The 86,479-nt window shown below is 44.2% G+C and carries 90 protein-coding genes; 41 read left to right on the top strand and 49 right to left on the bottom strand.

The features are described 5' to 3' along the window. Nucleotides 1-49 precede the first annotated feature (49 nt). Nucleotides 50-883, top strand: a complete 834-nt coding sequence (locus tag K4039_RS09865; protein WP_265234997.1) for an inositol monophosphatase family protein — start codon at nt 50-52, stop codon at nt 881-883. A 350-nt stretch (nt 884-1,233) separates the two neighbouring features. Here the strand turns inward: K4039_RS09865 and K4039_RS09860 are convergent, their stop codons facing one another. From K4039_RS09860 to K4039_RS09835, 6 genes are all read right to left on the bottom strand, one after another. Continuing rightward, on the bottom strand, nt 1,234-1,869 hold the full coding sequence (locus K4039_RS09860; RefSeq protein WP_265234994.1) for a retron system putative HNH endonuclease: 636 nt from the start codon (nt 1,867-1,869) through the stop codon (nt 1,234-1,236). Continuing rightward, nucleotides 1,866-3,119, bottom strand: a complete 1,254-nt coding sequence (locus K4039_RS09855) for an AAA family ATPase (RefSeq protein ID WP_265234993.1) — start codon at nt 3,117-3,119, stop codon at nt 1,866-1,868. The genes K4039_RS09860 and K4039_RS09855 overlap by 4 nt, the downstream gene beginning before the upstream one ends. Nucleotides 3,120-3,353: 234 nt before the next feature. Beyond that, nucleotides 3,354-3,932, bottom strand: a complete 579-nt coding sequence (locus K4039_RS09850) for an NADPH-dependent FMN reductase (protein WP_265234992.1) — start codon at nt 3,930-3,932, stop codon at nt 3,354-3,356. Between the two features lie 37 nt (nt 3,933-3,969). Next, nucleotides 3,970-4,854: a ChaN family lipoprotein gene (locus K4039_RS09845; RefSeq protein WP_265234991.1), complete on the bottom strand. Its 885-nt coding sequence runs from the start codon at nt 4,852-4,854 to the stop codon at nt 3,970-3,972. A 676-nt stretch (nt 4,855-5,530) separates the two neighbouring features. Further along, nucleotides 5,531-5,827, bottom strand: coding sequence for a cupin domain-containing protein (locus K4039_RS09840; protein ID WP_265234990.1), 297 nt, complete (start codon nt 5,825-5,827; stop codon nt 5,531-5,533). Between the two features lie 94 nt (nt 5,828-5,921). Further along, complete coding sequence (locus tag K4039_RS09835) at nt 5,922-6,197, bottom strand: hypothetical protein (protein WP_265234989.1); 276 nt, start codon at nt 6,195-6,197, stop codon at nt 5,922-5,924. Nucleotides 6,198-6,356: 159 nt separating this feature from the next. On the opposite strand from K4039_RS09835, the gene K4039_RS09830 reads away from it, so the two are divergent. The 4 genes from K4039_RS09830 (at nt 6,357) to K4039_RS09815 (ending at nt 9,180) form a co-directional block, all read left to right on the top strand. Then, nucleotides 6,357-6,995 carry a peroxiredoxin gene (locus tag K4039_RS09830; RefSeq protein ID WP_265234988.1) on the top strand — a complete coding sequence of 213 codons (639 nt, stop codon included), beginning with the start codon at nt 6,357-6,359 and terminating at the stop codon, nt 6,993-6,995. 132 nt (nt 6,996-7,127) lie between these two features. Next, nucleotides 7,128-7,709 carry a Uma2 family endonuclease gene (locus K4039_RS09825; protein ID WP_265234987.1) on the top strand — a complete coding sequence of 194 codons (582 nt, stop codon included), beginning with the start codon at nt 7,128-7,130 and terminating at the stop codon, nt 7,707-7,709. A gap of 62 nt (nt 7,710-7,771) precedes the next feature. Further along, complete coding sequence (locus K4039_RS09820; protein WP_265234986.1) at nt 7,772-8,746, top strand: cysteine synthase A; 975 nt, start codon at nt 7,772-7,774, stop codon at nt 8,744-8,746. 134 nt (nt 8,747-8,880) lie between these two features. Further along, entirely contained in the window at nt 8,881-9,180 is a 300-nt protein-coding gene (locus tag K4039_RS09815) for a ferredoxin (RefSeq protein WP_265234985.1), read from the top strand. Between the two features lie 133 nt (nt 9,181-9,313). Here the strand turns inward: K4039_RS09815 and K4039_RS09810 are convergent, their stop codons facing one another. Continuing rightward, on the bottom strand, nt 9,314-9,607 hold the full coding sequence (locus K4039_RS09810; RefSeq protein ID WP_265234984.1) for an HNH endonuclease: 294 nt from the start codon (nt 9,605-9,607) through the stop codon (nt 9,314-9,316). Nucleotides 9,608-9,797: 190 nt separating this feature from the next. Further along, on the bottom strand, nt 9,798-10,424 hold the full coding sequence (locus K4039_RS09805; protein ID WP_265234983.1) for a heme-copper oxidase subunit III: 627 nt from the start codon (nt 10,422-10,424) through the stop codon (nt 9,798-9,800). 6 nt (nt 10,425-10,430) lie between these two features. Here K4039_RS09805 and K4039_RS09800 point away from each other — a divergent pair, with 6 nt between their 5' ends. Beyond that, nucleotides 10,431-10,586 carry a hypothetical protein gene (locus K4039_RS09800; RefSeq protein ID WP_265234982.1) on the top strand — a complete coding sequence of 52 codons (156 nt, stop codon included), beginning with the start codon at nt 10,431-10,433 and terminating at the stop codon, nt 10,584-10,586. A 38-nt stretch (nt 10,587-10,624) separates the two neighbouring features. Here K4039_RS09800 and ctaD read toward each other — a convergent pair whose 3' ends face one another. From ctaD to K4039_RS09780, 4 genes are all read right to left on the bottom strand, one after another. After that, nucleotides 10,625-12,436: a cytochrome c oxidase subunit I gene (ctaD, locus tag K4039_RS09795; protein ID WP_265234981.1), complete on the bottom strand. Its 1,812-nt coding sequence runs from the start codon at nt 12,434-12,436 to the stop codon at nt 10,625-10,627. A 72-nt stretch (nt 12,437-12,508) separates the two neighbouring features. Beyond that, the gene (locus K4039_RS09790) at nt 12,509-13,516 is read right to left on the bottom strand and encodes a cytochrome c oxidase subunit II (protein ID WP_265234980.1); all 1,008 of its coding nucleotides are present in this window, start codon (nt 13,514-13,516) and stop codon (nt 12,509-12,511) included. Between the two features lie 219 nt (nt 13,517-13,735). Then, nucleotides 13,736-14,494, bottom strand: coding sequence for a class I SAM-dependent methyltransferase (locus K4039_RS09785; protein WP_265234979.1), 759 nt, complete (start codon nt 14,492-14,494; stop codon nt 13,736-13,738). Nucleotides 14,495-14,638: 144 nt separating this feature from the next. Continuing rightward, on the bottom strand, nt 14,639-15,652 hold the full coding sequence (locus K4039_RS09780; protein WP_265234978.1) for an LD-carboxypeptidase: 1,014 nt from the start codon (nt 15,650-15,652) through the stop codon (nt 14,639-14,641). A gap of 72 nt (nt 15,653-15,724) precedes the next feature. Between K4039_RS09780 and K4039_RS09775 the strand changes: the two genes are divergently transcribed. From K4039_RS09775 to K4039_RS09765, 3 genes are all read left to right on the top strand, one after another. Continuing rightward, complete coding sequence (locus K4039_RS09775; RefSeq protein WP_265234977.1) at nt 15,725-17,158, top strand: carotenoid oxygenase family protein; 1,434 nt, start codon at nt 15,725-15,727, stop codon at nt 17,156-17,158. Between the two features lie 751 nt (nt 17,159-17,909). Then, the gene (locus K4039_RS09770) at nt 17,910-18,734 is read left to right on the top strand and encodes an SDR family oxidoreductase (RefSeq protein ID WP_265234976.1); all 825 of its coding nucleotides are present in this window, start codon (nt 17,910-17,912) and stop codon (nt 18,732-18,734) included. 163 nt (nt 18,735-18,897) lie between these two features. Beyond that, the gene (locus tag K4039_RS09765; protein WP_265234975.1) at nt 18,898-20,652 is read left to right on the top strand and encodes an asparagine synthetase B; all 1,755 of its coding nucleotides are present in this window, start codon (nt 18,898-18,900) and stop codon (nt 20,650-20,652) included. Nucleotides 20,653-20,875: 223 nt separating this feature from the next. On the opposite strand, the gene K4039_RS09760 is transcribed toward K4039_RS09765, so the two are convergent. The 9 genes from K4039_RS09760 to K4039_RS09720 form a co-directional block, all read right to left on the bottom strand. Then, complete coding sequence (locus K4039_RS09760; RefSeq protein WP_265234974.1) at nt 20,876-22,168, bottom strand: hypothetical protein; 1,293 nt, start codon at nt 22,166-22,168, stop codon at nt 20,876-20,878. Between the two features lie 73 nt (nt 22,169-22,241). Then, the gene (locus tag K4039_RS09755) at nt 22,242-23,534 is read right to left on the bottom strand and encodes a hypothetical protein (RefSeq protein ID WP_265234973.1); all 1,293 of its coding nucleotides are present in this window, start codon (nt 23,532-23,534) and stop codon (nt 22,242-22,244) included. 9 nt (nt 23,535-23,543) lie between these two features. Continuing rightward, nucleotides 23,544-24,782 (bottom strand): decarboxylase, encoded by a 1,239-nt coding sequence (locus K4039_RS09750; protein WP_265234972.1) that lies wholly within the window; start codon nt 24,780-24,782, stop codon nt 23,544-23,546. A gap of 188 nt (nt 24,783-24,970) precedes the next feature. Beyond that, entirely contained in the window at nt 24,971-26,806 is a 1,836-nt protein-coding gene (locus K4039_RS09745; RefSeq protein WP_265234971.1) for an asparagine synthetase B, read from the bottom strand. A gap of 33 nt (nt 26,807-26,839) precedes the next feature. Continuing rightward, nucleotides 26,840-27,463 carry a DUF3859 domain-containing protein gene (locus tag K4039_RS09740; RefSeq protein WP_265234970.1) on the bottom strand — a complete coding sequence of 208 codons (624 nt, stop codon included), beginning with the start codon at nt 27,461-27,463 and terminating at the stop codon, nt 26,840-26,842. Nucleotides 27,464-27,746: 283 nt separating this feature from the next. Beyond that, on the bottom strand, nt 27,747-28,418 hold the full coding sequence (tsaB, locus tag K4039_RS09735) for a tRNA (adenosine(37)-N6)-threonylcarbamoyltransferase complex dimerization subunit type 1 TsaB (RefSeq protein ID WP_265234969.1): 672 nt from the start codon (nt 28,416-28,418) through the stop codon (nt 27,747-27,749). Nucleotides 28,419-28,420: 2 nt separating this feature from the next. After that, nucleotides 28,421-30,130 (bottom strand): serine/threonine-protein kinase, encoded by a 1,710-nt coding sequence (locus K4039_RS09730; protein WP_265234968.1) that lies wholly within the window; start codon nt 30,128-30,130, stop codon nt 28,421-28,423. 14 nt (nt 30,131-30,144) lie between these two features. Next, nucleotides 30,145-30,372 carry a hypothetical protein gene (locus K4039_RS09725; protein ID WP_265234967.1) on the bottom strand — a complete coding sequence of 76 codons (228 nt, stop codon included), beginning with the start codon at nt 30,370-30,372 and terminating at the stop codon, nt 30,145-30,147. Then, nucleotides 30,333-30,581, bottom strand: coding sequence for a Ycf34 family protein (locus tag K4039_RS09720; protein ID WP_106148769.1), 249 nt, complete (start codon nt 30,579-30,581; stop codon nt 30,333-30,335). Before K4039_RS09720 ends, K4039_RS09725 begins: the two co-directional genes overlap by 40 nt. Before the next feature lie 108 nt (nt 30,582-30,689). On the opposite strand from K4039_RS09720, the gene K4039_RS09715 reads away from it, so the two are divergent. Then, entirely contained in the window at nt 30,690-31,943 is a 1,254-nt protein-coding gene (locus K4039_RS09715; RefSeq protein WP_265234966.1) for a CCA tRNA nucleotidyltransferase, read from the top strand. A gap of 191 nt (nt 31,944-32,134) precedes the next feature. Here K4039_RS09715 and K4039_RS09710 read toward each other — a convergent pair whose 3' ends face one another. The 3 genes from K4039_RS09710 to K4039_RS09700 form a co-directional block, all read right to left on the bottom strand. Next, the gene (locus K4039_RS09710; protein WP_265234965.1) at nt 32,135-32,485 is read right to left on the bottom strand and encodes a DUF952 domain-containing protein; all 351 of its coding nucleotides are present in this window, start codon (nt 32,483-32,485) and stop codon (nt 32,135-32,137) included. A 159-nt stretch (nt 32,486-32,644) separates the two neighbouring features. Further along, the gene (locus K4039_RS09705; RefSeq protein WP_265234964.1) at nt 32,645-33,097 is read right to left on the bottom strand and encodes a cupin domain-containing protein; all 453 of its coding nucleotides are present in this window, start codon (nt 33,095-33,097) and stop codon (nt 32,645-32,647) included. Nucleotides 33,098-33,210: 113 nt separating this feature from the next. After that, entirely contained in the window at nt 33,211-33,981 is a 771-nt protein-coding gene (locus tag K4039_RS09700; RefSeq protein WP_265234963.1) for a cysteine hydrolase family protein, read from the bottom strand. A gap of 245 nt (nt 33,982-34,226) precedes the next feature. On the opposite strand from K4039_RS09700, the gene K4039_RS09695 reads away from it, so the two are divergent. The 6 genes from K4039_RS09695 (at nt 34,227) to K4039_RS09670 (ending at nt 39,389) form a co-directional block, all read left to right on the top strand. Further along, complete coding sequence (locus K4039_RS09695) at nt 34,227-35,417, top strand: glycoside hydrolase family 10 protein (protein ID WP_265234962.1); 1,191 nt, start codon at nt 34,227-34,229, stop codon at nt 35,415-35,417. 101 nt (nt 35,418-35,518) lie between these two features. Then, nucleotides 35,519-36,199: a TIGR02117 family protein gene (locus K4039_RS09690; protein WP_265234960.1), complete on the top strand. Its 681-nt coding sequence runs from the start codon at nt 35,519-35,521 to the stop codon at nt 36,197-36,199. Nucleotides 36,200-36,274: 75 nt separating this feature from the next. Further along, on the top strand, nt 36,275-37,048 hold the full coding sequence (gene hisA, locus K4039_RS09685; protein ID WP_265234959.1) for a 1-(5-phosphoribosyl)-5-[(5-phosphoribosylamino)methylideneamino]imidazole-4-carboxamide isomerase: 774 nt from the start codon (nt 36,275-36,277) through the stop codon (nt 37,046-37,048). Between the two features lie 102 nt (nt 37,049-37,150). Further along, nucleotides 37,151-38,548 (top strand): cation:proton antiporter, encoded by a 1,398-nt coding sequence (locus K4039_RS09680; RefSeq protein WP_265234958.1) that lies wholly within the window; start codon nt 37,151-37,153, stop codon nt 38,546-38,548. Between the two features lie 215 nt (nt 38,549-38,763). Continuing rightward, a complete protein-coding gene (locus K4039_RS09675; protein WP_265234957.1) occupies nt 38,764-39,045 on the top strand; it encodes a DUF433 domain-containing protein in 282 nt (93 codons plus the stop codon). Beyond that, nucleotides 39,042-39,389 (top strand): DUF5615 family PIN-like protein, encoded by a 348-nt coding sequence (locus tag K4039_RS09670; protein WP_265234954.1) that lies wholly within the window; start codon nt 39,042-39,044, stop codon nt 39,387-39,389. The genes K4039_RS09675 and K4039_RS09670 overlap by 4 nt, the downstream gene beginning before the upstream one ends. 208 nt (nt 39,390-39,597) lie before the next feature. On the opposite strand, the gene K4039_RS09665 is transcribed toward K4039_RS09670, so the two are convergent. The 5 genes from K4039_RS09665 to K4039_RS09645 all read right to left on the bottom strand — a co-directional run bounded on the left by K4039_RS09665 (nt 39,598) and on the right by K4039_RS09645 (nt 46,446). Continuing rightward, nucleotides 39,598-41,769 carry a glutamine synthetase III gene (locus K4039_RS09665; protein WP_265234953.1) on the bottom strand — a complete coding sequence of 724 codons (2,172 nt, stop codon included), beginning with the start codon at nt 41,767-41,769 and terminating at the stop codon, nt 39,598-39,600. 782 nt (nt 41,770-42,551) lie between these two features. Next, a complete protein-coding gene (locus K4039_RS09660; RefSeq protein WP_265234952.1) occupies nt 42,552-42,896 on the bottom strand; it encodes a type II toxin-antitoxin system RelE/ParE family toxin in 345 nt (114 codons plus the stop codon). Continuing rightward, complete coding sequence (locus tag K4039_RS09655) at nt 42,896-43,147, bottom strand: hypothetical protein (protein WP_265234951.1); 252 nt, start codon at nt 43,145-43,147, stop codon at nt 42,896-42,898. The genes K4039_RS09660 and K4039_RS09655 overlap by 1 nt, the downstream gene beginning before the upstream one ends. Nucleotides 43,148-43,511: 364 nt before the next feature. Beyond that, nucleotides 43,512-44,123 carry a 2OG-Fe(II) oxygenase gene (locus K4039_RS09650; RefSeq protein ID WP_265234950.1) on the bottom strand — a complete coding sequence of 204 codons (612 nt, stop codon included), beginning with the start codon at nt 44,121-44,123 and terminating at the stop codon, nt 43,512-43,514. A gap of 538 nt (nt 44,124-44,661) precedes the next feature. Next, complete coding sequence (locus K4039_RS09645; protein ID WP_265234949.1) at nt 44,662-46,446, bottom strand: metallophosphoesterase; 1,785 nt, start codon at nt 46,444-46,446, stop codon at nt 44,662-44,664. A 299-nt stretch (nt 46,447-46,745) separates the two neighbouring features. On the opposite strand from K4039_RS09645, the gene K4039_RS09640 reads away from it, so the two are divergent. Beyond that, the gene (locus K4039_RS09640) at nt 46,746-47,723 is read left to right on the top strand and encodes an acetamidase/formamidase family protein (protein WP_265234948.1); all 978 of its coding nucleotides are present in this window, start codon (nt 46,746-46,748) and stop codon (nt 47,721-47,723) included. Between the two features lie 155 nt (nt 47,724-47,878). Beyond that, nucleotides 47,879-48,163 (top strand): hypothetical protein, encoded by a 285-nt coding sequence (locus K4039_RS09635; protein WP_265234946.1) that lies wholly within the window; start codon nt 47,879-47,881, stop codon nt 48,161-48,163. A gap of 160 nt (nt 48,164-48,323) precedes the next feature. On the opposite strand, the gene galT is transcribed toward K4039_RS09635, so the two are convergent. Then, on the bottom strand, nt 48,324-49,349 hold the full coding sequence (gene galT, locus K4039_RS09630) for a galactose-1-phosphate uridylyltransferase (protein ID WP_265234945.1): 1,026 nt from the start codon (nt 49,347-49,349) through the stop codon (nt 48,324-48,326). A 210-nt stretch (nt 49,350-49,559) separates the two neighbouring features. Here galT and K4039_RS09625 point away from each other — a divergent pair, with 210 nt between their 5' ends. The 3 genes from K4039_RS09625 (at nt 49,560) to K4039_RS09615 (ending at nt 51,475) form a co-directional block, all read left to right on the top strand. Continuing rightward, nucleotides 49,560-50,342, top strand: a complete 783-nt coding sequence (locus tag K4039_RS09625; RefSeq protein WP_265234943.1) for a Uma2 family endonuclease — start codon at nt 49,560-49,562, stop codon at nt 50,340-50,342. A gap of 281 nt (nt 50,343-50,623) precedes the next feature. Then, nucleotides 50,624-50,845 (top strand): helix-turn-helix domain-containing protein, encoded by a 222-nt coding sequence (locus tag K4039_RS09620; protein WP_265234942.1) that lies wholly within the window; start codon nt 50,624-50,626, stop codon nt 50,843-50,845. Further along, nucleotides 50,846-51,475, top strand: a complete 630-nt coding sequence (locus K4039_RS09615; protein ID WP_265234941.1) for a ScaI family restriction endonuclease — start codon at nt 50,846-50,848, stop codon at nt 51,473-51,475. Here K4039_RS09615 and K4039_RS09610 read toward each other — a convergent pair. Next, a complete protein-coding gene (locus K4039_RS09610) occupies nt 51,467-52,225 on the bottom strand; it encodes a site-specific DNA-methyltransferase (RefSeq protein ID WP_265234940.1) in 759 nt (252 codons plus the stop codon). The two genes, K4039_RS09615 and K4039_RS09610, sit on opposite strands and share 9 nt — an antisense overlap. A 209-nt stretch (nt 52,226-52,434) precedes the next feature. After that, nucleotides 52,435-53,115 (bottom strand): restriction endonuclease subunit R, encoded by a 681-nt coding sequence (locus K4039_RS09605; RefSeq protein WP_265234939.1) that lies wholly within the window; start codon nt 53,113-53,115, stop codon nt 52,435-52,437. Nucleotides 53,116-53,174: 59 nt separating this feature from the next. Here K4039_RS09605 and K4039_RS09600 point away from each other — a divergent pair, with 59 nt between their 5' ends. The 4 genes from K4039_RS09600 to acs all read left to right on the top strand — a co-directional run bounded on the left by K4039_RS09600 (nt 53,175) and on the right by acs (nt 56,203). Then, entirely contained in the window at nt 53,175-53,507 is a 333-nt protein-coding gene (locus K4039_RS09600; protein WP_265234938.1) for an addiction module protein, read from the top strand. Continuing rightward, nucleotides 53,504-53,800, top strand: a complete 297-nt coding sequence (locus K4039_RS09595; protein ID WP_265234937.1) for a type II toxin-antitoxin system RelE/ParE family toxin — start codon at nt 53,504-53,506, stop codon at nt 53,798-53,800. Before K4039_RS09600 ends, K4039_RS09595 begins: the two co-directional genes overlap by 4 nt. 4 nt (nt 53,801-53,804) lie before the next feature. Then, on the top strand, nt 53,805-53,930 hold the full coding sequence (locus K4039_RS09590) for a hypothetical protein (protein ID WP_265234936.1): 126 nt from the start codon (nt 53,805-53,807) through the stop codon (nt 53,928-53,930). 302 nt (nt 53,931-54,232) lie between these two features. After that, on the top strand, nt 54,233-56,203 hold the full coding sequence (gene acs / locus K4039_RS09585; protein ID WP_265234935.1) for an acetate--CoA ligase: 1,971 nt from the start codon (nt 54,233-54,235) through the stop codon (nt 56,201-56,203). Nucleotides 56,204-56,743: 540 nt separating this feature from the next. On the opposite strand, the gene K4039_RS09580 is transcribed toward acs, so the two are convergent. From K4039_RS09580 to K4039_RS09560, 5 genes are all read right to left on the bottom strand, one after another. Then, the gene (locus K4039_RS09580; protein WP_321161589.1) at nt 56,744-57,310 is read right to left on the bottom strand and encodes a Uma2 family endonuclease; all 567 of its coding nucleotides are present in this window, start codon (nt 57,308-57,310) and stop codon (nt 56,744-56,746) included. 8 nt (nt 57,311-57,318) lie between these two features. Then, complete coding sequence (locus K4039_RS09575) at nt 57,319-57,648, bottom strand: iron-sulfur cluster assembly accessory protein (RefSeq protein WP_265234934.1); 330 nt, start codon at nt 57,646-57,648, stop codon at nt 57,319-57,321. Between the two features lie 97 nt (nt 57,649-57,745). After that, nucleotides 57,746-58,165 carry a phosphomannose isomerase type II C-terminal cupin domain gene (locus K4039_RS09570; RefSeq protein ID WP_265234933.1) on the bottom strand — a complete coding sequence of 140 codons (420 nt, stop codon included), beginning with the start codon at nt 58,163-58,165 and terminating at the stop codon, nt 57,746-57,748. 383 nt (nt 58,166-58,548) lie between these two features. After that, nucleotides 58,549-59,544, bottom strand: coding sequence for a Fic family protein (locus tag K4039_RS09565; protein ID WP_265234932.1), 996 nt, complete (start codon nt 59,542-59,544; stop codon nt 58,549-58,551). Nucleotides 59,545-59,822: 278 nt separating this feature from the next. Further along, nucleotides 59,823-60,035 (bottom strand): DUF433 domain-containing protein, encoded by a 213-nt coding sequence (locus tag K4039_RS09560; RefSeq protein WP_265234931.1) that lies wholly within the window; start codon nt 60,033-60,035, stop codon nt 59,823-59,825. A gap of 202 nt (nt 60,036-60,237) precedes the next feature. Between K4039_RS09560 and gltB the strand changes: the two genes are divergently transcribed. Then, nucleotides 60,238-64,824, top strand: a complete 4,587-nt coding sequence (gene gltB, locus K4039_RS09555; RefSeq protein ID WP_265234930.1) for a glutamate synthase large subunit — start codon at nt 60,238-60,240, stop codon at nt 64,822-64,824. Nucleotides 64,825-65,115: 291 nt separating this feature from the next. Here gltB and K4039_RS09550 read toward each other — a convergent pair whose 3' ends face one another. Further along, on the bottom strand, nt 65,116-66,444 hold the full coding sequence (locus K4039_RS09550; protein WP_265234928.1) for a HEPN domain-containing protein: 1,329 nt from the start codon (nt 66,442-66,444) through the stop codon (nt 65,116-65,118). A gap of 108 nt (nt 66,445-66,552) precedes the next feature. Between K4039_RS09550 and K4039_RS09545 the strand changes: the two genes are divergently transcribed. From K4039_RS09545 to K4039_RS09495, 11 genes are all read left to right on the top strand, one after another. Further along, entirely contained in the window at nt 66,553-66,798 is a 246-nt protein-coding gene (locus K4039_RS09545; RefSeq protein WP_265234927.1) for a hypothetical protein, read from the top strand. A 233-nt stretch (nt 66,799-67,031) separates the two neighbouring features. Then, nucleotides 67,032-67,670, top strand: coding sequence for a Panacea domain-containing protein (locus tag K4039_RS09540; RefSeq protein WP_265234926.1), 639 nt, complete (start codon nt 67,032-67,034; stop codon nt 67,668-67,670). Then, a complete protein-coding gene (locus K4039_RS09535) occupies nt 67,663-68,055 on the top strand; it encodes a hypothetical protein (protein ID WP_265234925.1) in 393 nt (130 codons plus the stop codon). The genes K4039_RS09540 and K4039_RS09535 overlap by 8 nt, the downstream gene beginning before the upstream one ends. Before the next feature lie 126 nt (nt 68,056-68,181). Next, nucleotides 68,182-68,529 (top strand): XisI protein, encoded by a 348-nt coding sequence (locus K4039_RS09530; RefSeq protein WP_265234924.1) that lies wholly within the window; start codon nt 68,182-68,184, stop codon nt 68,527-68,529. Between the two features lie 118 nt (nt 68,530-68,647). Further along, the gene (locus K4039_RS09525) at nt 68,648-68,872 is read left to right on the top strand and encodes a DUF433 domain-containing protein (RefSeq protein ID WP_265234922.1); all 225 of its coding nucleotides are present in this window, start codon (nt 68,648-68,650) and stop codon (nt 68,870-68,872) included. 118 nt (nt 68,873-68,990) lie between these two features. Further along, nucleotides 68,991-69,323: a DUF6883 domain-containing protein gene (locus tag K4039_RS09520; RefSeq protein WP_265234921.1), complete on the top strand. Its 333-nt coding sequence runs from the start codon at nt 68,991-68,993 to the stop codon at nt 69,321-69,323. 20 nt (nt 69,324-69,343) lie between these two features. Next, nucleotides 69,344-69,592, top strand: a complete 249-nt coding sequence (locus K4039_RS09515) for a DUF4926 domain-containing protein (protein ID WP_265234920.1) — start codon at nt 69,344-69,346, stop codon at nt 69,590-69,592. Nucleotides 69,593-69,621: 29 nt separating this feature from the next. Further along, nucleotides 69,622-69,780, top strand: coding sequence for a hypothetical protein (locus K4039_RS09510; RefSeq protein ID WP_265234919.1), 159 nt, complete (start codon nt 69,622-69,624; stop codon nt 69,778-69,780). A gap of 18 nt (nt 69,781-69,798) precedes the next feature. After that, nucleotides 69,799-69,960 (top strand): hypothetical protein, encoded by a 162-nt coding sequence (locus tag K4039_RS09505; RefSeq protein WP_265234918.1) that lies wholly within the window; start codon nt 69,799-69,801, stop codon nt 69,958-69,960. Nucleotides 69,961-70,032: 72 nt separating this feature from the next. Then, on the top strand, nt 70,033-70,890 hold the full coding sequence (locus K4039_RS09500) for a hypothetical protein (protein ID WP_265234917.1): 858 nt from the start codon (nt 70,033-70,035) through the stop codon (nt 70,888-70,890). A 157-nt stretch (nt 70,891-71,047) separates the two neighbouring features. After that, nucleotides 71,048-71,599, top strand: a complete 552-nt coding sequence (locus K4039_RS09495; RefSeq protein WP_265234916.1) for a Uma2 family endonuclease — start codon at nt 71,048-71,050, stop codon at nt 71,597-71,599. Between the two features lie 21 nt (nt 71,600-71,620). Here K4039_RS09495 and K4039_RS09490 read toward each other — a convergent pair whose 3' ends face one another. From K4039_RS09490 to K4039_RS09445, 10 genes are all read right to left on the bottom strand, one after another. Continuing rightward, on the bottom strand, nt 71,621-72,388 hold the full coding sequence (locus tag K4039_RS09490; protein WP_265234915.1) for a class II glutamine amidotransferase: 768 nt from the start codon (nt 72,386-72,388) through the stop codon (nt 71,621-71,623). A 252-nt stretch (nt 72,389-72,640) separates the two neighbouring features. Continuing rightward, a complete protein-coding gene (locus K4039_RS09485; protein WP_265234914.1) occupies nt 72,641-73,537 on the bottom strand; it encodes a thermonuclease family protein in 897 nt (298 codons plus the stop codon). A gap of 262 nt (nt 73,538-73,799) precedes the next feature. Further along, the gene (locus tag K4039_RS09480; RefSeq protein ID WP_265234913.1) at nt 73,800-74,270 is read right to left on the bottom strand and encodes an acyl carrier protein phosphodiesterase; all 471 of its coding nucleotides are present in this window, start codon (nt 74,268-74,270) and stop codon (nt 73,800-73,802) included. 22 nt (nt 74,271-74,292) lie between these two features. Next, the gene (locus K4039_RS09475; RefSeq protein ID WP_265234912.1) at nt 74,293-74,547 is read right to left on the bottom strand and encodes a hypothetical protein; all 255 of its coding nucleotides are present in this window, start codon (nt 74,545-74,547) and stop codon (nt 74,293-74,295) included. 1,158 nt (nt 74,548-75,705) lie between these two features. Beyond that, nucleotides 75,706-76,704 (bottom strand): glycosyltransferase, encoded by a 999-nt coding sequence (locus K4039_RS09470; RefSeq protein ID WP_265234995.1) that lies wholly within the window; start codon nt 76,702-76,704, stop codon nt 75,706-75,708. A gap of 205 nt (nt 76,705-76,909) precedes the next feature. After that, a complete protein-coding gene (locus K4039_RS09465) occupies nt 76,910-78,124 on the bottom strand; it encodes a response regulator (protein ID WP_265234911.1) in 1,215 nt (404 codons plus the stop codon). A gap of 426 nt (nt 78,125-78,550) precedes the next feature. Continuing rightward, the gene (gene yidD / locus K4039_RS09460) at nt 78,551-78,781 is read right to left on the bottom strand and encodes a membrane protein insertion efficiency factor YidD (RefSeq protein ID WP_265234910.1); all 231 of its coding nucleotides are present in this window, start codon (nt 78,779-78,781) and stop codon (nt 78,551-78,553) included. Nucleotides 78,782-78,861: 80 nt separating this feature from the next. Next, the gene (truB, locus tag K4039_RS09455) at nt 78,862-79,800 is read right to left on the bottom strand and encodes a tRNA pseudouridine(55) synthase TruB (RefSeq protein ID WP_265234909.1); all 939 of its coding nucleotides are present in this window, start codon (nt 79,798-79,800) and stop codon (nt 78,862-78,864) included. Nucleotides 79,801-80,234: 434 nt separating this feature from the next. Next, nucleotides 80,235-80,969, bottom strand: a complete 735-nt coding sequence (locus K4039_RS09450; protein WP_265234908.1) for a calcium-binding protein — start codon at nt 80,967-80,969, stop codon at nt 80,235-80,237. Between the two features lie 40 nt (nt 80,970-81,009). Next, nucleotides 81,010-81,186, bottom strand: a complete 177-nt coding sequence (locus K4039_RS09445) for a hypothetical protein (protein WP_265234907.1) — start codon at nt 81,184-81,186, stop codon at nt 81,010-81,012. A 315-nt stretch (nt 81,187-81,501) separates the two neighbouring features. On the opposite strand from K4039_RS09445, the gene K4039_RS09440 reads away from it, so the two are divergent. Further along, a complete protein-coding gene (locus K4039_RS09440; protein WP_265234906.1) occupies nt 81,502-82,395 on the top strand; it encodes a hypothetical protein in 894 nt (297 codons plus the stop codon). 333 nt (nt 82,396-82,728) lie between these two features. Next, nucleotides 82,729-83,616, top strand: coding sequence for a pentapeptide repeat-containing protein (locus K4039_RS09435; RefSeq protein ID WP_265234905.1), 888 nt, complete (start codon nt 82,729-82,731; stop codon nt 83,614-83,616). Between the two features lie 93 nt (nt 83,617-83,709). Here the strand turns inward: K4039_RS09435 and K4039_RS09430 are convergent, their stop codons facing one another. Continuing rightward, nucleotides 83,710-84,270 carry a hypothetical protein gene (locus K4039_RS09430; protein ID WP_265234904.1) on the bottom strand — a complete coding sequence of 187 codons (561 nt, stop codon included), beginning with the start codon at nt 84,268-84,270 and terminating at the stop codon, nt 83,710-83,712. A 237-nt stretch (nt 84,271-84,507) separates the two neighbouring features. On the opposite strand from K4039_RS09430, the gene K4039_RS09425 reads away from it, so the two are divergent. Together K4039_RS09425 and K4039_RS09420 are read left to right on the top strand one after the other, a co-directional pair. After that, a complete protein-coding gene (locus K4039_RS09425) occupies nt 84,508-85,884 on the top strand; it encodes an NB-ARC domain-containing protein (RefSeq protein WP_265234903.1) in 1,377 nt (458 codons plus the stop codon). Nucleotides 85,885-85,945: 61 nt separating this feature from the next. Next, nucleotides 85,946-86,134: a type II toxin-antitoxin system HicB family antitoxin gene (locus K4039_RS09420; protein WP_265234902.1), complete on the top strand. Its 189-nt coding sequence runs from the start codon at nt 85,946-85,948 to the stop codon at nt 86,132-86,134. Nucleotides 86,135-86,479: the final 345 nt, after the last annotated feature.

Raw genomic sequence — 86,479 nt, 5'->3', positions numbered from 1 at the left:
CTCTCCCCCTCTCCCCCTCTCCCCAACCTCTCCCTTAATTGTTAGTGAAATGAAAGATTTTTGGAACTCTATTTTAACTTTTTCTCAAACTACTGTCAAGACAATCGGACAGCAGTTTTTGAAAGATTTCGGTTCTGCACAAGCGGATGAAAAGGATGATGGCACTTTGGTTACGCAATCTGACAATTGGGCGGATGCGGAAATTAGAAGTGCGATCGCAATTGCGTTTCCCAGCCACGGGATTTTGAGCGAAGAAGGAGAACACGTTTTGCCCGATACTGAATGGTGTTGGGTTGTCGATCCCTTGGATGCTACGACTAATTTTGCTCGCGGAATTCCAATTTGGGGGATTTCTTTAGGCTTATTGTATCGCGGAACTCCAGTTTTTGGCTGCGTGCATTTGCCGCCGTTGAATCAAACTTTTCACGGTTTTTATGCAGAAGATTTAGCGGGGGATGATATATTGACAAATATGCCTCAAGGTGCGTTTTTAAACGATCGCCCGATTCGCCCTAGTCCTGATAAAATGAGCGGAAATCATATTTTTAATTTGTGTTCCCGCAGTGTGGGAATCGGGCCTCATCTTCCGAGTAAAATTCGGATGTTGGGGATGGCTAGTTACAATTTTTTGCTGGTGGCTTCGGGTGTGGCTATGGGAGGCGTGGAAGCGACTCCAAAAATTTGGGATATTGCCGGGAGTTGGGTAATTGTGAAGGCTGCGGGTGCGGTTTGGCTACCGCTGGAGTCCCAGGCGATTTTTCCGTTGGAAGTAGGGAAGAATTACGGGAGGGTTTCTTATCCAACTTTGGTGATGAACCGGCAGGAGTTAGTGTCGGTTTTCTTGCCGTTTGTGGAAGCTTGGAAGAAGAAAAAAATGGGCTGATATTAATCTCGCCTCGAATCGAATTGGTTTGTAGTGAGGACTTTAGTCCGCAAGAAAGAAGGACTAAAGTCCTCACTACGAACCTGTTTTATCCTAGTCTAGGGATGCACAATCGGACAATTTTAAATAAAACTGCATGGCAGGTGTGACGGAGGAGTCTCCCACGCCTGCCGTGCGGTTTGTAACAAGTATAACCGACCGATGACCGATGGTTAAATTATGCTTGTTCTGGTGTATTTCTGCCAATGTGCGATCGGGTGGTTTTCTTTAGGTCGATCGGGTGATGCGGTACTGGTAAAATTTATGGTAAGTCTGATTCTCCATCTCGCAATCTTTGGGTGAGATTAAACTTAACAAACACCAAAATAATTCTTGAGAAAATACAAAACCGCATTACAAAAAGGCTGGTATCGCCCTTGTGCATCCATTTGTTGACAAACTTCACCTAATAATTCTGCCTCTTCCTGCGTCGTCATTCCTTTCAGTGCTTCCAGCGCTTGAATTCGTCCCTGCGTTAAGTCATAATGGTTGAGTCCCAAAACTTTAATTGTTATTTCAGCGTCTTTTTCCTCATCTAAATTATTTGTAGTTGGCAGTATCTCACCAGTGCTAGAGTAACTAAAAAAATCTTCACAGTTCGACTTTAGTGGTGAAACTGCGATCGCAATATTCTGCTTCTTATTGCCACAATACTCAGGCCAATTTGGAACTCTACCACAAGAGCCTAGCATATTTGTGTAATCAAGAGATAATTCTGAATCAGTCTTGCTCTGCGGGGCTAAATGTTCAATATGGCTATTGCTTTGCTCAACTCTCTGACAACAGTAGCAGCAAATGTAGCCTTGTTCACTTAGCAAATAACTGTGTACCGCTCCTTTCTCAGGGTTTTGAAGATTTTTGTAACCATAGTTGACACCAAGAGACTTCTGTGTAGCCTTCCAGTCCGAAAAATCTTGAGGTTCTTTTCCCTTTTTAATATATTTCATTTATTGAGAATTTCCTTGCGTTGAATTAGCCAATCTGCTCTCACAAATTCTGGATCTTCTTCTCCCATTCTGTGCGCTAATTCTTGGCGCAATCGCCGTGCGTTGTCAAGTTCACCCTTGTCTATGAAGCGAAACAAGTCACGTAAATCTTCCTTAATTTCCTGCGGACGTTCAGGGGTTCCCATGAGCGTTTCTAAAATCCGATTGCTATCTTTCCCATAGGATGGTATTCGCTCGATCGCAATTCCTTCAGATGTTGACCTCAAAAGATGAACCCATTTGAGATCGCTGATTACCTGTGGCGAATGAGTGGTAACTATAAACTGGCAATTAGGGAAAGTTTTTGCCAGATTCGGAATAATAGCCCGTTGCCATTTTGGGTGCAAGTGTAGCTCAATCTCGTCGATTAAAACAACGCCGAAACCCTGAAGTGGATTGCATGATGGATTCGGATTTGCGATCGCCAAACGCCTTGCTAAATCTCCTGCCAGTGCTAACAAGCATTTTTCACCATCGGATAGTTGATTGATGATAAGTTCATCGCCTTGTTTGTCTACAGTCATTCGCAAAGGCGATCGTCTAACCCGTAAATTTGAGAAGCCGTTTAGTAAATTAGCGATCGCATCTCTGACTGCTTCTAATTGGCGATCGCGATACTCATTAGAAGTATTTAGTCGTAATTCGTTTTCCAAATCTTCCCGATCTCTAAACCATTCAAAAAAGCGCCTAAAATCGATTTGCCCTCCCGTGAGAGCCTCGTCATAAACGGTTATCTGCTCAAACGAATGTTTCGTCCTAATCTTCAAAGGAATATCAAGTACGGCACGGTTAGTTGGGTAGTAAACAGCCAGAGGCAATGCTGCGTAAGAATTAGCATCTAACTGACTGTATATGTGCTCAACAACTCTTTTTAAGTCCCCAATGTTGCTGCTAGTATCCGGGCTTCGCCCTTTCCTGACCTTGGTTAAAGACCATACCACTTCCGGCCAGTCATTGATTGAAATTGTAATTTCGTTGTGAGTTTCTTTGCATCCTTTTTTGATATCATCTTCGTTGAAAAAACGTCCATGACTATTGGAAGTTTGAATTCGCTTGGTCAGCAAATACAGAAGAACAGCCAAACACTCAAGTATGCTGGATTTCCCCACACCGTTGATACCGATGAACACAGTCGGCTCATCTTTATCCAACTCCAGGCTCAAATCGCTGAAGCCTCGGAATGAGTTCATTTTTAGACGCTTGACTTTCACGATTGGTTCTTGTTCTGGCTGAGTAGGTTATATTTTTGAGATTATATCAAATCAATACTGCCAAATATAGTCAACAATAGACAAGATTGCCAAATTAGTAAACTATCTTAAGATTATCTGCGTTGCATCTGTGTTAATCTTCCTTGAAGGATCGGTTGATCGGCTCAACCAAAGATTTATGCAACCGGTTCTGCGTTACCAGGCGCTTTGTGCCTGGTAACGAGTAAAATCGCCTTATGCGATTAATTTAGACAGGATATTAGACAACTTAGCACCGAGATTCTCAACAGAGTCCTGCTGTTTGGGATCTTTCATCGTACCGTCAGCATTAAATGCTTCAAAAGCTTGAGAAATTGCTTTCTGATCCGGGAGGACAAACACGTTAATATTCCCCAGGATCGATCGCAAATGCACCAATCCCCGCAAACCACCAAGTCCGCCTGGGGAAGCGCTCATAATTACCGCTACTTTGCCCGTAAATGCCACCAATCCCGGTTCACCCGGTGCTGGGCGCGATACCCAGTCGATCGCATTTTTCAACACAGCCGTAATCGAACTGTTATACTCAGGGGAAGCTATCAAAAACCCGTCATGAGCTACCATCAACTCCTTTAACTTCCGGGCATTTTCTGGGATTCCCTTGGCTTCCAAATCTTCGTCAAATATTGGCAATGGCAAATCGCGCAAATCTACATAAGTAACTTCCGCGCCCGCCGCCCTAGCCCCAGCCGCCGCAACTTTTACCAGCAGTTTGTTGTAGGATGCTTCGCGGGTACTTCCGGCAAATGCAAGTATTTTTGGTCTGTTTATCATTGACTTTTCCCGATTATTGCTTGCGAGTAAAATTGTACTATTCCGAGTGCTTCCAAACAAAGTCAGCAATGGGTTTGTCTGCGGACAAAGGAGTATCTGTGGGCGAACTGAATACAACGGATCGCATTTTCACCTTCCCGACTCCCAAACGTCTCTCGACACGGCTGGGAATTCCGTAACCGAACATAATATGTCCTGTCCCCGCCAACACCACAACTTGATAATCGGGGTTAGCTTTGACAAATTTAGCTATACTTTCCGCCATAGTTTCGTCCCACAAAACTTGAGCTTGCAAAAATCTTTCAAAGGCTGTACTATTTCCCTGTGCTGCCTTTTGGTGCTGCTGGTAAACTTCGAGCAGCATTTGTCGATATTCGGCGTTGTCGGTGCGAATTTCGGAAATTGGCGGAATGTGCTGTTTGTCCTCTGCTGTGAGGCTTTCTAGACCTTGAGTGGCAACTTTTCTCGTGACTTCTGACGGGGTATTTAAGGCGAGGACTGGCAGTTGTTTTAATGCGGCAAACTGCAACAATGGGGCGTAATATTCCCAGGGAAAGCGCCATCTGCGATCGTACTCTGTTTGCTCGATTAATTGCTGTTCTGTCAGTTTACCTGCTAAGTAGTTGTCGATCGCACTTTGGAACGGACGCTGAAACATCTCCATTGCGATCGCAATTTTCGGATTTTGCCGCTGCATTTCTCGAATAATTTTCAGTTGAGCCTGGTGGTCTGCCGCTCTATCGTGAGTTTCTCCCAGATACACAATTTTCGCCTTCACCAACTGTTGCAGAATCTCTTGGTTAGTGTAAGTTTGCTGCGGTTGAGGCTTCACAGTCGGTTCTGCTGTCGCTATCACATTGCTACACAGCAGGAAAATGCTCAGCGATAAAACACACAGTTTGATGAGTTTGGTTGTTTTCATAAAAATATTATGCCTGTTTCTCGCAGCAGCAGCCACAGCCGAACTTTAGGATTTTAGCTGGGCATCCACAAAGCTCGATGCTTCATTTAACTTCACAATTATTCGCAATTATCTACGCCCCTAGAGGGTTGTCTTCCCTCTTCCTTTTTCCTTCTTCCCTCTTCCTTCTTCCCTCTTCCTTCTTCATTCTTTTGTAAAGTTTAGTTGCAGGTGCTTGCGCTTCTAGAAAAAGGTGCTAAATTAATAATATGAAGCAAACAAAAAGCTTCTCCGACAGATACAATATCTAGATATCACAGCGAAGTTCAAAATAGAATCAAAGGAGTAAAACGCTGTATAATCTCACATCTGTCCCATTAAAAACCAATAGCAGCACCCACCAACAAAGCTGATACTTCCTCAACTAATTAGAGGGGAGCAATGCAACTGAATCCGAGGATTATTGCAACTCCGCATCGAAGTTTTAAAAAGAGGAAATCACTCGGTACATATGGCTGGGTGCTGTTGTTGTTAACAGTAATTTAGGGCGGTTGAAGGTGTTTTGAGAGGTGGAGGCAGAGCCTCTAGATAGCCATTACCAGGCAGAGCCTGGTAGCTAGAAACAGCAAAATTACTGAAAAATTGTCTCGTCTTCCTTTCGCCACGCAGGATCTACGATACAAATAAATATTAGCGGTTATGTGCCACAGTTGTAAATAAACTGCTTGGCGTTGGGCGGAATGTAAACCGCATCTCCGACTTGCACCAATTGAGTCTCATCATCGATGTGCATTTCCCCAACGCCGCTGAGGATATAGTAAACTTCAGAAGTTGTCAGGGTGTGCAGCGCAGAAGTTTGTCCCGGTGGCAAAGTGGCGTGGGCCAAACTGTAACGCAAATCCACAGCTTGTTTGTCTGGATGCAGCAATTCTCGCAGTTGAGTACCGTCGCCAGCAATAAACTCGTCACAGTCATTTAGCTTTTGAATGAGCATTCTTTCCACACTCCTGAAAATCTCTTGAGCACAACTTAATTTTAATTGAAATAGCGAGAGATGTTAAGAAATGTTTAAAGCGGCGATCGATTTTTTAACCGTAAGTTCCCGATTGCGATCGATAATCAGGACAGTCGATCGCACTTTCAGATAAAGCTATGGTAGGCTGAACGGGACACTTGAGATGGTAATCGCCGGTAAAAAACACGCAGTTAGCACAAGGGATTTGGTGCATCCGCTGAGCTCGACGCACGGAATCGCCTATAGCACGCCCGATACTCAAACACACCATAAAAACTAAACCCCAGGCACAGACAAAACACAGCGGGACTAAAACAGGCTGTATTGTCTTAAGCAAAAAGTACAGCATAGCAACAAAATTTAGGGTAGAAGTCGCATATACATTAGAGTAATGGCATGGGCGGGCGATCGACCAAAAAGTTTAAAATCATTTACAGTGCGATCGAGAAACCCAGCAATTATGGGATGATAGGGAACTGTCGTTAAATAAAATTAGAGGAAATCAGTTATGTCACTGCGATTAGGCGATACAGTTCCCAACTTTACCCAAGCCTCGTCTAAAGGCGAAATCAACTTCTACGACTGGGCCGGCGATAGTTGGGTGGTGTTGTTTTCACACCCGAAAGACTATACTCCAGTGTGCACCACCGAACTCGGTGCAGTCGCCCGTCTCAAGTCTGAATTTGAAAAGCGTGGCGTGAAAACCATTGCCCTCAGCGTCGATGATGTGGATTCTCACATGGGTTGGATTAAAGATATTGAGGAAACTCAAAAAGTTACTCTCAACTATCCAATTTTAGCAGATGGCGATCGTAAAGTCTCCGACATTTACGACATGATCCATCCCAACTCGCTAAACAACTTAACAATTCGCACAGTTTTTGTAATTGACCCCGACAAGAAATTGCGTTTGAGCATTACTTATCCAGCGAGCACTGGTCGGAATTTCAATGAAATTCTGCGAGTAATTGATTCCCTGCAACTTACTGACAAATACAGCGTTGCGACTCCAGTTGATTGGAAAGATGGCGACGATTGCGTCATTGTACCTTCGATTACCGACCCCGCAGAGTTGGCAGAGAAATTTCCTAAAGGTTACACGCCGATTAAGCCTTATTTGCGGATGACTCCTCAGCCGAATAAATAGGTTTAATTTACAAACAGGTTCGTAGTCATGACTTTAGTCCTTAAGCCCCATGTTTTAGGACTAAAGTCATCACTAAAAACAGGCAAATTATGCAATTGTGTCGCAACTATTTAGATTTGAGAGAAATCAATTATGTTGACATCAAAAATCGTGTTGCAAATACCGCCAAAATTGCAAATGACAGACGACGAGTTTTTCGAGTTATGTCAAATCAATAGTGAATTACGCATTGAACGCAACAAATCTGGAGAACTGCTAATTATGTCCCCTACTGGCGGAACAACAGGAAATCGCAGTGGTAGCGTCTTTGGAGAGTTGTATATTTGGTCTCGACAAGATGGAACCGGTCTTTGTTTTGACTCCAGTACGGGATTTAAGCTTTCAATGGGTGACAAGTCTCCAGATGCCTCGTGGATTAAACTGGAACGGTGGAATACTTTATCTCAAGAACAGCAAGATAAATTTGCTCCGATTTGCCCAGATTTTGTAGTAGAACTCAGGTCTGCTTCTGACAATCTCAAGCCATTGCAAGAAAAGATGCAAGAATATATGAGAGAACCGGGAGTACAGTTAGGCTGGTTAATTGACCGCAAAAATCGCAGAGTTTATATTTACCGTCCGGGTTTACCAGAGGAATGTTTAGAGAATCCCGCGACAGTTAGCGGTGACCCAGTTTTGCCGGGATTTGTGCTAAATATGAGTAAAATTTGGTAGAAATGCTAGCAATAAATATCAACTTATGCTCAGAATTAATAGAATACAAACATTCAAAAAATATGGATATCAAAAACGGCTTTATCGGCACAATCGGCAACACGCCGCTAATTCGGTTAAATAGCTTCAGCGATGAAACAGGCTGCGAAATTCTCGGCAAAGCAGAGTTTCTCAATCCCGGCGGTTCCGTTAAAGATAGGGCCGCACTTTACATCATCCAAGATGCCGAAGAAAAAGGCTTGTTAAAACCTGGTGGCACCGTTGTAGAAGGCACTGCTGGCAATACAGGCATCGGCTTAGCACATATTTGCAACGCCAAAGGTTACAAATGTTTGATTGTGATTCCCGATACTCAATCCCAAGAAAAAATCGATGCTTTAAAAACCTTGGGCGCGGAAGTTCGGACAGTTCCCGCTGTTCCTTATAAAGACCCGAATAATTATGTTAAATTGTCGGGAAAATTAGCAGCCGAAATGGACAATGCAGTTTGGGCAAATCAGTTTGACAATTTAGCCAATCGCCAAGCTCATTTCGAGACAACCGGCCCGGAAATTTGGGAACAAACCGAGGGAAAAATTGATGCTTGGGTAGCTGCGACTGGTACGGGCGGGACTTTTGCGGGTGTAGCAATGTTTTTGAAATCAAAAAATCTCGCAATTAAAGCTGTTTTGGCAGACCCGATGGGTAGCGGGCTTTACAGTTATTTCAAAACTGGGGAAATTAAGACAGAAGGTAGTTCGATTACTGAGGGAATTGGTACCAGCCGCATCACTGGGAATATGGAGAATGCCCCGGTAGATGATGCTATCCAAATTGATGATGCTGAAGCTGTCCGCGTGGTTTACCAATTGTTGAGGAAAGAAGGGCTGTTTATGGGCGGTTCTGTGGGAATTAATGTGGGGGCGGCGGTGGCTTTAGCGAAGCAAATTGGGCCGGGACATACGATTGTTACGGTACTCTGCGACGGCGGGGCTAGGTATCAGTCGCGTTTGTTCGATCGCCAATGGCTGGCCTCAAAAGGTTTATCATCTGATTAATCATGATTTGTGGGATGGGCTTCTAGCCCGTCCAAAATCCGCAACACTTTTTCTACAATTTTGGCATATATGGCCGCACCTATTCCCATGATAAAAAAATAGCATATATGTAGCAGAATGTCAAGTAAAAAAACATGAAAATCACAGAATCTTCTAGGCGAGTTCTTGTTTGCCAAAACCGCACTTGTCGCAAGCAAGGTGCTGCAAAGGTATTAGCAGCGTTTGAGAAATTGTCCCCCTCAGAAGTTGAAGTTGTTGCTAGCAGTTGTTTGGGACAGTGCGGCAACGGGCCGATGGTGTTGGTGCTGCCAGAAGAGGTTTGGTACAGTGGAGTTTGTGCTGAGGAAGTTGCGGCAATTACCGAGCAACATTTGCGGGGAGAAAAGCGGGTAGAGGCGATGCTTTATCGCAAGTTTCACGGGCTTTCTCGGTAGCCATAACCCGGTGTTTAAGCAATTGGTATTTATTAATTAAAAATAATAAAATTGGTTTGTAGTGAGGACTGTAGTCCTTCATGAATGCGGATTAAAGTCCTCACTACGAACCTTGGGACTAGATATCTGAGTGCTAGTTTTGCAGTCGCGCTTTTTTGCCGTGTACTTGAATGCGTTTGTCGGTTTTTTGTTTCTTCACCCAAGAGAGAAATTTCTGGAGTTGGGGGTCATTTTTGAGCTTTTCTAGGGTGTTGAGCTCTTGGGCGAGGTGTTTGTTGTCGAAGAGAGTGTGAATTTGGCGGTGACAAGCTGAGCAAATGTCGATCGCCAGACTGGGCTCTTCGTTTTTCCGCTTGGTGTTTTGTTTGGGGATGAGGTGGTGGGCGGTTAATGCTTCCATTTGTCGATCGCACAATTCGCACTGCATAATTTTCTCAATGCTGTTTGATAGGCAATTGCTTCTTTTAATTTAGCGCAGTTTAGGGCGATCGGCTTTCAGAAAGTGAGTAAAGGTCGATCGCACTTCGCAAACAATAAAAAACCCCCAACGGGGGGCGTCTTAATTTCTGGTGGGGCAGGCCGAAAAGCCTGCCCGCTAAGTAGAAAAACCTACAGGTTCAAATCACGTACAGCAGTACAAACAAAACAATCCAAATCACATCGACAAAGTGCCAGTAAATCTCAGTCGCTTCGATGCCGAAGTGGTGTTCGCTAGAATAGTGACCTTCCACGCGCGATCGCCAAACTACCCCCGACATCAGCAGCACTCCAAATGTAACGTGCAAGCCGTGAAAAGCAGTCAAAACGTAAAAGCAACTGGCGTACAAATTAGTTGTCAGGCCAAACTCTAAATGAGTGTATTCGTAAACCTGACCGCACAAGAAAACGACGCCCATTAGGATAGTTGCGATCAACCAATTCCTCATACCCGCCACATCGTTCTTTTTGATTGCAGTATCAGCATTGTGAATCACAAAACTGCTAGCAATCAGAATTACCGTGTTAATTCCTGGCAGCAATAACTCTCGCGCGGGTGTTCCTTCGGGTGGCCACATGGGGGCCATCGCCCGATAAATCAAATACGCGGCAAACATACCCATAAATATCATGCCTTCAGATCCCAAGAATACAAGTACGCCTAGGATTCGGTGGTCGGGATGTTCTTCGCCGTGGGCTTCTATTTCGGCGCTGTGGTGGTAATTAAGAGCTGTTTTTGCTGGATCGATCGCTGGAATTTGTTGCATAATAAATTGCTAGTTGGTAATGGAAAGAAGGAAGAAGGAAGAGGGAAGAAGGAAGAAGGAAGAGGGAAGAGGGAAGAGATACAAAAAATTATCCGTATATCGCTGCTGTGCTGTCATCAGTCATTAGTCCAAAGTTGTGATATTGCAATGAGCAATAACTAATGACTAATGACTCATGACTAATGACTCATGACTAATGACTACTCGTCATCTTGACTTTCATCTGCTGGAGAATCAACGTTGATTTCTGATTCAGGATCGACCAAAGTTGCAGTACCGCCGAAGAAAGTGGAAGCTTGAGCTTCTGCGATCGGAATACCGCGTTTCTGGCCGCTGGCGCTGGCGATCGCATTTTCCCTCAACTTCAGCCTGAGACGTTCCCCAGTGTTCTGAATTTTTTCCATGCCGTAATCGTAAGGCCCGGTTGCCAATACTGGCACTCCTTCAAAATTTTCGATTGGTGGTGGCGAAGTCGTCATCCATTCCAAACTCAAAGCTTCCCAAGGATTATCACCTGCTTTCGGGCCGTACCTCCAACTCCAAATCACGTTAACGATAAACGGGATTGTAGAGACTGCCAGCATATAAGCGCCGATCGTACAAATGACATTAATCGTGGTAAATTTCGGGTCGTACATTGCCACCCGCCGGGGCATTCCTTGCATCCCCAAAGCGTGCATCGGCAAGAAAGTTACAGTAAAGCCCACATAGGTTAAAACAAAGTGAACTCTACCCCAAAATTCGTTAAGCATCCGCCCAGTCATTTTGGGGAACCAGTGGTAAAAAGCAGCGTAAATTCCAAACACTGAGCCGCCAAACAGCACGTAGTGTAAGTGAGCGACGATAAAATAAGTATCGTGAACGTGAATGTCGAAAGGTACCGAAGCTACCATGATCCCGGTGATGCCACCGAGGACGAATGTTGAGATAAAACCCATCCCAAATAGCATGGCGCTAACTAGGCGGAGTTTGCCTCCCCAAATAGTGGCCAACCAGCTAAATATTTTAATCCCAGTGGGCACGGCGATGATCATAGTTGTGATCATGAAAAACATCCGCAGCCAGCCAGGAGTGCCGCTGGTGAACATATGGTGCGCCCACACGATTAAGCCCAAAAAGCTGATCGCGAGACTGGAATAGGCGATCGCCAAATAACCAAAAATTGGCTTGCGCGAATGCACTGGCAAAACTTCTGAAATCACCCCAAAAAAGGGCATGATCATAATGTAAACTGCCGGGTGCGAATAAAACCAGAATAAATGCTGGTAGACGATGGGATCGCCGTTACCTGTGGGATTGAAAAATGCCGTTCCAGCTAACAAGTCAAACGACAGCAAAATCAAAGCTGCGGCTAACACTGGAGTAGCAATTAAAGTCAGCGCTGCCGTCGCAATCATTGCCCAGCAAAACAAAGGCATTTCATTGAGACTCATGCTCGGAACCCGCATCGTGAAGATGGTAACGGCAAAATTCACCGCCCCCAAAATCGAAGAAGTTCCGAGGATCAAAACGCTGAGAATCCAGATTTCTTCTCCGGCTTGAGCAGTAACTAAGCTCAAAGGCGGATAGGAAGTCCAACCCGCCTGCGGAGCTCCCACTAAAAAACTGCTCAACAGCAATATGCCGCCTACGGGAATCAACCAAAAGGCAACGGCATTCAGCCTGGGAAATGCCATGTCTTTTGCCCCAATCATTAAGGGGATCAAAAAGTTAGCAAATCCGGCGCCTGCGGGTACGATCCACAGGAAGATCATCACCGTGGCGTGAACAGTAAATAAACTGTTGTAGAGTTCGGGGGTGACAAAATCGGATTCGGGTGTGGCGAGTTCTGTTCGCACTATTGTCGCCATCACGCCGCCGATTAGATAAAAACAAAATGTTGTTACCAGGTATTGAATACCGATTACTTTGTGATCGGTACTAAAACCGAAGTAATCTCGCCAATGTCTGTCGGCGGGTGCTGTTCCGCGAGCATCTATGTTGGCAGTTTCTTGGAACTGTGCTTGTGTCATAGTTATTAGTCATTAGTTATTAGTCATTAGTTATTAGCTCAGGATGAAATATCCATTGCCAAGAACTAATGACTATTTTTTGTGATGAGTTGGATGAAGTTGTTCTAGACTTTCGGAATTAATTTTTATTTCCCTGACGTAGGGAGCTAAGAATTCCCCGTCTGACATTTTTTCTGTATTGATGGCAACTGCTTGCTCTAAGTTGAGAGTGCTAGCAACTTGCTGTTCTTTCAGCCAACTGTCAAAGTCTTCGGGTGTGTGAACGAATGCTACAGCTTTCATTGCTCCGTGATATGCGCCGCACAATTCAGCACAAACAACTCGGTATTCGCCGACTTTGTTTGGTATAAATCTTAGTTCGCTTGTTCGTCCAGGAATTACATCTTGTTTGAGCCGAAATTCGGGGATCCAAAATGCGTGCAGCACGTCTTGAGCTGCAAGATTTAGCTGTACGTCGCGGTTGGCTGGCATATGCAGTTCACCGGAACTAACGCCACTTTCTGGATAGCTAAAAATCCAGGCATACTGCAAACCCATGACATTTACTACTAAGTCTGCTGGTTTGTTTTCGTTTTCTGGGGCAGCGCCTACGCCTAGGGCAATTTGTTTTTGTGGCTGAATTTGAGGGGCGTTTTGTGGTGTATCTGAGAGTGTAGCTGCGATCGCACTTCCGCGCATATTAGAGTGCGATTGCATGGTGCCGTGATCGTGATTGCCCATCGGATCTAGGCCACCCATTGAGTTGTAAATCTCAAAACTGTAGACTCCGATACCTAAAATAATCACCGCTGGTAGGGCTGTCCAAAGAATTTCTAAGGGAAAGTTATCATGCCAAGGCGGCCCATCTGTGTTGTCTCCTTCACGACGGCGATATTTAATTGCAGCAACGATCAGCACTCCGTGGACTAGGATAAATAATCCTATGGAGATGGTCATCATTGTGTTGAATAGTCCGTCTATCTGGGATGCTTGAGCCGAGGCGGCGATCGGCATTAAGCCATGATTCTGCCCGTACCAGAGACTGATCAGAGTCACTCCGATGCCGGCGAGCATGGTGAGGATGGAACTTGGAATGTTCACGCTGGTACCTTATAGTAGCGACACTTCTTCGCTTGAACAATTAGGGAAGCGCCTCTGGGTTGTCAATTTTTAATTGTAGGTTGACATTTTGAGGGCAATCCCTATCTTAACGCTTACTTAAGGCTTCGTATGTTTGGGCGATCGCTTGTTCGCATTGATACGGTTTAGGTCACTTGACAAAAATCAGTAAAAATGGTAATAAATTGGTTTTTTTGGCTACTAAATTTGAGATTGTTTCTCAAACACCATTAAATGCTGCTGTGGCAACATCTCTTTTGTCTCTTTCCATACTAAACCAACGGCGGCCATTTCTTTTTTAACCTGCTTCTGTGTCATTTTGTGCAAGCCTTTAATGGGAATCAGCGGATTTTCGCCCCGATACTCGATCGATACCGTGCGGCCTCCGGGTTTGAGGGCTTTGACAATTCCTTGCATCATTTCTCTGGGATATGCAAATTCGTGATAAGCATCGACCATTACAACTAAATCGACGCTATTTTTCGGCAAATTCGGATTGTCAATACTTCCCAACACAGGCTCAACGTTAGCAATATTTTTTTCTTGTTTATTCAACTCAATAAAATTAATCATCTCCGGCTGCACGTCAACTGCTAAAACCTTGCCGTCTGGAACTAAGGGAGCGATGCGAAAGCTAAAATATCCGGTTCCGGCTCCAATGTCTGCTACAATATCTGTGGGTTTTAAATCAAGATTGTTCACTAATCGAGCTGATTTTTCTTCCATGCCGCGAGAGGGTCTTTCTAGCCAACCAGCGCCTTGATAGCCCATGACTTGGGCAATTTCTCTACCCATGTAAAATTTACCAATTCCGTCGGGATTGTGGATTGTTCGCTGCTGATAAATGGTGTCGTTGTTGCCACTCAATGCTTGTGCAGCGCAGGCATTGAGCGGCAACAGGCAAAGAATTGTCAGGATGATTACTGTTAATGGTTTAATTGATTGTGCAGTCTTTTTCACAATATTTCTGATTTTGTATTTGGTATTTGAATGTTTGCTTGCGATCGGGTGCAAAATCTTTAATTATCATCAAACTCTGCGATTGCTTCGTTCTTCGCAATGACATGATGGGGTTTATTGATCTCCATCTAATTCTGACCAACTTTAATTGACGGCGGATGATAATAATTTGATTGTACCAGCATTTGCATCGATTTCGACTTCTTTGCCGATCGGCAAAGTGAACTTATCCCGAATGTGTCCCACCATCGAACCGTACCAAGCGGGAATATTTAAGGGGCGAATGTGATCCGTCAAGACTTGAGTTAAGGTTAGGGACTCTTGCGGTTTTTCGGCCTCGCACTTAGTACACTGTCCGAAAATAAAACCAGATATTTTATCAAGAATTCCAGCTAACTTGAGCTGCGTTAACATTCTATCGATGCGATAAACTTCTTCGCTAACTTCCTCGATAAACAAAATACTTTTTTCCCACTCCGGCAAATAAGCCGAACCCACCAATGCTGCTATTACTGATAAATTGCCACCGATTAATTTCCCCCTAGCTGTGCCGCGCCGGATTGTTTCAATGGGCATAGTTTGGGAATTTTGCATGATCGCAGAACCTCCGTCAAACAAAATTTTCTTGACGTAATCTACTGTAAAAGGACTCCAACTTGATACACCTAAAGGGCCGTGAAAAGTAACTAGATTAGTTTTAGCATGAATTGCCAATAATAGCGCAGTAATATCGCTGAATCCCATAATGATTTTGGGATTGTTGCGGATCATATTGTAATCCAAAAGCGGCAAGATCCGACCGCAGCCCCAGCCGCCCATCCCGGTAAAAATAGCTTGCACTGAGTCGTCGGCAAAGGCTGCGTTGACATCGGCGGCGCGATCGGCATCTTTGCCTGCCAAATAGCCGTAGCGGTCGTAAAAATGCTCTCCCAGCTTAATTTTTAAGCCCAGGTTATCCAGAACTTTAAAAAATGGCTGCACTTCTTTTTCGTAGTTGAAGGCGGCAGGATTGATTAAGGCTACGGTATCGCCAACTTGTAGGCGGCGCGGCTCGATCGCACTTTTGGTAAATAGGTTAGTTTGGGCGATCGGCAAAAGCTGAGTACCAATAGCAGTCAGGCCAAAAGTTTTCAACAGATAGCGGCGGGGGAGAGGCATAAATGTTAGGTAATTTGTGCTATAATTTTATAACAAAACTTCCGCCAGATCAGTTAAATTTGCCAGTTTCCAATGAAAACAGCCAGTAAAATCTCAGCTAAAAAATCCTGGGTTCAAGCTTTTGCCCTTCCTGCTGCCGAGTTTCCGCTAACTCAGCTATCAGTTAAAACTGGTAAAATTCCAGACGGATTGCGTGGCACTCTTTACCGCAATGGGCCGGCACGTTTTGAACGCGGTGGCATTCCTGTGGGACACTGGTTTGATGGAGATGGTGCAATTTTGGCGGTCAATTTTACGGATGTTGGTGCTACTGCTGTTTATCGCTACGTACAGACGGCGGGATATCAAGCTGAAGAAAAAGCTGATAAATTTCTCTATACTAATTACGGCATGACTGCACCGGGGCCTGCGTTGTTACGGTGGACTAAACCTGTTAAAAATGCTGCGAATACTTCTGTGTTAGCTTTGCCCGATCGCCTTTTGGCATTATGGGAAGGCGGCGCGCCTCACAGCCTCGATTTGGCAACTCTGGAAACTCACGGAATCGACAATTTAGGCAATTTAGATAGTAAATTTGCTTATTCAGCTCATTGTAAGCGCGATCCGATTACTGGGAATATTTTTAACTTTGGAATCACCCCAGGTTTGAAAGCTAAGTTGAATGTTTATAAGAGTGATTATACAGGAAAAATTGTTAAAAAATCAACAGTTACTTTAGATGGAATACCGCTGTTGCACGATTTTGTACTTGCTGGCAAGTATCTGATATTTTTTGTGCCACCAGTGCGACTAAATCTAGCGCCAGTGTTAGCAGGAATTGGCAGTTATGGCGATTCCTTTGAGTGGAAGCCGGAGTTAGGGACTCAGATCTTAGTTTTTGACTCAGAAACTCTTGATTTAGTTAGTCGTGGCGAAACCGATGCTTGGTTTCAGTGGCATTTTGCTAATGGTTTTGTCACCGAAAATGGTGAAGTTGCAGTTGATTTTGTCCGCTATGCTGACTTGCAAACTAATCAGCGACTTAAGGAGGTGGCGACAGGTGAAACTCACACCGATGCGGAGGGTACTCTTTGCCGAGTGCATCTCAATCCTTTGACTGGGAAAGTGACACAAATAGCAGAATTGTTGGATCAACCTTGCGAATTTCCGATCGTACCTGCTGCCGAAATAGGGCAAGCTTCACGATATATTTATCTAGCAATGTATCGGGCTGATGTTGATATTGTAGCGGAACGTTACGGGGCGATCGCCCGTTTGGACACACAAAATGGCAATCTCACAATTGCCGACTGCGGCGAAAATCGCTATCCCGCAGAGCCCATCTACGTTCCAGATATTTCATCGGAGAAAGGTTGGATTTTGACAGTTGTTTACGACGGCAATTCTGATAGCAGCGAAGTCTGCATATTTGACAGCGACGGACTTTCTCGCCCCCCTATTTGTCAGCTAGAATTGCCCGGTGTCATACCTTTGAGCTTTCACGGCACTTGGAAATCTGCCGTCTGAGAAGATTGTAAAGAAGTGTTGCGCAAGATTTATTAAAAATTGTTGCCACTTTAGCTTCTAGTTGTTAAGGTGTGTGTAGACAGAAAGTTCTCATATCTAGGAGGTGTGGAATTGACAATCTGTATTGCTCAATTATCCTGTGCCAATTCAGGCGAATCCCCGGCGAATATTCTCGGCGAATGAATTCGCGGCTACACAAGCAAAGTCTGCCTCCGCAGACTCAAGAAACAACAATCCCGACGAATGAATTCGCGGCTACACAAGCAAAGCCTGCCTCCGCAGATTCAAGAAACAACAATCCCGGCGAATGAATTCGCGGCTACACAAGCAAAGTCTGCCTCCGCAGACTCAAGAAACAACAATCCCGGCGAATGAATTCGCGGCTACACAAGCAAAGCCTGCCTCCGCAGACTCAAGAAAAAGCGGTAAAAAAGTCCGCTTTAATATTATTCATGACTACGTTTTCTCATCTCAGGTTTGTCTGCTTGAATGAGTTTGATTGACCAGATTTAGATCGATTTATGGTCAATCAAAAGTTTAGTTCAGCTCACGCACACGTCCACGATTCAAAAGGTTTGAGTTTTGAGTTAACTCCACAAATCAATTAGGTCTATCGAAACAAGATAGCCTTTGCCAAAATTGTCAATTCTGAGTTGTTACCGCGAAAATATTCAACTCATAACTGATAATTCATAACTCACAACTCATAACTCCGTGCCGCGGTGAGCATCAAAACCAGAGGGTTTAATCTATGCAACTTCAAGGAAAAACAGCTCTAGTTACAGGGGCTTCGCGTGGTATTGGGCGATCGATCGCCCTGGAATTAGCCAGACAAGGAGTCAAACGCTTGGTGATTGTAGCGCGCAACCGCAAGCAATTAATCGAATTGGCTGAGGAAATCGATGTTTTTGGTACAGAAGTAGTGCCGTTAGCCTTGGATTTAACTCAGTCAGTAGCGGTGAATATTGCGATCGCCCAAGCTTGGCGAGATTGCGGCCCAATTCACCTGCTAGTCAACTGTGCGGGCGTTGCACACCAAGCGTCTTTCTTGCGTTCCCCGCTACCGTTAATCGAGGAAGAAATCGCCTTGAATTTGCTGGGAACCTACACAATTACCCGCTTGATAGCTCGCAGAATGGCGACGCAAGAAGACGGAACAATCGTCAATGTTTCGAGCTTGATGGGCAAAATTGCCGCTCCGACAATGGCAACTTATTCTGCTACCAAATTTGCCATTTTGGGATTCACTCAAGCTTTACGCAGCGAGTTAACTCAGTACAATGTTCGAGTCACAGCTTTGCTACCATCTCTAACAGATACGGACATGGTGCGAGACTTGGAGCAATTTCGCTGGGTAGTACCGACAACTCCCGAAAAAGTTGCCCTAGCACTTGTTGCGGGTTTGCACAAAGATGCGCCGGAAATTTTGGTAGGATACCAAAGTCATTTAGCGGTTTGGTGTCACCGAATTGCTCCTTGGTTGCTGGATTTTGTGTTGCGGATGGCGACTCCACAACTTCATGGTAAATCGCGGGGCGATCGCAAATTGCGGGAGGCTTTAGCTAGCGGGCGATAAATCTTTTTTCGCCGCCGATTAACTCGGCGGCGAGTTAGTCGGCGAATGGAATTAGCGCCTACACAAACGATGTCCGCCTCCGCGGACTAAGAAATAAAGTGATCGCATGGTGTATGTTTCTGTTAAGCTTGATATTATTCTAAATAATATTAAGCTCGTAAAAATGAACCATATAAAATCATTCCTGAATTACAAGGGTAGCCAAAAACCAAAAATCTCAGTTCCTCCAAATCCTCTAGTTGAATTTGCCTCAAGTTGGCGGATAGCTTGGGGAAAAACAGACGGAATCGCAGATGATACAGCGTGGCGAGAAGGTCAAATTGCGATTATTTGCTCTAACCCAAGCGTTCAGCTTATTCTCAGTCCCTCTGAAAAATTTGTTATTGTAGGCGATATTTGGCTAAGCAATCGATCGCAATTGCTGGAAAAATTGGGGATTTCTGCTAGTAGTTGGCAGGGGTGCGATCGCCAATTAGTAGCTCAACTGTGGGAACGTTGGGGCGTTGAATGCGCCGCGCTGCTGGCGGGTATGTTTGCGTTTGCGGTTTGGGATAGGGAATCGCAGGTTTTGCGGCTGGCGCGCGATCGCACGGGCGCACGAACTCTCTACTATACTAATGTTGGCGCGACTCGCTGGATTGCGCCTCAACTGCGGGCGATCGCCAAATACCACTCAAGAGCGATCGACCTCACAGCCCTGCGAGATTACCTGTGTTGTTCGTTCGTTCCGGGCGATCGTACCCTCTGGGAAAAAGTCCGAGAACTGCGCCCAGGATGCGTTTTAAGCTTCCCTGATGAGACAATTTCGGCTTACTGGGAACTGCGAGAACAAGTTGTCGAGGCCGCACAATCTTTAGAATGGCACGGCGCTAGATTGCGCTCTCTTTTAGATGAAATTGTCCAAGAATATTTGCCAGCAAATCAACCTGTAGGCGTGTTTCTTTCCGGCGGGTTAGATTCTAGCTGTATCGCGGCCTTAGCTGCTCAATTTTGCGATCGGCCAATTCACACTTACTCAATTCATTTTGGAGAAGAATGCGCCAACGAATTAGAATTTTCCAGTTTAGTCGCCGAACATTGCCAAACTGAACACCACATTTTAGAAATTAGCTTTCGGGATATGTGGGAAAAGTTACCAGAGACGATCGCATATTTAGACGATCCGATCGGCGATCCGCTGACAGTGCCAAACTTGCTATTAGGAAGAATGGCGCGGGAATCTGTCGAAGTTATTCTGAACGGCGAAGGTGGCGATCCCTGTTTTGGCGGCCCCAAAAATCAACCGATGCTAATGAATAGCTTGTACAATTCTGTCAGTAATCTGGATGCGCTACCAGCATATTTGCTGTCATTTCAAAAGTGCGCGGCGGATTTACCTCAATTGTTAAAACCGGAAATTTGGGCAGCGATGCAAACAGAACCTTCGGTATTTAGTGCGGATTTGAATGCTAGCGGCAATTATCTAAATCGATTAATGGCGTTAAATATCAAGTTTAAGGGGGCAGACCAGATTTTGACCAAAGTGAACAATTTGACTCAAGCTGCGGGCTTGCACGGGCGATCGCCTTTGTTTGACCAGCGAATCGTGGATTTGAGTATGACAATTCCGCCTGAGTACAAATTGTCCGGGGTTGTGGAGAAAGCTGTGCTCAAACAAGCGGTGGCAAATCTGCTGCCGGCTCAAATTTTGGACAGGCCCAAAAGCGGGATGCTGGTTCCCGTACAGTTGGGATTTAAGAAGTTTTGGCAGCGGGAGGCTAGGGGTTTGCTGCTGTCAAAAAGGGCTGCTATTGCTCCTTATTTTAATCAATCTTTAATTGCTCAATGGTTAGATTATGAGGGAGATACTTGGGGGCGTTATGGTGTTAAGTTGTGGCTGTTGACGAGTTTAGAACTTTGGCTGCAAGGTAATAAGTAATATCTTTCCGGTAGGGAAACGGTAGAAAACCGGGCGGTTGAAACCGCGTCTATACAAACGAAACCCGCCTCCGCGGGTTGAAGAATGCGCGGTGAAAATTATATTATGCTCTTGAGTCCGCGGAGGCGGACATTGTTTGTGTAGACGCGGTTTCAACCGCCGTCTTGTCTGCCGTCTTGTCTTCTTCGTTTTTGTAGACGCGGTTTCAACCGCCGTCTCATCTTCAACCAAAACTATCAACAACATAGATAGAACTATCCGTACCACCTAGCAGAATTAAACTACTATCATCGCTGCCTAAATCTCGACTGCCGGCAATTCCTCGATTCAGAATTTGAATCAATCTTTGAGGAGTAAACGATTCCAATTCCACATAATTCCCTAATTCCAACCACTGCAATTCCTCAGCGGATAAATCTTGGCGAATCTCTGCTGATAATTGTGCAGCATTTTGTGCATTTTCCTGAGAACTCAAAACAAACATACTGCCGCCACCAGCGAGAATTTGCTTCGGTAACAATCCGATATCAATAATTATCGCCCTGTTATTTGGGAACCAATTAGAACTCGTGCGTAGGTGATTAACTAAACCAATTCCTTTGGGACTGCAATCGTGCAAAGCGTACACTTTTAAGTCGGGATTGCGGCGCAGCATTTCCATCGTTGTATCAAAGATACTTTGAGGATATCCGGTAATGCTGAGGACTGCACAGTTGTTTTCAAAGTGAAAATTGTTGGCGATTAAGAATTGGGCAATTTCCGGGCGATCGCACACAACTAATCTGTCAAAACTGTAAGCGCTGACATCGGAACTGACGGCGGCATTTTCATTTGTATCGCGGGGAGGTGGTAGCAATTTAGTCAGAGAGTTAATTTCTGTCCAAGTATTAAGCCAGCCTTGAAACTGGTTGGAGTCAATAGTAAATTTTTGACTATTTGCAGGTTTATTTTCGATTTCTCTGGTTCCCAAGTAGATAGCTGATATTCCGAGACCACAACTCACTAAAAATAGCAGATAGGAACTTGATAACAAACTAATACCGATTCCGCAAACCAAAACTATTTTTCCCCAATTTTGCAAAGTCTCGGCAAAAATCTGGCGGTGTTTATACAGATGTTTTGCAGAACGGCTCGCAACAAAAGTTTTCCATACCAAGAAACTGTTTATTGCCAACATTCCGAAAATAAATATATCTAGCGATACCAATGCCCAGAGAGCAGCCAAGAAACCAAATGGTATATTAATCATTGTGTATCCTTCAACTGTGTGTAAAAAATCAACATTTTTTAACTTCCATCGCTGGTCTAAAAAGTAAAATAACTGCTGAGGGGTAAAAAACAGCGTATCATTAACCGAAATATCCGCGATCGCCTTGGCAAACATGGGGTCAGTTATTTTGACACCAGTCATTGTAGTCGGTTCAAAAGCAAACGGATGGCGGCACTTGAAACAGCGACGACCCCAAGCTGTGCGATCTTTTAACTTATTATCAGTTCCACATTTAATGCACTTCATAAAATCTCCTATTGAGGGTTTTCAAATCTAATTGTATTCGCGAAAAGTCTTCAATTGATTCTAGTAAAAAAACTCAACCAAAACTATCAACAACATAGATAGAACTATCCGTACCACCTAGCAGAATTAAACTACTATCATCGCTGCCTAAATCTCGACTGCCGGCAATTCCTCGATTCAGAATTTGAATCAATCTTTGAGGAGTAAACGATTCCAATTCCACATAATTCCCTAATTCCAACCACTGCAATTCCTCAGCGGATAAATCTTGGCGAATCTCTGCTGATAATTGTGCAGCATTTTGTGCATTTTCCTGAGAACTCATAACCAACATACTGCCGCCACCCGCCAGAATTTGCTTCGGTAACAATCCGATATCAATAATTATCGCCCTGTTATTTGGGAACCAATTAGAACTCGTGCGTAGGTGATTAACTAAACCAATTCCTTTGGGACTGCAATCGTGCAAAGCGTACACTTTTAAGTCGGGATTGCGGCGCAGCATTTCCATCGTTGTATCAAAGATACTTTGAGGATATCCGGTAATGCTGAGGACTGCACAGTTGTTTTCAAAGTGAAAATTGTTGGCGATTAAAAATTGGGCAATTTCCGGGCGATCGCACACAACTAATCTGTCAAAACTGTAAGCGCTGACATCGGGACTGACGGCAGCGTTTTTATTTGTATCGCGGGGAGAAGGCAGCATTTTTGCGATCGAGGAGTTGATTTCTGTCCACTTATTAATCCAGTATTGAAACAGCCTGTCTGTAATAATAACTTCTTGAGTTACTTTAGGAATTTTTAGGCTTCCGAAATAGATAGATAGGATTCCGATCGCAGAACTAGCGACAAGCACTACAGAGGAATATAGCAACTGACTAAAGCCAATTCCGCACACCAGAACTATTCCTCCCCAAACTTGCAAAACTCTTGCAAAAGTCTGGCGTTGTTTATATGAATATTTGCTAGAACGACTTTTAACAAAAAATACCGCTAACAATAAACTATTTAATGCGAACATGGCGCAAATAAATTCATTTGTCATTCCAGAAGATAATAAAAACATACCACCAAAAAAAAAGCTCCAAAAATTATAAAACATACACTGATAAACCAAGCCAAACAAATTCTCATTTTGTACTCTAGATCGCTGATCTAGAAAGTAAAATAACTGTCGGGGAGTAAAAAACAGCGTATCGTTCACAGAAACATCGGTAATCGCCTTGGCAAACATGGAGTCAGTTATTTTGAGATCAGTCATAGCAGTCGGTTCAAAAGCAAACTTATGATTGCATTGTTTACAGCGACCACCATTGGCTGTGCGCTCTTTTAACTTATTGTCAGTTTGGCATTTAATGCACTTCATAAAAATCTCCTAGTGATTGTTCAAAAAAACTTGATTTGCTAACAAAACGCTGTAATCTTCTCTGTGGCGAATTAGCCGATGACCGCCATTTTCTAACAGCACTTCCGCAGGTTTGGGGCGGTGTAAAAAGTGCGACGACATGGCATATCCGTAAGCTCCCACATCCAAAATACCAAGAATTTCCCCAATTGCCAAAGCCGGAAGTTGACAGTTTTTCCCCAGATAATCCCGCGAATAAGTCGTATTGCCACAAATATCAGTAAAATGTAGAGCATCCCGACAATTCCAGGTACAAATCTCTCGATAACCGCCATGAACTGACGGCACTGAAAGATTGGCAACAGTCGTATCTACACCGACAATTTGTTTAGCTGACTGCCATTTTGTGGAAACAACTTGAGCGAGCAAAGTAGCACATCCTGCTATGGCGGCTCTTCCTGGTTCAATTATTAACTCAATTTCGCGGTCTAGTTGACTAATTCTGCTGGTTAATTCTGCCCCAAACAGTTCCCAATCAAACGCTATACCGCCTTGGTAAGGATAGCCAAAGCCGCCGCCAAAATCGAGATATTCCCAATCTGGCAATTGCTGCGCGGTGGCAATTATCGTATCAATTACTTGAGTAAACGCTGCGGTGGAATTAGTGCCGGTTCCGCGATAAAAATGCAAGCCAGTGAGCTTTAATCCGGCTGTTTTGGCGATCGCAATTGCTGCGGGAAATTCGGACGATCGCACTCCAATGCGACTATCCCCCGTTAATTCGGGCAAATTCAGCCTCAAACCCAGACTGGGCGGTTCTAAAGCCTGCTGGTTTTCCCTGAGAGATTGGTACACTTCGCAGCATAACTGCAATTGAGCGAGACTGTCGAAATTCAGAGTTTTGACACCCCATTTTAGAACTTGTTCCATCTCACCTCGGTGCAGATTGCTGCCGCTGTAAACGATATTTTTGGGCAAAAAACCTGCTTGAATTCCTAAATAAATATCTCCTGGTGTATTGGCGTGTAATCCCCATCCGCAATCCTGAAAAATTTGCAGCAGGGCGATGCTACCGTTGGTGACGCTGGCAAAACAAAATTGAGTTTTGGGATAGTCAATTGCCTTGGTAATGCGGGCAATAGTTCGGCGCAAAATATCGCTTTGATAAACGTACAGCGGCGAACCGTAGGTGGCTAATAACTCTTGGGCTAGCGAAAGAGTGAAAGGCGGTTGTTTGATGATTGATTTGCGATCGGTAATTGTTTGCATTATGGTAAATCAGGTGTTTGTTTAATCGAAAATGTTTATTTTATTTCAATACGGTTTAGTTAATGATCTTTATTCCCCGGAGATCCCCCTAAATCCCCCTTAAGAAGGGGGACTTTGAGTAATTTCTTGTTCCCCCCTTTTTCAAGGGGGGCTAGGGGGGATCAGGCTTAATTAAACTGTATTGAATTTTATTCTCCCCACCGTTGGCGGTAATTCCAAACCTGGCGAGGCAACCAAAATGGATGATTCCAAGATTTGTGTTTCACCTTTTCACCTAGAATTTGCGATCGCCAATTTTGCCACATCACCAACAGCCAAATCATCTCGCCAATGCGCCGGCCTTGAATTCCGGCTGCGAATTTGCCGGAGATAAGTTGAGCGGCTAAATCGGGTTGCCAGTGTTTCTCTGATTGCAACACGGCAGGATTCAACCAATCGCCGATGTCATGCCAAAATTCATTAAAACACCAGGAAGTTAACGGCACGCCCATACCGCGCTTTTCCCGCCAAACTATGTCCGCAGGTAGCCAATTTTCTACCGCCCGTTTGAGGATGTATTTCTCACAAGCACCTCGCAAACACAGTTCTCCCGACAGTTTAAACGTCCAATCTGTGAGGGCAAAATCGCAAAAGGGCGATCGCACTTTCAGACCAAAAGCCAAAGCCAAATTAGCAGCGCGCGGATGGATGTTCTGCGCCCCTTTCAGCATCAAACTCGCGCGGCGGAGGCGATGCAGCAAAGACCCGCCCACCGCAGGATTAAGAGCCTCTAGCAGCCAATCTTGAGGTTGCACATTCTGAATTTCAGTGTAAATTTCCGGCTGATAAACTTTAGATTCGTATCCCCAAAGTCGGTGAAAAGTTCGCAGATATTGCAGGGCAAAAGTTTGGTCTCCGGCGGGATTTGCGGCTTGATAAACAGCCGCTGCAATCAGGGGTTTATTCGTCCATCCTGCAAATAACTGATCGCCGCCTTCACCGTTAAAAACGATCGCACATTCTTGACTCGCAGCTTCATTTAACAGGTAAAGTGGGACTGTAACTCCGTCGCCAAAGGGCAAATCTAAAGCTTTCACAGCAGAATGCAAAACTTGTTTAATCCGGCGTGGCGTAGCATCTACTTTTACTAAGGGAATTTTCAGCGAATCGGCCACTTGTTGAGCCCAAGGATATTCGGGAATTCCGGCTTCGCCGAAGTCGAGAGTATAAGCGCGGACTTTGACTCCGGCTTTGACTAATAAAGCTGCGACTATTGAGGAATCTAAACCGCCTGAGAGAAATACTCCGACAGTTTCATGGCTATTTATATCGGAAATTTGACGTTCAACAGCATTTTTAAGTAAGTCTTGTAATTCTGTTATGGCTGCTGCTTCGTCTTGTATTTCTTCTGAAATTTCTCGCCATTCTAACAAGGGTTTTGATGGGGGTTTAAAAATAACACCGCTATCTCGATCGCACTCCCAAGTTAATTCGGTTCCGGCGGGAACGGCGAACACCTTTTCTACGGGAGTTAAGGGAGTTGGGACATAGGAAAAACAGCTATAACTGTACAAACCTGGAATGCTGATATCTGGTTTTTCGCAAATATTTAACAGCAGTTGTAAACTCGATGCAAACCAAATACTCTGCTCGATTTGCGTCCAGTAAAGTGTTACTCGCCCAAAGGGTTCTCGTCCTAAAATTAGGAAATTTTTGCGGACATTTACCCAGGTATCAGGTAACAGCAAACCGTTGGTTGATGGATACGTTGATAGTCCAGAGGCTGAGAGGGCAGCGATTTGCCAAGTTTTATCACTTTTTTGGGTTGGCAAGTGCTGCGGGCGATCGCACTCGGTGCTCGCTACATTCCAAATTGGGTGATTTTCGTTTCCTGCGGCGGACAAATTAGACGAATTCTCGATTTTTTGCACTGGGATTTCTCCGCCAGATTTGCTGATAATTTTCGCCAGCCGCGCTTCCAATTTATCGCGAGAATCGCAGCCCCAGTATCCTACAAATTGACGCGGTTTGTTAGTAATTTTCATGTTAAAATTTATCCATAGGCGAGTTTTTAAGGATTATTTAAGTTGAAAGGATGTACTACCGATCGCCCGATTTTCAACCAACATTTTAACTTGCCACTTTCCGGGAGTAGCCGCAGTACCAATTTTGTAACGGCATTGAGTATTCCAGATAGATTTGTCGATTTCGCGAGTTTGATAGCTGTTTTGTTTGACAACTTGACCGCTGGGATCGATCCAATCGCAGGATAGCGAGAGTTTTTTTCCTAAAGGTGCATCCTTTAAGGTGACGCGGTAAAAGATTTCGGGATTGTTTTGGCGGGAAACAACTGTCAAGTTGCCGCCATCATCTTGTACGGAAGTTATGCGGTTTTGTTGCACTGAAATGCGATCCAGGGCCTGTCGGCTTTGTTGAATGAAAAATCCGGTAATGGCGATCGCCCCCACAGCCACCGCAGCCAATCCTCCAGCAATCCACCGATTCCTGCGTTGCTGCTGTGCCAGTGCTTCCCGACGCTGCAACTGGATTAAAGCCTCATCTAGCAACTCGGTCGGCAAGCCCAATTCCTGCAAAATTTGTGTGACTTCTGCGGAATTAAGTTCAGCTTCCCGAACGTTAGAAAGGCGTTGTACTTCAGCTACTATTTGCGTTAGTTGAGTTTGAGTCAGTCGATTTTCCATATATTAAGACGCGGTAGTTTTTATGCGACTTACTAACAGCAATTAATTAAAATCCTAAAACAGACTGAGCTTAAAGTCAATTCATAAATGTCATAAGTTTGAGTTCATAAAAGTCATAATTGATTTTTCACCATCCTAAATGTATGTTGAGTTGCAATATATAGCCTTTCTCAGAAAGATGAGGTACGCGAACGGCATAGCGCATAGGGCATAGGGCATGAGGCTCTCCTCACTTTTTTGAGAACCGCTATAGACTAATTGCGAAATTCCCAATTCCCAATATTCATTTTCCCTGCACAGGATGTTGCCCGTAATAAGGCAAAGCATCCGACCAATTAGGGCGACTTCCTTGTTTCCACTCCAAATAAGCCAAATCCAACACACCAGAAACCGACGTACCCAACTCGCTGCCAACTTCAATCAACTGATAGGAATTTTCCCAACTTGCCAACTTTTCCTGCCAAGATTCCGCCGTCATTACCGTATCTGGAAACAACTCAGTTAAACCAGAATTACTGTTAACTGAATAAACCGCCCCAAATAATTGCCCCCGCTGTGCAGGCATTTGCAGCGCGATATCCAAAAGCCCCCCCTTATCAAGGGGGGGTTGGGGGGGTTCCAACCAAGCAACAGCCGCCAAAGTTGAAACCGCAAAAACCGGAATATTCAATTGTTGAGCCAAAGTCCGCGCTGTCACCATACCCATGCGAGTGCCCGTGAAACCTCCGGGCCCCTTCGCCACTGCAATAAAAGCCAAATTTGCCCAAGTTTGCGGCGCGATAAACTCTACTAAATGCTGATGCAAATCTGTGGCTAAACTGCGGCCCAAATTCCAAGTTTGGTAGCGAGAATCGCCGTCAAAATTGCTGATTGCTAAACCTAATTCGGGAGTTGCCGTGTGCAGGGCTAAACCGTATTTTTTAACTGATGTTCCGTCTGGGGGATTGCTATTCACGATTACTGATAATTTTCCTTAACAAAAAACAGCGGCAGAACTACAACTAAGCAACCTAAAAGAATACCAAATATTCCAGTGTTTAAAATCCTTGAGTTCCCCATCCCACCTGTTATCAAAAATAAGACTACTAAACTGGCAAATAAATTTTTATTCGCAAATTCTTTATTTTGGGAAACTTGATGTTTGACCACCATAAAACCTGAAGCAACTATCAGCGCGAACCAAGAATTAAAAATGACTATCTGAGAGCCAAAGATAAACCAAACCAAAGCAAACATTAGCGAATCGATCCAGAAATCCGTATTTTTTAACTTCGGTAGCCAAAATTCTTGGGTGGCAACTGGGGCGATTTTCTTGGCTAATTGATTGTGTTGCAGCCGCAGGAGTTTGTTTCTCAATTGAATCTTGGGATCGATTTGCAATACTTCCTTCCACTCGGGGACGCGAGAATTGTTGACTCTACCCAAAAGCTTAATGGTTGCGACTTTTTTTAACTGCAAATCGGTGAGTCTGGTGGCAATTATTTGCGACAAGTGCGGATAGTGAACGGGATTGTCTTCGGTTCTGTTGATGACTATATTGAGCTTTTGCTTGGCTTGACTGACTTGGATTTTAACATTGTACGGGGCGATCGCATCTTGTAAAGCTTGCTGAATTTCGGCTTGCTGTTGGCGAGTGAAAAGCGACACACCGGGCGCAGGTGTAACTATCCGTTCTGCGGGCGTTTCCGGTGCATTCAGCACAGGCTGCCCCTCTAAATACACCGGCTTGGGGTTCAACTGCCGGATGACTGCGGATGCTGAATTGTAGCGTCGATTGGTGCCACTTTGGAGCATCGTATCGAGAATGCGGCCGAAATCGTCGCTAACAGCACTCTTCAAATAATTGCGCCAAGCCCAAGAATCCTCGGCGCTGTCGAATAAGTCGAAGGGAGGAATGTGAGTCAGCAAGTGAATGCAAGTAACACCCAAACTGTAGATATCGCTGGCAAAAACTGCTTTTCCCATCAATTGTTCTGGGGCTGTATAAGCAGCACTGCCGATAATTGTACCAGTTTGTGGCAATCCGGTTGCTGTTACTTTTTTGGCTGCACCAAAGTCTACTAAAACGATATCTTTCTGGAAAGGAGAGCGTTGATAGGAATTTTCTAAGGCGGGTAAAGGGGCTGGAGATAGTCGGCGGCGAATGATATTGTCGGGTTTGATATCGCGGTGAATAACTTTGGATTTGTGGACGAAGTGGAGCACTGGTAATAAATCGTTGAGGATTTGCCGAATTTGAGTTTCGGTGAATGCTCCTTTTTGTTCTAATTCTTGGGCTAGGTTTTTGCCGTCTATAAATTCTTGTACTAAGTATTGTCTCCCGTCTTGTTCAAAATGCGCGATTAATTCTGGAATCTGGGGATGTTTCCCCAAGGTTTCTAGCTGGGCGGCTTCTTGGTGAAATAGTTGGGCGGCTTTTTCGGCTGCGGTGTTTTGTGGTAAAAATTGCTTGATTACGCACTGGGAAAAAATCAGGGTTTTGGTTTCATCAACTGCTAGGAAAGTTCTGCCAAAACCTCCTTGTCCGATCGCCTTTATGGTACGGTAGCGAGATGCTGATGGCGATTGTTCGTTAGTTAGCAACAATTTCGATCCGCAATTTTTGCACAATTCTGCATCCCCTGAATTTTGCGGATTCTGACAAGTTGGGTTTAAGCAATAGGACATTTTGATTTTAGATTTTAGATTTTAGATTTTAGATTGGGGGAATTGAGGATTTTAGAATTTGTAATTTGTAATTGGTAATTTGTAAGTGAGGAAAAAGAAGAAACAAGAAAGCAGCAGGTTTTATTTTCTTCCTTCTTCCTTCTTCCCTCTTCCTTCTTCCCTCTTCCTTCTTCCTTCTTCCTTCTTCCTTCTTCCTTCTTCGTTAAGTCGGTACGAGTTCGCCGGGCCGCATTTTTGCCCATTTACCGGTCTCTTGCTTGAAACTTTCACAGCCAACTACATCCCATTCCATTTCAATTTCGTCTTGACGGGGGCGGATGTTGACGTTGATAGTGGGTTCTACGGGGTCGAAATCGGGTGTTTCGGTGAGGTGGATTTGTTCGTGCTGTCCTTCTACGGCGTGGTAGGTGAAGCAGCGGTCTACATAGTGGCAGTTAATACAAATACACATTCTTGATATCCTCTGTGCATTTCAAAAAGATTGGTTAATTCTGAGCTTTCTGTTAATCTAGCTTAGCAAGAGTTTAATGGTTTGTAAGGAAAGTAGATTTTTGTTGCGATGCCGATTAATTTGCCAACTGCGTTATCTCCTGAGACTTGGCCGTTCGATTTGGAACTGTTGACACCGCCTGCTTATTTGGTGGGCGGCGCGGTGCGGGATGCGCTGCTGGGGCGCCGATCGCACTATTTTGATTTGGATTTCGTTATGCTAACACGGGCGGTGAAGACTGCTCGAAAAATTGCCGATCGCACAAAAGCCGGATTTGTGTTGTTGGATGCGGAACGACAGATTGCGCGGGTGGTGTTTGCGGGCGGTACGGCGGATTTTGCGGAGGCTTTCGGGGGGAGTCTGGAGGGGGATTTGTGGCGCCGGGATTTTCGGATAAATGCGATCGCCTGCAATCCTTTTACTGGAGAAATCATCGATCCTGTGGACGGTCAAACTGATTTGCGGTTGGGTTTGCTGCGGATGATTTCGCGATCGAATTTGGAAGATGATCCGCTGAGGCTATTAAGAGCTTACCGTCAAGCGGCGCAGTTGGGTTTTGCGATCGAGCCGGAAACACAATCGGCGATTCGAGAATTAGCGCCGTTGTTGAGTCGGGTGGCGGTGGAACGGGTGCGGACGGAATTGGGTTATTTGTTGAGCAATAATCACGGTGTTCCTTGGATTTGTAAGGGTTGCGAAGATGGTTTGTTTTCGATTTGGTTTGAAAGTGCGATCGACCGTTTTGATATCTTGACAAAAATTGACTCCTGTGCTGCTGATTTGGCGGCAATTTATCCAGAGTTGGGTAGAGAATTTGGGCGATCGATTCGAGATACAATTAAAACGCCGTTATTGGCGGTTGGGAAGTTGGCTATTTTGGCAAATTCTGACCCGACAATCGCTGAAACTGAGTTGCTGCGGTTGAAGTACAGCAATGCAGAGATCAAAAGTGCGATCGGGCTTTTGAAATATTTACCCAAATTGCAAGCAGAACCAATTGCGGAAATGTCTTTACGAGAACAGTATTTTTTGTTTCGCGATGTAGGAATAGTATTTCCAGTTTTAGCAGTTTTAGCCCTAGCGGCGGGAGTTGCGGTTGATGAAATTTCACCCTTAATTAATCGCTACCTCGATGCTGATGACATTATCGCTCATCCCACCCAATTAGTTAGCGGCAATGAGTTAATGGAATCGTTGAATATTCCCAGAAGTCCGCGCATCGGTCAATTATTAATGGAGATTCAATTAGCGCGGGTAGAAGGGAGAATTGCCACTCGCGAAGATGCGCTGAAATTCGCGGCAGAGTTGATTGAAATTGATTGATATTTGGGAAATATCGCAACAACAATATTGCTAGGGGCAGGTTCACAAACCATCTGTAATTCACATCCCAAATATCTAGAAACCAGCCCCGGCGACCACCTGTAAATGCGCCTACATTTATCCGCGTTTATCTGTGCTTATCTGCTTGACATCTGCGGTTGAATTATCAATCCCAAAATAATGCAATAAGTTTATTTAGGACTGACTGTTAATTCTGCAGGCAATTGAAACTTACCATCTGCACCCGCTTCAAACTCAAAAACTTGCAACACAGCATCAATATTCAGCGGCCCGTAAATGTGCGGGTAATCTTCACCTGCTGCAAATTCATACTTAAGTTCAGATTCTACTTTTGCTGAGTCAATCCACAGCAGCAGCAATCCTGTTTGTCCCAAAAAGAATTTATTGGCAGATTTCAGAACTTGCGGCAAAGTTGAACAGTGGATAAATCCTTCAGTATCTAGCGTATCTCCGCGATAGGATTGCACTTGTTTTGCTTCTTCCCACTGTTGGCTGCGGGTAATGTGAAAAATAACGCTCATAGTTTAGATGGGTTTTAGATTTAATCGAAAATGGGTAATAAAATTGAGAGGGATAATTTCCGCCACAACTTAACTGTAAATATCATAATTGTATCATCGATTGGTTCGCCATCAAGACTTTAATCATTCTAAAAAAAGACTAAAGTCTTGACTACCAACTTAGCAGGATACAAGTACATCCGATCGCCCTAAAACTCTCAAATCTTCCTCATCAAGTTCGACTGGTGTACCGCTGCGAATTAGTTCCACAAAATCCTCATTCGGCACCATAATGCACAAAGTGTACAAACGTTCGCTGCCCGTATTTTCAATTAGATGAGTGCCGGTTGGAGGCACTAACAAACTATCACCCGGTTGAATACTAACTGTTTTGCCGTCACAGGTTGCTTGACCTCTGCCTTTGAGTACAAAAAACATTTCTACTGCCAATTGATGGCGGTTGGGAGGAGTTTTACCGCCCGCATCGAAAATTTCGACGCAAACAGTTAATGAAACATTCGCGGTTGCCGGATCGAAGACAATCGCCAATCTATTAGTATCGCCAGGACTGATGCGAAATGCTTGGTAGTCTTTCGGAGACTTCATAACAGGAATCATGCACTGATTTGTCATTGTTTTTTGTTTTTAATTGTTAATTATCGTAGGTGCCCCCTGTGCCCGCCCACTCAGTGTCTTAATCGAGAGGGCGAACCGCAGGGGATTGCCCCTATGCTAATTCGTGATTGCTATTTAATCGCTTCTAACATAGCCTGAGAATCCGATAAAAAACCAAAACATTGTTTAACGTTATAAAGAGTAGCCTGCCAGCAATACTCTGGAGATGTTGTAGCTGTACAATCTTTGACTAAAATACAGTCGTAACCGAGGAAATTAGCATCTTGTAGTGTAGCCATGACGCACTGATCGGCGTTTACTCCTCCGAAGAAAAGTGTAGTTTTGCCGAGGTTCCGCAATATACTATCTAAAGGAGTATCCCAAAAGCCGCTCATCCGATATTTATCAACACAAATATCCTCTGGTTTCTGTTCCAATTCATCGACAACCCGCGCCGCCCAACTCCCCGCCATCAATACAGATGCGCCGTTTTTGGGTAGCGGATCTCCTAAACCTACGCCCTCGCCCGTGGGATTGTAAACGTGGCGGGAAGCTGCACTAATATTCAGCAAATCGGGGCGGTTTCCCCAGTTGATCCAAATAATTGGTATGGCGTGCGATCGCAATTTTGGCAGCAAATTCTTTAAAGGATTGATTGGAGTTCTTGCGGGCGTTACATCTACACCAATATGTGCTAGCCAACCGTCGGGGTGACAAAAATCATTTTGCATATCTATCACCAACATGGCTGCTTTTGCTAAATCCAAACGCAGGGTTTTAGTTTCTGTTTCTAGGGTAACAGGTTGAGGCGCGATCGGCGATCGGGTAATGTCGGCAATTTTGGCATCAACTTTCCAAGCATTCGGCGGTACGCCCAAGGTACGGAGAGAATCAGGATTCATATGGATGGTGACTCAAAAACAATTTTAATGTTATAACTATTTGATTTATCCTAACTTGTCATGTAGCGTTTCTCACACAAATGAGGTATACCAAAACCTGTATTGCTAAGGTTTTTAAGCCCCTCGGCGGTTGAAAGCGCGACTAGACAAACTTTCGTCCGCCGACGCGGACTGAAGAATAATCGTAAGGTTTGCAATGTGCACGCTACAGTATGATGTTAAACTGTGGTGTTTGCGGAAAATTGATGATTAAACTGCACAAATGGCAGCGGATACTGGCTTTAATAGTTGTTTTTGCGATCGCCCTTACCTCCTCCGCGATTTTCTCTCCCAGCCTCTCGGCTCAAACTCCGCCCAAAACCCCAAAAACCGAATTGCGCGGCATTTGGCTGACTAATATTGATAGCGATGTGATCTTTTCGCCCAAAAACATCACAGACGCTGTAAATAGGCTAGACAAACTGAACTTTAATACCATTTATCCTACGGTTTGGCAAGGGGGTTATACCATTCATCCGAGTGCTGTAGCAAAACGAGTATTCGGATATTTAAACGACCCCACACCCACATTAAAAGGGCGAGATGTCCTCAAAGAAATCATTACAGCAGCACATAAAAAAGGTATAGCAGTAATCCCTTGGTTTGAGTTTGGTTTCATGGCCCCCGCCGACTCAGAATTAGCCAGACTGCACCCTGATTGGTTGGCGAAACGGCGTGACGGTTCAACGATTTGGAAAGAAGGCACAAACGATCGCGTTTGGCTGAGTCCTTTTCATCCTGAAGTACAGAAATTTATCCAAGAGTTAGTTGTCGAACTTGTGGCTAATTACGATCTAGATGGCATTCAATTTGACGACCATTTCGGCTTACCATCAGAATTTGGATACGAACCGTTGACAGTATTAATGTATCAGAAAGATATCAAAGCCCGTCCCTCCAACGACTTCCGCGAAACCTTCTGGGTACGCTGGCGCGCCGATAGAATCAACGACTTTATGGCGCGACTTTTTAGAGCCATCAAAGCCCGCAAACAAAAATGTATTGTCGCCTTGTCTCCCAATCCCCTACATTTTGCTTTACCAGCCCACTTGCAGGACTGGTTTAGCTGGGAAAGACGCGGTTACATCGAAGAAGTTATAGTCCAGGTTTATCGCAGCGATATCAAGCGTTTTAATGCCGAATTGGATCGCGAAGAAGTTAAATTAGCTAAAGGGCACATTCCAACTGCGATCGGCATTTTAACAGGCTTAAAAAATAGTCCAGTTCCCCTTAAACAAATTCAAGATCAAGTGCAAGAAGTCCGAAAAAGAAACTTTGGAGGTGTTTCATTCTTTTTCTACGAAAGCTTGTCGAGTTGGGCGAATGAAACCCCCGAAGAACGAAATTCAGCATTTCGAGCATTCTTTCCCACGAAAATGAAGCGACCTTCTGTTTAAAATTTGGTACGATATTTGTAGTAAGGACTAAAGTCCTTATCTTGGGAATTATTAAGGATTAAAGTCTTTATAAAAAGCCGAATTCCACACCCACCGTTAAAATGAAAAAAAACATACAGTGCTTAGGAATTTTCATCTTATCTTTTACCGCTTTCCTAATTATTGGCTTTCTCACTCCCACAAAATGGGGATATTACTCACAAGCAGATTGCACGGTTTCCATACAAATTTATAACGGAGGCATCCACACCGAAATCATTGTTCCAGTTAAGAATAAATATTTTGACTGGAATCAATATTTACCGCTAACAAAAATAGGGCGCGAGGCCGCTTCCGATTATAAATATTTATCTTTTGGCTGGGGAGATCGAGCTTTTATGCTGGAAACTCCCACATCAGGAAGTATCAACCCAATTACTGGTTTAAAGGCGCTTATTTTCCCTAATCCATCTACCCTACAAGTCGAAGGTTATCAGATTTTTTTCCCAAATCCAGAAACCAAATGTGTTAAAATTAGTGGAGAAAATTATCTGAGGATGGTAAATTTTATTAAAAATACATTCCAATTAGACGCCGGAGGTAATAAAATAAAAATTAGCTACGGCTACGACAAAAACGACAGTTTTTATGAAGCAAAAGACAGTTACTGGATTTTTAGAACTTGCAACGACTGGACGGCAGAAGCTTTGCGAAAAGCTGAGGTTAATACTCCTTTGTGGTCAACTCTATCATCATCGATTATGTTTCATTTAAATAGCCGTTGCACAGGTAAGGAAAAATGAGAAGGGGGAACGGGAACAGCCAAAATTTGTAGATAAAAAGTTCGTTATTAAGTGCAAATTACCAATTACAAAATCATGAATGTAATTCCAGCGATCGACCTATTGGACGGAAAATGCGTCAGACTGTATCAAGGAGACTACGCCAAGTCTCAAACTTTTAACGACAATCCCGTCGAAGTCGCCAGACAGTGGGTAAATCAAGGCGCGACAATGCTGCATTTGGTAGACCTCGATGGGGCAAAAGCCGGTCATCCTGTAAACTTAGCAGCCATTGAGGCGATCGTCCGCGCAGTGGACATTCCTTGTCAACTAGGCGGTGGAATGCGCGATCGCCCTTCTGTCGCAGCAATTCTCAAATTAGGCGTTCAGCGCGCCATTCTCGGCACTGTCGCCGTCGAACAACCGCAATTAGTCGGCGAATTGTGCGCCGAATTTCCCGATCGCATTCTCGTCGGAATCGACGCCAGAAATGGTAAAGTTGCTACCAGAGGCTGGTTAGAAACTTCAGAAGTTTTAGCAACAGAATTGGCGCAGAAAATGGCAGAATTAGGTGCTGCTGAAATTATTTACACCGACATTCACCGTGATGGTACTATGGAAGGGCCGAACTTGGAATCTTTGCGCGAAATTGCTAACGCTATTTCGATTCCGGTGATTGCTTCCGGCGGCGTTAGTTCGATCGCAGATTTGTTGACTTTGTTGGCTTTAGAACCAATTGGTGTCAAAAGTGCGATCGTCGGTAGAGCAATTTATACCGGTGATATCTTGCTAAAAGAAGCAATTCAAGCCGTCGGACAAGGGCGGTGGCAAGATGTACCCCCCGATTTGGGTTCTTCTAGTTTTGCTTGACCATCTAAATCCGCACAACCAGCCTTTAAAAAACCGGAGTCCTTTAGTTTGTCTGCATCCAGAATTATCTGATTAGAATGTCTTTCTTATCATCATTGTACCATGTTTTTTAACCCAACAATTACAGCTTTAAGTTCTGGGATGGCATCCTTAATTGCTCCCATACCTTTGCTAGCAACACTCGATCCCGAAAATTCGCCGATCATTCTGAGCGGAGTTCTGCTCAGTTTGGTAGTGATTTATCTTGCCAGCAAATTAGGCGCGGAAGCGGCTCTGAAGTTTAATCTTCCACCAGTTTTGGGTGAACTTGTAGCAGGGGTGATTGTTGGCGTATCCGCTTTACACCTGATCGTTTTTCCCGAAGGCGGACTGTCAGCTTCCAACTCAGGAATTATGACTGTTTTGCAGTCAATAAATCCTATGTCCCCGGCCGCCGTCAGCAGCGTGTTTGAATCGCAGAGCGAAATCATTTCTGTGCTGGCTGAATTGGGGGTGATTATTCTATTGTTTGAAATTGGTTTGGAGTCGGATCTCAGACAACTCAAAGAAGTGGGAATTCAAGCTACCTTTGTCGCTGTTGTCGGCGTAGCAGTTCCCTTTGCTGCGGGTACTGCGGGCTTGATGATAATTTTTCATACGGCGGCGATTCCGGCAATTTTTGCAGGGGCTGCTTTGACGGCAACCAGCATCGGAATTACCTCGAAAGTTTTGTCTGAATTAGGACGGCTGAAATCTAAAGAAGGTCAAATCATTGTCGGGGCGGCAGTAATTGACGACGTGCTGGGAATTATTGTCTTGGCGGTAGTTGCTAGTTTAGCGAAAACAGGTGAAATAGATGTTCTTAATGTCATCTATTTAATCATTGGTGCAACTGCATTTCTGCTAGGTTCAATTCTGTTGGGCGGCATCTTTAATAAAACCTTTGCCGCTGTAGTTGACAAACTAAAAACTCGCGGTAATATTGTCATGCCGGCATTTATATTTGCTTTTTTCATGGCTTTTATCGGCAACGCAATTCATCTCGAAGCGATTTTGGGTGCCTTTGCGGCTGGTTTAGTGTTAGATGAAAGCGATGCCCGCAACGAGTTGGATGAGTTGATTAAACCCGTCGCTGATTTGTTTGTACCCATCTTTTTTGTGACGGTGGGAGCGCGCGCCGATTTGGGGGTTTTGAACCCAACAGTGCCGGATAATCGGGCGGGACTTTTGATTGCCGTGTTTTTGATTGTAGTGGCGATTTTGGGCAAGTTGATTACTGGTTGGGCGGTGTTTGGTCAGCCTGGAATCAATCGATTGGCGATCGGAGTTGGGATGATTCCTCGGGGCGAAGTCGGGTTAGTTTTTGCCGGTATCGGTTCGGCTAGCGGGGCTTTGGATAAGCCGCTGGAGGTTTCGATTATTATCATGGTAATTCTGACGACTTTTTTGGCTCCGCCTTTTCTACGGATTGCCTTTGGCGATACGGTAGAGCCTCCAGCTATCGAGAAAGCATCCAGTTAGAAATTAGGTTTGTAGTGAGGACTTTAGTCCTCTGGTTCCCAGGCGACGGCCTGGGAACCGATATCTAGAGGCTCTGCCTCGCTTAGTGAGGACTTTAGTCCTCTGGTTCCCAGGCTCTCCCTGGGAACCGATATCTAGAGGCTCTGCCTCGCTTTAACTGGTAACAAGTAAAAGCACTATAATTATGGGAAATACTCGATCTGGTATTTGCAGCTATGGTTCAAACAACGGAACATCTTTACATTGTCAGAGATGAGCAAATTCTCAGCGGTGAGCCGATTGTCAAGGGCACGCGGACATCTGTTAGGGCGATCGTTGAAACTTGGCGTATGGGTATTTCACCAGAAGAAATTCCTAACGGTCTTCCTCACCTAACGCTGGCACAGGTCTTCGATGCGTTGAGCTATTACAGTGACCATCAAGATGAGATTAATACTTATATTGAACGCAACCGAATTCCTGATGATTTAATTGACCCGTTGGTGCGAGATTTATGAGTAATTTATTCATTTGTTTGTACCTGGATGAGGATGTCAATGTATTAGTCGCAGATTTGTTGAAAGCGAGAGGATTTGATGCTCTAACCGTAAGAGACGCAGGACAGCTTCAGGCAAGTGATGAAGAACAACTCGCTTACGCTGTTAACCAAAGAAGGACGCTGGTTACGCACAACCGAAGCGACTTTGAAAAACTTATACAAGCTTATTTTGATACCTCACGAACGCACTACGGCGTAATTTTGGCTTTTCGTCGTCCACCCCAAGAAATAGCGCAACGATTATTAGTAATTTTGAATCAAGTAACGGCGGATGAGATGGAAAATCAGGTTCGGTATATCTGATTGGCGAAATATTTAGGAAGAAACCGGATTTCTGGCAATTATGCAAAGTCTCAGAAACCCGGTTTCTGGAAAAATCTCGGTTGGGTGGCGAAATATTTAGGAAGAAACCGGGTTTCTGGAAATTATGCAACAAATCTAACCTGCAATTAACCCAAAAAATAAGGACACAGCACTGCCATGTCCCTACCGAAACTAACCAGGTTTGCTATTACTTAACAAACAGCATTTCTTGATAAGTAGGCAGCGGCCACAAATCATCAGCAACTTCACCTTCCAAAGCATCCGCATACTGGCGAACCTCATCCATCAAAGGACGAATTGTTTGCGAAGCATACTGCATATGATCTTCTGTCGTAGCAAAATCATGCTTGCTCAAAGCATCACTCAACTTGCTCGCAGTATTCATCATCGACTTAACCAGCACCGCGACTTTTTCCGCAGTTTCCTTTTCCAGTTCAATCCCAATCTCTTTCAAGCCAGCAATCGTGCTGGAAAGATCAGACAAATATCTCACCGCAGTCGGATAAATGATGGTTTTGGCAATGCTTCCGACCAGTTTTGCTTCGACTTCAATTGCCAGCAAATACTGCTCTGCATAGACATCATAACGGCTTTCCAATTCAACGGGAGTCAGAACACCTGTCTTTTCAAACAAGTCTTCAATGTATCCTTCCTTCAAGACGGGCAAAGCATCGGCGGTAGTCCGCAAGTTGGCTAAACCCCGTTCCTCGGCCATTTTGTGCCATTCTTCAGAATAGCCGTTGCCGCCAAATACCACAGCGCCGTGGTCGTCCATCACTTCTTTCAGAACTGTTTGGATGGCAGCATTCAGGTCAGTTCCTTTAGCCAAATCGCTTTCTAATTTGTTAGCAACCCAGTCCAAAGAATCTGCAAGAATTGTATTCATCGCCACCAACGGGCCGGAAACAGACTGACCTGAACCTACTGCACGGAATTCAAAGCGGTTTCCAGTAAACGCAAAGGGCGAAGTCCGGTTTCTGTCGCCGGCATCTTTGATGAAAGTAGGCAGTGTTTCTACGCCTAGATTCATGATGCCCCGACCTTGAGAACCCTTAGCTCCTCCCTTGCTAATTTGCTCGAAGATATCTTCTAATTGCGAGCCCAAATAGACGGAGATAATCGCTGGTGGAGCTTCATTGGCACCTAATCGGTGGTCGTTGCTGGCAGTTGCAACTACCGCACGCAACAATGACCCGTATTTGTGAACGCCGCGAATCACAGCGCCGCAGAAAACTAGGAACTGTATGTTGGAGTGCGGTGTATCGCCGGGGTCTAATAAGTTGCCTTGGGTGGCGTTACCGACTGACCAGTTAACGTGTTTGCCGGAACCGTTGATTCCCGCGAAGGGCTTCTCGTGCAGCAAGCACATAAAACCATGTTTCTTCGCTGTGTTGCGGAGAATTGTCATGGTTAATTGTTGGTGGTCACTGGCGACGTTTGCTGCTTCAAAAAATGGTGCAATTTCAAATTGACCGGGTGCTACTTCGTTGTGGCGGGTTTTGGCAGGAATTCCCAGGCGGTACATTCTTTCTTCTACTTCCTGCATGAAGACTTGAACGCGCTCTGGAATTGCTCCAAAATAGTGGTCGTCAAATTGCTGACCTTTGGCGGGAGGTTTGCCAAAGAGGGTGCGACCTGCTAGCAGTAAGTCGGGGCGGCTGTGGGCGAAATTAGAATCTACCAGGAAGTATTCTTGTTCGCAACCGCAACTGGAATTTACGGGAGCAATTTCGGTATTTCCTAACAGTTTTAATACTCTGGTTGCTGCTTTGTTCATGGCGCCAATGGAGCGCAAAAGCGGGGTTTTCTTGTCTAGGGCTTCACCTGTCCAGGAGATGAAAACAGTGGGAATGCACAATGTCATGCCGTTGTCTGTTTCCATGACATAGGCGGGGCTGGTGACATCCCAGGCTGTGTATCCGCGAGCGGCGGCGGTGGAGCGAATGCCACCGTTGGGGAAGGAGGAACCGTCGGGTTCGCCTTGTACTAGAAGTTTACCTGCAAATTCTGAGATGACGGAGCCGTCGCTTTGGACTGAGATGAAACCGTCGTGTTTTTCGGCGGTGCTGTTGGTTAGCGGGTAGAATACGTGGGCGTAGTACAGGGCTCCTTTGGAAATGGCCCAATCTTTCATTGCTACTGCAATTACATCAGCTACGGAAGGATCGAGTGTTTGCCCGGTTTGAATGGTGTTTTTTACTGATTTGAAAATGCTCTTGGGCAGGCTTTCTTGCATCTTGCTCAGACTAAAAACGTCTGTTGCCCAAATTTCTTCTAACCGCTTGGGAGGCTTGGCAGGAGTCAGTTGGCGGTTGACGATTTGAGAAATTGCTTGTACGCGCGATTCGTTTCCACTCATGGTTGTTTTTATGGGGATTATGGGACGAGTAATTGTGAAAAAATATAGGTTAGCAGAAGTCTAACCATTGATGAATATGTTGGGTTTACCTTACATCTTGCACCATTACAAATAAGCCTTTTAAGGGCGGGATGCCCACCCCATAAGAAATTTGATATCTTGTGTAACAGGCATCTTGCCTGTTCTTGAGAATGGTGCAACATCTGAGATTTACCCAACATTTTTAGTCTGAACTCACTTTTTGGAGAATGCCTTTTTTGGCAGGCTCTCAAAGATTGGAGGAGCGAGGCGGAATTTCTTGGCCGTCCGTGTTGATGAGAATCCAGTGTTAGATAGATGCGGTTGAATTTCAGTTATTAGCAATAAAATAGATGACAGGAGCCTGTACTAACTTGAGTCAACATGATAGATGTCGGCGCTGCACAGATTTAGTAGCTAATCTTCGCCCTGGTAAGCTCAAAAATTTTGTGCGAGTCAATTCCGATGAATTCTGGTCAAAACTACTTATGGTTTTTCACTGTTGGGCGATCGATAAATCGCAGTCCAGCAAACAACGCACTTGTTTAGATTTTGGAGAATTATGGAGAGTACACTCTCTACACTTGGAAAGTGTAAACAATGATTAAGAAAATAAATGTATCGTAGGCTACGGAATTTGAGTTTTTTGGTCGGAGGGTCGATCGCCCGGAGCGCACGTAACCGCAGGATTTGAGTTGTAAGGTTTGTCAGCAGGGCGTTATTTGATAATTGAGAGTTGAAAGCTGACGCACGATACTAGCTGATTATCCTTTATCAGACTCCAGGTTCTCACCAAGAGTTTGTTGTGCAGCGTGTCGAATACGCAGGATGCGAACTGTGGACACCTCTTCACTTTTTACAATTGCGAAAAGAATACGGTATGAATTGCGTCCTTTACCGTAGATTAGCTGCCGAATTTCCTTACTGAAGTATCGATTTTCCCTTGCCAAAGGACAGCGTTTTGGCATTGACGATAGAGATGCGATCTCATTCAACAATCCATCATACCACTCCCTAGCTTTCTCTAGTGACATCACCTGAGAAATCCGCAGAAATATACTGTCAACTTCTGCTTGTGCAACGCTGGAAATTTCTATGCGATATGTCATCAATTGGCTGGTAAATTGTACTTGCGCCGCTGTGATTCAGCAAATTCGTCAAAAGAACTAAATCGTCCGCAATCAAAATCATCCAAACCCTGCTGGATAGCCTGAATATCTTCTTGGGAGTCTGGTGTTTCCGATTCCAAAATTAGAGTTAGCAATTGGGCAGCCACAATGCTAATATCTTGTCCCTGTCGATCGGCTTTTTCGCGAAGCAGTGCCTCTATTTCTGGACTGAGGGAAATCGCAATAGTCATAGACTTGGTTCCTTAGCATCAAAACCCGTGTAAGTAATTATAGCAAACTGCGAAACTGAAACACTCGTGGCGATCGCACAGCAGAAAGTTCGGCAACGGATTATGTAGCGGATGTAGCGGATGTATGGGATGAAATTTGTAGGGTGCCACGGCGGCGGGTTATGCGATCGATAATTGATGATTTAAAGCTGACGCACCATACTAGCTCATCTCATGTCCGTTGAATTGCGCGCGATCGATTTTTGTGGCGTGGTGGGGGCGGGTTTATAGATATTGTTAGTTTGAGTCAGAGATTTTTGGTGAACCCGCACCTACAAGCATTGTGATTCATTGAACGGATATGATATCAAGGATCGAATAAACATCACTTACTCTTTGCTTTCGCGGCCCTAGATTCCACCGTAAATCCGGGAATATCTTGTAATTCTGTGGCGCTCAAACTGTACTGTTCGCAAACCAAACTCAAGCGAGTCCCGGTACTTTTAACAGCGTTGACAGAGTGTGTCAAATCTCCTTGAAAATAGATTAGTGAGTTGGCTTGCGGCTTAATCTGTCCGACTTGCTGTTTGTTGCGTCGCAGTATTAACTCTCCTCCTTGCAAATTTGGGGGCACTTGTACGTACAATACGCTGACGGCTGCGGGAGGTTCGACGGTTTTGCAGTACGATCGCAAGGATCGATCGATATGGGCATCTACGCGGGAACCTTCGCCCAGCAACAGGGGGTTGAGGTAAAAAGCGTTGCATTCAGGCTGTAATGCTTGGTCTAGATAGGGTTTGAAGAAGGGGAAGCGACGCTCTACTTCGGCGATTTGGGCGCGCCCAAATACTACGGAGAAGCCTTTTGTGCCGATGAAATCGCGGTTGAGGTTGTTGATTGCAAAGTAAGGTGAGGCTAGTATTGCTCCTCGTAAATCGTTGAGATAGTCGATCGAGAAAGCGTTAGGATGTTGGCTGTAGTATTTCAAGGCGCTCAAAAATCATCAATGTTCAAAAGGCAGGTAGCCACGGGCGATCGGTCAGACTTGGGATTGCTGCGTTGCTCGTAGTGATATGATATCGTAAATTGCGATCGCATGAAATACAGAAGACCGGGCGAATAAAATTCGCGTCGATACCGGGCGAATAGAATTCGCGTCGATACAGACAAAACCCGCCTCCGCCGGTTGAAGAATGAGTGGTTAAAATTACGTTATTTTCCTCAGTCCCTCTGAGTTCGGACATCGTTTATGTAGACGCGAATTCTGTTCGCCGTCTTCGGGCTGATTTACGGTATGAACGGCTAAATATGCAAATCATAAAAACCATTGTCCACAAAGCTTCTTGATTTTTGCCTGATTCTTTTTCATACCCTGATTAAGCAACACCCAAAAATAAAACGATCTTCATCAAGATTCGGGCACTGGTTTTCTGACTTGTGATAGATAGAATTAGGACAATGATTTAAGTTTTAGAGATGCAATGTCCGTTCTGTCAAAGCCTGGGCTAAAAATGGGAAATACTCTTCGTCCAGACTCACAATTTTTTGAACTTAAACTCATCAAACTTCACCACTTCCGATTCCGGTTTCCGCGTATCAAAATAATAGCTGCTAACCGTACCGTTCCCTGTATCAAAAACACTAAAAGCCGTAATATCATTGCTCTCAATGTACGGCAATGGCAGCCCATCTTGGCCCAACAAAGGCGCCACAGTTGGCACCACAGGTTCCAATCCGTTCGGGTCTCCAATAGCGCTGTAATCCTCCCGATATCCCGGCGGCACAAATCGGCGCTTTCTCCCCGCAAACGCACCGTAACTGTTGCCCACATTAGAAGTCTCCAAAAAGTGCATTCCGCTGGAACTTACAAACCGATTCCACAAGTGCGAATGTCCGTACAAAACTAACTGCACCCCCGCCGTTTCTAGCAGTGGCGCCACATCCCGAATCAGATAATCTTGCTGTTTCGGATACTCGTAACGCACCATCTTAATCTCACCATCCGAAGTGCGATCAACTATTTGTACAGGGTCAGTATAAGCAGGTACAATATTGTCACCCAGAGAATGCGGCGGATGGTGAAACATCACAATTTTATATTTAGCCCGCTGAAATTCCGCACTATATAACTCTTGTTCGAGCCAAGAATATTGAGCACTACCTTTCATAATTGGCTCAAAAATATGCTGTCCGTATCCCCATTTTTCGGGACGATCAAAATCTTCGTCTCGTTCCCGATACCTGCCTCTAGCCCCCGGATCTAAATTCGGAGTCCGCCAGATATTCGCAGCATACAAAGTCACTAATCGTATGTCCCCAAAAGTCACGGCATAATAATTTTCGTCACTGGGTAAACTAAAAATTTCGTTGTAAGTATCGCTATTAAAACTATTGTTTTTCAACAAAACATCTTTGTCTTTCACCCCATATTTTTGAGTTAGGTATGGATATATTTTTTCCACAGCAGCGCGGGGGAAAGAGTCATTAAACTGGTCGTTGAGGGTGCTGCTAGTTGAAAACCTACCCATAATTTCATGGTCTCCAATCGCGGGAAATATAGGCGCGTTTTGGATCAGTTCGCCGCCTTTGTACAGGGTTTTGATGCCGTTTTTGTCGAGTTCGGAGAAGGCGCGGCCTTGCAAACCGGGGAAAAACGCGCGGCCTCGGTTGTCGTCGAACCATTCGGAAGCGCGATCAGGTATATTAATTAAATCACCTGCCATGAAAACCGCATCAACTTTGTCAATTGTTTCTGCAACTTTCTGGAGATTAGCGGCTGTCATCGGCATCAATTGATGGTCGGAAGTGAACAGAATTTTTAGACCAATTCCTGCTGCTGGTGTCGGAGAAAGGCTGAAAATTTTGCTACTAACAGATGCGCCGCCTTTAGTTTCGCTAGTCACTAGATAGGGAATGCGAACACCGGGTATTAAATTGGTAACTTCTGCTTCGTGTCGCCAGATGGGGCGAATAATAGGATTTGTGCCAGTTATGCCCTGTTTCATTTTATCGGAGATGTGCGAGTCTTTGTCTTCGCGAGTGCGGCTTAGCTTGGTAGTATTTGCAGTCGCAATTTTACTCAAATTTTCGCCGTAAGCAACAATATTGCGAGTTCCGTAAAATTCGGTGAACCAAACAACTCGCACTGAGTTAGTTGTTGGGAGTTGCAGAAACGGATCGGTTAAAAGTTGGGGTTGGTTGAGGAAAGATTGCAGAATCAAACCTAATAAGAGGATAATCAAAATCAAAACGGAAAAAAACCACAGGTTACGAGAAGAACCTTGGGAATTTTCTAATTGATCGGGCAATGGTGTTAACATAAGTTATTGCTCATTATTCTGTAGTCAGTAGTCAGTAGTCAGCAGTCATTAGTAAGTAGTCATGTGAAGCAAGAATAGCGATTACAAATTCTATATTTGGCAATCTCCCTGACAGGTTTGGACGTTTATTTATGTCAAACGTCAACCATTTTTTTACATTTTCTTATATCTCCATTTCTCTCCATTTTCTTTGTCAGTGCCCTCCGCGGTTCATCAAAACAGAATCTTTTTCAAAAATGATTGAGACTTGCGATATAACAGTCTTAATACCATTAAAGCATCCTCAATTTCAAATAGACATGACTCACCACCTTCTCAAGGCTAACTGCAAAACCGTACACTTAGGCGGTTTCTCTCCCAAGCTGGAACCTGCTTTAACTGTCGATTCGGGCGATCGCATCGATATCGAAACCTATTCAGGATATTATGTTGCTGACAAGGCCCCGCCGGAATTTCTTACCCCGGAATTTTTAGATATTTGTCAGAATTTACCTGACAACCGCAAAGTCGGCCCAGGCCCGCACTTGCTAACAGGCCCGATTTATGTTAATAAGGCAGAACCCGGAGACGTTTTAGAGATTCATATCGAGGAAGTTTACCCAAGTTTATCAGTAGGATTCAATGCAATTCGCGCCGGATGGGGAGTTTTACCTAAATATTTTCCTGATCCTAAATTGCGATTTATTCCGCTAGATTTAGAAGAAAAGATTGCGGAATTTCCCGCAGATAGTGGCGTTAAGATTCCCCTAAATCCATTCTTCGGAATTATCGGCGTTGCGGATTTTGAAATCAACCGTTCTTCTATTCCTCCACAACGCTACGGAGGTAATATGGATAATCAGGAATTGCAACCAGGAACGCGGTTATTTTTACCTATTGCGGTGCGTGGTGGTTTGCTGTCTATCGGTGATGGACATTCGGCACAAGGAGATGGTGAAGTTAATGGTACGGCGATTGAAACTTCGATGAATGGGACTATTAAAATCATCTTACGCAAGGATTTATTTTATATATTTCCGTTTGCTGAAACTCCTACTCATATTGTGACTATGGGTTTTGGTCAAACATTAGATGATGCCTTTGATATGGCGGTAAAACAGACGGTTAATTGGCTACAAAAGTATGCAGGTTTTCAAGAAGAAGATGCCTATGTTTTCTGTTCCCTCGCCGTCAATTTTCGGATTACTCAGGCTGTGAATAATCCCCGCAAAGGAGTTCACGGAATGATACCTAAGTCGATTTTGCCGAATGTGCAAATTATGGATCGCTGGCGGTGATGTGCTATGATAACACTCGATCGCCAAAACAACCTCGATCGCGATCGCACAAATTCCACAATTTTGTCACAGCGGTGGGCCGATCGCGATCGCACCAGCGTTCAAAATTAAGCTTAAGATTGGGATAAGTTGCAAATTCTATCTAAATGGGCTCCATGAAAAACCAGACTGATGATACTGCAAAACAAGATTTAGTCGATCGGGCTTTTGGGAGTCCAAACATCCCAGATCCGACAGCGTGGGTGGATGAACATTATTTTCTGGCTAATTTCGCCAATACTCTGGCCCACCTCCAAGAACATTTATCTGATGACAGTTGCGAAATCGGCGAGAGTGCTGAGTCTGGCGAGGCGAGATTATCGATCGATGGTAAAATTAGAGATATATTGAGAGCTAATTTTAGCGATGACCGCTGGCATTATGTCGAAAGTTTATTCTGAGTTTGGTAAAATCCATCAGTATTTGTACGTTGATAAATTTTGAGCGTAAATTAAGCTGTTGCAGATTTAAATTCTCTATTTCAACCGATGATTGAAAATCATTAAATTGTCTGCCGTCTTCGTCTGGGACATTCCTTGACACATTGTATTTTTTTATACTTCAGGTTGGTCGGAAATTACGATCGCCAGGAATTGCGATCGATCGCAAAAACTCGGCACTTTCCTCCGGCAAAGCAGTATTGATAAACATCCCGCTACCCAACTCAAACCCAGCCTGCTTCGTGACTCTGGGAATAATTGCGATATACCAGTGAAAGTATTTGGTTCCTTGTTCGGCAGTTGGAACCGATCGAATACTATAATTATAATCTGGATCGTTCAATCCGTAATAAAGCTGAGCGAGTACAGTTTTCAAAGTATCAGCAAGACCAATAATTTCCGCATCAGTAATATCATCAAACGAAGACGAATGTCGGCGCGGAAAAATCCAAATATGAAAGGGCGAAAGTGCAGCAAAAGGGATACAAGCGACAAAATCTTTGCTTTCAAAAATTACTCTTTCACCCGTCGCTAACTCATCTTCCAAAGTCCGGCAAAACAAACATTCTCCCGTGTCGTCAAAATATCTAATAGCTTCGTCGATCCGCCTGCGAAATTGGTTAGGCACAACGGGCGTAGCTGCTATTTGCGAGTGAGGATGTTCGATAGAAGTTCCGGCACTTGGGCCGTGATTTTTGAAGATCACAATTGTTTCAATGTAAGGATATTTTCTAATTTCTAAATAGCGCTGGCGGTATACTAAAAGTATGTTGGCAACTTCTTCAACGGTCAACAAAGCAGTCGTCAAATCATGTCGCGGGTGTTCGACAATTACTTCGTGAACGCCGATTCCCGACATTGTGCGGTAAATTCCTGATGATATTCTGAGCCGTTCTGCTGTCGGGGAGAGGGCGGGATATTTGTTAGTCATTGCCCTGACTTTCCAGCCAGTCCCTTCATCACTCAAACGGTAAGTTTCTAAGGTTCCGTCTTCTTCATTTCCCACGCAAAACGGGCAATCGGCACGGTATGGCGGTACTGCTACCATCAACTTTTTTTTGTTGGCAAATTCGTCCGGTCTTTTCGCCCGTTCGGTGGCGATGATTACCCAATCTCTGGTAATTAGATTTTGTCTAAGTTCAGACATTTTATTACTTTGATTTTCACGGCTTAATTATTTTTAATTCTAGATAAAACTTGGCGTTCTGTCAGTGCCTGCTTGCGAATATTTAATAAATCTTGACATTGACGTGCGAAGGTATTAAATAGATGGTGATGAATAAAGTTAACTAGAACAATAGTGAATTGCCAACAATTCTGATAAAATAGATTCATCGCAACAGCTAGGAACTAATCTATGGTTCTCCAAATTAATCCCGCGAAACAAGAGCCAGTTGTTACCTGGGAAAAACTGCCATCAGACTTTATCTTACCGGAATATTCGGCGGAAAATATTCAACAGCCACCGCTGGCGGCCGCGCTGACGGATGCCCTCGGTACGTCCGATCGCATCCAACCCGAAATGTTGATTGCGTCGAATTTTGCGATCGCTACTACGGTCAATCAAAAGACGGTAGTGAAAGCGCCAGACTGGATGTACGTGCCGCGAGTATTGCCGTTAGCCGAAGGAGTGATTCGCCGCAGTTACACACCGTCTTTGGAGGGCGATCGAGTTGCCATAGCGATGGAATTTATCTCAGAAACCGACGCTGGGGAATACTCGGTGCGCGCCAAATATCCTTACGGAAAACTGTATTGTTACGAGCAAATTTGGCAGATTTCTACCTACGTTATTTTTGACCCTTACGAACCAGATTTGGAAGTGCGCTGTCTGCAAGAAAATCAATATGTTTTGCAGTCACCGACAGCGGAGGGACGTTACTGGATACCAGAAATTAATTTGTTTTTGGGTATTTGGTACGGAACCCGATTGGGTACAACTATGCACTGGTTGCGGTGGTGGGATTCAGCGGGAAATTTGCTGCTTTGGAGTTCGGAAAAATCGGAATTGGAACGACAAAGGGCTGAACAAGAAAGGCAAAGGGCCCAAAGTGCGATCGCCCAATTAGAAACTGAACGCCAGCGCAGCGAATCACTCGCGCGTCAACTTCGGGAATTGGGCATCGATCCGAATGCTTGAAATGCCTATTCCTGCGGGGATAGCGGCGCTTGATGCCCTTTTCTCGATTCATCAAAATTGCGGGAAGGGCGATCGGGCTATCTGGTATATCAATAACTTGAAGCATTAGACATCAATCTATTTCCTACGCCCTAGAACCCGGAGTACCGATGAAAGCAATTAAAGTGATGGCATCAAGTTGATTCTGCTTGGTGTGACTATGGGCGTGCTGGCTTCATTTAATCCTAAATCACACTCATAGTGTGTAGATTTTGGAGTGCAGTCACCGATATCTTGCTGATGTGGCAGAAAATCCAGAGCTAAAAAAATTTGGAGAGCAAGTTCGCAGGCTAAGAACATCAAAAGGCTTTTCCCAAGAAAAGTTAGCAGAACTAGCCGGACTGCACCGCAACTACATTGGTGGTATTGAGCGGGGTGAGAGGAACATAGCCCTGTTAAACATTTTGCGGTTAGCAAAAGCTTTAGGAGTATCGCCCAGCGAACTATTGCAGGAAATAGAGTAAATGCAATCACCCTATACGGGGCTTCCTGTCCAAGATTGGCAAGAGAAGACACGGGAACTCATAGATCAACACCCACTAGATCCACAAGAAATTTATGACGTGGTTATTCAAGTTTGGAGTGAAATTTTTCAATCAAGCATAACCAGCAGAGGCTACAAAATAGGAGTAAATTTATTCCCAACTCCCCAAATTATGGGCTTTTTTTTACATGAACTAATCCCATTAGAACTCGCCAGTAAATACCCCGGAATTTGGCGGCGCGATCGCAGCGCCATCGAAAAAGATATTGTTTACATCCCGAGCAATGACTTCTCAATTGAAATTAAAACTTCTTCAAGTAGTCGTAACACTTACGGCAATCGTAGTTATTCCCAACAAAGTGCCACAGGAGCAAAACCGAAGAAAGACAAGTCCGGCTATTATCTTGTAGTTAATTTCCAGAAATTCGATCCAAAAATTCAAAGTGTACAAACTCTACAGATTAATTTAGTTAGATTTGGATGGATAGATCGAGAAGATTGGCAAGGGCAAACAGCGGCCACTGGTCAGCAAGCTAAATTAAGCCCTGATGTAGAGCGATATAAGCTACTGCAATTGCCTATTAAGCAAGATTTACCCTCTTTAAAATAAAGATAATTGAGCTTCACTAATCTGCTTTTCTCTTAGAAAATTATCAATTCGGTTTGCTGCTAAATCGCAGTATTCCTGACAAATCTCAAATCCGATAATAGTGCGCTGCAAATCTAAAGCAACAACAGCCGTAGTTCCTGAACCCAGAAAAGGGTCTAAAATGATTTCATTTGGGTTGGATGAAGCTTTGATTATTCGCTGTATGACAGCACTAGGAAATTGAGCGGGGTGAGATGTTCGCTCTTTTGAGGCTCTATTTTTACCAGAAGTTACCTTGGGGAATTCCCAAACATCAGTCGGATTTTTGCCTTGGGAGTTGACTTTAATTTTGCCATTCTTTTTTTGATTAGGATATTTTACATTTGGATCGCGCACATCATCTAGGTTGAAGGTATAATCTTTATGGTTTTTCACATACCAAAGGAACTTTTCATTGCGCGGTGAAAAGAACTTACTACCAGCAACCCCAGCGCCATAGTGCCAGATAACTTCTTGGATGAGGTAAAAAGGAATTTTGTCCCAAAGTAGATAGGGAATGGGGATAGCTTTAGCTTGATTGGGAATTGATAGATACCCCAAGTTGAGCCAGAAAGCGCCGTTAGGAAGGATTAGCCGATAATTTTCACTGATCCAGCTTTCACACCAGTTCAAATATTTATCAAGTGGTAGTGTTTTTTCGTATTCTTTGCCAATGTTATAGGGGGGACTGGTGACAGTAAGATTCACGCATTCATCAGGGAGCTTTGACATTGCTTCTAAGCAGTCCATTTGATAAATGAGGCAGTTGGAGGCTTGGAAGTAGGGTTTACCTAAAAGATTTACTATGTCAGTTAAAAGCATGATTAAGTTGATGATGGTATAAATCTATATTGGCACAATTGTGCATTTTTTATTGATCAACTTACGAGGCAATTAAATTATGTATATTTCCTCTACTCGTCTTCCTAACTTCCCAACCATTACGCCAATTGCAACTGCACATTCTGCAACTTGCAAATAGCTTTCAAAACTTGCGCCAATTCGATCGATCGCCCTTTGTCAATCAAATTCAATTCCGGTAAAATCTGATAAGTGCAAGGATTTCCCCGCGTCAACCGCACAAACCGATAACTTTCGCCATTCGTCGTCAATCCCCAAACAGACGATTGCACCTGCAAACTCTTAAACGCATAAGTCAGCAATTGCGGTAAACCGGTCAAAGGGGCGATCCTCTTCGAGGGCTTCGCTAACGCACTATTTTTCGCCTCCACCACCAAAATCCAGAACTGCGCCGCCCCAATCTCCGCATCCGGCCCATTTACTGCGAGAATATCCAACCGCCCTTTAATTAAAGTATCTTCATCTTCAACCTCGATCGGAATGCTATCCTCCATAGTCAGCACCACAGGAATCTTAAAAAATCCCGTCAATCGCATTAACGGCGAAAGCGTTAAAAACTTCACCAATTCTTCAGAAACTTTCCCGGTTTCTAGGTAGCGCCAAAAATCATTGCTGATTTCCAAGAGTTGCTGCTGTTCAGAGTCTGTTAGAGGTTCCAGAGATAAAGACTCAGCAAAAGAACCTTCTGTTTGTCTTTCCAGTTTGAGAAGGCGGCGAACGTCATTTAACGAAAGTTGGCTGGCTTCTAAATTTTGGGTCATAGCTTTTGTGCGATCGGCTTTTCCTGTAAAATATATTATAGAGGCATTACAAGCTAATTTTGCCTGATACAATATTAATTGTCCCTCAACTCCACCGTCAACTCTACCTTAAATCTGCTATATTTTATGTGTACCAATTTCCCAGTCTTTCATCAAGGTTAATTAGTATGGATATCACTGTCACATTGAATCAAATTACATCTCTCAGTGTTGAAGACCGAATTAGGCTTGTACAAGCAATTTGGGATAGCATCGCAGCAGAGCAAGCTTACCCTAATCTTACAGAAGTACAAAAACAGGAACTAGATCGTCGGATTAGTGATAGCGAAGCTAATCCAGATGATGTAATGACCTGGGAAGAAATTAAAGCTTCGGTAAAAAGACGCTCATGAATTATGTGCTAGTGTTTCGGCCAGAAGTTCGTGAAGAACTCGATGGGGCCTACAGTTGGTACGAAAGTCAGCAACTAGAACTTGGCGACGATTTTTTGGACTGTGTGGACGAAATTTTAAATCGAATTTGCCAGATGCCAGAATCATATCCCGTTGTCTATCGTGATGTTAGACGGTGTGTGGTGCGACGCTTTCCCTATGCTGTTTACTATCGGATTGTGTCGAGTAGGGTGATTGTGACAGCAATTTTTCACAGTCGGAGAGATCCAAAAACGTGGCAAGTGCGAACATAAACAAATGTTTGCAATAGTATGTGCAGTCTTTGACTTGTATCATTCAATTAGATATGAGGTCGCCACAATGACTGAAATTACTCTCAACCCAACGGAACTAAAAGAAAGATTGAAAAGTGCGATCGTATAACGACTGCTCTATGCCTGTTCATTTAACAGAGCATTTAGAGCAAAATCACCATATCCCAGGAATATTTATCCTGAATTTCAAGCTGAATATCGGTCAAAACATTGAACTAATATTTCTGATTTATGAAGCATCATTTGATAATGAGTACCAAGATAGAATTTACAATTTACCAGTGCTATAGTTTTTAACACATCCCCAATACTTACAAAATTTCCCAACGTCTTAAGGAAAATAAACATACTTTTGCCCCAATTTATGCACACAATAGCTAAAAAGAGTAACTGAACTAAAAACTAACAGCGATGTCACAAGATACCATCGAATCAATTCTGCATGAAAAACGCCTATTCCCGCCCACGGCTGAATTCTCCCAAAAAGCACACGTCAAAAGCTTAGAAGAATACCGCGCCCTCTACGAAAAAGCGAAAGCCGACCCCCAAGCATTCTGGGCTGAACTCGCTACCCAAGAATTGCACTGGTTTCAAAAGTGGGATACCGTGCTCGACTGGCAGCCACCTGTTGCTAAATGGTTTGTCAATGGCAAAATTAACATTTCTTACAATTGTCTCGATCGCCATTTAACCACCTGGCGCAAAAACAAAGCCGCCCTGATCTGGGAAGGCGAACCCGGTGACTCCCGTACCCTGACTTACGCGCAACTCCACCGCGAAGTCTGTCAAATGGCGAATGTCATCAAAGATTTGGGTGTCCAAAAGGGCGATCGCGTCGGCATTTATATGCCCATGATTCCCGAAGCTGCGATCGCCATGCTAGCCTGTGCGAGAATCGGTGCAGTACACAGCGTAGTATTCGGCGGATTTAGCGCAGAAGCTTTGCGCGATCGCCTCAACGACGGCGAAGCAAAACTCGTCATCACCGCCGACGGTGGCTTCCGCAAAGATACCGCCGTCGGCCTCAAAGCACAAGTAGACAAAGCATTAGGAAATAATGCCGTACCAAGCGTTACCAACGTTCTCGTCGTCCAGCGTACCAAACAAGAAGTGCACATGGAACCAGGGCGCGATCATTGGTGGCACGATTTGCAAAAAGGTGCATCGGCAAATTGTCCCGCCGAACCGATGGATAGCGAAGATATGCTATTCGTACTCTACACCAGCGGCAGCACCGGCAAACCGAAAGGAGTCGTCCACACAATCGGTGGCTACAACCTTTATACCCACATAACAACCAAGTGGATATTCGACTTACAAGATACCGATGTTTATTGGTGTACTGCCGATGTCGGCTGGATTACAGGCCACAGTTACATCCTCTACGGGCCACTTTCCAACGGTGCAACAACTTTAATGTATGAAGGTGCGCCCCGCACGTCCAATCCCGGCTGTTTTTGGGACGTAATTGAAAAATACGGTGTCACCGTTTTCTACACCGCACCAACAGCAATTCGCACCTTTATGAAAATGGGCGAACACTTGCCCAACGCGCGCAATTTGTCATCTTTACGATTGTTAGGAACCGTCGGCGAACCAATCAATCCCGAAGCTTGGATGTGGTATCAGCGCGTAATTGGTAACTCAAATTGTCCGATTGTTGATACTTGGTGGCAAACAGAAACAGGCGGAATTATGATTACCGCTTTGCCCGGTGCAATTCCCACAAAACCCGGTTCTGCAACCCTTCCATTCCCCGGAATTGTCGCCGATGTCGTTGACCAAGATGGCGAACCAGTAACTAATCAAAGCGGCGGTTATTTAGTTGTAAAACATCCTTGGCCGGGAATGATGCGTACACTTTACAACGATCCAGAGCGTTTCCGCCGCACTTATTGGGAATATTTGCACCCCAAAAATGGCGAATTTGTGTACTTTGCTGGAGACGGCGCGCACAAGGATAAAGATGGTTATTTCTGGGTAATGGGCCGCGTTGATGATGTGATTAATGTCGCCGGACACCGACTCGGCACGATGGAAGTTGAATCGGCTTTGGTATCGCATCCAGCGGTGGCGGAAGCTGCGGTTGTTGGCAAACCGGATGAGATTAAAGGTGAGGAAATTGTCGCTTTTGTGACGCTGGATAACTCGCAGCAGCCTAGCGACGCATTGGCTAAGGAGTTGAAGCAGCACGTTGTGAAGGAGATTGGGGCGATCGCCCGTCCCGGCGAAATTCGATTTACCGATGCTTTGCCGAAAACTCGCAGCGGTAAGATTATGCGCCGTTTGCTGCGTTCTTTAGCTGCCGGAGAAGAGGTTTCTGGGGATACTTCGACTTTGGAAGATCGGACTGTTTTGGATAAGTTGCGCGGCGGTTCCTAGGGGTATTTTTGCAACCGCAGATTTGAGCAGATGAACGCAGATTAACGCAGATGTGTTTTGATCTGCGTTCATCTGCGGTTTCATTATTAATTTACTTATTTACTGCGCGATAGATCAATACGGTTAACTTAACGTTTTTTGTCAGCAGCGATCGCGCGTGAGAGAAATCGCAGAAATTATGACACTTATCGGTTAAGTCGCGCTGAGCAATTATCTTCTTAAGTGAACCGAAATATAACTGCTCTGAATTATCGGCGCTTGATTCCTTTAGTAAGTGTCGTATAACCCAGGATTAATTGTGATTTTAGTGGCTCAAAAAAGCTGTGTTACTTATTGAGTTTATGATGAATAATACATGAAAATACGTGGAGTTTTTGCAGGAATTAAGATATTTGTAGAATTTAAAATGAATTCAAAAACGCTTACAAATTACTACCTACCGCAACTTATTGAGCATCCAAAAATTTGGCATAATCAATATTTTTCTCATGAACCGCATCTTCGCGATTCGTTGTAAACTAATTGTATTAAAATGCAAGATTATGCTTGAGTTTCTGCTTCTGTAAAAATTGGCGGCCACAGTTCAGAAATTGGCAATTGCCAACCAGGGAAAAGTTCGGTAACAGTCAAATTATCTCCATTTACTAGCACAATTGGTTCACCTTCCTGACGATAAACTGTTACAGTTTCTTCGTCTGGATCGATCAGAATTCCTACTTGTGCTCCGAGTGCGATAAAATTCAGAATCTTTTTTTCGAGAGGTTTTATGTGATCGCTTTGTGATTTAATTTCTACTACCAAGTCGGGGACTAATTCTCCGAAATAACGCGGACTTTGCCTGAGACGCGCGGCCCGCACAAAAGAAACATCGGGTGCTGTGAGGTTAGCATCAGGTAAAATAAAGCCACCTGCGGAGTCAAATATTCGGCCCAGACGGCGGGGATAAACCCAATTGGCGAGCAACCAAATGAAAATTACACCAATTTCGCTAGATACAATATCTGATGGGCCCACAATGATAATCTTCCCGCTTTCTAGTTCTAGTTGGTAATCTTGACCGGCTTCTTGGAAGGTTTTTTGGACTTTTTCTAAGTCTTTGATGGTCATCATATTGATTATTCCCTGGCCGAAAATGAGTTGCCGCAGCTACAGCTTTTGGCGGCATTGGGATTGTGATATCGGAAACCTCCGCCCATCAAGTCTTCTGAATAATCTAAGGTGAGTTCATTCAGATATTTTAAGTGCTGGGGGTCGATCGCAACTTGAACTCCCTCGGACTCGCATACAGCATCGCCTGGGGCTGGCGCATCGTCAAATGCCATTGTATAAGACAAACCGGAGCAGCCGCTCGATTCCACGCCCAGACGAAACAAAGCATTGGGGCTGCGATACTTTGACTTGAGGCGTTTTACTTCTGTGGCTGCTGTTTTGCTCAGATTAATCATGATTGGTAATTTGTAATTTGTAATTGAAATGTAGGGTGCGCAATGCGCACCTTACCAGGAGATTTTCTGGTAAGGTGCGCACCTTACCGAGAGTAAATTACTTCGCTTTTTCTGTGCGGGCATAATCGTCTTGAAACCGGATAATATCATCTTCTCCGAGATATTCGCCATTCTGCACTTCAATTAAAACCAGGGGGATAACTCCCGGATTTTCCAGACGGTGAGAAGTGCACTGCGGAACGTAGGTAGACTGATTTGTAAACAAAACTTGTTCACTTTCGCCACAAGTAACTTTTGCAGTACCAGAAACTACGATCCAATGTTCGCTGCGGTGGTGGTGCATTTGCAGGCTGAGGCGGTGTCCGGGATTAACTTCGATGCGCTTAATTTTATATCCTGGGCCTTCTTCTAGAGTCGTAAATGAGCCCCAAGGCCGCGATTCTGTGGCGGTTATTTCGTTGAGTGCTCCAGGTGCGTGCAGACTAGATAGTTTAGAAATTGCTTGAACTTGAACCATGTTTTGACTCCTTGAGGATTGCTTACTGAATCCTGTGGTAAACGACTTTGGGTTTGATATTAGCTAATTTATCCTGAAAACCGAACTCCGATCGCGCGAACCGGTTAGCGGACTGTAGATTTTTGCAGTTTTGCCTGTGAAAGCTCGATCGACGCACCTTGACCACCATAGCAAAATCATCACAGTAGTTGTCACCTGTTATGTGATCGATCGCCCAAATCTACATCAAATCTTCATCTACGGCGACTGGTTCTTTATTTAAGGGGGCATCTTGTAGGATTTACGGTTGTTTTGGAATGATTTAACCACAGAGGGCGCAGAGGGCGCAGAGTCGGAGAGGAGACAGATGAATAATTGCGATACCAGCGGATTTGAGATGAATCCTAATCCAGCTCTTGAGACTGCTGTTGCAAAACTGTTAGCATCTCTTGATAGAAAGGCAGCCCTTGACTCTGACTATCGCTGGCGGTGGCTACGATTTGCAGGGTTTCGATCAGGGAGTACCGGGCTGCATCTACAATCAAATCGAGGAGGGGATGAATCCCGGAATCATTTTGCTGTGCTTGGGCGATCGCCTCGATATACGCAGCACGCACCTGGTTAGATACAATCACAATGGGATATCCGGCCCGCAACAGCAGGAGATTCATCAATAACCGCCCGGTTCGCCCGTTACCATCCCGAAACGGATGAATCGAAACAAAGCGAAGATGTGCTTCGGCTGCAAACTCTAGTGGATGCAACGATTTGATTTGATCGCTGTTAAGCCATTGGATAAATTCCGGCATTAAATCCGAAAGCAAATAATGAGGCGGATAGAGGTATTCGGTACCAGCGGCTTTGACATCTAACTGCCGATAACGTCCAGCTTCATCCGGCGCGATTGCTCTTATAATTAAGTTGTGAATTTGTTTAATTTCCCATTCACCGATCGCAGTGTCCGATCGCGTTAAAGCTTCAATATAGTCGATCGCATCTCGATGTCCAATAACTTCTAGATGTTCGCGCAGAGTTTTGCCGCCGACAGTGATGCCAGTTTTTAGGACTAACTCAGTTTCGCGCTGCGTCAAGGTATTGCCCTCGATCGCGTTAGAATGATAAGTGAACCGCACATCGTAGAGTTTTTTCAATTCTGAAACCAGAGTCGGAGAAAGCGGGCGAAAGCTATCTAACCAGACTTTGAGGCGATCAACTTTTTGCAGTTTTTCAGAAAGATTCATCGCGGATGAGAAGGGAAAATGCTGGTGGAGGATGTCACCCAGACGCTGAGGATATAGTCGTACTAAGACTGCGATAAATTTATTTCTACAAAACAGGCAAGATGCCTGTTCCACAGAGACTAATGGAAGGCTAATTAACAACATATCCGAATTGCTCATCTCTCCTCTCTTCCTCTGCGCTCTCTGCGGACTCTGCGGTTAAAAAAATCCAAATATCAATTTATCATCAACAAGCCATTTTTTACTTATTTATGAACAGGCAATATACAATCCAATAGTGCGATAAACTCATTTCTCAAAAACAGACAAGATGCCTGTTCCACAAAGACTAATGAAAAACCGATTAACAACATATCCGAATTGCTCATCTCTCCTCTCTTCCTCTGCGCTCTCTGCGGCCTCTGCGGTTAAAAAAAATCCAAATATCAACTTATCATCTAATTACCAACAAGCTGTTTTTCTGCCTCTTCCAGCAACCCAATAACTTGCTCTTTAGTCACAGTTGGAAATCCATCCAAAAAATCATCAATGGATTCTCCTGCTTTCAGATAGTCCAGAAGTGTTTGTACTGGAACTCTAGTACAAGCAAAGACTGGAGTGCCGCCCATAATCTCAGGAGATACGCTAATAATTAGAGGATTTTTCAGCATAAATATTTAGACCTTCGGGTTTCATAGTTAACTCATCAGCTTCAACTATTTTTACACGCTCCATCGATCGCATCAGCTTTGATTTTTTCGTGCATCTACCCAATTGAGTAAATCTATATATAATACATGATACTAGATCGATCGCCATCCCACGCTTGACTCTAGATCAAAATCTTTTCATCACTTTGAGAGACACATCAAAATGAACAACAACGGACTGCCAGTAAAACAAGGCCTGTACGATCCGCAGTTCGAGCACGATGCTTGCGGAGTCGGGTTCATCGTACACATGAAAGGTAACAAATCCCACGAAATCGTCGAACAGGGACTAACAATCCTGCTGAATCTCGACCACCGGGGGGCCTGCGGCTGCGAACCCAACACCGGAGACGGGGCGGGAATTTTGATGCAAGTGCCGCACAAATTCATGAAAAAAGTAACGGCGGCCCTCAACATCCAACTTCCAGAAGCCGGCGAATACGGTGTCGGCGCGATTTACTCGTCGGCAAACCAAACTGAACGCGAAAACGGCAAACGCATTTTTGAGGAAATCGCGGCAGAAGAAGGCCAAGAAGTGCTCGGCTGGCGCGATGTTCCCACGGACAACTCATCCCTCGGCGACACCGCCAAATCTAGCGAACCTTTCATGCAGCAGGTGTTTGTTCGGCGCGCCGCAGGTATTGACGAGGCGGGCTTTGAACGTAAATTGTATGTGATCCGCAAACGCGCTCACAATGCGATTCGCAGGGCGAAGGTAGACCCATACTGGTATAATTCCACTCTGTCGTGCCGCACGATCGTCTACAAAGGAATGTTAATGCCGGTGCAAGTGGGAGATTACTATCCCGACCTCCACGACCCCGACATGGAAAGCGCTCTAGCCCTAGTTCACTCGCGCTTCAGCACCAATACTTTTCCGAGTTGGGAACGATCGCACCCTTACCGCTACATCGCCCACAACGGCGAAATCAACACCATGCGCGGCAACATCAACTGGATGCACGCGCGGCAATCCTTGTTCGAGTCGGAGTTGTTCGGAGACGATTTGAAGAAAATCCCGAATTTAATCAACATCGAAGGTAGCGACTCGACGATTTTTGACAACGCTTTGGAATTGCTATATTTGGCCGGGCGTTCTTTACCCCACGCCGTGATGATGATGATTCCCGAACCTTGGACAGCCCACGAGTCCATGAGTGACGAGAAAAAAGCTTTCTACGAATACCATTCCTGCTTGATAGAACCTTGGGATGGCCCGGCTTCGATCGCATTTACCGATGGTACATCGATCGGCGCAGTGCTCGATCGCAACGGTTTGCGCCCTTCCCGCTACTGCGTCACCAAAGACGACTTAGTAATCATGGCATCGGAAGCCGGAGTTTTGCCGATCGCCCCAGAAAGAATCCTATCAAAAGGCCGTTTGCAACCGGGGCGGATGTTCCTAGTAAATACTGAGGAAGGCCGCATCGTTTCTGATGAGGAAATTAAGACCAAAATCGCCACAGAACACCCGTACCGCGAGTGGATTGACCAGCACATGGTCGAAATCGCCAAACTCCCAGATGCGCCAGCAGTCCCAGAATCCGACCCCGAAACATTGATCCAGCGCCAAATGGCCTTTGGCTATACCTTTGAAGAACTGCGGTTGCTGTTAGCGCCAATGGCAAAAAATGGTGTAGAAGCTATCGGTGCAATGGGTGCAGATACGCCGCTAGCCGTGCTTTCCAACCGCCCAAAACTGCTTTACGAATACTTCCAGCAACTGTTTGCTCAAGTTACCAATCCGCCGATCGATTCGATCCGCGAAGAAATTGTCACTTCTGCTGAAACTACGATCGGCGCTGAACGCAATTTGCTGAAGCCAGAACCGGAAAGCTGCCATTTAATCGAACTGAAAACGCCAATTCTCAGCAATGAAGAATTAGCAAAACTCAAACAGGTAAATCTAGGTAATTTTCGCTCTACTACACTACCGATTTTGTTCAACCCCAAAAGCGGGGTAAAAGGTCTCGAACAGGCGTTAGAAGAAGTTTTTGCAGCAGCAGATCGCGCGATCGCCTCTGGGGTGAATATCATCATTTTGAGCGATCGGGGAATCAACGCCGAAAACGCTCCAATTCCGGCGCTGCTGGCGGTTGCGGGCTTGCATCACCACCTGATCAGTAAAGGTACGCGCACGCGGGCGGGACTTGTTCTCGAATCCGGTGAACCGCGCGAAGTGCATCACTTTGCGACTTTAATCGGCTACGGTTGCGGTGCGATCAATCCGTACTTGGCCTTTGAGACGATCGCCGATTCGATCCGCGAAAAATTGCTGCTAGATGTCGATTACAAAACAGCTTGCAAAAACTACGTGAAAGCCGCAACTAAGGGTGTGACAAAAGTTGCCTCAAAAATTGGGATTTCCACGATTCAAAGTTATCGCGGCGCGCAGATTTTTGAGGCGATCGGATTGAACAAATCCGTAGTCGATAAATACTTTACTTGGACAGCATCGCGGATTGCAGGTGTAGACTTGGAAATCATCGCCCAAGAAGCAATTTTGCGCCACACCCACGCATTCCCAGAACGCCCCAGCAGCGGACATACTCTCGATGTCGGCGGCGAATATCAGTGGCGGAAAGAAGGCGAGGCGCATTTGTTCAGCCCGCAGACAATTCACGCGCTGCAAAAGTCGGTACGCGAGGGCAGTTATCCGCTTTTCAAACAGTATTCTGGGCTGGTAAACGAACAAAATCAGCAGCATTTTACCTTGCGCGGTTTGTTGCAATTCAAGCAGCGGGAATCAATCCCAATTGAAGAAGTAGAACCCGTGGAAGCGATTGTTAAACGCTTCAAAACTGGGGCGATGAGTTACGGTTCGATTTCCCAAGAAGCGCATGAGTCTTTGGCGATCGCCATGAACCGCATTGGTGGCAAATCGAACACCGGTGAAGGCGGCGAAGATTCCGATCGCTACACTTGGACGAACGATCTGGGTGACTCGAAAAACAGTGCGATCAAACAAGTAGCTTCCGGGCGTTTCGGCGTTACCAGCTTGTACCTTTCCCAAGCGCGGGAACTGCAAATTAAGATGGCGCAAGGCGCGAAACCCGGAGAAGGCGGACAGTTACCGGGTAAAAAAGTATACCCTTGGATTGCGAAAGTACGGAACTCTACTCCTGGTGTGGGTTTGATTTCGCCTCCTCCTCACCACGATATTTATTCGATCGAGGATTTGGCCGAATTGATTCATGACTTGAAAAATGCCAACCGGGAAGCGCGGGTTAGCGTGAAACTGGTGTCGGAAGTGGGAGTCGGGACGATCGCAGCCGGTGTTGCTAAAGCCCACGCCGATGTCGTGCTAATTTCCGGCTACGACGGCGGTACAGGCGCATCTCCGCAAACTTCGATCAAACACGCGGGTTTACCTTGGGAGTTGGGATTGGCGGAAACTCACCAGACTTTGGTACTCAACAATCTCCGCAGTCGCATTGCTGTGGAAACCGACGGTCAAATGAAAACCGGGCGCGATGTAGCAATTGCTGCACTGCTTGGTGCTGAGGAATTCGGTTTTGCCACCGCGCCGCTGGTAACTTTGGGCTGTATCATGATGCGCGTCTGCCATCAAAACACTTGCCCCGTGGGTGTTGCAACTCAAGATCCCTTGTTGCGGAAAAACTTTACCGGCGATCCGCAGCACACGGTAAACTTTATGACATTCATCGCCCAAGAAGTCCGTGAAATTATGGCGCAGTTGGGTTTCCGCACGCTGAATGAAATGGTTGGCCGCACTGATGTGTTGGAAGCGCAGCAAGCGGTGGAACACTGGAAGGCTAAGGGTTTGGATTTCTCGAACATCCTGTATCAGCCGGAGGTTGGGGCGGATGTCGGGCGCTATTGTCAGATGGCGCAGGATCACGGGTTGGAAAAGTCGATGGATATGACTGTGTTGTTGGATTTGTGCAAAGGTGCGATCGCAAATGGCGAAAAAGTGCACGCAAAACTGCCAATTACCAACATCAACCGCGTTGTCGGCACAATTCTCGGTAACGAAATCACCAAACGCCACTGGGAAGGTTTACCCGATGACACGGTACACCTGCACTTCCAAGGTAGCGCGGGACAAAGCTTTGGCGCATTCGTGCCCAAGGGAGTCACTCTGGAGCTCGAAGGCGAGGCCAACGACTATCTCGGCAAGGGTCTGAGCGGCGGCAAAATCATCTTGTATCCGTCGCCGGCTTCTACCTTTGTCGCAGAAGAAAATGTGATTGTTGGCAACGTGGTGCTTTACGGAGCCACCGCTGGTGATGTTTTCATCCGGGGGATGGCGGGGGAACGTTTCGCTGTCCGCAATTCCGGGGTAAACGCGGTAGTTGAGGGTGTGGGCGATCACGGTTGCGAGTACATGACTGGCGGCAAAGTTGTGGTTTTGGGTGAAACCGGGCGCAATTTTGCAGCGGGTATGAGTGGCGGTGTTGCTTACATTTTGGATGAGGCGGGGGATTTTGCTACTCGCTGCAATATGTCGATGGTGGATTTGGAAAAACTGGAGGATGTTGAGGAAATTAGCGATTTGCGGCTGATGCTTCAAACTCATGTTGATTTGACTGGAAGTGCGATCGCATCGAAGGTTCTTGCTGCGTGGGATGAGATGGTGCCGGTGTTTGTGAAGGTGATGCCGCGGGATTATAAGCGGGTGTTGCAGGCTATTGAAAGGGCGATCGCATCGGGTTTAAGCGGTGATGATGCGCTGACTGCTGCGTTTGAAGAAAATGCTCGCGATGTCGCTCGAATTGGCGGCAGTTAGGCTTTAAAATGAGGAATGGGTAATGAGTGTTAGTAACAATCCATTACCTATTCCTCACGAGCGATCGATTATAGCCTTTCTCGCTTTAGTGAGGTACAAATTTTACCTGAAAAACTTGACTATGTAAGGGTTACAGCATACCTCAGCATACCTCATCTTTGTGAGAAAGGCTATACCAACTATCAACTACTTTAATGGCTATTGTTTGAGCCGGAGTTATAGCTGTATTGACTGGCGGTGCAAAAGTAAATTCTGAGCGCAGCGAGTAATTAATCAGACTCCAGCGCTGTGTTATATTGCATCACCAGAATACTTAATTTTTTTGAGAATAGTATATAAGTCTTCTACAGAATCAACGCTATTAAGCTTGTCTGATGTGAGTATCTTTATTATTACATGACGTGCTATTTCAAGCAGAGTTTGATAATCTGCTTGACTAATATCTTTGTTGCCAGAGTGTACAATCTTCGATCTCAAGCCATACATTTTTTTTACTTTTGATTCCATTTTTAATCTTTCATCGACTGAGCTGCGTAATATAAGAGCTATACTTTCAGACATTTGATTCATAATTGAGGGAGTAATGATTTCTCTTTCGTTATATGTAAAGATAATTTCTAGAGCGATGGCCGCCTTGATAAAAGCACTTTGTGGTGAGGGATCAGCCATTGATTGTCCGATCCATTCAACTGCCAGCATAATTCTTTTTTGAAATTTATTAAGGTTTTTCTTTGTAGTAAAACCCCAAACAGTGTGATATCCATTATCCTCGTTTACAAAATATGGATTGTCAAGTGATATCTGTTCTATTGGGCCATGATTACTCAATGAGCTTGACACTTCCCCCATATCAGACAATATGTAAGCTTTACGATGACGCCAGCCTTGGTAGTTTAAAACGCCAACTTCAAAGTGATTTGTGACGGAACCTATGAGATATCTTAGGATAAGCTCGAATCGCTCAAAATGTTCGTCAGCAATTTCAAGTGCTTTTTCAGAGTGTCTTGCTTCAGCCTTCCATTCAATTAAATATTCTGGATTGTCCTTGAAGCATATTAATTGAGAAGATGAATTTGTTTTTGACTCAAAAATTGACTCAATAAACTCTTTTTGTGAAGCAAACTCGTATATTGTGTAACCACCCAATAACAAGGGACTTGTGGGGCTATTTAAAACTATTCCATGTATGTCTCGGAATACAGAAAATGTTTTTATACTTTCCGCCTCAAGCTTTTTCAGAAACGATGATACATCAGGTTCTTTAGCTAAGCATTTTTTTGCAAAAAATTCTCTAAAATGCTTTATTAGCAGCGATTCATATCTTTCTAACGTATAGGTATTTTTAATTTCCTCATCTGAATTAAATGCCCTTAATATTGCGTCGATATATTTGAGGTTATTTTCGTTTACAAAGTTTATAGCATAGTCACCACTCCCAAAAGTTTTATAGGAGGAGACATCTATCCTCTCCCCAAAATCACCTGTTTCTGCCAATTCTATAATTTCATTTACAATCTGAAGAAGATTCATGGCTTTCTTTAGCAATCTAACGTTCGTGTTCAGCGCTGCCAGTATCCTTAGCAAGGCTATAGAGAAATAAGGTATTAAGCTGTTAGTCATTTAAATTTCTTGCCTGAACCCTTAAAGTATGGGTATAGACCACAAATAATGCAGTTTAAATGTGGAACAGCTTACCACCATGCAAATCAATTATGACACAGATAGACTATGAAAGCAATTGAAACCACCGGAAAAATTGACGGTCGAGGGCGACTTTTTCTCGATAGACCCCTTGCGCTTGCCAACTACAGCCACGTTCGGATTATTGTCTTAGTACCGGAAGACACTGATATCGATCCAGATGATGACCCCATCGAAACTGTCCTCGAAGGGCTTCAGCAAGGCTTCCATGAAGCAATTACCGGACAAACTCTCCCTTTGTCTCAAATGTGGGACGGCATCGATGACAACTGATCCACAACCGATCACAATTGAAGTCACGGCTGAATTGCTGCTGGGGAAACCGTGTTGAGATATCTAGAAAACATCAGAACGATTACTAAAGGCACGTTATCAGTCGGAAAAAAATAAGAGAATACTGTCAAAGTCACGCTGATTTCTATCATGCTTTGTCAAAGCACTAATGACTGACAAAGCATTATGGTTTACAATGAAATTGTACTGTGAAGCACTCTTCCAAAATGCTTATGCCCATCCAATTTCGGTTTCATCCAGAGAAAGCTATTGAAGCAGCAGCAGTGTTCTTAAAGCTGCACGATCGGCCTATGAAATATTTAGGCTTACTGAAGATGCTTTACATAGCTGACCGTATTGCATTGAAACGCATAGAGCAACCGATTACTGGCGATCGTTATGTATCTATGAATTACGGCCCCGTCCTCAGTGGTGTTTATGACCTGATTAAAGGGAATCCCATTGATAATGCCTTACCTCTCTGGTCTAAGTTCATTACCAGACCTGAACAAAATGAACATCTTGTTTCCCTGTTGAACGATCCAGGGAATGCAGATCTTTGCGAAGAAGAGGAGGAAATCATTCAAGAGGTTTATCAAGCTTTTGGGGATCTCGATCCTTTTCTGGTTGCTGAGTGGACTCATGACCTTCCAGAATGGCAAGATCCGCATGGTTCAGCCATTCCGATTGCTGTAGAGGATATTCTAAAAAATGTGGGTAAGAGTGACGAAGAAATAGGTGAAATTCAGCAATTAGCCATCCGAGAGGCATATCTAGATGGGGTTTTGATGGGTAACAGTGACGAGAAAATAGCCGAAGTTCAGCAGTCAGCCATCCGGGAGGCATATCTAGATGAGGTTTTGAATGGCTAGCATCATCATTAATTTGGGAGATGCTTTTTTGCTGGATACACCTCCTAACAGTGAACATCTATATATTGCCATTGCACAAACTTCTGAAAGCAGCTATCTCTTCGTTAACGTCACTAGCCGCAGACCTAATTCTGAAGATGCCTGTATTCTCCTACCAGGTTCTGGTGTGCCAAGCTTTATAATCCGTGAGTCTGTGATAGATTACCAATATGCTCGTGAGATGAATGCTACTGAACTAGCTCGATTAATTACGGCTGGTAGTCCTATTCCAAAAGGATCTTGTTCAGTGGCTGTTCTGGCACAAATCCAGCAGGGTGGTTTGGTTTCCAAGCGGTTGAAGAATAGGTATAAAGTCGCCCTAAAAGGTTTCTTGGGAATATCGTGAGATTTTGTTGAGCGTTTAGTTCTGGAAACCTAAAATCTAACACTCCGATCGCGAATTTATGAGTTGTGAATCTGAGGAGGACTAATGTTAGATATTGCATAAAACAGAAGTAGAGGAAATTGTGCAATGGATAAACTAATCGAGTATCCCAAACTAATTAAGCGTATTTTGACGGAGTATATAAAATTGTGCAATAATCGCTCTTCTCAACAAGAAACCGAGACCTTCTTGATTGCAGACGAGCAAAACGGTCATTACATCTGGATGAACCTGGGCTGGCCAAAGGGCGATCGCCTTACGGGAATGACAGTCTACGTTCGGATTTGCGATCGCAAATTTTGGATCGAGGAAGACTGGACAGAATATGGAATTGCAACAGATTTAGTACAAGCAGGGGTTCCCAAGGAAGACATCGTGTTAGCATTTCACGAGCCGGAAATGCGGCAATACACAGATTTTGCAGTCGCTTCCTAGCGCCTTTATGGTAAAATTAACAGAAGATGCTATAAACAATAAACTTTATTCAGATGTTTTCTATAGGACGATGCACACCGAAACTTACTAATTACCAACTATTAACTACAAATTACCCATGTCACAATTACTTGAACGAATTACAGTGAATCCCAAACAGTGCGGCGGCCGCCCATGTATTCGCGGCATGAGAATTCGAGTGTCTGATGTCTTGGATCTATTTGCAGCAGGGCTGAGTGCTGAACAAATTGTCGAGGAACTACCAGACTTGGAAATGGACGATTTGAGGGCTGCACTTGTATACGCTGCACGTAAACTGAATCATCCTGTGTTGGTTGCATGACTACTATCTGGATTGATGCACACTTATCGCCTGCGATAGCCAATTTGAATGGCAGACCAAGGAAAACAACTCCTTACTTTATCTATCAAAAGTTATACAATGCTCAAACTAGCTTGTTATGAAAATTCCGAATAGCGATCGCGCCATCATTGAACCCTTAAAGTTGACTGATTACCTACTTGATCCAGAACATAAGCGAGGTGGTACTAAAGCAAAACTACTAATTAAGTGCGGATATTCTCAAGAAAAATGGCAACAATTAGAAACAGATATTCGTAGCTGTCACCTACCTGTAGATGTTGATATCATTAAAGAAACAGCCTACGGAATCCGATATGAAATCAGTGCCGAGCTTTCTACACCTATGGGCATACAACTTCTTGTCAGAACTGTTTGGCAAATAGATACAGGTACAAATTATCCCCGTTTGATTACCTTGATTCCTGATTAACAAATTTACCAAAGAAGGCTATGAATTACGAACTTTATTCAGATGTTATCTTACTAGACGATCGCCCTGACGAAGGACTCTATGCCGGTGATATCGGTACAGTGGTAGAACAACATGACGTTGAAGGACTAGAAACAGGTTACAGCGTTGAGTTCTTTGATATGCTGGGAAACACTGTAGCAGTTGTCACTCTGCCTGGAAGTTTTTTGCGATCGCCCACGGGTGCAGACAGACCTACAGTGAGACTTGTGAATAGTTTAGCTGCGTAAGTACCGAAAGCAGTAATTTACTATGAATTATGACGGAAGAGGAAAACGAGATTTATTTGGAGATTGTTGAAGAGTTAATTTCTCGTACAAATCTGAATCCAGAAGAAGATGCGTTGCTAGAACTACTGGTCAAACTGATTGAGGATTTTGAAGACAAGCACTATCAAATTAATACCTCAACGCCATAGTCAAGGCTGCTGCATTTAATGGATGATCGGAGTCTGGAAGCAGCGGATTTAGTCGGAATTCTGGGGTCGAGTGAGGCTGTATTTGACGTAATTTGCGATCGGCTAGAAATCACTAAGCAACAAGCTGAGGTTTTGGGGACGTTTTTTCATGTCGATCCAGGGTTGTTTTTGTTTAATTAGGCGATCGCCCCAACTATTGAATCATACCGATGATACCGCAAACCATATAATTAGGGGAAATCAACAAGCAAAATGATTCAATCCATACCAAAAATATCCATCAAACCTGGATATCGCGCCCAGTCAGATGATAAAACCCCTGAAGCCGATGCAATTGATTTCTACCAATTGCGGCAACTCACCAATTCCCAACGGTGGCAAATGGCGGCAAAATTAAATCGTTGGGCAAAAACTGTTAGCTTGCGCGGGATGAAAAAAGCTTGTCCATCAACCTACCAAGAGCGATTTGCCCGATCGATCTTACGTAGCAAATGGCTGCCAATTTTAACCCCCACCAGTGAGGCCCCTATGTGGACGCAAGACCACAGCCACATCGCTAGACTGTTGCACCCAATTTTTGAAACATTAGGTATCTCTTATTATATTACAGGAGGAGTTGCCGCTTCTGTCTATGGCGACCCCAGAACAACACGCGATTTAGATTTAGTAATTGAATTGATCCGAGATAATATTTCTCAATTAGTTGCAGCACTAGAAACCGCTGGTTTTTACTGTCCTCCGGGTTCGGTAGAAGATATTCAACAGGGCCGAGGGATGGTGTTGAGTGTCACTCACATGACTTCAGTATTGAACGCTGATATTGTGCTGAATTCTCAGACTGAATTCGATCACTCAAAAATGGCAAGACGACGATTAGAAGCGCTTGACGAAGCTGGTGTAGAACAGTTTTGGATAGCTTCTCCTGAAGATATTGTGTTGGCAAAACTGTTCTGGCGGCAACAGTCTCAGTCTCAAAAACAATGGAATGATATTTTGGGAATCCTGAAAGTTCAAGCTGAGCATTTGGATCGGGGTTACTTAACGGAGTGGGCGCAACGATTGGGGTTGATTGATGATTTGAATCTAGCTTTTACTGAAGCAGGGATTTGATGCGTGAGTATTAACTCAACACGTAGCGACAGTTTCAGGGCTGACGCAGGGGCGGGCTGATTCCCGGTTTTTAGGAAAAATTTTGCGTTTAAGCAAATCAAATCTGCGATCGATCGCCTATAATCAAAAATCAGACCAGCCATAAAAAACCATCGCCATGAGCGTAATTGCAGTTAAATGGTCGATCGACGAATACCACCAAATGATCTCCTCGCGCATCTTAGAAAATCGGCGCGTCGAACTGCTGAAGGGAGAAGTTGTTGAAATGTCACCAGAAGGGGAACCCCACGCCTATTTTAGCAGCGAAGCAGGAGAATATCTGATCAGGCTGTTGGGCGATCGCGCTACCATCCGTTCAGCCAAGCCGATTACGCTTCCTAACGACTCGGAACCAGAACCCGATATTGCGATCGTACAGCGATTGGGCCGCACATATCTCGAACATCACCCCTATCCCGAAAACATTTTCTGGCTGATAGAATACTCAGATTCCACTCTCGTTAAAGATTTAGAGACGAAAACGAAAATCTACGCAGAAGTCGGAATCCCCGAATACTGGGTGGTTAACCTCAAAAGAAGACACCTGATAGTATTTCGAGATCCTCTTGATGGAGATTACACTTCCAAGCTGACGCTAACCGCCGGAACCGTTAACCCGCTAGCATTTCCCGATGTGGCTGTGTCGGTAAGTGCGATCGTTAGCACTTGATTTTCCTTGTAAATTCCGCCTTCAAATCACAGGTAAACCGTCCTGAAATACCAGCAATTCTCCCGGTTGAATTTGCGTCCAAACTTCATCATCAGTCAGCGGAAAAGTAGCAATAACCGCCACGCGATCGCCCTCCTGTGTCAGTTCCCGGAAATCCACAGTTACATCTTCATCGATCGAGTGCGCCCTAGCAAAAGGTGCTTGTCGCACAATATAATGCAGATTAGTAGAACAATGTACAAATAAGTGTTCCCCATCAGAAAGTAAATAATTCAAAATTCCGTGCGCTGCTAAAGTTTTAGTAATTTCGTTTAAAACCTTGTAAATTTCCGTCAAAGCAGGCTTATTATGAGGGAAACTTTCTCGCAACCTTTCTAATATCAAACAAAAAGCTTTTTCGCTGTCAGTATTGCCTACAGGCTTGTAAAATCCGGAACTTTCAGGATGAAAATTTTCCAGATTTCCGTTATGAGCAAACACCCAATAGCGCCCCCAAAGTTCTCGGATAAAAGGGTGGCAATTTTCCAGAGCAATTTCGCCTTGGGTAGCTTTGCGGATGTGAGCAATCACGTTAGTTGAGTGAATGGGATAGCGCCGCACAACTTCCGCAACCGGAGAAGCAACCGCAGGTTTTGAGTCGATAAACAGGCGGCATCCCAAACCTTCAAAAAAAGCAATTCCCCAACCGTCTTGATGAAAGTCTGTTTTGCCACCCCTTGCAGAAAAACCTTCAAAAGAAAAGCAAATATCTGTTGGAACATTGCAGTTCATTCCCAGTAATTGGCACATAGCTTTTAAATCTCTGGAGTTTGGATAGATGTCGCAGCTATTGGCAGCTACAGATTTTTGATGATACCATTATAGTATGAATTAATTGAGCATGATAAAAAAATATAATCAATGTGCTTTTCTTGTCCCCCCCTTTTTAAGGGGTGTGCCAGGGAGATCGGTCTTAAGTGAACCGTATTTTATCATAGCCCAAGAGAAGGCGATGCTTTCTGAGGATTGCTCTCTCTTGGCTTAATTAACTTCATTTTTAATTCAAGTTTCTGGGGGAAAGTCAGAAAACTGTTTGATACTCTTCAAAATTATTTGAGGCTTGCTTTTGTACTGTTCAACCTTGCCACTGATATACACATAACCGCGTCCTTGACCAGCATAACGTTTCTCAATCAATCGCTTCAAAGGAGCCATTTCATCAGTTTCGGCATCCGGTATCCACAAATCTAATTTATGATAAACTGAACCAGCATAAATCAGGGCATTTCCACCGATCCATTTATTAATCCCAGCCTGCAAGTCGCAGAAAATAGTAATAGATTTAGCCTGCTCGGAAGCCGCTAAGATTTTCGGGTAGTGCAATCTCACAGACAGGACTCCGGTGGTTACTTCCGACAAGCGAAAATCTTCAACAATGGAGCCGCGCATCGACCACCAAGGAAGCAAGTTTGCATAGTTGCGAGAGGGAATTTTGGCATTAGTAATCGGATTCCAAATCATCAGATTGTAAGCTTTTGCGGCGGATTCTGCCTGAGTCATTGGTCGGTGATACAATCGGGATCGCCCGTATTTCACAAAGTACGGACTCCAGCCTTCTTCAATTAGTTTAAGATTGTAATTTTCTCCATCTTTGTGTATGTAACAGAGGATGCGTCCGTAGTTGTCGCGGTGTTTTAAGAGTGCAACTTCAACCGCATCGTCTGTATCAAATTCAATATCAACTTTAGCTAGTCCACCATCTGCTGTCGCGAAGTATTGTTTAGCCATTTCCGAAGCTGCTTTCCCCGCCGCGGTTACAGGTTTTGAAGTGTTGGAGTAACTTTCTTCTGTATCGACGCAAATCAGTCGCAATGACTCGGTTTTGCCGTTAAGAGCAACTTTGACAGTATCGCCATCAACTACTTGAGTTATTTGCAGGTTCGGAATTCTGGTTGCCATATTTCGCAGCCTGTTAGACTTGAGATTTCATTCACATATTGGCTAAAGTGTACATGAGTTTGGTGCTGAATGCAATTTCTTAGGAGTGAGACCTTCTGTTGGCTACTGGATATATAGCACAATACGGTTCAGTTAATATTTTTTTGTCCGAATAGAGCGTCTTCTGGAAGCAATTGCAGTGTCTATTTTTCACAGAGATTTCTCAACCGGACTCTCTTGTATGAACCGTATTGATATCTAGCATTCTGTGCAACCTTACCGATTAGTGTTGGTATTTTTGATATTGATTTTTGCAAGTTGCTGCGTAATTTATCAAGTCTGGGAAAAAAGCCCTAAAATCTGATTCAAGCTGCTGATAATTAACTGTTAAATCTTCTAGGCCATCTGCTAAGTTATTAGTCCAGTTGATTCTTGCCGATATTCTCTTGAGAGCATGATCTATTCCGTCAATTTCCTTGTAGGAGTCGAGCCAGTCATAGGCAATTATTTTTGGTAGCACTTCCTGAAGCGATTCGGGCAATATATCGCGGTTGTCTTGCAATACTTTGTACGCATTACGCGAAAACTCGCGGAGGGGAACTTGTGAATATTCCAGCCAATTTTTAGCTAAGAAGTGGTCATAAAATACGTCTACCAACACTCCGGCAAATCTGCGTCTATCGGCGCAAACAAGGCTTGTACTCGATCGCACTACTGCATGAGAGTCGGTGTAGATATCTACTTTTCGGTGCAAATCGATGCCGTTTCGGCGTTGCTTAATCAGGGTATGAAAAAGAACTAGGCAAAAATCCAGAAGTTTTGTGGAAAATGGTTTTTATGATTTGCATATTTAGCCGTTCATACCGTAAATCAGCAACGCCGCCGTTTCTAATGTCCTCGGAATAAAGATTGACTGCCGAACCCTTGACAAAATCGCCTAAGAGGTTGCCAATCAGCGATGCTGGCGTACCGTCTGATAAGAATAGATGAGCTAAATAATTCATTGCTACATTAAACAGATATAATACCATTTTTGAAACATGATGCAACTGTATTTGTAGGGTGTGTTGCTCTCTTCTCTTTAAATGCCTATTTAATCGACTTACATGAGAAGTGCTCAATCCATATCCAAGGAGTGAGTTTGTTAGCTAATATTCTTATTAGTAACTTCATTTTTTTTCATAAATTTGATTATCTGATTTTCTATAACCTTCGAGTTGAGGTATGGTGCGAAAACGCTTGAATATTTGATATTTTGAACCTTTTTTTTTCGTCTATTATTTTACAGAAATTTACCTCGAAAGAACCTACAATATATAGCCTTTTTCAGAAAGATTAGGTACGCTTCCGGCATAGGGCATAGGGCTATCCTCACTTTTTTGAGAACCGCTATAAGTATCCGCTCAATAAATCGGGGTAGACTACCGTGTCGGGAAGGTTTTTGCGATGTTTGAGGCTCGTCAGTGAGCGATTTTCCCCGATTTATTGAGTGGATACAAAATTTGTATATATTAACACGCCAAATACTATGATCGAAGGTTAACAAGTTAAAATTAGTTAATACCATTTTGACAAAAAATTGCTACACAATAAATGTTGTGTTTGTTTACAATGACCCTGCTCTGGCGGTAATATTGATATTAACACAAATTTTTTCATTCCTAAGCAAAATAGCGACATCCGCGCCAACGCAATCCGAGGCCAAGGCGGAAATATTATCATTAACGCACAAGGTATTTTTCGCTCGACTGACAGCGACATCGACGCCAGTTCAGAATTAGGAATTAACGGCAATGTCGAACTTAGAACTCCCAATACTGACCCCGTAAAAGGATTAAATCAGCCAGAAACCACCCGATTTCCCCCGCCGCCGGCGCGAGGCTGTCAAACTACCGGCCAAAGGACAAGTCGGTTTGTCATCACCGGGCGCGGCGGTTTACCACCGAGTCCCAGGGAACGAGTCAGCAGCAGCAACGATAATTTTGATGTCGTCAAGCCGCTGGTTGAGGCTCAAGGCTGGATAATTAACGCTAAGGGCGAGATTGAATTGGTAACAAATTCGGCGGTAGTTGTGCCTTACAGTCCTGGGGGAGCGCCACCAATTTGTAATTAATATCAATTAATCAACAAAATTCGTAAAGTTCGTAGTGAGGAATGCAAGTCTTTTTTTCCGATGACTAAAGTCCTCACTACAAACTATTTTGATTGTGGCTGCTGAGAATAATCCACTGCATTAACTGCTGCCACTCGGGAGATTGAGTTAATAAATCTGCATCCAATTCATTGCCTGCATCCTGCGAAAATTCGGCGAAACATTCCGCCCAATCAATTACTGTTTCCACAGGCAAATAAGGCGTATAATTCCAAGAACGCTGCAAAAATTCGGCCATCTCAACGGAATGACCGGTGCGGTGCAAATACCAAGCAATCCAAACTAAGGTACTGTACTTGATTTGCTTTTCCAACAAACGTATTTTATCGGGCAATTCGGGGCGGGCAAAAAAACTGTCTATGACTGCCGCCAGGGATTTAGCTTGCGGTAAACCTTTGTACATGGCGCTTTGTTCGTGCTGGCGGTAGCAAACTGTTATTTGCCGCAGCCACTCTGTTTCGCATCCCATTAAGGCTAAACGCAGCACTAAATCTGTATCTTCCGCCGGGGGAAATCGAGGGTCAAATCCGCCGGCTCGCTCTAACCAATGGCGGCGAAATACCATCGCGCTGGGTAATACTGGTTTCCACCGCAGCCACATTTCTAAGTCTAATTTAGGGACGTTTTTCCAGGGTGTGACATCTTTGATTGGTTCGCCTATACTGTTGACTTGACGCCAGCCACTGTGGACTATTCCTAAATTTGGTTGCGCTGCAAATACAGCGATTTGTGCTGCTATTTTGTCTGGTAAGAAGTAGTCATCTGCATCGAGAAAGGCGATGAATTCTCCTCGCGCTAGCTCGATGCCGCGATTTCGGGCAATGGAAACTCCTTGATTTTGTTGGTAAATGTAGCGAATTCGATCGCCATATTGCTCTAAAACTAATCTGGTGTCGTCTCGGGAACCGTCGTCTACGACAATAATTTCCCAGTCAGTATAGGTTTGGCGCAGCACGCTATCAACGGCTTGGCCGACGTAAGCAGCGCAGTTGTAAGCCGGAATCACCACGCTTACCTGCGGAGTTCGATCGCTCATCATGAATATCCAGTCCGAAGGATTATAATCTATACAGGCTGGGCGGATTTACTAAAATCCTGGCTGTGAAATCCAGAAAAATTATGCACTCGCCCCTCAAAGATTTATTGATTAAATCCAGTTGCGTCTTGATTATACAATACGTCTAAGGTGCGTCAGAGACTGACGCACCGGATAAGCGATGCTTTTTGAGCATAAATTTGGTTCAAGAATTTGCCCAAGTAAGTTGGCGCGAATTCAGTAAATCGTGGGGGCGAATTCCTAAAGGACTGGGATCGCCTTTTACCTTCAAATACTTGTCAGCTATTTGCAAAACCTGTTCGGGATTGGGTGGCTTGGTCAAAAAATCGGAAGCACCTGTAAGTTTCGCTCGCGTGCGATCGATTATACTGTCTTGACCAGTCAAAAATACGATCGGAGTTTCCCGAAAACTCGGTGTTTTCCGCAAAAAATTGCACAAAGCAAAACCACTTGTCTTCGGCATCACCACGTCCATAAAAATTAAAGCAGGCTTCTGTTTGGCGATGATGCCCACTCCATCCATCGGATCTTGAATTTTTAGGACTCGATACCCCGCCGGCAATAAAATTTGCTGTAAAAATTCGCATACTGTCGGACTGTCATCGATACAGGCAATCAAAGGGCGCACCCGCCCATTCATCGCCGCAGCAAGGCGCCACTGTTCTATAGGCGACGGTAAGTCTGGTACTGTTCGGAAATTTACTAAACCCTGCTTCATGTAATTAACTAAAGCGCGAGTTGCGACGGTGACGCACTGTTTTTTCTTAAATGCAATATCCCAAAGAGTATTCTCGCCGTTAAATACGTTACCCAAAGCTATCAAAGAACTAGAGCTAAATCGATTTTCCTGTAACTTGGCCGACGCTTTTAAAAGCGGTGCTTGTTCAGGATCTACCAGCCACAAACCCATTCCTTTCCACTTCTGCCAAATTTGTTCTGTAGAACACAGAATTTTTTCTACTTCCGTTACAGACAGCAGCAAAGAAGAGATAATTTTAGAAAAATATTTTTCCGACGGACGCCATTCCCGACGTAAACCCGATTGACCGATCAGAGCAAAGAAAACTTCCGAAACGCTGCTGTGGACGATCGCCTTAGCTTGTTGCAAACTCATTTCGCTGGCTGCCAGCCCTTGCTGAATCAGTTGATATTCCCATAGTTCCCCAGCATCGAGGTCTCTGAGATCCACTTGAAAGTTGCGACAGTGTTGCCCAACAGCCCTGTACCAGCGCCTCGCCCTATGCGCTCCTCCTGTCGCATAAACCAAACTACCCTGGAAAAAGTAAAGTTGCCACTGTTGTTCGCCTTGCTCTAACAGCAGTTTTCCCGTTGCTTGTTTCTGGCTGAGCACTGCCAGAGTATGAGATAGCATTTTGTACCCGATTGCGGTAGCAGACATATCAACTCGCATCCCCTGTACTCCTGTTTCTCCTATTATATAGATGCTGAGTTGTGGAATAAAACAGTAATATTACTGAATTTTGCTCAAAAAAACACACTTTATGCTGCGAGTGCAACCCCATCAGGTACTGATACAATTTCTCCAAAATAATGCAGCCATAGGTAGGCTGAAAACCCTTAATTCATCAGTTATTCCCAAATTTCAAATCTGAAATCTGAAATCTCAAATGGTACGATACCCCTCAGGAGTTTTAGCCATCAGGATGCAGCGCCTATTTGCACTAAGCTGTCGCGTATTTAAATTAAATATTCGGTACGGCGTCGGAGCAACGTACCACAAGAGTGTTTGATTGATTTTTCACACACAATTTAAATGTAGAACAGCTTATTAATTAATAACTAAAATCCTGCGTCTCACTAATAGCTAATTCTCTTCGCTATCTTTGGGAGGTACGGGATCGTAACCCCCAGGATGAAAAGGATGACAGCGCAAAATTCGCTGCACTGCCACCCGGCCACCGCGGGCCACCCCAAATCTTTCTATGGCTTCGATCGCGTATTGCGAACAAGTTGGCTGAAATCTACAGGCGTTAGGCAAATAAGGAGAAATACCCATTTTGTAGCCTCGAATTAATCCGATCAGCAATACTTTCACAATTTTCACCTCAGCGCTTGATTAGATTAATCGCAAAATCTTGTTCTGTCCACCTATTTTTATTGTTGCCTCTTGGATAGCTAAAACACAATTTGAGGAGACAATATGGTACTTGTTTCGGAGTTTGCTACTTGACCGATACCTAAAAAATTACCATCTCGATCGTAAACTTGCAAGGGATAGGGAGATTCGGGTATTAAGTTTTCCGGGGGATTGTTGCTACTTTCCTCGGCTGCTATCGCCGTTTCGGGAATCGGGAGGCGCTGTCCTTGAAACCAGCGTTTGGTATATTCAGGAGAAAGGACGATCGCACCTAAGTGTCCCAAAACCGCTGATGGCAAAATCGGGCTGAATGTATTCTCCTTTAATTGTAGTTCTAATTCTTCAAAACTGAGACTTTTGTCGATCGAGAAACCACTGCTTTCGGTGCGAGTCAAACCAGCCAAAGTACCGCCTGTATTCAACAGTGCGCCCAAGTCTCGCGCGATCGCCCGAATGTAAGTACCTGCCCCACAGGCGATCGACAAATCCAATTCGGGAAAATCCCCCGGCCGCCAATCCAAGATATCCAGCCGAAACACCTCAACATTCCTAGCCGCAACTTCCACAGTTTCGCCTTTTCTGGCTAACTCATAAAGCCGTTTTCCTCCCACCTGAACCGCACTAAAACTAGGCGGAAATTGCTCGATTTTGCCGATAAAATTCGGCAGTGCAGCTTGAACTTGTTCTAAACTTAACTCCGGCACTGGTTGAGAATGCAGGATTTCTCCTTCTAAATCGTCCGTAGCGGTAGTCAAGCCAAACCGAATCGTACCTTGGTAAGCTTTGTGGTGTTGGAGGAATTGCAGCAGTCTGGTTGCTCTTCCCAGGGCGATCGGCAAAACGCCAGTCACAGCAGGATCGAGGGTTCCTCCGTGTCCGACTCGTTTGAGTTTCAATATTCGGCGCACTCGCCCCACGCAGTCGTGAGATGTCATGCCCGCAGGTTTGTTGAGATTGAGAAAACCGTCAATAGTCATTAGTTATTAGTCAGTAGTCATTAGTCAGTAGTCATTTTAGCCTGAGCGACTTGTGAGTCAGCGTAGCTGAAGCAAGCCGAAGGCTAGTCATTTTAGCCTGAGCGAAGCCGAAGGCTAGTCATCAATCATTTTAGCCTGAGCGACTTGTGAGCCAGCAAGCCGAAGGCTAGTCATCAATCATTAGTCATCAATCATTAGTTATTAGTCATTAATCATTAGTTATTAGTCAGAATGAAGTTCGGCAACTGATTTTTTAACACATTTAAGGGATAGATGGAAGAAGGTAGAAGGAATCTGAAAACTTTTGAGAGATATTTGTTACTGACAACGCGCAAGCCTTGCCTGAGTTGAAAACTTTAACATTAAAAACTTAAGACTCAAAAGTACCCGCAAGCTCAATTCCCAATTACCGATTCCCAATTACCGATTCCCAATTAAAAAATAAAGTCTGTCCGAGAGATAGTAACTCCCAATACAGTAGCCAGAGTTTCCTTGGTACTTGTAAGCTGAACAATGGTACTCGGAACAGTTCCAGATCCAGCGGAAATATTGAGTTGGTCAAATGTGAGGCCGGCACTCAAGCGAATTTTATCCGTACCAACAGTAAAATCGGTAATCACATCGCTATCTGCCGATCGCCCGATCGAAAAAGTATCATTTCCAGCGCCACCAGTTAAAGTATCTCTGCCGCGATCGCCCGATAAACAATCATCGCCAGCACCGCCAAACAGCGAATCATCGCCAGCACCGCCAAAAAACGTATCATTGCCGGCACCACCCAACAAAGTATCGCTGTCTTGGTTGCCAAACAGCAAATCATTGCCATCATCGCCGCTTACCGAGTCAGCACCTTTGCCGCCGTAGAAAGTATCGTCGCCCGCGCCGCCCAAAACGCTGTCGCGCCCTGCACCACCGAACAGCAAATCATTACCAGCGTCGCCCAGGATTGAGTCGTCGCCGTCGCCGCCGTAGAGACTATCGTTTCCCCCCAAACCTAAAATGCTGTCAGGGCCTCCCAAACCGAAGATCAAGTCAGCGCCAGCAGTACCGCTGAGGGAGTCTGGGCCGCTGGTGCCATTGCGAGGGGTAGCAGAGCCTCCCGGCCTAGTACCCGCGCTGGTTGGGGTTGGGGTTGTGATGATGATAATGTTGGGTACTGCTGATGGCATGATTTGGCACAGTGGTAGAAATTTGCCATTCTAACTTAGCTTAAAAGCCGGAGTTATCAGCTAGCCAACCGCCCAAATGAGAAATATCGATCGCACCTGCGACAGCATAAGATTCGCACAAAAAGCCCTGCACGGTGGAGCAATCCTCGAACATTAGCGTACTGATTCCCAGCGGCGACTTAATTTGAGCGACAAATCGGCGATCGACAATTCCCAAACTTCCACCTTGGTAAAAGCAACGGGAACCCGTCTCTAGCCTGCGGTATCGGTATCCTGAGCATTTTGGGTGCGATCGGTCTTCTTGTGTTATTGGAGGGTGGATTGGGCGATCGGTATTTGATTATTAACAGATGTAGGGTGCGTCACCTGCGTTAATAGATAGTTTTGGCAAAGATTGGTAAGGTGACGCACCCTGCTACTACGGCTAACTTGAAATTTCAGCCATAGTTCTTCATCCCGAAGTATGATAGACTTAATGTATCAAAAAGTCCTTAAATACTACGCTAAATATAGTGTTTAAAAAGTGATATTCATGTTAAAAAGAATAAAAATCATTACTCTTTCAACTTTTATGGCGTTAGGAACAGCTACGCTAGGTTCTACTGCACCTCTCCCTAGTCCTAATAATCAAGGGGATTATACGGGAAGAGCTTATCATACTTATTGGGAAGTAGTAGATCCAGACCCAAAGGGGTTAAATTGTCGTATGAATTCTTCTTTTGAAGAATTTATGCGTGTTGACAACCGCACTCCATTTGATGTTTTTAATTGGTCTGTAGTTGGTGTTTTAAAACAGGGACAGCGTTTTGAAAGCTTTCCTGGAAATGCTGGTGTTACTTTCCGGGATACCAGGCGTTTACCCTGGCTTTTTGTAGGCAAAAGCTACGCTGCTGGTGCGGCGCAAGGTTGTTTTATTCGCGCTAACAGTCAATTTGTCAAACCAATACAGATGTCACAGACTCGCGTACAACCCCAAACGAATCAACCGCTAGCAAGTTCCACAGCACTACCGATGAAGCTTGGTTTTGACGAAGGATTTGGCTCAATTGTAGTACCAGAAAGCGATACCACAGCATCGGCCTATGGAGGACGCTTAAGGCGATATGATGTTCACATTGCCAAAATGTTTGAAGTCACCCACTTCATGTGTCAATCGCGGAATGTAACACCCGGTCTTACATGGAATTACGAGGCTGGGGGTGGCACGATTAATATGGGAAGTTTTGTAATAACCTGCCGACTTGCTAATCAAATAGCTAGTGCCTATGGTTTAGGTAAATCAGAACCTACGAATATTACTTTTTCGGCTGGTGAAATCGGTCGCCCTAATGTCAGAAGTTTCAACGTTCCCATCCTAGATATTACAGGTGATAAAGTACCACGCTGGGTGATTTTTGTGCAGGGATTTCAGCCAGTGAGGAGGTAGGGCGATCAATCGCAATGGAAGGAGTTGTTGGCAAGTATGTTGAACAATGTGGTGCTGGGACAAACTTAGTGCTTTTAGATGCAGATGTTGCCAAGCTTTTCCCCATGATGTAGCAGTGAATGAGGCATTGAGGATGTTAATTCAGATTGCACAGCGCCAGCAATTAAATACTGTGGTACAGTAAACGGAATAAAAATGATTGGTGAGGTGCGATCGCAATTCGCAAAAATGTGAGTAATCAGCTAGTAATTTTGATTTTCAAGTATAATAGAGTTCATGTATCAGACAATCTGTCTTAATTTATGTCAAACCATCTGTGGGAATAAAAATATCATGCTACCTAAAATTACAATTGCTCAAAAGTTAACGACCAAGTTTTTAATTGTCATATTTTTATGTTTTGGAATCCTCTTGATGCACTCTGAACCAGTCAGAGCAGAAGGAAGTCTATCTAATGTTAGCAAAAAAACAGATTGCTTTTTAGTTCTAGGAGGAAGCTGTGATAAAGAAGCGACAACCAATACATCCTCCTCTGAAACCGAGATTAAACCAGGCGCTAACCTGAGTGGAAAAAACCTACAAGGTGTTAATCTGCATAATGCTGATTTGAGAAGATCGGATTTGAGTGGTGCAAATTTAACTGGAGTAGACTTGAATGGTGCTGAGTTAAGTGAGGTTAAAATCAGCAGAATCAAAAACCCGGGCAACTTAGATTTTCAGGGATTTGATTGGAGTAAAATTAGGTTGAGCAAGGAAGATTCTCTCAAGATATTTACAGCCAACTTAAGCAAGCAAGATTTAGTCAATTTCATCAAAGCTGACCCTAATGGCTTGGATTTCAGCGGATTGGACTGGAAGAAAGTTAAGTTAAGTCCTAAAGATGTAGTGAATTTGGTTAGCTTGAAGCTAAATCAGCAGGATTTAATTAACTTAATCAAAAGCGATTCTAATCAGCTAAATCTTAGTAAGGAAGAATTACTAGGGTTAGTCCAGCTAAACTTAAATAACAGCAGTTTATGGCGAGGTTCTAAGCTAAGTAGTCAAGACCTACTAAATTTACTACCAAACAGTTTGAGTGGAGTAGACTTAAGCGGGGTTGACTTACAAAAAGCAAACTTTACTGGTAGCAACCTACAGCAAGCTAACCTAAGTGGTGCAGACTTGAGAAAAGCAAATCTTAACGGTGCAAAAATGCCTGATGGTACTCTCTATCGACGTTAGTTTTGCTTAGTAGAGCGCGTCACCTGCTATAATCGCTCTGTTTGATCGAAAATTAATCTAAAGGTGACGCATCGTACTAATACTGGTTATTGCTTACTCTTCATTCATCATTGATTGGTAATCACTGAGATCAACTCGAACCATTTCGCATTGTTTTTTGGCATAAGTTGTACAAGAAACGCAAGAATTGAGACTTCTAGCTGCTGCTCCTAATGTTATGTTATATGGCATGGGCAGAGCTTCCGTAATCTCAACTAACTTTTCGGCTTGACTTTGGTATTCTCGCATTTTGTCACCGCACTGTCTTAATTTTTCGAGATTTTCGCGATTTCTCAAAGGTTCCATATTTCTGCCCGCTTCTTCTAGCTGACTTATATCATTGTAGATTTTTTCAAGATTGTAAGTATTAGGAACTGTAGCACTTGTACCGACAACAGGTTGGGTGGCTGAGATGTCTCCTGGGTGGGAAAACAATAAAGTTGGTAATAATACTATTGAAATTAGTGCCTTATCAACCCCCATCAATAACCCCCTCGCTAGCTTAAACGGCGATAAAGCAATACCTACAATTCCCAAAATGACACTGAAAATCCAAGAGAAGAAAGTTGATACCAAGTGAAAAATAAAACTTGGTATCGCAAATAAAAAGTCCATAATACATAACCCCTAACTATTCAAACTAATTTACCTAAACTATTGAGAAAGCAATTGTGGTGGATTCTCTCAGTTATTCTGCAATATTTAAATGAAATGTGACAACTCAAAATGGTAGGATTTAGTACACAATTTTTATAATTATACTGAACCAATTTAGTATAGATTAGTATAATTCAGTTGACAAAGTAGGATTTGGTATAATATAATACCCTCAATATCTCTTTGTATATACCCATGAAGAATGTTGAAGATGTTGTACAATGGGCTAATAATTTGATTGTTGATAAAACTGGAGAACATCTTACACCCATAGAGGAAGCAATACTGACGGGTGTTTGGCAAAAGCAAAAATATCCTCAAATAGCTAAAGATTTTCATTGTAGTGAATCTCACGTTAAAAAAGAAGCTGCGAAGTTATGGGAAAAGTTGCGTGAGGAATTAGGAGAAGACCTTAATAAATTAAATTTTCGTTCTAAGTTAGAGAAAAAGCATCGGGTTTCTCAAGGATCTAATTTTGGTTACTGCGTACAAATTAATGAGGGAAGTATTAATATTTGTGGTGAATGTTTACATCCTTTGAACGATTTACAAAACCGATCGCCCTTTCCGCCAGATTCTCCCCAAAACAAAGCCCATACCCGCATAATCGACTTAACAGACGCGCCCGACATCCCTTACAACAACGATCGCACATCCGAACTCACCACCCTCAAACAATGGATATTAGAAGCCCACACCCGCTTAATCACCATATACGGCTTAAGTGAAATCGGCAAAAGCGCGATCGCCCTCCAACTCATCCAACAAACTCAAACCGAATTTGATTACATTATTTGGCGGAGTCTCAGCAACACTCCCACACTCTCAACCCTCCAAACCGAACTCAAGCAAGTTTTTTCACGATCGCAACCAACCCCATTACCAACAATCCTTGATTATTTTCGATCCCATCGTTGTTTAGTAATACTTGATGACCTACATAATATATTTAGCAGCGGTCAAATAGCAGGCGAATATTTACCAGAATATAAAGATTATGGCAAATTTTTCAAACAAATTGCCACATCATCTCACCAGAGTTGCTTAATTCTCCTAAGTTGGGAAAAACCCAGAGATATCACAACTTTAGAAGGAGAAAACCGACCAACTCGCACCTTACACCTCAAAGGCTTAGGAGAACAAGCCGGAGAAATATTGGAAGAAAAAGGATTAACCCATGAGGAAAAATGGTCAGAATTAATCACCCTTTATCAAAGTCATCCTTCCTGGTTAAACATCATAGCTTCCACAATTGTAGAATTATTTGACGGGAATGTATCCCGGTTTTTAGCCGAAGGAAATGATATCTATTTAGGGGACATAGAACCGCTTTTAGAATCTCAACTAGAGCGTTTATCGGAATCAGAAAAAAAGGTGAGCCAATGGTTAGCAAGTCAAGATGACGCGGTTGATATTTCCCAACCACCAGCCGATCGCGAATTATCCCACTCAGAATTTTGGCAAGCCATACAATCCTTGATCCGACGCGGTTTAGTCGAAAAAATGCAGGTGGAAGGGCGATCGCTCTTTTTCCTCAATCCCGTATTCAAAGCATACATTCAGTGCAGGTGAAATCTTATATAATTTATGAGAGATTACATTTCTTACATTTAACGGATAGAAAGCGAATCTTATGAAAACCTTTACCGCTATTATCGAAAAAGATTCTGATACCAAGCTTTACGTTGGTTATATTCCTGGATTTCCTGGGGCGCATTCTCAGGGAGAAACCTTGGATGAGTTACACGAGAATCTGCGTGAGGTAATTGAGATGCTCCTAGAAGATGATACTCTCGTCATTAGCAGCAAAGGCAAAACGTGAGGCTAAAGCATGATTTTTTGATCGCACTTCTCAAATTTTACCTCAACGATCGCATAAAAGCATTCACCGCATCATATTGATCCGCCATTCGCGAATAAAACTCGATCGCAAGGACTTACCCATCAGACCAAAGAAACCGGGTTTTTTAGCTAATCTGTGGACGACAACGAATAATTTCGGAAAAAACCCGGTTTCTCATCACCCGCGCGTAAGTCATAATACAAACACATAATTTTTCCCCAAACAAAAAGCGCCCCTATTTCTAGGAGCGCTTTTTGTCAATCTCAGGTTAAAAATTAACCGTTGATGGAAGGAGCAACCAAAGCAACTGGAATTGTTTCACCA

This window comes from Lyngbya sp. CCAP 1446/10, assembly GCF_026130175.1.
Classification (GTDB): Bacteria; Cyanobacteriota; Cyanobacteriia; order Cyanobacteriales; family Microcoleaceae; genus Microcoleus.
The sequence above is the reverse complement of the archived record's forward strand: the minus strand, read 5'-3'. Positions and strand labels throughout refer to the sequence as shown.

Coding starts and splice junctions, on each gene's coding strand:
- K4039_RS09420 (WP_265234902.1), top strand. CDS start 85,946: ATGAAAACCTTTACCGCTATTATCGAAAAAGATTCTGATACCAAGCTT.
- K4039_RS09705 (WP_265234964.1), bottom strand. CDS start 33,097: ATGACAAATCAGTGCATGATTCCTGTTATGAAGTCTCCGAAAGACTAC.
- K4039_RS09740 (WP_265234970.1), bottom strand. CDS start 27,463: ATGGAAAATCGACTGACTCAAACTCAACTAACGCAAATAGTAGCTGAA.
- K4039_RS09725 (WP_265234967.1), bottom strand. CDS start 30,372: ATGGGCAAAAATGCGGCCCGGCGAACTCGTACCGACTTAACGAAGAAG.
- K4039_RS09690 (WP_265234960.1), top strand. CDS start 35,519: ATGAAAAAAAACATACAGTGCTTAGGAATTTTCATCTTATCTTTTACC.
- K4039_RS09635 (WP_265234946.1), top strand. CDS start 47,879: ATGAAAAACCAGACTGATGATACTGCAAAACAAGATTTAGTCGATCGG.
- K4039_RS09625 (WP_265234943.1), top strand. CDS start 49,560: ATGGTTCTCCAAATTAATCCCGCGAAACAAGAGCCAGTTGTTACCTGG.
- K4039_RS09485 (WP_265234914.1), bottom strand. CDS start 73,537: ATGGCAACCAGAATTCCGAACCTGCAAATAACTCAAGTAGTTGATGGC.
- K4039_RS09700 (WP_265234963.1), bottom strand. CDS start 33,981: ATGAATCCTGATTCTCTCCGTACCTTGGGCGTACCGCCGAATGCTTGG.
- K4039_RS09640 (WP_265234948.1), top strand. CDS start 46,746: ATGACTCACCACCTTCTCAAGGCTAACTGCAAAACCGTACACTTAGGC.
- K4039_RS09805 (WP_265234983.1), bottom strand. CDS start 10,424: ATGCAACAAATTCCAGCGATCGATCCAGCAAAAACAGCTCTTAATTAC.
- K4039_RS09765 (WP_265234975.1), top strand. CDS start 18,898: ATGAACCATATAAAATCATTCCTGAATTACAAGGGTAGCCAAAAACCA.
- K4039_RS09865 (WP_265234997.1), top strand. CDS start 50: ATGAAAGATTTTTGGAACTCTATTTTAACTTTTTCTCAAACTACTGTC.
- K4039_RS09450 (WP_265234908.1), bottom strand. CDS start 80,969: ATGCCATCAGCAGTACCCAACATTATCATCATCACAACCCCAACCCCA.
- K4039_RS09495 (WP_265234916.1), top strand. CDS start 71,048: ATGAGCGTAATTGCAGTTAAATGGTCGATCGACGAATACCACCAAATG.
- K4039_RS09645 (WP_265234949.1), bottom strand. CDS start 46,446: ATGTTAACACCATTGCCCGATCAATTAGAAAATTCCCAAGGTTCTTCT.
- K4039_RS09820 (WP_265234986.1), top strand. CDS start 7,772: ATGGATATCAAAAACGGCTTTATCGGCACAATCGGCAACACGCCGCTA.
- K4039_RS09605 (WP_265234939.1), bottom strand. CDS start 53,115: ATGACCCAAAATTTAGAAGCCAGCCAACTTTCGTTAAATGACGTTCGC.
- K4039_RS09540 (WP_265234926.1), top strand. CDS start 67,032: ATGCCCATCCAATTTCGGTTTCATCCAGAGAAAGCTATTGAAGCAGCA.
- K4039_RS09560 (WP_265234931.1), bottom strand. CDS start 60,035: ATGCTGAAAAATCCTCTAATTATTAGCGTATCTCCTGAGATTATGGGC.
- K4039_RS09435 (WP_265234905.1), top strand. CDS start 82,729: ATGCTACCTAAAATTACAATTGCTCAAAAGTTAACGACCAAGTTTTTA.
- K4039_RS09465 (WP_265234911.1), bottom strand. CDS start 78,124: ATGTCTGCTACCGCAATCGGGTACAAAATGCTATCTCATACTCTGGCA.
- K4039_RS09570 (WP_265234933.1), bottom strand. CDS start 58,165: ATGGTTCAAGTTCAAGCAATTTCTAAACTATCTAGTCTGCACGCACCT.
- K4039_RS09780 (WP_265234978.1), bottom strand. CDS start 15,652: ATGCCTCTCCCCCGCCGCTATCTGTTGAAAACTTTTGGCCTGACTGCT.
- K4039_RS09440 (WP_265234906.1), top strand. CDS start 81,502: ATGTTAAAAAGAATAAAAATCATTACTCTTTCAACTTTTATGGCGTTA.
- K4039_RS09565 (WP_265234932.1), bottom strand. CDS start 59,544: ATGAGCAATTCGGATATGTTGTTAATTAGCCTTCCATTAGTCTCTGTG.
- K4039_RS09500 (WP_265234917.1), top strand. CDS start 70,033: ATGATTCAATCCATACCAAAAATATCCATCAAACCTGGATATCGCGCC.
- K4039_RS09655 (WP_265234951.1), bottom strand. CDS start 43,147: ATGACTATTGCGATTTCCCTCAGTCCAGAAATAGAGGCACTGCTTCGC.
- K4039_RS09715 (WP_265234966.1), top strand. CDS start 30,690: ATGCCGATTAATTTGCCAACTGCGTTATCTCCTGAGACTTGGCCGTTC.
- K4039_RS09425 (WP_265234903.1), top strand. CDS start 84,508: ATGAAGAATGTTGAAGATGTTGTACAATGGGCTAATAATTTGATTGTT.
- K4039_RS09835 (WP_265234989.1), bottom strand. CDS start 6,197: ATGCTGTACTTTTTGCTTAAGACAATACAGCCTGTTTTAGTCCCGCTG.
- K4039_RS09430 (WP_265234904.1), bottom strand. CDS start 84,270: ATGGACTTTTTATTTGCGATACCAAGTTTTATTTTTCACTTGGTATCA.
- galT (WP_265234945.1), bottom strand. CDS start 49,349: ATGTCTGAACTTAGACAAAATCTAATTACCAGAGATTGGGTAATCATC.
- K4039_RS09530 (WP_265234924.1), top strand. CDS start 68,182: ATGGATAAACTAATCGAGTATCCCAAACTAATTAAGCGTATTTTGACG.
- K4039_RS09615 (WP_265234941.1), top strand. CDS start 50,846: ATGCAATCACCCTATACGGGGCTTCCTGTCCAAGATTGGCAAGAGAAG.
- K4039_RS09545 (WP_265234927.1), top strand. CDS start 66,553: ATGAAAGCAATTGAAACCACCGGAAAAATTGACGGTCGAGGGCGACTT.
- K4039_RS09675 (WP_265234957.1), top strand. CDS start 38,764: ATGGTTCAAACAACGGAACATCTTTACATTGTCAGAGATGAGCAAATT.
- K4039_RS09505 (WP_265234918.1), top strand. CDS start 69,799: ATGGATGATCGGAGTCTGGAAGCAGCGGATTTAGTCGGAATTCTGGGG.
- K4039_RS09745 (WP_265234971.1), bottom strand. CDS start 26,806: ATGAAAATTACTAACAAACCGCGTCAATTTGTAGGATACTGGGGCTGC.
- K4039_RS09665 (WP_265234953.1), bottom strand. CDS start 41,769: ATGAGTGGAAACGAATCGCGCGTACAAGCAATTTCTCAAATCGTCAAC.
- K4039_RS09775 (WP_265234977.1), top strand. CDS start 15,725: ATGAAAACAGCCAGTAAAATCTCAGCTAAAAAATCCTGGGTTCAAGCT.
- K4039_RS09575 (WP_265234934.1), bottom strand. CDS start 57,648: ATGATTAATCTGAGCAAAACAGCAGCCACAGAAGTAAAACGCCTCAAG.
- gltB (WP_265234930.1), top strand. CDS start 60,238: ATGAACAACAACGGACTGCCAGTAAAACAAGGCCTGTACGATCCGCAG.
- K4039_RS09710 (WP_265234965.1), bottom strand. CDS start 32,485: ATGAGCGTTATTTTTCACATTACCCGCAGCCAACAGTGGGAAGAAGCA.
- K4039_RS09760 (WP_265234974.1), bottom strand. CDS start 22,168: ATGAAGTGCATTAAATGTGGAACTGATAATAAGTTAAAAGATCGCACA.
- K4039_RS09680 (WP_265234958.1), top strand. CDS start 37,151: ATGTTTTTTAACCCAACAATTACAGCTTTAAGTTCTGGGATGGCATCC.
- hisA (WP_265234959.1), top strand. CDS start 36,275: ATGAATGTAATTCCAGCGATCGACCTATTGGACGGAAAATGCGTCAGA.
- K4039_RS09755 (WP_265234973.1), bottom strand. CDS start 23,534: ATGAAGTGCATTAAATGCCAAACTGACAATAAGTTAAAAGAGCGCACA.
- K4039_RS09815 (WP_265234985.1), top strand. CDS start 8,881: ATGAAAATCACAGAATCTTCTAGGCGAGTTCTTGTTTGCCAAAACCGC.
- K4039_RS09695 (WP_265234962.1), top strand. CDS start 34,227: ATGATTAAACTGCACAAATGGCAGCGGATACTGGCTTTAATAGTTGTT.
- K4039_RS09590 (WP_265234936.1), top strand. CDS start 53,805: ATGTTTGCAATAGTATGTGCAGTCTTTGACTTGTATCATTCAATTAGA.
- K4039_RS09610 (WP_265234940.1), bottom strand. CDS start 52,225: ATGTCAAAGCTCCCTGATGAATGCGTGAATCTTACTGTCACCAGTCCC.
- ctaD (WP_265234981.1), bottom strand. CDS start 12,436: ATGACACAAGCACAGTTCCAAGAAACTGCCAACATAGATGCTCGCGGA.
- K4039_RS09510 (WP_265234919.1), top strand. CDS start 69,622: ATGACGGAAGAGGAAAACGAGATTTATTTGGAGATTGTTGAAGAGTTA.
- K4039_RS09770 (WP_265234976.1), top strand. CDS start 17,910: ATGCAACTTCAAGGAAAAACAGCTCTAGTTACAGGGGCTTCGCGTGGT.
- K4039_RS09550 (WP_265234928.1), bottom strand. CDS start 66,444: ATGACTAACAGCTTAATACCTTATTTCTCTATAGCCTTGCTAAGGATA.
- truB (WP_265234909.1), bottom strand. CDS start 79,800: ATGACTATTGACGGTTTTCTCAATCTCAACAAACCTGCGGGCATGACA.
- acs (WP_265234935.1), top strand. CDS start 54,233: ATGTCACAAGATACCATCGAATCAATTCTGCATGAAAAACGCCTATTC.
- K4039_RS09850 (WP_265234992.1), bottom strand. CDS start 3,932: ATGATAAACAGACCAAAAATACTTGCATTTGCCGGAAGTACCCGCGAA.
- K4039_RS09860 (WP_265234994.1), bottom strand. CDS start 1,869: ATGAAATATATTAAAAAGGGAAAAGAACCTCAAGATTTTTCGGACTGG.
- K4039_RS09670 (WP_265234954.1), top strand. CDS start 39,042: ATGAGTAATTTATTCATTTGTTTGTACCTGGATGAGGATGTCAATGTA.
- K4039_RS09810 (WP_265234984.1), bottom strand. CDS start 9,607: ATGCAGTGCGAATTGTGCGATCGACAAATGGAAGCATTAACCGCCCAC.
- K4039_RS09515 (WP_265234920.1), top strand. CDS start 69,344: ATGAATTACGAACTTTATTCAGATGTTATCTTACTAGACGATCGCCCT.
- K4039_RS09840 (WP_265234990.1), bottom strand. CDS start 5,827: ATGCTCATTCAAAAGCTAAATGACTGTGACGAGTTTATTGCTGGCGAC.
- K4039_RS09825 (WP_265234987.1), top strand. CDS start 7,128: ATGTTGACATCAAAAATCGTGTTGCAAATACCGCCAAAATTGCAAATG.
- K4039_RS09535 (WP_265234925.1), top strand. CDS start 67,663: ATGGCTAGCATCATCATTAATTTGGGAGATGCTTTTTTGCTGGATACA.
- K4039_RS09750 (WP_265234972.1), bottom strand. CDS start 24,782: ATGCAAACAATTACCGATCGCAAATCAATCATCAAACAACCGCCTTTC.
- K4039_RS09580 (WP_321161589.1), bottom strand. CDS start 57,310: ATGACCATCAAAGACTTAGAAAAAGTCCAAAAAACCTTCCAAGAAGCC.
- K4039_RS09730 (WP_265234968.1), bottom strand. CDS start 30,130: ATGTCCTATTGCTTAAACCCAACTTGTCAGAATCCGCAAAATTCAGGG.
- K4039_RS09525 (WP_265234922.1), top strand. CDS start 68,648: ATGTCACAATTACTTGAACGAATTACAGTGAATCCCAAACAGTGCGGC.
- K4039_RS09475 (WP_265234912.1), bottom strand. CDS start 74,547: ATGGTATTATATCTGTTTAATGTAGCAATGAATTATTTAGCTCATCTA.
- K4039_RS09830 (WP_265234988.1), top strand. CDS start 6,357: ATGTCACTGCGATTAGGCGATACAGTTCCCAACTTTACCCAAGCCTCG.
- K4039_RS09660 (WP_265234952.1), bottom strand. CDS start 42,896: ATGACATATCGCATAGAAATTTCCAGCGTTGCACAAGCAGAAGTTGAC.
- K4039_RS09470 (WP_265234995.1), bottom strand. CDS start 76,704: ATGAGCGATCGAACTCCGCAGGTAAGCGTGGTGATTCCGGCTTACAAC.
- K4039_RS09490 (WP_265234915.1), bottom strand. CDS start 72,388: ATGTGCCAATTACTGGGAATGAACTGCAATGTTCCAACAGATATTTGC.
- K4039_RS09720 (WP_106148769.1), bottom strand. CDS start 30,581: ATGTGTATTTGTATTAACTGCCACTATGTAGACCGCTGCTTCACCTAC.
- K4039_RS09520 (WP_265234921.1), top strand. CDS start 68,991: ATGAAAATTCCGAATAGCGATCGCGCCATCATTGAACCCTTAAAGTTG.
- K4039_RS09595 (WP_265234937.1), top strand. CDS start 53,504: ATGAATTATGTGCTAGTGTTTCGGCCAGAAGTTCGTGAAGAACTCGAT.
- K4039_RS09845 (WP_265234991.1), bottom strand. CDS start 4,854: ATGAAAACAACCAAACTCATCAAACTGTGTGTTTTATCGCTGAGCATT.